At 64.7% G+C, this 83,277-nt stretch carries 81 protein-coding genes, 1 tRNA gene and 1 pseudogene (1 of these 83 only partly in view); 52 read left to right on the forward strand and 31 right to left on the reverse strand.

From position 1 onward, the window contains the following. Window positions 1-256, reverse strand: partial view of a DUF2911 domain-containing protein gene (locus tag VNK82_01375; GenBank protein ID HXE89593.1) — the beginning only. The gene continues 293 nt to the left of window position 1, outside the view; 256 of the gene's 549 nt are visible here — the first part of the coding sequence; its start codon is at window positions 254-256; its stop codon lies beyond the left edge, outside the window. Between the two features lie 74 nt (window positions 257-330). Here VNK82_01375 and VNK82_01380 point away from each other — a divergent pair, with 74 nt between their 5' ends. Continuing rightward, window positions 331-603, forward strand: a complete 273-nt coding sequence (locus tag VNK82_01380) for a hypothetical protein (GenBank protein HXE89594.1) — start codon at window positions 331-333, stop codon at window positions 601-603. A 95-nt stretch (window positions 604-698) separates the two neighbouring features. Here the strand turns inward: VNK82_01380 and VNK82_01385 are convergent, their stop codons facing one another. The 5 genes from VNK82_01385 to VNK82_01405 all read right to left on the reverse strand — a co-directional run bounded on the left by VNK82_01385 (window position 699) and on the right by VNK82_01405 (window position 7,175). Beyond that, a complete protein-coding gene (locus VNK82_01385; protein HXE89595.1) occupies window positions 699-2,498 on the reverse strand; it encodes an acyl-CoA dehydrogenase family protein in 1,800 nt (599 codons plus the stop codon). Window positions 2,499-2,560: 62 nt separating this feature from the next. After that, entirely contained in the window at window positions 2,561-2,896 is a 336-nt protein-coding gene (locus VNK82_01390; GenBank protein ID HXE89596.1) for a GxxExxY protein, read from the reverse strand. Window positions 2,897-3,016: 120 nt separating this feature from the next. Further along, complete coding sequence (locus VNK82_01395) at window positions 3,017-4,195, reverse strand: acetyl-CoA C-acyltransferase (GenBank protein ID HXE89597.1); 1,179 nt, start codon at window positions 4,193-4,195, stop codon at window positions 3,017-3,019. A 26-nt stretch (window positions 4,196-4,221) separates the two neighbouring features. Next, window positions 4,222-4,671, reverse strand: coding sequence for a hypothetical protein (locus VNK82_01400; GenBank protein HXE89598.1), 450 nt, complete (start codon window positions 4,669-4,671; stop codon window positions 4,222-4,224). Between the two features lie 86 nt (window positions 4,672-4,757). Beyond that, a complete protein-coding gene (locus VNK82_01405; GenBank protein ID HXE89599.1) occupies window positions 4,758-7,175 on the reverse strand; it encodes a 3-hydroxyacyl-CoA dehydrogenase NAD-binding domain-containing protein in 2,418 nt (805 codons plus the stop codon). A 394-nt stretch (window positions 7,176-7,569) separates the two neighbouring features. On the opposite strand from VNK82_01405, the gene VNK82_01410 reads away from it, so the two are divergent. The 5 genes from VNK82_01410 (at window position 7,570) to VNK82_01430 (ending at window position 11,721) form a co-directional block, all read left to right on the forward strand. Continuing rightward, entirely contained in the window at window positions 7,570-8,475 is a 906-nt protein-coding gene (locus VNK82_01410) for a patatin-like phospholipase family protein (protein ID HXE89600.1), read from the forward strand. 118 nt (window positions 8,476-8,593) lie between these two features. After that, a complete protein-coding gene (locus tag VNK82_01415) occupies window positions 8,594-9,205 on the forward strand; it encodes a GAF domain-containing protein (protein HXE89601.1) in 612 nt (203 codons plus the stop codon). Continuing rightward, window positions 9,202-10,041, forward strand: coding sequence for a transketolase (locus tag VNK82_01420; protein HXE89602.1), 840 nt, complete (start codon window positions 9,202-9,204; stop codon window positions 10,039-10,041). Before VNK82_01415 ends, VNK82_01420 begins: the two co-directional genes overlap by 4 nt. A gap of 77 nt (window positions 10,042-10,118) precedes the next feature. Continuing rightward, window positions 10,119-11,099, forward strand: coding sequence for a transketolase C-terminal domain-containing protein (locus tag VNK82_01425; GenBank protein ID HXE89603.1), 981 nt, complete (start codon window positions 10,119-10,121; stop codon window positions 11,097-11,099). A 106-nt stretch (window positions 11,100-11,205) separates the two neighbouring features. Beyond that, on the forward strand, window positions 11,206-11,721 hold the full coding sequence (locus VNK82_01430) for a phosphoglycerate mutase family protein (protein HXE89604.1): 516 nt from the start codon (window positions 11,206-11,208) through the stop codon (window positions 11,719-11,721). On the opposite strand, the gene VNK82_01435 is transcribed toward VNK82_01430, so the two are convergent. Continuing rightward, on the reverse strand, window positions 11,718-13,103 hold the full coding sequence (locus VNK82_01435; GenBank protein HXE89605.1) for an MFS transporter: 1,386 nt from the start codon (window positions 13,101-13,103) through the stop codon (window positions 11,718-11,720). The genes VNK82_01430 and VNK82_01435 overlap by 4 nt on opposite strands. Window positions 13,104-13,234: 131 nt before the next feature. Between VNK82_01435 and VNK82_01440 the strand changes: the two genes are divergently transcribed. The 3 genes from VNK82_01440 to VNK82_01450 all read left to right on the forward strand — a co-directional run bounded on the left by VNK82_01440 (window position 13,235) and on the right by VNK82_01450 (window position 17,277). After that, a complete protein-coding gene (locus VNK82_01440) occupies window positions 13,235-15,310 on the forward strand; it encodes a M28 family metallopeptidase (GenBank protein HXE89606.1) in 2,076 nt (691 codons plus the stop codon). A 192-nt stretch (window positions 15,311-15,502) separates the two neighbouring features. Continuing rightward, entirely contained in the window at window positions 15,503-15,793 is a 291-nt protein-coding gene (locus VNK82_01445) for a hypothetical protein (GenBank protein HXE89607.1), read from the forward strand. After that, the gene (locus tag VNK82_01450) at window positions 15,751-17,277 is read left to right on the forward strand and encodes an ATP-binding protein (protein HXE89608.1); all 1,527 of its coding nucleotides are present in this window, start codon (window positions 15,751-15,753) and stop codon (window positions 17,275-17,277) included. The genes VNK82_01445 and VNK82_01450 overlap by 43 nt, the downstream gene beginning before the upstream one ends. Before the next feature lie 10 nt (window positions 17,278-17,287). Here the strand turns inward: VNK82_01450 and thiC are convergent, their stop codons facing one another. After that, window positions 17,288-18,748 carry a phosphomethylpyrimidine synthase ThiC gene (thiC, locus tag VNK82_01455; GenBank protein ID HXE89609.1) on the reverse strand — a complete coding sequence of 487 codons (1,461 nt, stop codon included), beginning with the start codon at window positions 18,746-18,748 and terminating at the stop codon, window positions 17,288-17,290. A 123-nt stretch (window positions 18,749-18,871) separates the two neighbouring features. On the opposite strand from thiC, the gene VNK82_01460 reads away from it, so the two are divergent. Beyond that, on the forward strand, window positions 18,872-19,327 hold the full coding sequence (locus tag VNK82_01460) for a cytochrome c maturation protein CcmE (protein HXE89610.1): 456 nt from the start codon (window positions 18,872-18,874) through the stop codon (window positions 19,325-19,327). A 128-nt stretch (window positions 19,328-19,455) separates the two neighbouring features. On the opposite strand, the gene VNK82_01465 is transcribed toward VNK82_01460, so the two are convergent. After that, complete coding sequence (locus VNK82_01465; GenBank protein ID HXE89611.1) at window positions 19,456-19,749, reverse strand: GIY-YIG nuclease family protein; 294 nt, start codon at window positions 19,747-19,749, stop codon at window positions 19,456-19,458. A 128-nt stretch (window positions 19,750-19,877) separates the two neighbouring features. On the opposite strand from VNK82_01465, the gene VNK82_01470 reads away from it, so the two are divergent. The 5 genes from VNK82_01470 to VNK82_01490 are packed head-to-tail and all read left to right on the forward strand — an operon-like array spanning window position 19,878 to window position 22,679. Continuing rightward, window positions 19,878-20,570, forward strand: coding sequence for an ABC transporter ATP-binding protein (locus VNK82_01470; protein ID HXE89612.1), 693 nt, complete (start codon window positions 19,878-19,880; stop codon window positions 20,568-20,570). Next, complete coding sequence (locus tag VNK82_01475; GenBank protein ID HXE89613.1) at window positions 20,567-21,244, forward strand: heme exporter protein CcmB; 678 nt, start codon at window positions 20,567-20,569, stop codon at window positions 21,242-21,244. The genes VNK82_01470 and VNK82_01475 overlap by 4 nt, the downstream gene beginning before the upstream one ends. Then, a complete protein-coding gene (gene ccsA / locus VNK82_01480) occupies window positions 21,241-21,942 on the forward strand; it encodes a cytochrome c biogenesis protein CcsA (GenBank protein ID HXE89614.1) in 702 nt (233 codons plus the stop codon). Before VNK82_01475 ends, ccsA begins: the two co-directional genes overlap by 4 nt. Further along, the gene (locus tag VNK82_01485; GenBank protein HXE89615.1) at window positions 21,939-22,058 is read left to right on the forward strand and encodes a CcmD family protein; all 120 of its coding nucleotides are present in this window, start codon (window positions 21,939-21,941) and stop codon (window positions 22,056-22,058) included. The genes ccsA and VNK82_01485 overlap by 4 nt, the downstream gene beginning before the upstream one ends. A 3-nt stretch (window positions 22,059-22,061) precedes the next feature. Then, window positions 22,062-22,679, forward strand: coding sequence for a DUF3592 domain-containing protein (locus tag VNK82_01490; GenBank protein ID HXE89616.1), 618 nt, complete (start codon window positions 22,062-22,064; stop codon window positions 22,677-22,679). Between the two features lie 14 nt (window positions 22,680-22,693). Here VNK82_01490 and VNK82_01495 read toward each other — a convergent pair whose 3' ends face one another. Next, window positions 22,694-23,515: a cyclase family protein gene (locus VNK82_01495; protein ID HXE89617.1), complete on the reverse strand. Its 822-nt coding sequence runs from the start codon at window positions 23,513-23,515 to the stop codon at window positions 22,694-22,696. Between the two features lie 122 nt (window positions 23,516-23,637). Beyond that, a complete protein-coding gene (locus VNK82_01500; protein HXE89618.1) occupies window positions 23,638-24,720 on the reverse strand; it encodes a response regulator in 1,083 nt (360 codons plus the stop codon). A 129-nt stretch (window positions 24,721-24,849) separates the two neighbouring features. Between VNK82_01500 and VNK82_01505 the strand changes: the two genes are divergently transcribed. Then, a complete protein-coding gene (locus VNK82_01505; GenBank protein HXE89619.1) occupies window positions 24,850-27,534 on the forward strand; it encodes a protein kinase in 2,685 nt (894 codons plus the stop codon). A 34-nt stretch (window positions 27,535-27,568) separates the two neighbouring features. Next, the gene (gene speB, locus VNK82_01510; GenBank protein ID HXE89620.1) at window positions 27,569-28,510 is read left to right on the forward strand and encodes an agmatinase; all 942 of its coding nucleotides are present in this window, start codon (window positions 27,569-27,571) and stop codon (window positions 28,508-28,510) included. A 103-nt stretch (window positions 28,511-28,613) separates the two neighbouring features. On the opposite strand, the gene VNK82_01515 is transcribed toward speB, so the two are convergent. Both VNK82_01515 and VNK82_01520 read right to left on the reverse strand, forming a co-directional pair. Further along, window positions 28,614-29,666: an ATP-grasp domain-containing protein gene (locus VNK82_01515; GenBank protein ID HXE89621.1), complete on the reverse strand. Its 1,053-nt coding sequence runs from the start codon at window positions 29,664-29,666 to the stop codon at window positions 28,614-28,616. Between the two features lie 22 nt (window positions 29,667-29,688). Continuing rightward, entirely contained in the window at window positions 29,689-30,702 is a 1,014-nt protein-coding gene (locus tag VNK82_01520) for a putative zinc-binding metallopeptidase (GenBank protein ID HXE89622.1), read from the reverse strand. Window positions 30,703-31,260: 558 nt separating this feature from the next. Between VNK82_01520 and VNK82_01525 the strand changes: the two genes are divergently transcribed. Continuing rightward, the gene (locus tag VNK82_01525; protein ID HXE89623.1) at window positions 31,261-31,608 is read left to right on the forward strand and encodes a hypothetical protein; all 348 of its coding nucleotides are present in this window, start codon (window positions 31,261-31,263) and stop codon (window positions 31,606-31,608) included. A gap of 293 nt (window positions 31,609-31,901) precedes the next feature. Beyond that, on the forward strand, window positions 31,902-32,306 hold the full coding sequence (locus VNK82_01530) for an AhpC/TSA family protein (protein ID HXE89624.1): 405 nt from the start codon (window positions 31,902-31,904) through the stop codon (window positions 32,304-32,306). A 199-nt stretch (window positions 32,307-32,505) separates the two neighbouring features. On the opposite strand, the gene VNK82_01535 is transcribed toward VNK82_01530, so the two are convergent. The 6 genes from VNK82_01535 to VNK82_01560 form a co-directional block, all read right to left on the reverse strand. Next, complete coding sequence (locus tag VNK82_01535) at window positions 32,506-32,928, reverse strand: DUF3592 domain-containing protein (GenBank protein HXE89625.1); 423 nt, start codon at window positions 32,926-32,928, stop codon at window positions 32,506-32,508. Window positions 32,929-33,017: 89 nt separating this feature from the next. After that, a tRNA-Arg gene (locus tag VNK82_01540) sits at window positions 33,018-33,094 on the reverse strand. A gap of 31 nt (window positions 33,095-33,125) precedes the next feature. Continuing rightward, complete coding sequence (locus VNK82_01545) at window positions 33,126-34,142, reverse strand: TIGR03617 family F420-dependent LLM class oxidoreductase (GenBank protein HXE89626.1); 1,017 nt, start codon at window positions 34,140-34,142, stop codon at window positions 33,126-33,128. 65 nt (window positions 34,143-34,207) lie between these two features. Next, entirely contained in the window at window positions 34,208-34,642 is a 435-nt protein-coding gene (locus VNK82_01550) for a DUF4440 domain-containing protein (protein HXE89627.1), read from the reverse strand. A gap of 150 nt (window positions 34,643-34,792) precedes the next feature. After that, window positions 34,793-35,584 (reverse strand): anti-sigma factor, encoded by a 792-nt coding sequence (locus VNK82_01555; protein HXE89628.1) that lies wholly within the window; start codon window positions 35,582-35,584, stop codon window positions 34,793-34,795. Beyond that, complete coding sequence (locus VNK82_01560; GenBank protein ID HXE89629.1) at window positions 35,581-36,129, reverse strand: sigma-70 family RNA polymerase sigma factor; 549 nt, start codon at window positions 36,127-36,129, stop codon at window positions 35,581-35,583. Before VNK82_01560 ends, VNK82_01555 begins: the two co-directional genes overlap by 4 nt. A gap of 231 nt (window positions 36,130-36,360) precedes the next feature. On the opposite strand from VNK82_01560, the gene VNK82_01565 reads away from it, so the two are divergent. The 4 genes from VNK82_01565 to sixA all read left to right on the forward strand — a co-directional run bounded on the left by VNK82_01565 (window position 36,361) and on the right by sixA (window position 41,020). Beyond that, on the forward strand, window positions 36,361-36,675 hold the full coding sequence (locus VNK82_01565) for a hypothetical protein (protein HXE89630.1): 315 nt from the start codon (window positions 36,361-36,363) through the stop codon (window positions 36,673-36,675). Window positions 36,676-36,991: 316 nt separating this feature from the next. Further along, on the forward strand, window positions 36,992-37,927 hold the full coding sequence (locus VNK82_01570) for a CHAD domain-containing protein (GenBank protein HXE89631.1): 936 nt from the start codon (window positions 36,992-36,994) through the stop codon (window positions 37,925-37,927). A gap of 202 nt (window positions 37,928-38,129) precedes the next feature. Then, window positions 38,130-40,256 (forward strand): polyphosphate kinase 1, encoded by a 2,127-nt coding sequence (gene ppk1 / locus VNK82_01575; GenBank protein HXE89632.1) that lies wholly within the window; start codon window positions 38,130-38,132, stop codon window positions 40,254-40,256. A 236-nt stretch (window positions 40,257-40,492) separates the two neighbouring features. Beyond that, window positions 40,493-41,020, forward strand: a complete 528-nt coding sequence (gene sixA, locus VNK82_01580) for a phosphohistidine phosphatase SixA (GenBank protein ID HXE89633.1) — start codon at window positions 40,493-40,495, stop codon at window positions 41,018-41,020. A gap of 13 nt (window positions 41,021-41,033) precedes the next feature. Here the strand turns inward: sixA and VNK82_01585 are convergent, their stop codons facing one another. Continuing rightward, window positions 41,034-42,581, reverse strand: coding sequence for a Ppx/GppA phosphatase family protein (locus VNK82_01585; protein HXE89634.1), 1,548 nt, complete (start codon window positions 42,579-42,581; stop codon window positions 41,034-41,036). Between the two features lie 215 nt (window positions 42,582-42,796). Between VNK82_01585 and VNK82_01590 the strand changes: the two genes are divergently transcribed. Beyond that, complete coding sequence (locus VNK82_01590; protein ID HXE89635.1) at window positions 42,797-43,666, forward strand: MEDS domain-containing protein; 870 nt, start codon at window positions 42,797-42,799, stop codon at window positions 43,664-43,666. 41 nt (window positions 43,667-43,707) lie between these two features. On the opposite strand, the gene VNK82_01595 is transcribed toward VNK82_01590, so the two are convergent. Both VNK82_01595 and VNK82_01600 read right to left on the reverse strand, forming a co-directional pair. Further along, window positions 43,708-43,866: a hypothetical protein gene (locus tag VNK82_01595; protein HXE89636.1), complete on the reverse strand. Its 159-nt coding sequence runs from the start codon at window positions 43,864-43,866 to the stop codon at window positions 43,708-43,710. Between the two features lie 81 nt (window positions 43,867-43,947). Then, window positions 43,948-44,466, reverse strand: a complete 519-nt coding sequence (locus tag VNK82_01600) for a hypothetical protein (protein ID HXE89637.1) — start codon at window positions 44,464-44,466, stop codon at window positions 43,948-43,950. Window positions 44,467-44,782: 316 nt separating this feature from the next. Between VNK82_01600 and VNK82_01605 the strand changes: the two genes are divergently transcribed. From VNK82_01605 to VNK82_01655, 11 genes are all read left to right on the forward strand, one after another. Beyond that, window positions 44,783-45,286: a hypothetical protein gene (locus tag VNK82_01605; GenBank protein ID HXE89638.1), complete on the forward strand. Its 504-nt coding sequence runs from the start codon at window positions 44,783-44,785 to the stop codon at window positions 45,284-45,286. A 61-nt stretch (window positions 45,287-45,347) separates the two neighbouring features. Next, window positions 45,348-46,079, forward strand: coding sequence for a hypothetical protein (locus VNK82_01610; protein HXE89639.1), 732 nt, complete (start codon window positions 45,348-45,350; stop codon window positions 46,077-46,079). Window positions 46,080-46,398: 319 nt separating this feature from the next. Then, window positions 46,399-47,079, forward strand: coding sequence for a response regulator transcription factor (locus tag VNK82_01615; GenBank protein HXE89640.1), 681 nt, complete (start codon window positions 46,399-46,401; stop codon window positions 47,077-47,079). 459 nt (window positions 47,080-47,538) lie between these two features. Further along, a complete protein-coding gene (locus tag VNK82_01620) occupies window positions 47,539-48,144 on the forward strand; it encodes a hypothetical protein (GenBank protein HXE89641.1) in 606 nt (201 codons plus the stop codon). 119 nt (window positions 48,145-48,263) lie between these two features. Further along, window positions 48,264-49,769 (forward strand): OmpA family protein, encoded by a 1,506-nt coding sequence (locus VNK82_01625; protein HXE89642.1) that lies wholly within the window; start codon window positions 48,264-48,266, stop codon window positions 49,767-49,769. 168 nt (window positions 49,770-49,937) lie between these two features. Continuing rightward, window positions 49,938-50,618, forward strand: coding sequence for a TetR family transcriptional regulator C-terminal domain-containing protein (locus VNK82_01630; protein HXE89643.1), 681 nt, complete (start codon window positions 49,938-49,940; stop codon window positions 50,616-50,618). Window positions 50,619-50,626: 8 nt separating this feature from the next. After that, entirely contained in the window at window positions 50,627-51,748 is a 1,122-nt protein-coding gene (locus VNK82_01635) for an efflux RND transporter periplasmic adaptor subunit (protein ID HXE89644.1), read from the forward strand. Window positions 51,749-51,755: 7 nt separating this feature from the next. After that, window positions 51,756-54,869 (forward strand): efflux RND transporter permease subunit, encoded by a 3,114-nt coding sequence (locus VNK82_01640; protein HXE89645.1) that lies wholly within the window; start codon window positions 51,756-51,758, stop codon window positions 54,867-54,869. Then, window positions 54,866-56,257 (forward strand): efflux transporter outer membrane subunit, encoded by a 1,392-nt coding sequence (locus VNK82_01645; GenBank protein ID HXE89646.1) that lies wholly within the window; start codon window positions 54,866-54,868, stop codon window positions 56,255-56,257. The genes VNK82_01640 and VNK82_01645 overlap by 4 nt, the downstream gene beginning before the upstream one ends. Before the next feature lie 142 nt (window positions 56,258-56,399). Next, window positions 56,400-57,044 (forward strand): hypothetical protein, encoded by a 645-nt coding sequence (locus tag VNK82_01650; GenBank protein ID HXE89647.1) that lies wholly within the window; start codon window positions 56,400-56,402, stop codon window positions 57,042-57,044. Between the two features lie 280 nt (window positions 57,045-57,324). Then, window positions 57,325-58,041, forward strand: a complete 717-nt coding sequence (locus VNK82_01655; GenBank protein HXE89648.1) for a lipid-binding SYLF domain-containing protein — start codon at window positions 57,325-57,327, stop codon at window positions 58,039-58,041. Between the two features lie 17 nt (window positions 58,042-58,058). On the opposite strand, the gene VNK82_01660 is transcribed toward VNK82_01655, so the two are convergent. Beyond that, the gene (locus VNK82_01660) at window positions 58,059-58,604 is read right to left on the reverse strand and encodes a cytochrome c (protein ID HXE89649.1); all 546 of its coding nucleotides are present in this window, start codon (window positions 58,602-58,604) and stop codon (window positions 58,059-58,061) included. 86 nt (window positions 58,605-58,690) lie between these two features. Between VNK82_01660 and VNK82_01665 the strand changes: the two genes are divergently transcribed. The 4 genes from VNK82_01665 to VNK82_01680 all read left to right on the forward strand — a co-directional run bounded on the left by VNK82_01665 (window position 58,691) and on the right by VNK82_01680 (window position 62,511). Then, window positions 58,691-59,596, forward strand: coding sequence for a lysophospholipid acyltransferase family protein (locus tag VNK82_01665; GenBank protein ID HXE89650.1), 906 nt, complete (start codon window positions 58,691-58,693; stop codon window positions 59,594-59,596). A gap of 145 nt (window positions 59,597-59,741) precedes the next feature. Continuing rightward, a complete protein-coding gene (gene lpxD, locus VNK82_01670; protein HXE89651.1) occupies window positions 59,742-60,740 on the forward strand; it encodes a UDP-3-O-(3-hydroxymyristoyl)glucosamine N-acyltransferase in 999 nt (332 codons plus the stop codon). Between the two features lie 83 nt (window positions 60,741-60,823). Continuing rightward, a complete protein-coding gene (locus tag VNK82_01675) occupies window positions 60,824-61,459 on the forward strand; it encodes a hypothetical protein (GenBank protein ID HXE89652.1) in 636 nt (211 codons plus the stop codon). 182 nt (window positions 61,460-61,641) lie between these two features. Continuing rightward, a complete protein-coding gene (locus VNK82_01680; protein ID HXE89653.1) occupies window positions 61,642-62,511 on the forward strand; it encodes a dihydrofolate reductase family protein in 870 nt (289 codons plus the stop codon). A gap of 225 nt (window positions 62,512-62,736) precedes the next feature. On the opposite strand, the gene VNK82_01685 is transcribed toward VNK82_01680, so the two are convergent. Then, window positions 62,737-65,010 (reverse strand): APC family permease, encoded by a 2,274-nt coding sequence (locus VNK82_01685; protein HXE89654.1) that lies wholly within the window; start codon window positions 65,008-65,010, stop codon window positions 62,737-62,739. Between the two features lie 80 nt (window positions 65,011-65,090). Continuing rightward, complete coding sequence (locus tag VNK82_01690; protein ID HXE89655.1) at window positions 65,091-65,234, reverse strand: hypothetical protein; 144 nt, start codon at window positions 65,232-65,234, stop codon at window positions 65,091-65,093. 97 nt (window positions 65,235-65,331) lie between these two features. Between VNK82_01690 and lnt the strand changes: the two genes are divergently transcribed. From lnt to VNK82_01710, 4 genes and pseudogenes are all read left to right on the forward strand, one after another. Then, window positions 65,332-66,882 carry an apolipoprotein N-acyltransferase gene (gene lnt, locus VNK82_01695; GenBank protein ID HXE89656.1) on the forward strand — a complete coding sequence of 517 codons (1,551 nt, stop codon included), beginning with the start codon at window positions 65,332-65,334 and terminating at the stop codon, window positions 66,880-66,882. 117 nt (window positions 66,883-66,999) lie between these two features. Further along, window positions 67,000-68,007, forward strand: a pseudogene (gene prfB / locus VNK82_01700) (peptide chain release factor 2). A gap of 98 nt (window positions 68,008-68,105) precedes the next feature. Next, on the forward strand, window positions 68,106-68,750 hold the full coding sequence (locus VNK82_01705; GenBank protein ID HXE89657.1) for a cation transporter: 645 nt from the start codon (window positions 68,106-68,108) through the stop codon (window positions 68,748-68,750). Continuing rightward, a complete protein-coding gene (locus VNK82_01710; GenBank protein ID HXE89658.1) occupies window positions 68,747-69,373 on the forward strand; it encodes an HD domain-containing protein in 627 nt (208 codons plus the stop codon). Before VNK82_01705 ends, VNK82_01710 begins: the two co-directional genes overlap by 4 nt. Window positions 69,374-69,426: 53 nt before the next feature. On the opposite strand, the gene VNK82_01715 is transcribed toward VNK82_01710, so the two are convergent. Continuing rightward, window positions 69,427-70,284, reverse strand: coding sequence for a pyridoxamine 5'-phosphate oxidase family protein (locus tag VNK82_01715; protein HXE89659.1), 858 nt, complete (start codon window positions 70,282-70,284; stop codon window positions 69,427-69,429). 11 nt (window positions 70,285-70,295) lie between these two features. After that, window positions 70,296-70,757, reverse strand: coding sequence for a VOC family protein (locus VNK82_01720; GenBank protein HXE89660.1), 462 nt, complete (start codon window positions 70,755-70,757; stop codon window positions 70,296-70,298). A 76-nt stretch (window positions 70,758-70,833) separates the two neighbouring features. Between VNK82_01720 and VNK82_01725 the strand changes: the two genes are divergently transcribed. The 4 genes from VNK82_01725 (at window position 70,834) to VNK82_01740 (ending at window position 74,819) form a co-directional block, all read left to right on the forward strand. Beyond that, window positions 70,834-71,469, forward strand: a complete 636-nt coding sequence (locus VNK82_01725; protein HXE89661.1) for an ABATE domain-containing protein — start codon at window positions 70,834-70,836, stop codon at window positions 71,467-71,469. 174 nt (window positions 71,470-71,643) lie between these two features. Then, on the forward strand, window positions 71,644-72,825 hold the full coding sequence (gene metK / locus VNK82_01730) for a methionine adenosyltransferase (GenBank protein HXE89662.1): 1,182 nt from the start codon (window positions 71,644-71,646) through the stop codon (window positions 72,823-72,825). Window positions 72,826-72,943: 118 nt separating this feature from the next. Then, the gene (gene ahcY / locus VNK82_01735) at window positions 72,944-74,218 is read left to right on the forward strand and encodes an adenosylhomocysteinase (protein HXE89663.1); all 1,275 of its coding nucleotides are present in this window, start codon (window positions 72,944-72,946) and stop codon (window positions 74,216-74,218) included. Between the two features lie 25 nt (window positions 74,219-74,243). Then, complete coding sequence (locus VNK82_01740) at window positions 74,244-74,819, forward strand: GrpB family protein (GenBank protein HXE89664.1); 576 nt, start codon at window positions 74,244-74,246, stop codon at window positions 74,817-74,819. Window positions 74,820-74,867: 48 nt separating this feature from the next. Here the strand turns inward: VNK82_01740 and VNK82_01745 are convergent, their stop codons facing one another. Further along, on the reverse strand, window positions 74,868-76,577 hold the full coding sequence (locus VNK82_01745) for a SulP family inorganic anion transporter (protein HXE89665.1): 1,710 nt from the start codon (window positions 76,575-76,577) through the stop codon (window positions 74,868-74,870). 127 nt (window positions 76,578-76,704) lie between these two features. Further along, a complete protein-coding gene (locus VNK82_01750) occupies window positions 76,705-77,196 on the reverse strand; it encodes a hypothetical protein (protein ID HXE89666.1) in 492 nt (163 codons plus the stop codon). Window positions 77,197-77,586: 390 nt separating this feature from the next. Here VNK82_01750 and VNK82_01755 point away from each other — a divergent pair, with 390 nt between their 5' ends. From VNK82_01755 to VNK82_01775, 5 genes are all read left to right on the forward strand, one after another. Next, window positions 77,587-79,059 (forward strand): TldD/PmbA family protein, encoded by a 1,473-nt coding sequence (locus tag VNK82_01755; GenBank protein HXE89667.1) that lies wholly within the window; start codon window positions 77,587-77,589, stop codon window positions 79,057-79,059. A gap of 62 nt (window positions 79,060-79,121) precedes the next feature. Then, window positions 79,122-79,487 carry a four helix bundle protein gene (locus tag VNK82_01760; GenBank protein HXE89668.1) on the forward strand — a complete coding sequence of 122 codons (366 nt, stop codon included), beginning with the start codon at window positions 79,122-79,124 and terminating at the stop codon, window positions 79,485-79,487. Between the two features lie 48 nt (window positions 79,488-79,535). Continuing rightward, the gene (locus VNK82_01765) at window positions 79,536-80,924 is read left to right on the forward strand and encodes a TldD/PmbA family protein (GenBank protein ID HXE89669.1); all 1,389 of its coding nucleotides are present in this window, start codon (window positions 79,536-79,538) and stop codon (window positions 80,922-80,924) included. 200 nt (window positions 80,925-81,124) lie between these two features. Next, the gene (locus VNK82_01770) at window positions 81,125-81,448 is read left to right on the forward strand and encodes a PilZ domain-containing protein (protein HXE89670.1); all 324 of its coding nucleotides are present in this window, start codon (window positions 81,125-81,127) and stop codon (window positions 81,446-81,448) included. 17 nt (window positions 81,449-81,465) lie between these two features. Continuing rightward, window positions 81,466-82,254, forward strand: a complete 789-nt coding sequence (locus tag VNK82_01775; GenBank protein HXE89671.1) for a response regulator transcription factor — start codon at window positions 81,466-81,468, stop codon at window positions 82,252-82,254. A 90-nt stretch (window positions 82,255-82,344) separates the two neighbouring features. Here the strand turns inward: VNK82_01775 and VNK82_01780 are convergent, their stop codons facing one another. Continuing rightward, window positions 82,345-82,734: a hypothetical protein gene (locus VNK82_01780; GenBank protein HXE89672.1), complete on the reverse strand. Its 390-nt coding sequence runs from the start codon at window positions 82,732-82,734 to the stop codon at window positions 82,345-82,347. Between the two features lie 350 nt (window positions 82,735-83,084). Beyond that, window positions 83,085-83,277, reverse strand: a 193-nt coding sequence (locus tag VNK82_01785) for a hypothetical protein (protein HXE89673.1), incomplete at its 5' end; no start/stop codon positions are given.

The following is an 83,277-nucleotide window of genomic DNA, read 5'->3' on the forward strand; positions in this document are numbered from 1 at the left end:
TCAACTCCGTGGCCTCGTTCGCGCCCGTACGCCATACCTGACCGTAGGGCACCAGCCCTCCGTAGATCTTACGCACAGCTCCGGTCTTGGGGTCTTTCATCTTCGGGCGGCTGTAATTGATGGTGATCTTCTTGCCCGCGATGGTGATCTCAGCCGTGCCCGGCGGCGACGGGCGCTTGCTCTTATCCTGCTGCTGGGCGAAAAATGCCACGCAGGCGAAAACCGGAACGAACAGGGAAGCGAGGATTCGGCGCATTGAAGACCTTCCTTACCTGGGATTTGCTACCGGGGACAGTCTGCCGCCTGCCCGGCAAAGGGTAGAATTATCGCATGTCCGTGTTCGACGAGAAGCAGGAAGAGCTGCAGAAGTACGAGTTCATGATGGGAGTCCCGCGCGGCCGCCTGGCCGTCACCATGGACCTCCTTACCGACGCCATGGTCCTGGTGGGCCAGCACGGCGTCTACTGCCAGAGCCAGCGCTATCCCGACCGCCCGGTCATGGACGTGGAGCTGGTGCTCAAGTCGCTTACCGACGCCAAGGAACTGGTGCGTGCAGTCATGGAAGAGCTGCGCAAAGAGCGCGAAGGAAAGACAACGGCCTGAGTTGTTTAACCACAGAGGCCACAGAGGAACACAGAGCTAGGCGGCGACTCTACTTTCTGGCCTCCGTGCTCCCCTGTGTCCTCTGTGGTTTTGCGCTACGTCGTTACGTACTTGCCGGTCTCGATCACCCGCTGGGCGATTCGCTGCCGCAGCGCAATAACGTTGTACGGTTCGTACTTCCCCAAGCGCCGCAGGATAGCGAGCTGGGTGCGCAGCATGTCGCCCTCGGCGACGGCGGCAATCACCTTGCGCGCGGCTGATTCCACCTTCTCCATCGCGACCGCGAGATACACCTGGGTCATGGCGATGGCCAGCGCGGCGGCTTTCTCTCCCTGTTGTGCCGCCATCTTCCGGGCGCGCAGCACGACCGACTCCATGGCGTAGGCTTCGATGGCGAGGTCGGCCATGGCTCCCATGATCTCCTGCTGGTCGGCAAGACCGGTCATGTACTTCTGCGAGGCGGCGCCGGAGGCGAACAAGGCCAGCTTCTTGGCGGCAGCTACCAGCTTGCGCTCGGCGGCCAGCGGGCCTTCGAATTCGTCGCCCGAGGTGGGGCCGGAGAGCACTTCGTCCATCAGCTTCTTGATGGCGGGCAGCAGCGGCAACTGGCCGCTCATGGCGCGCTTCAGCAGGAAGCCGGTGATGATCAGCCGGTTGATCTCGTTCGTGCCTTCGAAGATGCGGTTGACGCGCGAATCGCGATAGGCGCGCTCTGCCGGATACTCCTCCACGAACCCGTAGCCGCCGTAGATCTGCACCACGGCGTCCACCACGCGGTCCATCATCTCCGAGCACCAGACCTTGACGATGGAACATTCGACGGCGTATTCCTCGATCCCCTTGCGGATCAGGCGGGAAGCTTCCGGCGACTTCTTGTCGATGCCGGCGAGCGCGGCGTCGATCATGCCCACCGTGCGATAGACGATGCTCTCGGATACCCACACGCTGACGGCGATGTCGGCCAGCATCTCCCGGATCATTCCGAACTCGGCAATGGACTTGCCGAACGCCTTGCGCTCCTTGGCGTAAGCTACCGCGTGCTCCAGCGAGGTGCGCGCGCCGCCGGTGCAGCCGGCGCCCAGCTTGAAGCGGCCGATGTTCAGGATGTTGAAGGCGATGACGTGGCCCTTGCCGATCTCGCCCAGCAAGTTCTCCGCCGGAACCTTGCAGTCACTGAGGATGACAGGAGTGGTGGACGAGCCGCGGATGCCCATCTTTTTCTCTTCGGCGCCGATGGTCACGCCGGGGTACGTGCGCTCCACCAGGAAGGCGCTGAACTTTTCGCCGCCCACCTTGGCGAAGACCGTGAACAGGTCGGCGAAGCCCCCGTTGGTGATCCACATCTTTTCGCCGTTGAGGATGTAGTGCTTGCCGTCGGGCGTGAGGTCGGCGCGCGCCCGGCAGTTGAGCGCGTCGGAGCCGGAAGTGGACTCGGAGAGCGCGTAGGCGCCGATCAGCTTTCCGGAGGCCAGCCCGGGCAGGTACTTCTTTTTCTGCTCGTCGGTGCCGAAATACACGATGGGCAGCGTGCCGATGCCCATGTGCCCGGTGAAGCTCACGCTGAAGCTGCCGCACTTGGCGATGCGGTCGGAGATGATGGAAGACGACACCTTGTCCATCTCCGCGCCGCCGTATTCTTCGGGGACGTCCACGTTGGCCAGGCCCAGCTCGCTGGCCTTGCGGATGAGCTCCCGCGTGACCGCCCAGTCCTTGTGCTCGATCTTCTCGATGTTGGGCACGATCTCGTTGCGCGCGAACTCTTCCGTGGTCTGCGCAATGAGCTGGTGCTGCTCGCTGAAGTCCTCGGGCGTGAAGACTTCCTCCGGCGTGCGGTCTTCGATCAGGAAGCTGCCGCCGGTGATCTGGGACTTTGGTATTGCTTCTACAGTGGCCATTTCATTTCCTCGCGCATCGGTAAAAAGCTCACCACAAAGGACACGAAGGGAACACGAAGGAATTACTTCCAGTCGGTTCCCATCACAAACCGTTTGATTCCATCCTTAAGGTGAACCACGTTGAAATTAATGAGCAATCCAAGATTCCGCCCGCTCAGCTTCAAATATGAGAGAACCTGGGCCTGATGAATCGGCGCCAGGGCCTCAACACTTTTGACCTCGACGATCACGAGGTCTTCGACGAGTAGGTCCACTCGATAGCCGACTTCCAGCTTTACTCCGTCGTATACGACAGGCAACGGCACCTGGGTTTGAACATTCAGGCCCGCTTTGCGAAGCTTCTTGGGCGAGGCACGCCTCGTAGGTGCTCTCCAGCAATCCAGGGCCGAGGGAGCTATGAACTCTCATGGCGGCGTCGATCACAAGGCGGCTCACCTCGTTCGCCGTCCGTTTCTTAGTTATGCCGCCCATTTCACTCCTTCGTGCTGCCTTTGTGCCCTTTGTGGTGAAAGACGTGATCAGTCGAGGTTCTCGAAGACTCCCGCTGCGCCCATTCCTCCGCCCACGCACATGGTCACCATGCCGTAGCGGGCCTTGCGACGCTTGAGCTCGCGGAGGATCGAGGCCGTGAGCTTGGCGCCGGTGCATCCCAGCGGATGACCCAGTGCGATTGCGCCCCCATTTGGGTTGATCCGCTCTGGATCGAGTCCGCCTTCCTTGATAACCGCCAGCGATTGCGCCGCAAACGCTTCGTTCAATTCAATGACCGCGATGTCATCCAGCTTCAGCCCGGCCAGCTTCAACGCCTTGGGGATGGCGAACACCGGACCCAGCCCCATCTCCTCCGGCTTGTAGCCGGCCGTCGCGAACGACACGTAGCGCGCCAGCGGCTTGATGCCGAGTTGCTTGGCTCGTTCGGCAGACATCACGACCGCTGCCGCCGCGCCATCGGACATCTGCGACGCATTGCCTGCGGTAACCGTTCCCTTGGCATGGAACGCCGGTTTCAGCTTGGCCAGGGCTTCGAGCGAAGTATCCGCGCGTGGGCCTTCATCGACTTTGAAAACCATCTCGGTTCGCTTCGGCTTCGCTCCATTAGGCGTAGTGAAGCTCACCGGCACGGGCACGACCTCGTCTTCGAATCTCCCCGCAGCGATAGCCGCCAGCGCCTTCTGATGGCTGCGCAGCGAGAACTCATCCGCCATCTCACGGGTGATGCCGCAGCGCTTCGCCAGGCGCTCGGCCGTGAGGCCCATGGAGAGATAGGAATCCGGGTAGTGTTCGATCAGCCACGGATTAGCCGATACCTTGTTGCCGCCCATGGGCACCAGCGACATGGACTCGGTGCCGCCGGCGACGATCACCTCCGCGCCGCCCGCCTGGATGCGCTCCGCCGCCAGCGCAATCGCCTGCAAGCCGGAAGAGCAGAAGCGGTTGATGGTCATGGCTGAAGTCTCGACCGGCAGCCCGGCACGCAACGCGGCGATGCGGGCCACGTTCATCCCTTGCTCGGCCTCGGGCATGGCGCAGCCCAGGATGACGTCCTCGATCTCGCGCGCCTCGAGCTGCGGCACGCGCTCGAGCGTCCCCTTGATGGCGATGGCGGCCAGGTCATCCGGCCGCGTGGTCCGCAACGTGCCCTTGTAAGCCTTGCCGACGGCGGTGCGAACCGAACTGACAATCACAACTTCACGCATAGGATCCTTCTCTAGGGGCCCTTGCCTCAGAATCGAAAGACTTCATAGCCAGGCCCCCTGCAGTTGTAGATAAGCCACTTGTCCTCTGGAATCTTCTTGCCATCTACTTCTGAGAACGAAATAGCGATGATCTGGTTCTCTTTCACTTTTTTCCCGTTTTCCTTGCGGGAAACGGTCTGAAAGAACACCGTCACTAGACTGCCCACTGACACATCCGTCGCATTCATGAGCCTCTTACTGCCGTCGGTTGTGGGCACGTTGCAGCCTTTCACAAGGCGGCCGACAAACGTCTCGGTCTTCGAGCCCTTGGTGTAAGTGAGGGTTAGGTTCTGGTTTGCATCTCCAGAGACGACCTTACCCGTGAAGATCGATCCGCCATAGCTTGTCGGGTAGTAGCCGCTCGGGGCAGTTCCATATTGTGCTGGGACCCGGACAGACAGTGCGAGCAGCGCCAAACTTAGCAATCCAGTTCGCATGGCGCCTCCAGTAATCGCTTCCTGCGTGGCCCGGTACTGATCAGTATCGTGTGCTGCGCAATCCCCCATCGTCAATCACTGAATCCTCAATTGCGTAACGTCTTCCCCGTCTTCAAAGTGTACTGAATGCGCTCCTGCGTCTTCTTCTCGCCGCACAGCGACTTGAAAGCTTCGCGCTCCAGGTCGAGGATGTACTGCTCGCTCACCAGCGTGCCCGGCGTGACGTTGCCGCCGCAGAGCACCTCGGCAACCTTGTTGCCGATCTTCACTTCGTGGTCGCTGATGTATTCGCCCTGGCGCATGAGATGTACGCCCAGCTTCAGCGTAGCCAGCACGTTCTCGCCGGGGGCGGGAATATCGGTGCGCATCACCGGCGGCACGTAGCCGGCGCGGGCCAGCTCCAGCGCGCGTTCTTTCGCATCGGCCAGAATGCGTTCCCGATTCATAGTGATGCGGTCAGAGTCGGAAAGGAAGCCGTAGCCGCGGGCTTCGTGTGCCGAGGTTGAGACTTTAGCCGTGGCGATGGTTTCGAAGGCGCGCTTCATGGCCTCCATCATTTCGACTGATTCGCCGCGGCCTTCCGGCCGGATGGAGCCGGCGGAATCGAGCGCGCGCAGCAGCATCTCCTTGCAGCCGCCGGCCCCGGGCAGCAGGCCGACGCCGACCTCGACCAGCCCCATGTAGAGTTCGCAATGCGGCTGGCGCGCCGCGGCGTGCAGCGAGATTTCCGTGCCGCCGCCCAGCGTCATGCCGAAGGGCGCCACCACCACCGGCTTGGGACAGAATTTGATGGCCTGCGTCATGCCCTGGAACTGGCGGATGGCGAGGTCCACGTCGTCCCATTCTTCTTCCTGTACCGCCATCAGCAGCAGCATGAGGTTCGCGCCTACGGAAAAGTGTGGCGCGTCGTTGGTGATGACGAAGGCGTCGAAGGCGTCGCCGGGGCCGCCGGGCTTCAGCGCCTGGCTGACGAGCTGCACGATGTCGCCGCCCAAGGAGTTCATCTTGGAGTGGAATTCCAGGCAGCCGACACCGTCTCCCAAATCCACCAGCGAGCAGCCGGCGTTCTTCTTCACCACGCCGCGCGACTTCTTTACAACCTCCACTGACCACACGCCCGCCGGGACTTCCACGTCGCGGTAGTCGCTCTTGGCCAAATCGAAATAGGAGCGACCGGAAGCGGCTGCAGCCGTGTCGGCATACCAGGACTTCTTGCCCGCGGCCAGCAGCTTCCTGGCGTTGGCGGCGACCGGCTTGCCTTCCTTCTCCATGCGGGCAACGGTGGTTTCGACACCGGCGGCGTCCCACAGCTCGAACGGTCCCAGCTCCCAGTTGAAACCCAGGCGCATGGCGCGGTCGATCTCGACGATGGAATCGGCGATCTCCCCGATGCGATTGGCCGAGTAGGTCCATAGCTCCGCGAGCGCGGTCCACAGGAACTGCGCAGCTTTGTCCCTCGGATCCCCGGAAAGCAAGGTGCGCAGCCGTTCGGGCAGGCTCTCGAGGTTGCGCGCCATTTCGAGCGCCGCGAACTTTGGCTTCTGCTGCGGGCGATACTCGAGCGTCTTCCAGTCCAGGCTGAGCCGCTCGTCGCCGTTAGCGCCCTTGGTTTTCTTGTAGAAGCCGCCGCCGGTCTTGTCGCCCAGCCACTTGCGGTCAAGCATCTGCGTGAAAAACCCGGGGAGGGCCAGGTCACTGCGCTCGTCATGCACGTTCTCGGTCAGGTTGCGGACCACGTGCCCGAGAACGTCGAGTCCTACGAGGTCGATGGTGCGGAAGGTTGCCGAGCGCGGCCAACCGACCGCGGTGCCGGTGAGCGCGTCGACCTCTTCGATGGTCAGGTCCATCTCCTGCATCAGCCGCATGACGTTGAGCACCGAAAACGTCCCAATGCGGTTGGCGATGAAGTTCGGGGTATCCTTGGCGAAGACGATGCCCTTGCCCAGAACGACATCAGCGAAGTGGGTTACCGCGTCGAGCGCGGCGCGGTCCGTTTCCGGCGTGGGGATGATTTCCAACAAGCGCATGTAGCGCGGCGGGTTGAAGAAGTGCGTGCCGAACCAGTTGCGCCGGAAATCCTCGGAAAACCCCTCGGCGATCTTCGCCACCGGAAGCCCGCTGGTGTTGGTGGTGACGATGGCGCCCGGCCGCCGTGCAGCCTCTACCTTCTTCAGCAGTGCGCGCTTGATCTCCAGGTTCTCCGTGACCGCTTCGATGACCCAGTCGCAATCACGGATGCGCTCCAAGTCGTCTTCGAAGTTTCCGACCGTAACCAGGCGGGCCAGTGCAGGCTCAAAGAACGCCGCGGGCTTCGACTTCAGCGCCCCATCAAGTCCCGCTTGGGCGATCCTGTTCCGCGCCGCCGGTGGCGAGTTGGCCGGGGCATCCGGCGGAACGACATCCAGCAGCAGGGAAGGGATTCCGGCGTTGGCCAGATGGGCGGCAATCCGCGCCCCCATGGTGCCGGCTCCGAGTACCGCGACTTTATGAATGCGCTTATGCATAGGAACAGAAGGCAGTCGATGAAACCAAACCGCTGGGACAGCGCGACGTTCGGACAAAAATCGTAGCAGCTTCGATAAGACATCGCTGCGGAGGCAGGCAAGAGAAGAAGCAGGAGCCGGTCATTGGTTCACCCTCCTCCGGGCCCCCGGGGGCCCGTGGCCGCCCGGCCGACCCATAAGACCGGGCCAAAAGACTGCGGCGCGCGCCGCAGTGGATTTCGGGGGTGAGGATGGCAGCGGCGCGCGCCCTATCAGATTGGTGGTATAGTACTGAATGAGCATTCATTCAGTCAAGCGAATTCGTTACTTCCGGCCCCCGCTGGTGACCCCGGAACCCGGAAGTAATCTTTCGCCAGCCGAAGAGTAGGAGCATCCTAAGGGTAGGCAGGGGACCATGGCTTTCCGGGTCGCACGCGCGCTCGAAGCCTTTTGGAGGACGCTCACCCGTCCGGTCACGGAGATCGCTCGTTTCCAAAGCGTACCAGCCATCGGGGTGGCGCTGGGCGGCGGGTTCGCCCGCGGCTTGGCTCACATCGGCGTGCTCAAGGTGCTGGAGGCGGAGCGCATTCCCATCCGTTATCTGGCGGGCACCAGTGTGGGCGCGCTGTTGGGCGCCATCTACGCCAGCGGCGTCCCGTTGCGCGACATGGAGACCGTCGCCCATTCGGTGCGCTGGAAGGATTTCGCCCGCTGGACCATCTCCCGCCACGGCCTGGCCTCGAACGACCGCATGATCCCCTTCCTGCAGAAGGTTCTGCGTGTGCAGAACTTTGAGGAACTGGAAGTACCGCTGGCAATCGTGGCCACCGACTTCCAAAGCGGCGCACCGGTGGTCTTCCGTTCCGGCCCGCTGATTCCGGCGATCCGCGCCAGTTGCGCGTACCCGGGCGTGTTCGTGCCGGTGGAGGTCAATGGCCGACTGATGGTGGATGGCCTGCTGGCCTACTCTGTGCCCACCGTGCCCCTGCGCCAAATGGGCGCCGAGCGCGTCATCGGCTCGCACTTGCGGGCCAGTTGGGTGGGCAAGGATGGCCCGCAGCATGTGCTGGAGATCATCGCGCAATGTTTCTCCATCGCTCAGAACAAGATGAGTGCGGAGTGGAGAGCCGCGGCCGACCTGATCCTCGAGCCGGACGTCGCCGGCTTTGCGCATGACGCCTTCGAACGCGCCGGCGAACTCATCCGCCGCGGCGAAGAGGCCACCCGCCCGGCGCTGGCGCAGATCCGCGCCTGGCTTGCTGCACCTCAGGCCACTCCCGCAGCCGCTAAGCCGGCGCCGGCACCGGCCTCTGCCAAGTAGCGCAGGGACGAGATTGCACCGAAAATGGTGCACTCCCCGCGCGTTTCCTTCGTTGACCGCATTTCCGGGGCCCGGTTACACTAAAGTCGTTCCCTGAAAATTCCAACAGGATCAGCGCTTGAAACGCTACCGTTCCCCACGCGAAGTCCTCGCTGACGTCGAACGTGTGCTTGCCGCGCGGCCTAGCGCCACAGCACACGCGTCGCCGCTCGATGAGATTGTCGAGCAGCTCCACGACGCCCGCCATTATTTCTGGATCGGCATCTACCTGGTCGTGGGCGAGCAGGTGGTGCGCCAGGCCTTTCGTGGTCCCGTGCCGCCCTGCCACGCCTTCGCATTCGGCGTAGGCAACGTCGGCACCACCGGCCAGAGCGGCATCCTCAAGGTGATTCCCGACGTTTCCCAGGACCCTACCTACAGCATGTGCTTCCTGGAGACCAAATCGGAGATCGTGGTTCCCATCAAGCTGGGCGGGAAGGTCTTGGGCGTGATCGACGTGGAAAGCGACCGCGAGAACGCCTTCGGCAAGACCGACCGCGTGCTGCTGGAAGAGGTCGCCGATCGCCTGGCGCGTTTCCTCACAAAGTCCGGCCGGTACCTTCTGCGCCACGCTCGCGAGTCGGCGACGGCTTCCAACAGTCCCGTGCGCGCCTATCCGGCCAGCGCCGAGAAGGCCGTGAAATCTTCCGGCGGACGTCGCGCCGCCGCAGGAGCGGGAACGCGTTCATGAGCGCATCACAGCCCCAGTCCATCGCGGAACTCCAGCGCATCGCCAACCGCATGCGCATCGAAATCATCCGCATGCTGGGCGCGGCGGGCAGCGGCCATCCCGGCGGCTCGCTCTCCAAGGTCGAGCTGCTGGTGGCGCTCTACTTCCGCGTGCTGCGTCACGATCCCAAGGACCCGGCGTGGCGCGAGCGCGACCGCTTCATTCTCTCCAACGGGCACAGTTGCCCGGTGCTCTATGCCACGTACGCCGAGACCGGCTACATCGACCCCGCTTTGCTGATGACGCTGCGGAAGCTGGGCTCGCCCCTGCAGGGCCACCCGGACAAGCGCATGCTCCCTATTCTGGAAGCGTCCACCGGCTCGCTCGGTCAGGGCCTTTCCATCGGCGTCGGGGCGGCGCTGGCGGCGCGGCTCGACCAGCTTGACTACCACACCTTCGTCCTGGTCGGCGACGGCGAAGTGCAGGAAGGGCAGATCTGGGAAGCGGCCATGTTCGCCGGCCACCAGAAGCTGCAAAACCTGACCTGCATCGTGGATTACAACAAGATCCAGCTCGATGACTTCGTCACTAACATCATCGATTTGGAGCCGCTGGTGGAGAAATTCCGCGCCTTCAACTGGACCACGGTCGAGATCGATGGCCACGACTTCGCGCAGGTGATTCCTGCGCTGGAGCGGGCGCGCGCCAATACCAGCGGCCGACCCACGGCCATCATCGCCCACACCGTGAAGGGCAAGGGCGTCTCATTCATGGAGAACGTGGTGGAATGGCACGGCGTGGCCCCCAAGCCGGACCAGGTGGAGGCCGCCGTCGCGGAGCTCGAGGCAAAGTTCTAGTGCACGGGAGTCGGCTGTAGAGACGTTGCTTGCAACGTCGCAATTCCAGAGCTAGCAGCCAGGAGCTAGAAGCTATCATGGAAGCGACCGCCGCCATGAAGACGGGGACCAAATTCGAGCTGAAGATGGGCGCGGCCACCCGCGAAGCCTACGGGCAGGCGCTGGTGGAGTTGGGCCGGGAGAACCCCAACATCGTCGTGCTCGACGCCGACCTGGCCAAGTCCACCTACAGCGCCAAGTTCGGCAAGGAGTTTCCCGACCGCTTCTGGACCGTCGGCATCGCCGAGGCCAACATGGTGGGGATTGCCGGCGGCCTCGCCCTGCAGGGCAAGATCCCCTTCGCATCCTCGTTTGCCGTTTTCCTCACCAACAAGGGGTTTGACCAGTTGCGCATGAGCATCGCCTATCCGCGCGTCAACGCCAAGTTCTGCGGCTCGCACGGCGGCATCTCCATCGGCGAGGACGGTCCCAGCCAGCAGTCGGTCGAGGATATCGCGCTCATGTGCGGTCTGGCGGGGTTCGTGGTACTGGTGCCGGCCGACGAGTTCTCAGCCCGCGCCCTGGTCCGCCGCATGGCCGAGCATGTGGGCCCGGCGTACATGCGCACCGGGCGTGCCAAGTCACCCATCATTTACGGTCCGGCGGACACCTTCGAGATCGGCAAAGCCAAGGTCCACGGCCGTGGCCGCGACGTGGCTATCGTCTCCTGCGGTTACGAACTGCAGTACGCGCTGCGCGCGCAGCACATGCTGGAAGAAGAAAGCATCGCCGCGCGCGTCATCGACATGCACACCATCAAGCCGCTCGACGAGGCTGCGATCGCGCAGGCTGCGGCAGAGTGCGGCGCCATCGTCACCGCTGAGGAGCACCTGCTCGACGGCGGACTCGGGTCGCAGGTGGCGCGCGCCGTGGCCCGCACCACACCCGTGCCCATGGAGTTCGTCGGCATCCAAAACACCTATGCGGAATCGGCCACTCCCGACCAGCTCATGGAAAAGTACGGGTTGACCGCGCCCTACATCGTCAAGGCCGTGCACGAAGTGCTGAAGCGGAAGTAGAGCGGTTGGGTAGAGCCGGCCTTCAGGTGTGCGCGATTACAATCCTCTCGGTCGTGTTACCTTGGTGTCCTTGTGTTGCATTGTCTTGTCGTGCAGGTGAGTCTGGATGAGACTTGGACTTCATGCTGTCGCCCTGACTGCCGTTCTGCTTCTGCCGCTGGCTGCCGAGGCTCAGCGCGCGGTCATCCTGGTGCGGCACGCCGAAAAGCGCTACAACTCCGATGAACCCGCCGTGCCGCTCTCTGAGAAAGGCGACGCTCGCGCCCGAGCGCTGGCGGATCTGTTGAAAGATGCCGGCATTACGGCCATCTATTCCACGCGCACCATCCGCACCCAGCGCACGGTCGCGCCCCTGGCCCGGGAACTGGGCTTGAAGGTCACTCTAGCCGATCAAAGAGAGCCGAAGGAACTCATCGAGCGCATCCGCAAGGATCAGCCCAACGGCGTCGTGCTCATCGTCGGCCACGCCAACACCGTTCCGCAGCTATTGCGCGCTCTGGGCGACACCGAGGAAGTCGACATTCCCTCCAGCGAATACGACAACCTTTTTGTCGTCATTCCCAACGAATCGGCCAAACCCACGGTTCTGCGCCTGCGCTATCCCATCAAGGAAGCCCACTAGTCCAGGCACCTCAGCTCCGGCCGCATGAAGTAGAGAAAGAGGGTCACGATCAGCGCCAGGGCGGACATGGCCGCGATCGCCACCGGCGCGGTCATCACTCCGGCCAGCGACCCAGCGATCAGGCTGCCCACAGGCGCAAATCCCAGGAAGGCCGTGGCGTACATGCTCATCACGCGCCCCCGCATCTCTTCCCGCGAAAGATGTTGCAGCAGCGAGTTCACTGTGGCCACCATCAGGATCATGCTGTAGCCGGCCACCAACTGCAGCGCCAGCGAAAGCGCGAACCAGCGCGAGAACGAGAACAGGATGACGGAGGCCAGGAACACCGTTCCCCAGGCGGTGACGAACCGTCCCCTCCGCCACACCCGTCCCCGCCAGGCCACGGTGACGGCGCCGAAAAAGGCGCCCAGCCCGCTGGCCGCCATCAGCAGACCCAGCCCGCGCTCGCCTACGCCCAGGATGTCCCGCGCGAACAGCGGCAGGAACATCAGGTAGGGGACGCCGAAGATGCTGGCCAGCCCCACCAGCGTCACCAGCATGAGCATGGAGCGCTGTCCGAACAGGTAGCGGAAGCCCTCGCCCAGCTTCTCCAGCATTCCGGCCCCGTCATCGTTGGCCGCGGCCGGCGGGTATTCCATGCGGGCCAGTGCCACCAGCACCGCCAGGAAGCTCAGACCGTTGAGGAAGAAATTGCCCGCCACGCCGAACCAGGCCATGGCAAATCCGCCCAGGGTCGGCCCGATCACGCGCGACATGTTGAACTGCGCCGAGTTCAGCGCGATGGCGTTGGTCAGGTCCTTGCGCGGCACCAGTTGCGGCACCAGCGCCTGGTAGCTGGGCGCGTTCAGGGACATGGCCACTCCGGTGGCGAAGGCCAGCAGCAGAATCTCCGGCAGGTTGACGACCTTGAACCAGGTCAGTGCGGCGAGCACGAAGGCGAAGACCATCATCGCCGCCTGCGTGCGCATCAGCAGCCGCCGGCGATCCATCTGGTCGGCGATCACGCCGCCCAGCAGCGTGAACACCAGCATGGGCGCCGAGGAGGCGAAGCCCACCACGCCCAGCCAGAACGCGGAATTGGAGAGCTCCAGCACCAGCCAGCCCTGGGCCACGTTCTGCATCCAGGTGCCGATGTTGGAGAGGAAGTTGCCCGTCCAGAACAGGCGGAAGTTGCGGTGCCGCAACGCGCTCGCCATGCGCGTCATGGCGAGCGAAACCGGCGGAAGCTGCGGCGCGACCGGTTCTTCCACCGCCACGCCGCCGAGAGGGCCCTGGGCGGCGACGCCGTTCAGCGCGACTCCGTCGCCTTCCACGGCGCTGGATGCGGCGTGTTCCCTCGCGGGGCTCGCGTCGCTCGCCGCTTCCGGCTCAGTCGTCTTCATCGCCTCGGTCATTTATAGTTTAAGCGGTGCACTTCCGCGGCGCGTATTGTCGGCGCCGTTACGCCTCAGGAGATTGGATGAACACCAGGCCGCTCACGCTCCTCGCTGTTTTTGTTCTTTTCGCATCTATCATGGTTGCGCAGGATGCCCCGGCCCCCATCACGGGGTTTCGCGATCCGGCTGCTCAGCGCGAGCTCGAGGACCGTTTCCTGGCCGTGCCCGACGCGATGCGCGCCGGCGAGCATCTGCGGATCCTGACGGCGGAGCCCCACCTTGCCGGAACGCCCGGGGACCGCAAGACTGCCGAGTACGTGGCTGAGCAGTACCGCAAGGCAGGCCTGGAGACGGAGATCGTCGAGTACAAGGTGTGGATGAATTATCCAGCCGAGATCTCCGTGCGCATCCAGTTGCCCGACGGCCGCACCTTCACCGGCCCGACGCCCGAGCATGTGAGCGGCGATCCCTTCCAGTCCGACCCCCGCGTAGTCACTGCCTACAACGGCTTCTCTCCCTCAGGCGAAGTCGAGGCGGAAGTGGTGTACGCCAACTACGGCCGCCCGGAAGACTTTCGCAAGCTGAAGGAAATGGGCGTCGACGTCGCCGGCAAGATCGTCATCGTGCGCTACGGCTCGAACTTCCGCGGAGTGAAGGCTTACACCGCCCAGCTCAATGGCGCCGCGGGCGTCATCATTTATTCCGATCCCATCGACGACGGCTACTTCAAGGGAGATATGTATCCCCGAGGCGCCTGGCGTCCGGAAAGCGCCGTGCAGCGCGGCTCCATCAAGTACATCTTCAAATATCCCGGCGACCCGACCACGCCCGGCATCGCATCGTTACCCTCGCTTTCCGACGCGCAGCGTACGCCGCCGGAGAAGGCCGCCAACGTTCCACGCATTCCCACCACGCCGCTCTCGTACGGGGACGCCCGGCCTATCCTGGAGAATCTCGCGGGACCAGTGTCTCCGCGCGAATGGCAAGGCGCTCTCCCCTTCACCTACCACGTAGGACCGGGCCCGGTGCGCGTCAAGCTGAGCCTGAAGCAGGATTTCGCGTACCGCACCATCTGGGATGTCATCGGCCACGTGCGCGGGCGGGAACTGCCCGATGAATGGGTCATCAACGGCAACCACCGCGACGCCTGGGTGTACGGCGCTGTGGATCCCAACAGCGGAACGGCGGCGCAACTGGAGGCCGTGGCCGGCGTCGGCGCGCTGCTCAAGACCGGCTGGCGCCCGCGCCGAACCCTGATCTTCGCCAGTTGGGACGCAGAAGAATTCGGGCTTACGGGCTCCACCGAGTGGGTGGAGCAGCACGCGCGCGAGCTGGCCGGAGCCGTGGCCTATCTCAACATCGACTCCGCCGTTGCGGGTCCCAACTTCACGGCCTCCGCCGTGCCTTCGCTCAAGCCCTTCCTGCGCGAGGTCGCCAAGGCCGTGGCCAGTCCCAAAGGCGCGTCCCTGTACCAGGCCTGGCTGACGCAGAAGCCCAAACCGGAAATGCCCGGCTCGGCCGGAGGCCACGAGTCCACAGGCTCCGACGCCGCCGAAGCCAAAGTGGGCGACCTGGGCAGCGGCTCCGACTACACGCCGTTCCTGCAGCACATAGGAGTCCCTTCGACCGACGTCAGCTCCGACGGCGACTACGGCGTGTATCACTCCGTGTTCGACAACTTCGAATGGTTCCGCCGTTTCGCCGACCCGGAATTCCGTTACCTGCAGCAGATGGCGCGCGTCGTCGGCATCCAGGCCTTGCGTCTCTCCGAAGCGGACATCCTGCCCTACGACTACGAAAACTACGGGCGGGAAGTCGTAGCGCACTTGGAGGCGGCGCAGAAGAAGGCCGCCGCAGCGCTGGGCAAGGATGCGCCGGATTTCGCTGCGGCACTGGCGGCCGCGCGACGGCTCCAGGCCGCCGGAAAATCCATGGGCGACGCCCAGCGCAACCCCGCCACCGATGCCGCTCGCGCGAACCGCGTGCTGCGCGAGGTGGAACGCGCGCTGCTCCTTCCCGAGGGGCTGCCCAACCGGCCCTGGTATCGGCATTCCATCTACGCCCCGGGCGAATTCACCGGCTACGCCGCCGTGGTTCTGCCCGGCGTAACCGAGGCCACCGAAGCCGGGGACGCCGCGCGGGCGCGCGCGCAGCTTGCACAGCTCGCGGAGGCGCTGAACCGCGCCGCCGGCCTTCTGGAAGGTTTTCGCTGACGCCGCCGTAACAAAAATCCGTCAGCCGCATCCCAGCGTACTGATGCAGGCAGCTTCTGTCGGGCTTTGAGCCCGAAGGTAACCATCGGAGTCCCAGGGAAGGCGTCCGCGCACACATCGCAGTCCTCCCAGTCGTCCCGCAGAAAGTCCTGTCTCGCTCGTGAATCCATAGAGGTTGGACTCTAGCGGTAGATGCGAACTTCGCGCAGCATTGTGGTTTCAGCCGCGGTTCTGATCGTCGCACACCTCACGGGAGCTCTCGTCGTCGGTGGCCCGCTCCACCGCATGTGGTCAACGCTGGTGCAGATGGCAGCCCTGATGGCGGCGCTTTCCTGCTTCCTGGCAGCCTACCGCTCGATTGGCGCGCTGGAACGCACGCTCGACATGCTGGAAAAGCGGAGGAAAAATTCCGGCTGCTCTTTGCTTCCAATCCCGAGCCCATGCTGGTCTACGATCCGCGCACGCTGCACTTCCTGGAAGTGAACAACGCCGCAGTCGAAAAATACGGCTACTCGCGGGACGAGTTCCTGGCCCTCAAAGTTACCGACATCCGGCCCGTCGAGGACATCCCGCTCTTCCTGGACACCGTGCAATCGCGCCGGCCGAAGGATTCCGGTCCGCACTTCGGGCACTGGCGGCATCGCCACAAGGATGGCCGCATTCTCAACGTCGAAGTCACCGCGCAAGGGCTGGACTTCGCCGGCCGCCGTGCTGTGCTGGTGGTGGTGAAGGACGTCAGCGAGCGCATGCACCTGGGCGAGCAGCTTCGCCAGGCGCAGAAGATGGAAGCGGTAGGACGCTTGGCCGGTGGCGTGGCCCACGACTTCAACAACGTGCTCACCGTGATTACCGGCTACACCAGTATCCTGATGGAGTCTCTGGACCCCGATTCCCCACAGGCGCACGACCTGCGGCAGATCGCCAAGTCGGCGGACCGCGCCGCGGCGCTCACCCGCCAGTTGCTGGCTTTCAGCCGCCGACAGGTCCTGCAGCCGCGCGTGCTCAACCTCAATAGCCTGGTGCTGAACGCGCAGAAGATGCTGGAGCGCCTGATCGGGGAGGACATCGAAATCCACCTGTCGCTGGAGGCCAGCCTGGGCTCGGTAAGCGCGGACCCCGGCCAGCTCGAGCAGGTCATCATGAACCTGGCCGTGAATGCCCGTGACGCCATGCCGGACGGCGGCAACCTCATCTTCGAAACCCGCAATGTCGAAGTCGAGACCCCGCGTTCGCTCGGCCACTTCCGGGTTGCGCCCGGCTCCTACGTCATGCTGGCGGTCACCGATACCGGCTGCGGCATGGACTTGGAGACGATTGGCCGCATCTTCGAGCCGTTCTTCACCACCAAGGAAAAGGGAAAGGGAACCGGCCTGGGGCTCTCCACCGTGTACGGGATCGTCAAACAGAGCGGCGGCTACGTGTGGGTGGAGAGCGCTCCCGGCGAGGGCAGCACCTTCACCATCTATCTGCCGCGCGTGGAAGCGCCTGCCGATGACGAAAGCGACGAGCCGTTATCGGCTGCCAGGCGGGGCGGCGAGACCATCCTGCTGGTGGAAGACGATGCTGTGGTGCGCGAGCTGGCGCGCCGCATCCTGGCCGGCAGCGGGTATCACGTGCTGCCTGCGGGCAGCGTGGTGGAAGCCGAGCGCTTCTGCCGCCAGCACGCCGGCAATCTCGATCTGCTGCTCACCGACGTGGTGATGCCCGGCATGAGCGGCCGGGACCTGGCCCGCCGCCTGGCGGTCATGCGTCCCCGCATGCGCGTCCTCTACATGTCCGGCTACACCGATAACGTCATCGTGCACCGCGGTGTGCTCGATCCCGGAACCCACTTCCTGCAGAAGCCGTTCACGCCTCGCACCTTGCTCGAGAAGGTGCGCGAGGTCCTCGACGGGCGCCTCGAACCGGAGCCCAAGCCGGCTGAACGCTGTCCGGCGGAGGAACCGTGGGGCCTTTCTAAGAACTGAGAACCGAGAACTAGCTCCCCAATATTCTCGTCACCAGCCCGGAGAGGTCTTTCTTTTCCAGGCCGTGCACATCCTTGTTGTACTCATCCACCTTCGAAGAGTAGTTCATGGAGCAGAATTTGGGACCGCACATGGAGCAGAAGGCCGCCGTCTTGTAGTAGTCGTCGGAGAGGGTTTCGTCGTGCATGGCGCGCGCGGTCTCAGGATCGAGGGCGAGCGCGAACTGCTTCTCCCAGTCGAAGTTGTAGCGCGCGAAGCTGAGCGCGTCGTCGCGATCGCGCGCCCCGGGGCGGTGGCGGGCGATGTCGGCGGCGTGGGCGGCGATCTTGTAGGCGATGATGCCGTCCTTGACGTCCTTCTCGTTGGGCAGCCCGAGGTGCTCCTTGGGCGTGACGTAGCAGAGCATCGAAGCGCCGTACCAGCCGATCATCGCCGCGCCGATGGCGGAGGTGATGTGGTCGTACCCCGGCGCGATGTCGGTCACCAGCGGGCCCAGCGTGTAGAACGGCGCCTCATGGCACCACTCCATCTCTTTGTCGACCTGTTCCTTGATCTTGTCCATGGGGACGTGCCCGGGGCCTTCGATCATCACCTGCACGTCGTGCTCCCACGCCTTCCTCGTGAGTTCGCCCAGCGTCTTGAGTTCGGCGAACTGGGCCTCGTCGCTGGCGTCGGCCACGCAGCCGGGCCGCAGGCCGTCGCCCAGGGAGAACGAGACGTCGTACTTCGCAAAAATCTTGCAGATGTCGTCGAAGCGTTCGTAGAGAAAGTTCTGCCGGTGATGGTGCGCCATCCACTGGGCCAGGATGGCGCCGCCCCGGCTCACAATCCCGGTGATGCGGTTGGCCACCAGCGGCAGGTACTGGATGAGCACGCCGGCGTGGATGGTCATGTAGTCCACGCCCTGCGCCGCCTGCTCCTCGATGACCTCCAGCATCAGGCCGGCGGACAGGTCCTCGATGCGCTTCACGCGCGAGACGGCCTCGTAGATGGGCACGGTGCCGATGGGCACCGGCGAATGCCGCAGGATGGCCTCGCGGATCTGGTGGATGTCGCCGCCGGTCGAAAGGTCCATCACCGTGTCGGCGCCGAAGTGCACCGCGGTATGCAGCTTGCGCAGCTCTTCCTCGATGTTCGAGGTCACAGCCGAGTTGCCGATGTTGGCGTTGATCTTGCACTTCGAGGCCACGCCGATGGCCATCGGCTCCAGTTCCGGATGATTGATGTTCGCGGGAATGATCATGCGGCCGCGCGCTACTTCGTCGCGGACGAGTTCGGGCGCGAGGTTCTCGCGCTTCGCCACGTACCCCATTTCTTCGGTGATGACGCCCCGCCGCGCGAAGTGCATCTGGCTGACATTCGAGTCACCTGTGCGCGCCATCTGCTCGCGCCGACCCGCGATCCACTCCGCGCGCGGCGGATGAATGCCTTCTGCGGTCGCAACACTTCCGTTCTTGCGCTGAGTGCTCATCGAAGTGGTTCTCGTCTATTGCGACTTGATTATAGCGCCCTCGCTGGAGCGATTCGAGAAACCAGAAACGAGAAACCGGCAACCTTGACCCTTTCCCACCCGCAGCGTAGAGTTCTCTTAGCTATGTCTTCCGCTTCCAGCCGCTACCTCCGCTTCGGCGCAGCCATCTCCATCATCGTCCTCTCGCTCGGTTATCTCGCCTACACCGGCGTGCAGGAGTCGAAGAGCTACTACGTGACGATCAACGAGCTCAAGCAGATGGACGACAGCCGCTACAGCAAGCGCCTGCGGGTAGCGGGCAACGTACAGCCGGGCTCCATCAAGCGCCAGGGCACCCGCGTCGAATTCGTGCTGCTGGAGGAGAACGAAGCGCTGCCGGTCGTCTACAAGGGCACCGAAGCGCCACCGGATACGTTCAAAGACGACTCACAGGCACTGGTCGAAGGCCACCTCGACCGCGAAGGCGTCTTCCGCGCCAACCACCTGCAGGCCAAGTGCGCCTCCAAGTACGCTCCGGCACCCGGCCAGCCCGGCGCGCCGCAAGCCCAGCCGGCGGCTCCCGCACCTGCCGGTTCGTAGCTTCTCTTCCGCTCATCTCTAGACCGTGTCACCCCGAGCGCGCGGCCGCGTATTGTTTCGTTTCCGCGCCGCCGTGCGGCGCGGGCGCGGCGCGAATCGAGGGGCAAGGCTGTTGCATCTGTTTGCGGTTACTCGTACCACCCCTCGCTCAGGTCATGGCAGTTCCGATTCATTGATTCGATTAGCCAGATCTTCTTCTCGCGGCGGCAGCGCTTGAGCTGTTTCTCGCGATCGATGGCGCTGCGGACATCGCTGAACTTCTCGAAGTAGACGAGGCGGCAGACGTGCCAGTGGCTGGTGTAACCCGGGAGCATCTTGCTCTTGTGCTCCCATATGCGCTTCCTGAGGCTGCGGGTAATACCGATGTAGAGGAGCTTGGTGGCATTGGCGACGATGTAGACGTAATACCAGCGCTCTTGCATGGCTTGAAACTCGCAGAATGCACGGCAACGGCCTTGCCCCTCGACTTCGCCCGCCGTTGGCGGACTTCGCTCGGGGTGACAGGGTGGAAGGAGTATCGCAGGATTTGCGATACACTCGCTTGCTTCGCATGGAAGCGACTTCCAACCCGTCCTCCGCCATCGTCCTCCACGGCGTTTCCAAGATCTTTGGCCGCTTTGCGGCGCTCCGCGACGTGAGCGCCGAGTTCGCTGCAGGCCGCGCCTACGCCGTGTTCGGCGACAACGGGGCAGGGAAGTCCACGCTGCTGCGTGTCACCGCCGGCCTGGCGCGCCCCACGCGCGGTGCGGTCGAGCTGCTGGGCTCGCGCGACCTGCGCGCGGTCACCGGCCGTCTGGGCTATATGGCGCACTCGTCGCTGCTCTACGACGAAATGAGCGCAATGGAAAACCTGCGCTACGCCGCTTCGCTTTACGGCATCCTGGGTTCTGAACGACCGGCGCACTGGATTGCGGCAGTCGGGCTCGACCCCGCGCTCGAGCGCCGGGTGGGCGCCTACTCACAAGGGATGCGGCAGCGACTGGCGCTGGCCCGCGCCCTGGTGCACGACCCCGACATTCTTCTGCTGGACGAGCCTTTCTCCAACGTGGACGTCTCTTCCGCCCGCGCCATGACCACCCTGCTCGGTCAGATGCGCGACCGCGGCAAGACCATTGTCGTGGTGACGCACCAGGCAGCGCACATGGCGGAGGTCGCCGATGAATCCGTTTACATGTCCGCAGGGCAGATCGTCGCGCGCCGCCGCGGTGTAGAAGCAGCGCAGCCCCAAGGAGCGCGGGCGTGAGCGAACTCTTCCGCGTCACGCAGGCCACCCTGGCCAAGGACCTGCGCCTGGAATGGCGCTCCAAGGACGCCATCAATGCCATGCTGTTCTTCGCCCTGCTGGTGGTGGTGATCTTCAGCTTTTCCTTTGATCCCACCGCCGAAGAGGCGCGCCGCATCTCGGGCGGCTTGGCCTGGGTGGCAGTGCTGTTCAGCTCCATCGTCGCCCTGAACCAGACCTGGGTGCGCGAGCTGCGCCACCAGGTGCTTGACGCGTATCGTGTCTCTCCGGCGCCCGCCAACGCGCTCTTTCTGGGCAAGGCCTTGGGGAACTTTTTGTTCGTTATGGTCATCGAGGCCCTGATGGCGCCGCTGTTCGTCGTCTTCTACGACCTGCGCGCGCTCGGCGAAGCGCGCCAGCTCGTCTACGTATTCCTGCTGGGGACCTGGGCGCTGGTCGGCAACGGAACTTTCTTCGCTGCCATCTCCTTGCGCACCCGCAGCCGCGAGGTCATGCTGCCGCTGTTGCTGCTGCCTATCTCCATCCCGGCGGTGCTGGCCATGGTGGCCGCTACAACGTCCATCCTCACCGGCGAGGATTCGCCCCGCCTCGCCATCCTCTTCCTCGCCGTCTACGATGTGGTATTCACCACCGTCTCGCTGTTACTCTTTGAGAGCGTCCTGCACGCCGAATGAAGCCCACTCGCATCCTGTTCGTTGTCGCAACCGTAGTGCTTCTGACCTACGGTTACTACCAGGCCATGTTCGCCGCGCCCACCGAGCAGACCATGGGCGACATCCAGCGCATCTTCTACTATCACGTGCCTTCGGCCTGGGTGGCGTTCCTGTGCTTCATCGGGAACTTTGTGGCGTCGATCTGGTACCTGTTCCGTCGCAACCCGAAGACGGACGCCTTCGCCGCCGCCTCGGCCGAAGTCGGCGTGGTGTTCTGCACCATCGTGCTGATCACCGGGCCGCTGTGGGCGAAGCCGGTTTGGGGCATCTGGTGGACCTGGGACGCACGACTGACTTCGACCCTGGTCTTGTGGCTGATCTACGTCAGCTACCTCATCCTGCGCCGCTTCTCGGCCGGCGACCAGAAGCCGGTGCTGGCGGCGGCTCTCGCTGTCTTCGGTTTCGTGGACGTGGTATTCGTCTACATGTCCATCCGCTGGTTTCGCACCCAGCACCCTCAGCCGGTGGTGGGCGGAGGTGCCGGCTCGGGTATCGACGCCACCATGCTGCACGCGCTCCTGGCCAACTTTGTCGCCTTCCTTGCGTTGGCTGGGCTGCTCCTCGCGCTGCGCTATCGGCTGGAGCGCATCCGCCAGGACCTGGACGAAGCCCACGCGCTCAAGGCGCTGGCCGCGTCCACGGAGGCTCGTTCGCGATGAGAAACCTCTACCTCGCCTATGTTGCTACCTGGCTGATCCACGGCCTCTACCTGGTCATCCTCGCCCGCGCGTTCGCGCGGGTGCGCCGCGAATTCGAAGACCTGAAGAAGGACTGACGCATGGGCCGCGGTCTGACCAGAGAACAGGCTGAGGCTGTCCTGCGGGTGCAAGAGCGGGTGATAAGCCCGCTGGCGAGGATTCCCATCTACCTATTCCTCCTGGTTGGCTTGACCATGCTCGGCGGTGCTGGCTGGGCCCTTGCGCAAAGGCTTGTCGTCCTCAAGACCTGGCCCGAGACTCAAGCGGAAGTCACCCGCAGCAAAATGTTCAGCCACGTGGTCACGACCAACAGGCAAGAGAAGGACTCCATCGATTCGTCGCGCACCAGGACGGTTAGCACCAGCACGACTATGTACGGGGCCCAGCTCGAGTTCCGCTACACCGTCAACGGCCGCGAGTACAACACCCCAACCGGCGCCGGCTATGAGATTTCCGACGCCGGCAGGATGAGTGAATTGGTTTCCCGTTACGCAGTCGGGTCGCGCCATCCCATCCGCTACGATCCATCGGATCCCAGCGACATCCGTATCGAGGCCGATACCGCGATGTTCTTTGCTCCGCTCCTGATTGTGGGTGCCCTGGGGATGATTTCGACCGGCATCGGGGTGCGGTTGTGGCGTTCCTACGCGCGCCGGACTGCGGAATTGGCGAAGATCCGCGCCGCCGCGCGCCAATGAGGACCTCCCCCCACTCACGGCAGCAGGGCGATGATCCGCACCGGTCCGCCCGTCCCACCCTTGATTTTCATCGGCAGCGCAATGAGCGTGGCTCCGGTGGCCGGCAGCCTTTCCAGGTCCGCGACGTTCTCCAACCCGTAGATGTTGGCGGCCGCCAGCACCCGGTGCGCAGGGAAGTCGCGCGACTGCCCATAGTCCGTGCTGGCTGTGTCGATGCCGACCCCGTCCACGCGCCTTGCTACCAGCAGTTCTGCCGCTTCCCGCGAGATGCCGGGGAAGTGCAGCCCAGTCGTCCGGCCCGGTGTGTCGTCGCCGAGGTACTTTTTCTTGTCCGGCCAGAACCTGCCCCAGCCCGTGCGCACCAGCACGATCGCGCCTGCGGGGATCGCGCCGTGCTTTTTCTCCCAGGCGGAGATGTCTTCCGGGCGCAGGCGATAGTCCGCATCTCTCGCGCACGCCTCGGAGATATCCACCACCACGGCCGGTCCCACGAACTGTGCCACCGGAAGCTCGTCCAGCGCCGCTTTGCCCTCACCGAAGTGGATGGGGCTATCCAGATGCGTGCCGCCGTGCTCGCTGGCGGCATAGTGCGCTGCCGTGTACCAGTAGCCGCCTGCCGTCATGCCCCACGATTCTTTCTTCCACTCGAAAGGTTGCGCATTGGGCCAGTAGACGGTCGAGGAATCGAACGCGTGCGTCAGATCGACGAGCTTGCGCTCGTCAATCGCGCCGCTCGGGGATTTGTCCTCTTCCTTCGTCGGACGCGCATCCTGGTCCGCAGCGAAGCTCAGCAGACACAGTGCAGAGATTGAAAAAGTGAGAAGGTGACGGCGCATGGCAGCCTTCCTCCGGCTCGCAAGGATACGGAGGACGTTGCGCGTCTCACAAGGCTTTACTGGGAGCTTGAAACTTGAAACTTGTTTCCTGCGACCTGCCGCCAGCCACCGGCGACCTGACTTCAGCCTTCTACTCGCTCCAGTTCCGGTTCCGGCTCGGGCACGGTCGGTTCGGCTGCGGGAACGGGTGTTTCTGTGGGAACCAGCTCGACACTGCGCTCCATCTTGGGCTTGGAGCGGACCAGCTTCTGCACCACCGCGCTGCCCGGCGTGGCCACGCCCGACAGCCGATACATCAGGAAGTAGCTGACGGCGAGCGTCGCCAGCAGCCCCGCGGTCACCAGCACCGCCGCGCCGGTTAGCGCCGGCGGCGGCGCCACCAGAAAGACCAGGCCGAACAGGCTGGTAGCAGCCAGCACCAGGCCGCCGTCGACCGCCAGAGCGGCCAGGCGTTCAGCCAGGGGCGGTTTCTCCCAGGGGAAGCGATAGGTTTCGAGCGACTCGGCGGTGGAGATCACGGCGCTCGCCGGAGCCTCTTCGGGACTCTTTTCCAGCCATTCGAGCAGCTTGGCCCGGTGCTCTTCCGGCACCTCCAGGAAGCGGATGCCGGCGCGCCCGCTGGGATCGGCCCACACGATCTCGCCTCTGGCTTCTACCTTGAGTGGCGCCAACGGCAGCTCAATGCCGAACTGCATCACCTCGCCACGGGACAGCGGCTGCAGCGCCTGGATGGCCATGCCGCCTTCGCTCACGTTTAGCAGGATGGCCGCGTCCTGCGCCTGTTCCAGGCTGACGAAAGAGAGCGAATGCACGGGCCGGCGCACTTGGCGCGGCGCTGCCTGCGGGAACAGTACGCGGCAGGCCTGCAGCGTGCGTCGTGCCGCAGATTCTGAAACCGGCTTGGAGAGGATGAAGTTCGCTCCCATCTCCTGGGCAGAGCGCATGGCTTCGACGCCGCCCACCATGGCCAGGATGACCGTGTCCTTGTTGGCCGCCAGCAGCCGCGTGCTGAGCAGCACGTGTCCCGGGCCGTCCACCGATTCCCAGTCGAGCACCAGCAGCTCGAACTTCTGCTGGCTCAGCAGTTGCACGGCGGCCTCGCGCCGCGAACACACCTCCACCGCGATCTCCAGCTCTTCCAGGACGGGACACAAGGTCCCCAGGGCTTCGGCGTCCGTGCCCAGCAACAGACACTGCGCAGGCATACTGTCGCCATCTTAGGCGCCCTTCCGGACTCTCCCCAAGTACCCTCGCGGGTTCCGGCCGAGGGCACGGCTTTCAGCGGTTCCGGTTCGCCGGGTTTGGGCGCGGCTGGCCTATAATGCGCGGTCGGGATGGCGATCGGAAGCGGGACGCGGCTGGGCGCCTATGAGATCCTCGAGCCCATCGGAGCGGGTGGGATGGGCGAGGTGTATCGCGCCCGCGATACTCGCCTCGGGCGCGACGTCGCCATCAAGATCCTGCCCGAGGCCTTCGCGCACGATGCCGAGCGGCTGGCGCGCTTCGAGCGCGAAGCCCAATTGCTGGCGGCGCTCAATCATCCTCACATCGCCATCCTTCACGGCCTGGAGGAGATCAACGGCCAGCGTTTCTTGGTCATGGAGCTGGTGGAAGGCGGTCCCCTTGTCCCGCAGCTCCGCTTGCCGGTGCCGGAAGCGCTGGAGCTGGCGCGGCAAATCGCCGAGGCGCTGGAAGCAGCCCACGGCAAAGGCATCATCCATCGCGACCTCAAGCCGGCCAACATCCGGGTCACGTCCGAGGGCCGGGTTAAGGTGCTGGACTTCGGACTGGCGCGCGGTGAGGCGCCGGTGAAAACCAGCAGCGACTCCGACTCGCCCACGGCCACGTTCCGCACCAGTTTGGGCGGAGCCATGATGGGCACGGTCGCCTACATGAGCCCCGAGCAGGCGCGTGGCCGCCCAGTGGACAAACGGACCGACATCTGGTCGTTCGGCTGCGTCCTCTACGAGCTGTTGAGCGGGCGGCGGGCGTTCGCCGGAGAGACGGCGACCGATTCCATCGCCGCCATCTTGGAGCGGGAACCGGAGTGGAGCGCCCTGCCCGATGCCACCCCGGCCGCAATCCGCCGGCTGCTGAAACGCTGCCTGCAAAAGGAACGCAAGCAGCGGCTGCACGACATCGCCGACGCCCGGCTGGAGATCGAAGAAGCCATGGCACAGCCGCGGGACGAACCTGCGGTCGCCGAACCCCCGGGCAGATTGCCACTCTACGCCGTAGCGGCAATCTGCTTGGTCGTGGGAGCGCTGGCGGCATGGGCGGTGCTGTGGAAGCGGAGGGCGGAGACCCACACCACGCGCCTCGTGCAGGTGTCGCGGCTGACGCACGACCCGGCGCACTCGGAATGGCCCACCTGGTCTCCGGACGGAAAGCTGGTGGCCTACTCCGCCAACCGCGGCGGCAACTTCGATATCTACGTGCGGCGGATCGAGGGCGGCCAGGACGTGAATGTGACCAACGATTCGGCAGAAGACATCCAGCCCGCATTTTCCCCCGACGGGCAGTGGATCGCCTTCATCTCGACGCGCTCGTCGCGCACCGGGATGGTGCGCATCGGGTCGACCTTCGGGATGGAGTTCCGCACCTCGGGCGGCGACCTGTGGGTTGCGCCCGCCCTGGGCGGCCCGGCGCGACGACTGGCGGAGGATGCCAATGCGCCCGCCTGGAATCCGGACGGCAAGCACATCGCCTACGTCAGCGGCAGCGAGTACCGCCGCTCGATTCTGGAGGTTTCCACCGAGAACAGTAGGGTGCGCACCATCCTGGGGGAGAAAGACTCGGCGGCGCAAATGGCTCCGACGTCGGGGATGGAAATCACGCGTGTCCACTACTCACCCGACGGAAGGTGGATCACCTTCGCGACAGTCGACCCGGAGCAGGTCATGATCATGGCGGCGGGGGGCGGTCCGGCCCGCAAGCTGCTGGACGCCTCGACCCACGCGTGGGGACCGCTGGGACGGCGCATCTACTTCCTGCGCCGCGACGAGCGCGGCGGCACCGAGCTGGGCATGCTGCCCGTGGACCCGGCCAGCGGCGAGGCCAGCGCCGAGCCGCAGCCAGTGGGCATGCTGACCGGGGTGCTCACTGACCTGACGTTGGCGCGCGACGGCCGGCAGATCGCGGTCTCTGAGCTCGAAGGTTCCATGAACCTGACCCGCCTGCCGCTCGATGCCAGCGGAGCGAAGCCCGCCGGGCCGGAGGAAGAACTCAGCGAAGGACGAGTGATCGACCGCTATCCTTCCTACTCGCCCGATGGTAACTACATCGCGTACGCCAGCGACCGCCTGGGCGGGCAGGAGATCTGGCTACTGGATGTGGCCAAGAAAGACCGCCACCGGCTGACTTTGCCGGGAACAGACCGGGGAGCGAGCACGCCCTACTGGTCGCCGGACGGCAAGAAGCTGGCACTGGCCCGCGTGATGCCCGACGGGCGGCGCTCCGTATGGCTGGTGGCCGTGGATGGAAGCGAAGCCGGGGAATTGATTCCGCCGGCGGAAGGCCTGGGCCACGGCCAGTTCTCTCCCGATGGCCGCCGGCTGGTGTTCAACCAGCGCGTGGGAGGCAATCTGCAACTATTCCTGCTGGACATGCAGTCGCGAAAGCAGCAACAGCTTACCTCTTCGCCTGGAAACAAGTGGTCGGGAGAAGGCTGGTCGCCGGATGGGAAGTGGATCGTTTACTTTTCAAACGCGGGAGGCAGCATCCAGGTGTGGCGCATTCCGGCAGAGGGCGGGCACGAGGAACAGCTCACCTTCGGACACGACCGCATTCGACATGCCTTCTATTCGCGCGATGGAAGGTGGCTGTACGTGCAGCCCAACCACGGCAACATCCTGCGCATTCCGGCTGCGGGCGGCAAGCCGGAAGCCGTGACCCGCTTTCCCGAGTCGGGACTGTTCATCGAGGAGCCCACCATCTCTCCCGACGGGCGCTACCTCGTGTATTGCCGCAGCAACGGTGCGTCGTCTCTGTGGGTCTTGCAACTGGAAGGAACGGAATGACCTCCGGTGCTTCTCCGCCGGCAGCAGACCCGCCATGACACGCTACCGCCCTCCCGTCGGCGTTCCTCGCTTCGGCGGCCTCGTCACCTTCAGCCGGCTTCCCCACGTCACCTCGACCGACGGCGTGGACTTCGCCATCGTCGGCGTTCCCTTCGACCTCGGTGCCAGCTTCCGCAACGGGCAGCGCTTCGCTCCCGCCGCTGTGCGCGAGGCCTCGCGCCTCACGGGCATGTACCACCCCGTCCATCAGATCAACGTCTACGATCACGCTTCGGGTGTGGACTTCGGCGATGCACCGGTCTTTCCCTCGGACCTGGAGCGCAGCCTTCGTTCGATTGAGGAATTTGTTTCGCCGCTGGCGCGGGCCGGCGTGGTGCCCATCGCCATCGGCGGCGACCACACCATCCCGCTGCCGCTGCTGCGCCCGCTGGCACGCGAACACGGCCCGCTGGCCCTGGTTCACTTCGACGCCCACTCCGACACCGACGACACGCTCTACGGCACCCGCGTCAACCATGGAACGACCTTCCGCCGCGCCGCGGAGGAAAAGCTCATCGATCCGCAACGCTCCATCCAGGTGGGGTTGCGCGGTTCTCTGGCTTCTGCGGAAGAATTCGCCGCCGCACGCGCCCTGGGTCTTGAGCTCATTGAAGCCCACGAGATGTTCCGGATGGGTGCGGAAGCCGTCGCCGCGCGCATCCGCCGGCGGATGGACGGCGCGCGCGCCTACCTCAGCTTCGACATTGATTTTGTGGACGCAGCTTGCGTCCCCGGCACCGGCACTCCGGAGGTCGGCGGGCCGAGCTCGCGCGAAACCCTGGAGCTGCTGCGTGCGCTCGCCGGCCTCGACTTCGCCGGGTTCGACCTGGTGGAAGTGTTGCCCTCGCAGGACTCCGGCGGCATCACCGCGCTGCTCGCCGCCAACATCATCTTCGAGTTCATCGCGCTCCTGGCGGTCCGCCGCCGGGGAGCTTAGCCCGGTTTGATCAATCCTGAGTTCGGCAAGCTGTGAAAGGGCGCGGCTTCAGCCGCGCCGCACTCCGGTTCGGTGCAGGGCTAAGCCTTCTCCCCACCCCCCCTCACCCGGCCGCGTAGCGCGCCCGCGCCAGGTCCACGATTTCGCCGATCAGTTGCGTGTAGTTCCTGCCCGACTTGCGCGCGGCCATGGCGAACTCGGCCGAACTCGCCAGCCACGGGTTGGGATTGGCTTCGATGACGTACGCCTTGTCTTTTTTCCCCAGCCGCAGGTCGATGCGCCCATAGTCGCGCAGCTTCAGCGCCTGATAGGCGGCCACGGCTGTCTGCTGCACTTTGCGCACCGTCTCTTCGTCCATGTCTTCCACCGGCGCCGACTTCGTGACTTTGTAGGCCTGCGTCTCCTTCTCCCACTTCACATCCTCGCCCGCGATGCGTGGCGTGCCCTTGGGCAACTTGGAGAGGTCCAGCTCGATCAGCGGCAGCGCTTCCGGATTCTTGTTGCCCAGAATGGCCACATAGATCTCGCGCCCTTCGATGTACTCCTCGATCAGCACCGGTGAGTCGAACTCGTCATGGATGTAGTGCGTCTGTTCCATCAATTCTTTCACGCTCCCCACTACGGAACTGCTGCTGATCCCGATGGAGCCGTCCTCGGCGCTGGGTTTCACGATCAGCGGGAACTCGATGTCGTGGGCGTGGTCCAGCACGCCGCGATAGGAGGTGGCGAACTTTGGCGAGCGGATGCCGTGGAACGCGAACAGCTTCTTGGCCAGCACCTTGTCGTGTCCCAGGAACAGCCCCTGTCCGTTCGAGCCGGTGTAGGGCAGTCCCAGCAGGTCCAGGTACGCCGCCACGTTCATGTCTTTCGTGTCGTCGCCGGCGTAGGATTCGGTGAGATTGAACACCAGGTCCGCTCCGCACTTGGCCAGGCCCACTAGTGTCTGGTCCCGTCCGTCGAGTGCGTAATAGAACGGCTCGTATCCCAGTTTCTCCAGAGCCTCGAACACTTCCTCGCGGTCGGCCTTTTCCTGCTTCTTCTTGCGCGACCGCCGGCCGCGCTGAGCCGCCGGCTCTTCCTGCGGCTCGAGCTTGGGTTCCTCTTCGCCCTCCCACACGTCGTAGAGGACCGCGATTCGGAACTTTTTGCCGTTCACCGCATCCTCCTCTCCCCCGCGGCTAGGGTTGCGTGAACCTGCCCCGCAGGATGTAGTTCATCGCCAGTCCGGTCACGTACACGGTGATTTCCGTCAGATGCTCGCGCTCGCGCGCCACTTCATACTTCAAGCCCAGTTCCCCGGCCCGCTGCTCGATGGCGTCCACCAGCCTCTTCAGCAAGGGGCGCTTCACGCCCGTCCAGTAGGTCAGCTTGTCCAGCAGCGCCGCGTGATTCTCGCGCAACAGCTCCTGTGCCGGGCGCACGCCCCGCTTGCGCCGCTTGGAGGCGGCAAAAATGTCGGTCAGGTCGTTGTCCAGCGCCAGGTCCGCCGGGGAGAGCGGCTCGCCCATCGCCTTCTCGTAGAACTCGGCCACCGTGGATTCCATCTCTTCCACCGTGATGTCGGTCGAGCCCTGCGGACGCAACGGGTCCTGGTCCCGCACCTCCCGCGCGATGCGGTCGATGTACTTCAGCTTCTCCAGCGCGCCCCATCCGCGGTATTTCTGCCTCCACTTCGAACCCGGCGTCAGCCAGACGGCAAAGGTCTCGGCGAAGTCTTCGTCCGGATGCTTCTGCGCGTACCAGCCCTCGATGTGGCGCACGAAGCTGCGCGAGAACGGCACCGGCCGGTAGTTCTCCCGGTACGGCCGCCGAAAGGGTCCGAACAGCTGCCGCCACTCCGGCGTCTTGTAGAACTCGTAGGCGTAGTTGAATGCGTGGCCCGCTTCGTGACGCAGGTACATCATGATTTCACGCGCGTCCTCGACGTCGTCCATCTCCTTTTCCAGGCGGACCAGGTCGGGATTGGCCAGGTAGAACGGAATGCCGATCACCGGCTCGCCCGACGGACATCCCCATTCGTCGGTCAGGTAGCACAGCGGCCGGAATTTTCGCATCCGCTTGCGCTCCAGCTCGCGGTAGAGCTGGTGCACGAATCGCTCCAGCGGCGTTCCCTCCAGCTTCAGCCCCAGTTCCCGGATGGGCTTGCTCAGGATCGCCTGGATGTCCGGCGGCGCTTTCTCGAAGGCGCGCAAGGCGGCTCGCTCCAAAGCCTAGCACACCCCGGCGCGAACTCCGCCAGGATTGCGAAGCCAGAATTCCGCATAGGGCTCATCGTTTGGTCGGTGCTCGCCTCGGCTCTTCGATTCAGACCTGCGACGGCTCTGTTGACATCCTGTCTTGAAAGGGCGCGGCTTCAGCCGGGCCGTAAGGGCCCCCAATGAATTGTCATCCCGAGGGCCCGCGAGGGAGCGACGCGGACCGAGCGGGCCCGAGGGACCTTGGTTTTTCCGCCATTTCCTGCCAAAAACCCCTGTCGAGGATGTCAACAGAGCCACCTGCACTTGACTCCGACACCCATCATGTTCCCGATCCTGGACGAATCGTCCGAATCTGGGGCACTAGGAAGCAACGCCTTGGCCGCATGAATCATGCAATCGCAATCACAACAGTGACTTACCGTCGCACCATTCGTGGTGGCTGACGTGCAATACAAACCATGATTGGTTGTGTGCTTCATGGCCACCAGACACTCGACAGCCCGAGGTCGGCCTCGACGGAAGTGCGGATGGTCCTTCGCCGGCGCAGTCGCCATGGTGGTTGTAGTGGCGCTTTCGCTTGCCGCTTACTTCGCTTCAGCGGGATTTGGCGGGCGCACCATAGCGGCCGAAGCCGCCGCCCCCGATCCGTCCTCCGCCCCTCCCCCACTCCTCCTGCTGCAAGAGCCGGTGCTGCACGGCCGCATCGTGGAGGTACGCGGCCGCTCTTGGCCCAACGCCACCGTCATGGTCAACGGCCTGTCCGTGCCCGCCATCTTTCCCGACGGCAGCTTCCGCTACTTCATGCCTGCGCTCCCCGCGGGCTCCCATGCCATCACCGTCACCGCCCAGACCGCCGCCGGGGACACCAAGACCGTGCGCAGCTCCGTGGTCGTGCAGTAAAGGGAGTGCTCCGGTCAACGCAAGCACCGTACGAATGGCCGACACTGGCCCTGCAGGTGTTCGGTTGCGTTCCCATCCCAGCTGCGATATAAGCCCACCCATCGGCTAGCAGCGGAATCAAAATGGCCAACCGTCTTGGACCGGCTTTGCGAGTCGGGGATGCAGCGCCGCCCCTGGAACTGCCCGCTGCCAACGGCGTCTGCGTGCGTCTTGAGGACTTCTGCGGGCGCCCGGTGCTCGTGTCGTTTCTCAGTCACGCCGCTTGACCCTTCGGTCGCACTCACCTGGTCCAGGTGATCGAGCAGAAGGAAGAAATCGAACGGTTGGGCGGGCAGGTGCTGCTGGTCACGCACGCCGAACTCCCCATGCTCGAGCGCAAGATGATGCATGACCTCGAGAATCCCTTTCCCTTGCTGCTCGACCCGCAAAAAGCCAGCTATCGGCAATGGGGACTGGGTAAGACGAACCTGGCGGGATCCGTGCTTTCGCCCAGCCTGAACTGGCGCTACCTCAAGCTTCTGCTGCGCGGCGAACGCTTCCTGGGAACCGCGCCCAACATGTTCCAGCTCGGCGGCGACTTCATCGTGGATTCCGCCGGCCTCATCGCCGCCGCCCACCCCATGCGCAACAACGGCGACCACGTCGAGGTTTCGGTGTTGCTGGACGGACTTCGCCGCCTCGCCACGCCCGTCCGCTGAAGGCGGGCAAGCCATGCGTGCGCCCCGGTGGCCTGCCCATCACACGCTGGGGTGGCTTAGGTTGCCGCCGGACGTGTGCCACACGCGTGAAATCTGTGAGCGATTGAAAAAGATGTCGCTGTACGCCAGATTGGGAGAGGAACATGCAGCATACTGCACGCGCACGTGCCGCCTGATTCCCGGAATCGACTGACCCCGGTTACCGTGCAAACCACAGGCAGAAGATTGCCACGCCCACCGTCACGCTCCCTCCGACCGCCATCAGAACCGGGCCCAGCCAAAGGCTGTCAAAGCTTTCGATCTGCGCCCCGCCGGGATCGGCAGGATCGTACAGGACCGTGACCTCATCGCCCTCGTTGTGACTGGGTGCGTTGGACGCGGTGTCGGACACGATCCGGTGGATCCTTCCATCCGCAGTCGCAAACTCGAACACCGGCGCGTAGGCGGTGTCTTCGGACGATTCCACCGTCTTGAGTTCGCGGACAATCGCCGTGCTGCGAGCGCCCGTCCGCTGCAGGCGCAGCGTCTGCCGGGCGCTCCGCACCGCCGCCCCAAGCAGCGTCACAGCCGCCGCTCCGAACGCCACCCCAACGCCGCCCAGCAACAGTTTGTTGTCACTCATTCGCGATAGGTGCTGAGTTCGCTCCGCCCCGTAGGCGAGCGCAGTATAGCGTGGGCAGTGCCTAGGGCTACGGAAAAGCGATAGATATCTGGCGCGCCCGAAGGGATTCGAACCCCTGACCTATTGCTCCGGAGGCAATCGCTCTATCCAGCTGAGCTACGGGCGCGCAGTATATCGATTATAGCTTGCGCACGGGCTCAATCGCGGAACTCTCTCGCCAGCGCAGTCAGCCGCGCATCGTCCACGGAAGTCTCGTACGGCTGATACAGCGCCACGCGGTCCAGCAATCCCTGGTAGCGTTCGCGCAGCTTCGGCCCGATGGTCTCGTAGGTTCCGCTCACCGCAATGGCATCGAGCATCTCATCGGTGATGAGCCGTGCCATCCCCTTCCAATCACCTTCCAGCGATTTGCGGTGCAGCTCCGGCGCAACGCCTTCCCAGCCGTGCGTCTCCAGCACCGGCGCATAAGTCCGAGTAGAGGCGTAAAACGCGATTTGCTGCCGTACCGCTTCCGTGTTCCGGGCACGCTCCTGCTCGCTGTCTCCCACCACCACGAAGCTGGCGGTGGCCAACGTGAAGTTTGCGCGTGAACGTCCGGAGGCGCGCAGTCCTTCCTCCACCGCCGGGTGCACATACTCGCGCAGGTACTTGGGCGTGTGGAAGGGGTGTACGTGCAGCCCGTCACACACTTCTCCTGCCATGCGGCACATGTACCGGTTCACGCCCGCGATGAAGACAGGGATGTCGGGGTGCGCGATAGGACCGGGGTTGAAGAAGGGCGTCATCAGATCGAAGCGGTAGAAGTCACCCTGGAAGCGCAGCGGTGTTCCGTTCTGCCAGCACTCCCAGATGGCCCGCAGCGCCTGCACTACCTCGCGCAGCTTCGGTCCCGGCGACTCGAACTTCACCGAGAACCGCCGCTGGTTGTGCGCTTTCACCTGCGACCCCAGTCCCAGGATCAGCCGCCCGCGGGAAGCCTTCTGAAGGTCCCACGCGGTATAGGCCAGGACCATGGGGCTGCGGGGGAACGCCACGGCAATCGACGTCCCGAGCTTCAGGGAGGAAGTCGCGGTGCTCGCGACCGCCAGAGGCAGAAAGGGATCGTGCTGCGTCTCCTGTGTCCACAGGCAGTCGTAGCCGGCCGCCTCTGCCTTGCGCGCTTCTTCCGGGACAGCTTGCAGATCGTAGTCGCGCAGCCCGACGTCGAGCTTCACGGGTGCCTCCGTGCGCGGATTCTAACGGATTGCGTAGGGAATGCGCCGGGCGCAGGTCGCGCCGGTTACGCCTTTTCCACCGCCGACAGGTGCTCGTGCACGATGCGCAGATGGCCGTCAGCGTCCAGGGCGAATACCTGCGTCGCGCGGCCGTTGCGGATCTCCTCGCCCACCGTCTTGCCCATGGCGCCGGCGATGCGTTCGGCGCGGAATTGGAAGGTGTAGCTGGCCACGGCGACGCTCTCACCCAGCATGGTGACCTCGATGGGCCCCAGTTGCACGCGGATGCTGGCCTGCGGATGGAAGTATTCGCGCTGCCGCCGGGCTGCCGCCAGCCGTCCCGGTTCGGAGCGCAGCGACGCGGAGCCAAACACCGTCGACTCCGGCCCGTAGAACTGCGTCAAGACTGCCGCCGACTTCGAGGTGAACGCGTTCCAGAAGCGCTCCACCTCGGCCTGCACCTGAGTGGCGGTCAACCGTTCGATGGTGTTGGTGGACACGTCCGCCAAACTACAACAGGAGCGCAGCGAACGCTATCAACTAGGTTGGTACGTCCGTCAGTACCCAGTACCCCAGTACGCAGTACCCGGTGGGGGCCTTTGGCGGAAAGCGGAAAGTGGAAGGCGGACAGCGGAGAGCGGAAAGCGCCTCTACATTCCCGCCGCGCCCAGCATGATGATGGGCATCGTCGGCGTGCTGGAGCCTTGTTCGGGCTCGAGCGTGATGGCGAACGCCTTGGCCTCGACTCCGGCGGGCAGCGGAGGCGCAGCCACCACCGCACTGCCGCGTGCGTCGGGCTTGAAAACGCCGGCGGGGATGGGTGGCTGGCCGCTCGTCGGTACCAGCCACAACTCGTACGCTTTCCCTGGCGGCGCGGGAGTAAAGTTGCTGGCCACGAACACCAGCGCTCCCTTCGATTGCAGGTAGATGGCTTTGCCCTGGGGCTGGGGTTTCGACTTGATGTCCACCAGGGTGAACTGCACGGTGTCGGGCGCCATGAGCACGTCGGCGATGCGCCGCGCGGCCTCCAGTTCCGTGCGCTGCTGTTGCAGTTCGGCGCGCAGTTGCTCCAAGTGGATGTTGGCGTAGGCCAGCTTGCGGCGCACCTGCACGTTCTCCCGCCACAGCAGGATGCCGAACAGCGCCATCGCGATGGTGGCGAACACCGGGGCCAGCGTCCACCAGGGACGCTTCAGGCGCACCAGGCGCGAGCGTGGCTCCTCCGCGATGGCCGCCAGCAGGCGCTTGCGCGCGCGTTCCGGAGGGGCGGGACCGGTGGCGGTCAGCGCCAGCAGCGCCACGTCTCCCCGCAGCCGCTCCAGCTCCTGCCGGCAGGCGGAGCACCCGGCCACGTGCTGCTCCAGCGTGGCGCGCTCCTCGCCCTCCAGCGCTCCCAGCGCCAGGAGGGCGAGGTCGTCGGCGAATGGTTCGTGCGTCGTCATGCGGCAATCGCCTTTCGCAGCGCCAGCAGCGCCGTACGGATGCGGGTCTTCACCGTGCCCAGCGGTTCGCCCAGTTGGGCCGCGATCTCGGTGTGCGTCAGTCCGTCGAAGAAGGCCATTTCCAGCGCCTTGCGCTGCTCGGCGGGCAGTCCGCCCAGCACTCCGCGCACTTTTTCCATCGCCCGGCTCCGTTCGGCCGCGTCATCCAAGTCGGCTTCGACGGACAGCATCACCTCGCTGACGTCATCCTCCGGGCGCCGCTTGCGCTGCAGGTCGATGGCCTTGTGGCGCGCGATCACCGCCAGCCAGGCCGTCATGGTACCGCGGCTGGCGTCGAACACTCCGGGATTGCGCCACAGTTGCATGAAAACGTCCTGCAGCACATCCTCGGCGGCGGCCGTATCTCCCAGCACCCGCAGCGCCACGGCGTAGACCACGCGCGAGTAGCGGTCATACAGCTCCGCCATGGCAGACTGGTCCCCTCCCCGCACCCGTGCGACGAGCGCCGCGTCCGTCAGGCCTGGTTGTGTCTGCGCACCCGGCACGCCGGTGTCTGCTGCTTCTCCTGAAGTACGGCCCGGCGGCGATAGCGGTTTTCCGGGCAACCGCAATCCGCCGCCCCGCCTCTCACGTACTGATAGCAGCGAGCGGGTGGGCCACCTGCTGAACCGCGGCCTACCTTAGCAGCATTCGTCCCTGTCCACAACCGGCCTTCGAGCCCGGAATCGCGGTACAATCTCGGGCCTCGAAGTTCGCATTCCAAAGGAGAGCGTGCGATGAAGAAGCTGATTGCTCTGGTGAGTGTCGTAGTACTGGTCGGCGGCATGGCGCTGGCCGGCGAAGCCAAGAAGGGCGAGTGGACCGGCACCGTAAGCGATTCCATGTGCGGCGCCAAGGCCAACCACTCCGCCGAGTGCACCAAGAAGTGCATCGCCGGCGGTTCCAAGATGGTGCTGGTCAACGACGCCGACAAGAAGCTGCTGGAGGTCGCCAACCCCGACAAGCTGGCCGGCCATGAAGGCCACAAGGTCAAGGTCACGGGCTCGGTGGAGAATGACAAGCTCACCGTGGATACCGTGGCCATGATGTAGCAAGAACGCCCCGCAATCATTGCATCCTGTGGAGCGTCGAAGGCCGCAGGCTTCGTGGGGGAGCCTGCGGCCTTTTCTTGTTAATCGCCCTTACTCCACTCCGGCCTCCCGCAAGGCGGCGGCCATGCGGCGGTCTTTGCTTTCGGACCCGCGCCCGGCCGATTCTACTCCGCAGGGCGGGAGGTGAAGGCGGGAATGCAATTCGTCGCCCAGGCGCTTCTCGGGGAGCCCATTCGCCACTCTTCCCCTCTCCCAAGGCGTTTGAGTTTTCCTTGCCCTTCCGGTATGGTTGTGTCCTTCCCGAAAGGCCCTCCCGATGCCTGTGGATTACGAACGCAGCCGGCTGCTGTTCAGGCGCCTGAGCCGTCTGGTTGGTCGCGCCCGCAAGAAGCCCCAGGTGGAAACCGTGCACCAGATCCGCACCACAGCCCGGCGCTTGGAGGCGCTGCTCGAGGCCCACGCCGAGCACACCGGTACGGCCCACACCAAGCTGGCCAAGCGCCTGCGGCGGTTGCGGCGCCGCGCCGGCCGGGTGCGCGACTTGGACGTGCAGATGGCAGCCCTGCGCACGGTGAAGATCGGCCGTGACGCCGCCCGCAAGACCCAGCTGATGGATTACCTGGCCGCCGAGCGCGCCCGCCGCGAGCGCAAGCTCGTGGCCGCGCTCGACGACGACTCCCTGCGCAAGCTGCGCCGCCAGTTGCGCCGCGCCCAGGCCGAAGTCGCACCTATGGAGAATCCCGGCCCGGCCGGCGATTCTCCCGTTCGCCCGCGCCACCGTTCGCCGCTGGAGCCGCTGCCTATGGCCCTGCGCGCCTTCGCCCGGCTGGTGCGCGAGACCGGCCCCCTCACGGAAGCCAACCTGCATGAATTCCGCACCCGCGGGAAACGTGTCCGCTACCTGGCGGAGATGGCCGGTGACGATCCCGACGCCAAGCGCGTCGTCAAGGAACTCAAACGCATGCAGGATGCCATCGGCGAATGGCATGACTGGCTCGTGCTCACCCGGAAGGCCGAGGAACTGTTCGCCGACGGCGGCGAGTCTCCCCTGCTTTCCGCCCTGCGCAATCTCACCCGTGCCCGCTTCATGCGCGCCCTGCGCTCGGCCTCCGACGTCAAGCGCACCCTGCTCGAGATGCACAAGGCGCTGGGCGGCCGCGGAGGCCCCGGCGTACCCGTCTCCCCGGAGCAGCCCAAGCCCAGCCGCAGCGAACAGCCGCCGACCGTGCTCGCGGAAGAGGCCAGCGCCTAGGGATTTGGTAATTGTGTGATTTAATAATTCGGCGATTTTCTTTCCGATTCCAAATTTCCAAACTACCAGATTTCCCAGTCCCAAGGCTCCGCTCGTTCGTCTACTTAACCTATTGCAAAAAAACAACTTATAGTGCTATTTCGCGCCTTGTTCCGCTCCTTGCGCTCAGGCATACTAGAGGCGTTCCCCCGCCGTTGGCTTTATGACCCGGGCATCTCTGGAGAGTTCAGCCTTTTACCTCAACCGCGAGTCCTCCTGGCTGGCGTTCAACCGCCGTGTGCTGGAGGAAGCCGAGGACGCCCGCAATCCTTTGCTCGAGCGGCTGAAGTTCCTGGCCATCACAGCCAGCAACCTGGACGAGTTCTTCGAAGTGCGCGTGGCCAGCCTGCTGCAGCGGATCGAGGACGGCCACGGTGAGACCGGCCCCGACGGTACGCCGCCACTCGAGGAGCGCGACCTGCTCGCCCGCCTGACCCATGAGTTCGTGGACGCGCAGTATCGCTGCTGGAACCAGCAGTTACGTCCGGCGCTGGCTGAGCAGGGCATACGGGTGCTGGGGCTGGACCAGCTCGACACCGACCAGCTCGCCTTCGTCACCGACTACTGCGAACGCGAACTCGACCCCTTGCTGACGCCCATCACGGTGGACCCGGCGCATCCGTTTCCGCGGGTCATCAACAAGGCGCTGTGCCTCGCGTTCCTGCTCAAGCGGCGCCGGCGCGCCGCCGCCGCCTACATGGGCGTGGTCACGGTACCGCGCGTGCTGCCGCGCCTGGTGCGGTTGCCCTCCAGCGGTTCCACCGATGACTACATCTTCCTGGCCGACCTGGTGGCCTTCCACGCCGCCGACATGTATCGCGGCTACGACATCGTTTCCGCGGCCGCCTTCCGCGTCACCCGCAACTCGAATCTTTACCTGCAGGAAGAGGAGGCCCGCAGCCTCCTGGACTCCGTGCGCACCGAACTGCACAACCGTCGCAAGGGCGACGCCGTGCGCCTGGAGATCGAATCGGAAGCCGACCCGCAGATCGTCGAGCGTTTGCGCACCACCTTCGACCTCGAGAACTGGCAGGTCTACCCGGTCGACGGTCCGCTGAACCTCTCCCGGCTGATGGCCATCTATGACGAGATCCAGCGCCCGGAACTGAAGTTCAGGCCTTTTACGCCGCGCGAGCTGCGGCTGACGGCGAAGTCCCGCGATCTGTTCGAGGAGCTGCGCCGCCACGACGTCCTCCTGCACCATCCTTTCGATTCCTACGACGCCGTGGTCAGCTTCATTCGCGCGGCTGCCGAGGACCCGCGCGTCCTCTCCATCAAGCAGACTCTCTACCGCACCAGCGAGGATTCTCCCATCCTGCAGGCGCTGATGGAGGCCGCGCAGCAGAAGGAAGTCACCGTCGTCGTCGAGCTCAAGGCGCGCTTCGACGAGGCCTCCAACATCCGCTGGGCGCGGAGCCTGGAAGACGCCGGCGTACAGGTCTTTCACGGTCTGGTGGGCCTGAAGACCCATTGCAAGCTGGCGCTGCTGGTGCGCCGCGATCCCGACGGCGAGACCCGCCGCTACGCCCATCTCGGCACCGGCAACTACAACCAGATCACGGCCCGCTTCTACACCGATATGAGCCTGCTCACCGCCGACGAGGAAGTCACCGGCGCGGTGCACAGCGTGTTCAATTTCCTCACCGCCTACGCGGAACGTTCCGAATATCATCCCCTGCACGTGGCTCCGCTGGATCTGGCGGAGAAATCCCTGGGGCTGATCGCGCGCGAAGCCGAGCACGCGCGCGCCGGCCGTCCGGCGCGCATCATCGCCAAGATGAACGCGCTCCTCGACAAGAACATCATCCAGGCGCTCTATCGCGCTTCGCAGGCCGGGGTGGAAATCGACTTGATCGTGCGCGGCATGTGCGCCCTGCGCCCGGGCGTGCGCGGCGTCAGCGACCACATTCGCGTGCGTTCCATCGTAGGCCGCTTCCTGGAGCACAGCCGCATCTTCTACTTCGCCAACGGGGGCGAGGACGAGGTCTATCTCTCCAGCGCCGACTGGATGCCGCGCAACCTCTATGAGCGCGTCGAAGTCACCTTCCCGCTGCGCGATGCGCTGCTCCGCCAGCGCGTCAAGCAGGAGGTCCTCGAAACCTATCTCGCCGATACCCTCAAGGCCCGCCTGCTCCGCCCCGACGGCAGCTACGTGCGGCCTCCCCAGCCCGTTCGCGGCGGCCTGAACGCTCAGGAGTTCCTCATCGGCTTGGCCGAGGGCCGCTTCGCGCTGGAGAAACTGCCGCGCCCCGCGCGCCGTCCCATCCGCATGCGCAAGGGACCGCGCTGACGGTGCTCCATGTCTGCGCCTAGCCTTCCGGCGCAGAGGTGGGGTGTCGCCCGCCAAGTGCGCCGAGACGGCCAGAAGACGATTCGAACCCCACGTTTTCACCCATTCGCACGAATCGTCCTGGGGCCAAGTGCTGATTGCTTATCGCTTATTGCTTATTGCGCTTATTCCTCCCCAACGTTTCATCATCTGTTAATCTCTCTGTAATCTTTTCCTGCTGAGATGAGCCCCGGAAAATGATCGTCTACTTCGTGCGTCACGCCAGCGCCGGCCAGAGGAAGAACGATCCGGTCAAGGATGAAAAGCGCGCGCTCGATGAGTCCGGAGTCGAGCAATGCAGCCTGATGGGCCGTACTCTGGCGGCGTTGGACGCCCACGTGGACGCCGTGGTTTCCAGCCCGCTGAAGCGCGCTTCGCAAACTGCGTCGCTGGTGGGCAACGAGATGGGGCACGAAGGGCGGCTCATCCTCGACGACGCTCTGCGGCCCGAAGCCACTTTCGCGCAGTTCCGCGAACTGCTCGGACGCCACGAGCGCGCCGAGGCCATCATGGTGGTCGGCCACAATCCCAATCTCAGCGAGTTCCTCGGACGCCTGCTGGGCGGCGCTTCCGCCGAATCCGCTTTCGACCTGAAGAAGGGCGCGGTGGCCAAAGTCGAAGTGGACCGCCGCGGCGCCCTGCTGCACTGGGTGCTCACACCCAAACTCGTGCGCGCCGTTCAGGAAAGCCTGGCGGCCGGCTCGCGCTCCAAGAGCAAGAAATAGAGCCTGAACCGCGCTACGCGAGTCTTGCTTCCAATTCCCGCCCGAACACCTCGCGGAAGTACCCGCGCTCTTTGCCCAGCGCCCACAGTTCCAGATCGGCCCCGGTGCGCCGCCGCGCTTTCAAACGCAGCGCGACGCGCCCGTCCTTCACCTGTGCGGCCAGGCCGGTGACGGCGTCGCGGCGTCCCTGGTTGAGCGCCGCCGCCAGCCGGATGAGGCAGACGGCCTTGGGCAGCCGCACGCGGTCCGCCGCCGACAGCACTTTCACCATGCGATCGCCGGAGGCCGGCTTCGATTTGCCCAGATACCGCGCCATGGCGGCGATGATCCTCCGCTGCCCGGGCGTGAATCCGAAGATCTCCGAGTGCGCGATGATGTAATAGCTGTGCCGCCAGCGCCCGGCGCGGTTGATGAAGTTGCCTACTTCGTGCAGCATGGCCGCCGCCGAAAGCCACTCCTGGTACTCAGGCGGGAGGCGATGCACCCGGCGCAGCCGGCGGAACAGCTCCATCGCCAGGTCCCGGACCTTGCGGGCGTGCGGCATGTCCACCTGGTAGTGCTCGCCGGCGCGCAGCAGCGCGTCCCAGCGGTCGCTCTCGATCTGCCGGCGCGAGCGCGTGCGCCGGTCGTAATGGGCGGCCATCTCCGCCAGCACTCCGTCGCGCAGGCCCAGCGGCGAATAGCGGAAGGAGCGCAGCTCGCAGCGCTGCATCACCTCCGCGAAGACGGTGGCGCCGGCCACGATGATCTCCGCCCGTCGCGGCCCGATGCCCTGCAGGTGCATGCGCTCGTCCAGGCTCATCTTGGCCAGCTTCTTCGCCAGTTTCGTCGCGGCCGCACGCGAGACCACCACGCGCCGTTCCTTCCGCCGTCCGCGCCTGCGGCCCTCGCGCTTGCGCGATGCCATGTAGCCCGCGATCGCCGCCGCCGTGCCCGAGGTCGCGATCACCAGTCGCGGACGCGCCGCCGCTATTCCTGGTGCGTTGCGGGCGACTTCTTCGGCGATGAACTCGCGCAGCCGTTCCATCTCGTATTTCTTGGGCGGGTCGTGCTCCAGGAACTCACGCGTCAGGCGCACCGCGCCCAGCGGCAGGCTCACCGTTTCGCGAATGTGCCCGCGCGCCGAGACGGTCAGCTCGCAGCTCCCGCCGCCCAGGTCGATCAGCAGCACCGGAGCTTCCGGCAGCCGCAGACTGGCCAGGATGCCCAGGTGGATGAGGCGCGCTTCCTCGAGGCCCGAGATGACCTCCACGCGCCAGCCGGTCGTGGAGTGCACCCAGTCACTGAAGGCCTGGGCGTTGCGCGCGTCGCGCAGCGCGCTGGTCGCCACCACCCGCACCGCGTCCGCGCCATGCTTCTGCACCGCGCGATGGAAGCGCTCCAGCACCTTCACCGTCTGCGCCATGGCCTGCGGCGCCAGCAGCCCGGCAGCGAATACCGATTCGCCCAGCCGCGTCACTTCGCGGTCCTCGTGCAGCGGCTCCAGCCGCCGCCGCGCCAGGCGCGCGATCTTCAGCCGCACCGAGTTCGACCCGATATCCACCGCCGCGAACACCGGCATGGCCGACAGTGTGAAGGAAAAAGGAAAAATGAAAAAGGAAAAAGGGAGACCGATCCAATCGGCCGCTTACTTGCTCGCCTCTGGCTGCCTTCATCTCGAGCGCGGGAGGGACCCAAGCGAACTCACCAGCTTGGGAAACCCAAGCGAGGGACCTCGGTTTTGCTTTCCGAAAAATTCCAGCTTGGCCGTCTCTGTCCCGTCCTATAATCGCCAGGATGCCCGAGGCGCACGTCGTCGAGATCGGTTGCGAAGAAGTCTGGCGCCAGATCTCCAACTACGTGGAAAACGACCTTGACCCCGCCCTGCGCCTCCGCATGGAAGAACATTTCAAGGCCTGCAAGCGCTGCAGCGCCGTGCTCGACGGCGCCCGCAATCTGGTGCAGTTGGTCGGCGACGGCAAGGCATTCGATCTGCCCGCCGGCTTCTCCGAGCGCCTCCGTGCCCGCCTGCAGGAGCATGCGGCTTCCGCTTCGGCCCAGGTCGTCCCCGCGCCGCTGGAAATCCCCATCGGCATTACCGGCGACCGCGTCCCGCTCGGCTCCCACCTCATCTATTTCTGGGAGAGCGACCAGGACTTTGACCGTGGCGTGCGCTTCTTCCATCCCGGACTGGGCAAGGGCGAGCATTGCATCGCCTTCGGCCACGACGAGGCGCTGGAAAAAGTCCTCATGGCTCTGCGTGCGCAGGGATACGACCCCGACCTGCTCATCCAGAAACGCGAACTGACTGTGCTGCGCCGCCACGCCGCTGCCGAGGTCACACTCTCCGACATCAGCGACGTGATGCACGCCGCCCTGAACTCCGGCTCTACCGCCATCCGCTTCCTCGGCAACCTCGGCCTGGGACGCGATCCGCTGCCCGCGGGCGAGAACGATGTGCTCGAACTGGAGAACCGCGTGGACGCGCTCATCACCGGCTTCCCCTGCGTGGTGGTCTGCATGTACGACGTGCGCACCCTGCCCGGCCGCATGATCCTCAAGGGCGGCTTGGAGCAGCATCGGCTCGCGGTGCACGCCGACGGCGTCCATGAGAACCCCTACTACCGCCCGGGGCCCTTCTCAGCCGCCTCGCGGCATGTGCACTAGAGTCTTTCTCTGCCGGCAGAGATTGCCGTCTGCCACCCGGCTTAGGCCTTCCAACCTCGCAAGGCGTAATATTTTTCTTTTGGTTCCGCAGTCAGCGGATGGATGCCGTGCTTGCGGGTCCACCAGAAATGCACACTCAGCCCGATGGCCGCCATCGCCACCAGCCACAGCCACGACCAGGGCGGCCCACCGTTCGCCACAACCCGTAGCTGATTCCCAGCACCATCCCGTGCTTCAGCAAGCGTCTCCAGGCCGGCGTGCGCTCTTCAAAACGCCGAAGATCAGCAGTCCGGGAATGATGATGGCGGCCTACACCAGGAGTTCGACGAGCAGAAGTTGTCGTCGAGAAACGTTGCCCACGGTTTGATGAGCCAGACCGGTAAGCGCTCTAGGAAGCGAGTACGCTCTTGGTCCTTTGGCGACCAGTAGCCGGGTGCGTCATAGCCGAAATCGAGGGGAGCGCCCGTGTGCCATTCCTCATAATGACCGCATTTCCAGCGCATTTCCTTGAGGTCGTCGAGAGTGACGCCCGTCCGCGTGTTGCGGATACGGGCACGGTTGTAACAGTCGGAGCAGAGCAGGCTGATTTGGGTCAGCTTCTCCGATTCCTCGTTCCAACCATCGTGGGTGGCACGGATCAGTTCGCACTCGTCGCACCAGGCGTCGGGGAAGGGATTGTCCTCGGTCGGCTCATTGCGGTTGAAGCCTCGGCCGATAGCGTCGTCGCCGATCAGGTGGTGACAGACGAAGGCTTCGGCGCGCTCGCCGCGCGTCTCGCACTGGACGGTTTTCGGGGCCATGCGTGCACTATCCTAACCCCACCCCCCTCCGCACCCGGCGGCTGTAGCCGTCATGCTCCCGCCCTAAGGAGCGAAAGGGTTCGGATTCCTAGCTTATCGCTGATTGCTTATTGCTGCATTTTTTCCTTGACAAACCGCTATGTCATGCTATACTCTCACGTGATTGAATCGCATTGTGCAATAACCGCTTTGTTATGAATATTTTGACCCTTAATCTCTTTGGCCTCAATATTTTGCCCGCTTCCCTCTCGTTAACCAGCGCCTTTTCAATACTTTAACGGAAATGGGGGGAGGGGTATCTACCGGAGTCTCAGCCATGTCCCAGCTTCGCCTCTGCCGTCACGTCAAGGCCAACGGTACCTTCTGCGGGTCCGCTGCCCTCAAGCGCGAGTACTTCTGCTACTTCCACCTCCGCGACCGCCAGCGCCGCGAGGTCCTGCGTCGCGCTTGCCAGGCGTCCGTGAAGGACACCGACGTCTTCGAAACCCTCGACCTGCCCGTCCTCGAGGACGCCAACGCCATCCAGGTCGCAACTTCCGCCGTTTTCCACGCTCTCGGCGCGCGCCAGATTCGCCCTCGCCGCGCCGCCCTCATGCTCTACGCCCTGCAGATCGCCCACGCCAACCTGCCCGGCGTCAAACTCAAACACTGGCCCGGCGACCTTGTCCTCGACCGTGACTACAACCCCATCGAACTCGACCTCGAGGAGGACGAACCGAAGGAAGAGGAAATGGAAGAGGAAGAAGCAGGGAAGAAGGAACCCGCCCTCGCGGCTGGCGCTCTCCCTGAGGCCGCCTCTGCCACCGAAGCCGCATCCTAGACATGAGTACAATGGCGCTCAGGAAGACCTGCTAGAAACTCGAAACTGGAAACTCGAAACGGTGGTTTTCACTCCCCAACTCCGTCGCCGCATCCAGGTTGTCCTGCTGTTCTTGATGATCGTGGCCACGATTCGCTTGGTGCGCGTGTTCCAGGAACGGCGTGAGACTACCGCAGATTTGGAACAAGCTGCGCAGAAGGCAGCGACGCCGCCGCTCCCGGCCGACTACTATGTGGTTCCCAAGAAGCTGCACGCCTATGACCTGAAGTCCGCCGAGCAACTTACCAGGCAGCCGGTGTGGGTGCGTGAGGGCTACCGGTTCACGTTCTATCCCTGGGACGAAGTGCGGAAGCGTTCGGATTTCGGCCATCCTGCCGGATTGCTCGGTCCCATCGAGCGGCTGGAGATCAAGCAGGTCGTGCTCGACCGCTCCCCCGGCTCGCCCGACCAGCGCCAGGTGATGGCGGTATTCGAAAAGGAAGGAAAGAGCTACGCCTTCCCCTTCGGCGCCGAGCGCAAGGGCGAGTTCCGGATCTATGCCGACGAGATGCTCTTCATCCAGGACCCGCGGGAGCTCTACCGTCATTGGCCCGCCGACACCTGGGCGGCCGTCGAGCGCCATCAGGTGCTGCCCGGCATGAACGAGTTCCAGGTGACCTTCGCGGTAGGCATGGGGAGGCCCGAGCCGGAGACCGAGCCCGGCGTCAAACGCGTAACTTATCCGCGGGATGGAAGGCCGCTTCTTGTGGTGTATCGAGATGGGAAAGTCGCGGCGGTGAGCGATAAGCAATAAGCGATAAGCCAAGGGCCAAAGCCAAGAACCAAGAAGCGGCTGGCGGCCGGCAGCGTGCGGCTAGCCGCTAGGGAGCTAGAAGCCAAAAGCCAAGAGCCAAAGGCCAAGAGCTAAGAGCCAAAAGCCAAAAGCGAACCACGAAGGACGCGAAGGCAACACGAAGGGAAGGCCCATCAGCAATCGTCAAGTCAGCCCTCATCAATCGTTCTGACCACTGACCACTGGCCACTGAACACTGGCCACTGACCACTGGTTACTGCAGTTCACGTCCTTCCGGACTCTTTTCATCCTGGCCCAATGCCGCTATGCTACGCGCACCTTGGTAACGAAGGACTCCAAGTCGAAGAAGGCGGAGAAGCCGGGCACGCGCATTGCCGTGGTGGAGACGGATCCGCTGCGGCTGGTGGGTTTTCACGCCTTGTTTGACTCTGAGCCGGACCTGGAGATCGTGGGCGCGGCCTCGCTGGCGGAGATCACGGCGCGCTCCGACATCGACCTGGTGCTGCTGGGCAGCCGCGGCGGGCAGAACCTGTTCGACGTGATGGCGGGCGTGAAGGCTGCCCGGCCCGATCTGCGCATCATCGTGACCGGCTCGGGGGCCGACGATGAGACCATCCTGAAGGCGGTGATGGCGGGCGCCAAAGGCTACGTGGACGAGGCCGCCAGCCCGCAGGAGTTCGTGCAGGCCATCCGCATCGTGTGCCAGGGTTCGGTGTGGGCGCCGCGGCGCGTGCTTTCGATGTTCATCGAGCGCGTCACCTCCGCGCCCGGCCGCATCTTCCCGGCGGGACGCGTCACCTTCACCGACCGGGAGAAAGAAGTCCTGGAGCACCTGGTGGCAGGCCGGTCGAACAAGGAGATCGGCGCCGCCATGGGCATCGAAGAACGCACTGTCAAGGCGCACGTCGCCAAGCTGATGCGCAAGGTGGGCGTGAAGAACCGCATCGAGCTTTCCGTGCACGCCATCACCCACTCGCTGGTTTCGGCCCACTCAGCATAAGAGCGGTAACCTGGGTAACCGGCGGAAGGCGCACCAGGACGCTGGCCTTCGGTAATCTTGGCCGCGACCGTCCGGTGCCGCATACTCCGCGCACCTACCACAGAACCTGGGAGACAGGGGCTGGGATCGGCGATGAGGGTCACCGGTTCCAGCCCTTAAAACTTTGGCCTGAAACCTGTTAGCGATTCTGTGACGTGCCCGATGGAGCGGCCGACCCGGTTTTGGCGGTTTCCTCTATCCCATTGAAGAACCTAGGGTTACGGTTGCAATCCTCTTATCGTATTGATTTATAAGGCACATTTCTCCCATTTAGCAGCATTTCTGCTGCGCTTTGGCCGATTTGGTGTGTTGTTTGGCCACAGAATTCTCGTCATGTCTTTTGGAATCAATAGATTGTGGAGGCACCCCTCGGCTAACTGCGGCCATCCCAGTTAAAGGTAATCCCAGGAGGTGATGGTCATGAGTTTTTCCAAGCGCACTTATCTGATTCTGGCGATTCCGATCTTAGCGGCCTTGGTTTGGGCGAGCACAACTCTGGCGGCGCAGGGTGAGCTAACGGTTCCGGCGGGCACGGCGCTGCATGTGCGGCTGGACCACAGTCTGGCCACGAACCAGGTGAGATCGGGCGACATGTTCACGGCCACGGTTACGCGGCCGGTTGTGGTGGACGGCACGGCGGTGATTCCGGAGGGCGCGCGCGCCCGCGGCCTGGTGACATATGCCAAGGAATCCGGCCGGTTGAAGGGCGTGGCCCAACTGCAACTGACACTGGATGCCATCCAGGTGGGCGACCGCTGGTATGAAGTGCAGACCAGCGGAATCACGCGCGTGGGCGGGAATCACAAGAAGCGCAACATCCTGCTGATCGGCGGCGGCGGCGGTGGCGGCGCGCTGATCGGAGCGCTGGCGGCGGGCGGCAAGGGCGCCCTGATCGGCGGCCCCATCGGCGCCGGCGCAGGAATCGCCGTGGCCGCACTGACGGGCAAGAAGGATTTTCGCCTGCCGGCGGAGACGCCGCTGCAGTTCCGCCTCACGGAGCCCGTTTCCATGCCGCCGGTGAGCTAGGCGGCGAGTCCTTCGTACGCAAGGCACTGATCTGAGGGAATGCAGCCGGTTCCGGCGGGTTTTTCCAGCCCGCCGGAACCGGCGCTCATCCCCGGCGGTTCATAGAAAGGAGTGCACTCATGTTACGAGAGACCTTGGTCACGCTCGTGACCTGCGGTTGTCTGATTCTTCCGGCCCATTCCCAAGTGCAAGTCCAACCGAGCCATCCACCGCCGGCTGCCGATAAGATCCCGGTGTATCGCGTGACGGTGGTGGGACGCACCACCAAAGCCATCAATTATCGGCATCGCGGCGGCTCGACGACGATCGACTTTCGCGGCACGCCGCTGCTTCCGGACGGGCGCGGTGAAGCCAAGGTGGAGAGCAAGCAAGGCTACATCGAGATCGAAGTGGAGTTCGACGATCTCGCACCGGCGACGCGGTTCGGCCCTGAGTATTTGACCTACGTCCTGTGGGCCATCACGCCGGAAGGCCGCGCCACGAACCTGGGTGAAGTGCTGCTGAACGGCACCAAGAGCAAGCTGAACGTAACCACCGAGCTGCAGGCCTTCGGGCTGGTGGTGACGGCGGAGCCGCACTTCGCGGTGACGCAGCCGAGCGACGTGGTGGTTCTGGAGAATGTGGTGCGGCGCGGAACCAAGGGCCAAATCCAGGAGATTGACGCGCGCTACGAGCTGTTGCAGCGCGGACAGTACACGGCGAACGTAAGCCCCGACGAGTTGCGTCCTCTGGAGCTGGACAAGAAAACGCCACTGGAGCTGTACGAAGCGCGCAACGCGCTGCGAGTGGCGCGCTGGGCAGGAGCCCAACAGTACGCGGGCGAGACGTACCAGAAGGCCGAGCAGCTGCTGAGCACGGCAGAGGGCTATCACCAGCAGGGCGCGAAGAAGCGCACCATCATCATGGCGGCGCGCGAGGCGGCGCAGACCGCCGAGGACGCCCGCCTGGTGGCGGTCCGCAAGCAGCAGGAGGTACAGCAGGCGGCCCTGGTGGACCGTGAGGCTGCAGCTCAAGCTGAGGCCGAGGCCGAGGCTGAACGACGTGCCCAGGTGCAACTGGAAGCCGATGCCGCGAAGCGCGCACGCGAGGAGGCTGAGCGCGAACGGCGCCAGGCTGAACTCGCCGCCCATCGCGCCGAGCGCGAGAAGCAGGAAGCCGAGCAGGAGAAGCTGGAACTGCGCGGCGCCATCATCGATCAGCTTAACCGCATCCTGGATACGCGGGAGACGGTGCGCGGACTGGTGGTCAACATGCCCGACCTGCTGTTCCAGTCGGGTAGCCACACCTTGAGGCCGGCGGCGCGCGAGAAGCTGGCCAAAGTGGCGGGCATCATCCTGGCGCATCCCGGGCTGCGCCTGGAGGTCGAGGGCCACACCGACAGCGTCGGCACGGAGGAATTCAACCAGCGTCTATCGGAAAGACGCGCGGCGGCGGTACGCGATTTCCTGGTGCAGCAGGGCGTTCCGTCCTCGGCGATCGGGAGCCTGGGTTTCGGAGAATCGCACCCGATCGCATCGAACGACACTTCCATCGGGCGGCAGCAGAACCGGCGCGTCGAACTGGTGGTGAGCGGCGACGTGATCGGGATTCCGATCGAAGCGGCCAGCGCGACGCGGCCCCGGTAAGACCAGCAGCGGCAGAATTTTCTGGGACCAGGCGGCTTCCCTGCGGCTGGTCCCAGGTTTTTGTGCACCGCGCGAGGCGTTCCACGAGTTTTTTCTGCGACCTCCGCCCCTCAAGCGGCATCGAAGCTTCATACCGTTCGGTATGTTAGCCGGGCGGGAGAGGGAACAATGCCTCCGCTGGAGCGGAATCCGGACCTGACTCGCAAGACGCTGCTCGAGGCAGCGTTCCAGGAGATCTATCGCTGCGGGTACCAGGCGGCGAGCCTGGAGCAGATCCTGACGCGAGCGGGCGTGACCAAAGGGGCGCTGTACCACCATTTCCGCAACAAGCGCGCACTCGGCTACGCGGTGGTGGATGAGCTGATCCGGGGCCACATCCTGGCGAACTGGGTGCGCCCCATCGAGCAGGCAGAGGACCCCATCGACGGGCTGCTGGCCGTGCTGCTGCGGAAGGAGTGTTTCCCGCACTACGACCAACGGCTGGGATGTCCGCTGAACAACCTGGCGCAGGAGATGTCGCCGCTCGACGAAGGCTTCCGCAAGCGGCTGCAGGGCCTGTACCGGGAGTGGAGGAACGGGATCGCGAAGGCGCTGCGGCGCGGCCAGGCCAGAGGGCAGGTGCGAGCCGACCTGGATCCGTTTGAGGCCGCCGATTTCCTGACCGCGGCGCTGGAAGGAAGCATCTCGCTGGCCAAGAGCGCACAGAGCCGCAGCCCGCTGGACCATTGCCGGGCGGGCCTGGCGCGATACCTCGAAAGCCTGCGGGTCACCGAGGCTGGCGCAGCGGAATCCGTTGACCGTGGACGGCACAGGCAAAGGACGATGAGAGACCAAGCAAGTGGAAGGTGAAGGCAATCATGACGAAGCGAATGATTCTGATGTTGAGCGTGGTCGCGGTAGTCCTGGGCGGCCTTGGTTTTGTGAAGTTCCAGCAGATTCAGGCAGCGGCACAGGCCGGCTTCCAGCCGCCTCCTGAAGCGGTGACCACGATCGTGGCGCAACAAGAGGAATGGCCGGCGACGCTGTCGGCGATCGGCACGGTGGTGGCGGTCCAGGGCGTGACGGTGAGCGCGGACCTTCCCGGCATTGTCGATCGCATCGCCTTCGAGTCCGGCAAGCCGGTGCGCGAGGGAGACGTGCTGGTGGAGCTTGATACCCGGCAGGAGCGAGCTCAACTGGTGGCCGCGGAGGCGCAGCGCGATCTGGCCCGGGTCAACTTCGAGCGGCTGCAGGGCCTGGTGAACGAAGGCGTGATTTCCCAGGCGGAGTACGACCGTGCGGCCGCCGAGCAGAGAGCTACCGAGGCCCGGGTGGCGGAGATCCGGGCGACCATCGAGCGCAAGACGATCCGTGCGCCCTTCTCGGGGATCCTCGGCATACGCCAGGTGAACCTGGGACAGTACGTTTCGGGCGGGAGCGCGATCGTCCCGCTGCAAGCGCTGCACCCCATCTACGTGAACTTCGGCGTGCCGCAGCAGGTGGCGGGCCAGGTGAAGGTCGGGCATAACGTGCGCGTCACCACCGACGACCTGGCAGGAGTGGAGTTCGAGGGCCGGGTGACGGCGATTGACTCGATCGTGGACGAACGCACGCGCAACGTGCAGGTGCAGGCGACGCTGGCGAATCCGCAAGGCAAGCTGCGCCCCGGAATGTTCGTGCGGGCCGCGCTTGGGCTGGGCGCCAGCCGCCCGGTGGTGACGCTGCCGGCCTCGGCGATCAGCTACGCGCCCTATGGCGACTCGGTGTTCGTGGTCTCCGACCTGACGGACCAGAACGGCCGGACTTACCGCGGGGTGCGGCAGCAGTTCGTCAAAGTCGAAGGGGCGCGGGGCGACCAGGTGGGCGTGGTCTCCGGAGTGAATCCGGGCGATGAAGTCGTGACCTCAGGGGTGTTCAAGCTGCGCAACGGCGCCGCCGTCCAGGTGAACAACGAAGTGCAGCCGGGGAACAATCCGGCTCCCAAGCCTGAGGATAGCTGAGGACGCCATGCGATTCACCGACATCTTCGTCAAACGGCCGGTGCTTGCGATGGTGGTCAGCCTGGTGATCCTGATCGCCGGGCTGCAGTCCATCCGGTCGCTGAGCGTGCGCCAGTACCCGCGCAGCGACATCGCGGTGGTGCGGGTCTCGACCGTATACGTGGGCGCCGACGCCGACCTGGTGCGTGGATTCATCACCACGCCGCTGGAGCGGGTGATCGCGAGCGCCGACGGCATCGACTACATGGAGTCCTCGAGCACGCTCGGGCTGAGCACGATCACCGTGCACCTGAAGCTGAACTATGACACCAATGCGGCGCTGACGCAGATCCAGGCCAAGGTCGCGCAGGTGCGCAACGATCTGCCTCCCGAGGCCGAGGCTCCGGTGATCGAACTGGAGACCGCCGACACGCAGTTCGCGGCGATGTACATCGGCTTTTCGTCCACCGACCTCGATCAGAACCAGATCACCGATTATCTGACGCGAGTGGTGCAGCCCAAGCTGAGCGCCATCAGCGGGGTGCAGCGCGCCGAGATTCTCGGCGACCGCACGTTCGCCATGCGCATCTGGCTGAAGCCGGACCGGATGGCCGCGCTGGCAATCTCGCCCTCGGCGGTACAGGAGGCCCTGGCGCGCAACAACCATCTTTCCGCCCTGGGACGCACGAAAGGCTCGATGGTGTCGGTGAACCTGGTGGCCAACACCGACCTGCGCACGCCGGAGGAGTTCCGCCAACTGGTGGTGAAGGAGGAGAACGGAGTCGTCGTCCGGCTGGGCGAGATCGCCGACGTGGTGCTGGGCGCCGAGAACTACGACGAGGACGTGCGCTTCAACGGGGAAGCGGCCACCTTCATGGGTATCTGGGTGCTGCCCACCGCCAACTCGCTCGAGGTCATCAAGGAGGTGCGGAAAGCGATTCCCGAGATCGAGGCGCAGTTGCCGGCCGGGATGAAGGTCGGCATCCCCTACGATTCCACGGAATACATCCAGGATGCCATCGATGAAGTTTTGAGCACGCTGACGGAGACGCTGATCATCGTCATCCTCGTCATCTTCCTGTTCCTGGGCTCGATGAGGTCGGTGCTCATCCCCATTGTCGCCATTCCCATCTCGCTGATCGGCGCCGTGTTCCTGATGCTGGTGGCCGGTTTCACCATCAACCTGCTCACGCTGCTGGCCATCGTGCTTTCGGTCGGACTGGTGGTGGATGACGCCATCGTGATGGTGGAGAACGTCGAGCGGCACCTGCACAGCGGCAAGCCGCCGCAGCGTGCCGCGCTCGATGCGGCGCGGGAGCTGGTGGGCCCGATCATCGCGATGACCATCACTCTGGCCGCGGTGTACGCCCCGGTGGGCCTGCAGGGCGGCCTGACCGGAGCTCTGTTCCGGGAGTTCGCCTTCACCCTGGCCGGGGCCGTGATCGTTTCCGGCGTGGTGGCGCTGACGCTTTCGCCCATGATGGGTTCGAAGCTGCTGCGGGCCGGCGACACGGAACGTGGCTTTGCCGGTTGGATCAATCGCCGCTTCGAGAGCGTGCGAGCCGGCTACACCAGCCTGCTTTCCGGAACGCTTCGTTACCGGCCGGTGGTATTGACGCTGTGGGCGATCCTGGCCTTGCTGGCCTTGCCCTTCTACATGTTCTCCATGCGGGAACTGGCGCCGAAGGAGGACCAGGGCGTGGTCTTCGGGATCATCCAAGCTTCTCCCAACTCCACCCTCGACCAGACCAAGCTGTTCACGCAGCGGGTCCACGATGTCTACCGTTCATTCCCCGAGGCCGCGAGCATCTTTCAAATCACGTCTCCCACGGGCGGCTTCGGCGGGATGGTGACCAAGCCCTGGAGCCAGCGCAGCAAAGACACGCAGCAGCTCCTGGTGGAATCGATGGGGCCGCTGTCGAAGGTCCCCGGCATCCGGGTGATCCCGCTGACGCCGCCGCCGCTGCCCGGAGGCGGAGACTTCCCGGTGGACCTGGTGATCGCTTCGGCTGCGGAGCCGGAACAGCTCACGCAATTCGCCAACCAACTGGTGCAGAAGGCATATGCCAGCGGCATGTTCATCTATGCCGACGCCGACCTGAAGTTCGACCAGCCGCAGGCCGAAGTGGTGTTCGACCGCGACAAGCTGCGTTCGCAGGGAGTGGACCTCAGCCAGGCGGGCCGGGACCTCTCCACGCTGCTCAGCGGGGACTATGTGAACCGCTTCAGCATCCAGGGGCGGAGCTACAAGGTCATCCCGCAGGTGAAGCGCGCGGAGCGCTTGACGCCCGAGCAGTTGTCGGAGATCTACGTCACCGGCTCGGACGGCAAGCTGGTGCCACTATCCACCTTTGCCGGGCTGCGCACGTCCACCGAGCCGCGGGAGCTGAAGAAATTCCAGCAACTTAACGCGGTGCGCATCCAGGGCGTGATTCCGCCGGGGGTGTCGCTCGACCAGGCGCTGAGCTACCTGGAGAACGAGGCACGGGCAATCCTGCCCCAGGGCTTCACCCTCGACTACGCCGGCGAGTCGCGCCAGTTGCGGGTCGAGGGGAGCAAGTTCCTGGGCACGTTCCTGCTTTCCGGGATCCTCATCTACCTGGTGCTGGCCGCGCAATTCGAGAGCTTCCGCGACCCGTTCATCATCCTGGCGGGCTCGGTGCCGCTGGCCCTTTCCGGAGCGCTGCTGTTCTCGTTCCTGGGGCTGACCACGCTCAACATCTACAGCCAGGTAGGACTGATCACGCTGGTCGGCCTGGTTTCGAAGAACGCCATCCTCATCGTGGAGTTTGCCAACCATCTGCAGGAAGCGGGCAGAGAAAAGCTGGCCGCGGTCCTCGAAGCCGCCGGCACGCGGTTGCGGCCCATCCTGATGACCACCGCTGCCACCGTCGTGGGGCACTTTCCGCTCATTCTTGCCACTGGGCCGGGCGCGGGTGCGCGCAACAGCATCGGAATCATGCTGGTCAGCGGCATGATCGTGGGCTCACTGCTCACGCTGTTTGTGGTGCCTTCGATCTACATGCTGGTTTCGCGGGCGCGTGCGCCGCAGATCTCGACCGAGGCGGCAGCGGATGAATTCGGCGGCCAGTTCCCACTTCCCGCATACCAGGCTGCGGCGCAGGAGGTCGCTCAGCCATGAAGTGGCGGCTGATCCCCGTGCTCACGGCAGCCACGGTGCTTGCGGGCTGCGCGGTCGGCCCGAAGTACCAGCGGCCGGCCGTAGTGCCGCCGGCGGCGTTTCGCGGCGCGGCCCCGTCGCCGGACCCGGCCTCGCTGGCCGATGCGAAATGGTTCGAGGTGTTCCAGGACGAGCAACTGCAGCAACTGATCCGTATGGCGCTGCAGGAGAACTACGACGTGCGGGAGGCGGTGGCGCGCGTGGAAGCCGCGCGCGCTGCGGTGGGCATCAGGCGCGCAGACCAGTTCCCCAATGTCGCGGCCGGCGCCGACCTGACCACCCTGCGCACCTCCTCGACGGGCACGATACCCTTCGAACAGGAGCGCAGCTTCGGCAGCGTGGCGCTCAATCTGCTCTCGTTCGAGGTAGATGTCTGGGGACGCCTGCGCCGCTCGACCGAAGCCGCGCGGGCGGAGCTGCTGGCCAGCGAAGAGAATCGCCGGGCGGTGATGACCACGCTGGTGAGCGACGTGGCCACGGGCTACTTCAACCTGCTCGATCTGGACATGGAGCTGGAGATCGCCCGGCGTACGCTGGCCACGCGTGAAGATTCCCTGGAGCTGATCCGGAAGCGGGAGCAGCGAGGCCTCGCTACTAGATTGGAAGTCCGGCAAGCCGAACAGTTGGTGCTGGTCGCCGCACAAGCCATCCCCCGGCTGGAGCAGCAGATCGAGCAGACCGAGAATCAGATCAGCCTGTTGTTAGGGAGAAATCCCGGACCCATCGCGCGCGGTCGGGCCCTGCGGGATCAGGAACAGCCTCCGGCCGTGCCGGCCGGGCTGCCGTCGGCGCTGCTGGAGCGACGGCCGGACATCCGCGCCGCGGAGCAGAACCTGGTGGCTGCCAACGCCATCATCGGAGTGGCCCGGGCAGCGTACTTTCCCCGCATCAGCCTGACGGGCTTCCTGGGGTTCCAGAGCGACGACCTCTCCGACCTTTTCACCGGCCCGGCACGCACCTGGCAGTTCACGCCCCAATTGGCCCAGCCGATTTTCACCGCCGGCCGCATCCGCTCGAATGTGAGGCTGGCGGAAGCGCAGCGGAATGTCGCCCTCATCCAGTACGAGCGGGCCATCCAGACTGCGTTCCGCGAAGTGTCGGATAGCCTGGTTCAGTATGAAAAGGTGCGCGAGGTTCGCGGCAAACAGGAAGAGCTGGTGGAGACGCTTCGCGACCGGTCACGGCTTTCCTACATGCGGTATCGCGGCGGCGTGGATACGCTGTTGAATGCGCTGGACGCCGACCGCGATCTGTTCGACGCGGAGCTCCGGCTGGCTCAGGTCCGGCGCGATGAATTGCTCACGGTAGTGCAGTTGTACCGGGCGCTGGGCGGCGGCTGGCAGCAGTAACCCAGGGACCTGCCTGCCGCCGGCCGTTTTATCTCCTATCCCTTGCTTTATCAATCGCTTAGGCGGGCATCTCCGTCCACCGTCCCGGGCATCCGACAAAGAGTAGCCAGCAAGAGCAGGTTCCTATGGAAGGAGGTTCTTCATGAAGCTTCCAAGCATCAGCCTGACGAAGAGAACTTTGTTGCTGGTCGGCATTCCTCTACTGATCATCACTCTGGCCGGGGCGGCGGTGGTAACGAGCGGCGTTCTGGCTGACGAGACACTCGCAGTTGAAGCGGGCACGCCGATTCGCGTGCGGTTGGATCACTCGATTGCTTCGCGTACGGCCAGGCCGGGCGACGCGTTCCACGCCACCGTTTCCCAGCCGGTCACGGTGGATGGCAAGGTCGTGATCCCGGTGGGCGCGCTGGCGCACGGCACGGTGGTGCATGCGCGAGAATCGGGACGGCTGAGCGGCCGAGCCCAGTTGCAGTTGCAGCTGAATGCCATCGAGGTGAACGGCGAGTCCTATGCGATTGAGACCAACACCCTGGGGCGCGTCGGCGGCAGCCATAAGAAGCGCAATATCGCGCTGATTGGCGGCGGCGCCGGTGTGGGCGCGCTCATCGGCGGACTGGCCGGCGGCGGCAAGGGTGTGCTCATCGGCGGACCGGTCGGCGCGGGTGCGGGCCTGGCCGGCGCAGCCCTGACCGGCAAGAAGGACTTCGTTCTGCCCGCTGAAACCAGCCTGACCTTCCACCTGCAAGAGCCGGTTTCACTGCCGGTTGCAGAAGAGAAGGAAGAGTGAAGTAGCGACGCGCCGCCCGCACGTGCGGGCGGCTCGTCATGCAGCACAGAAGGTTTTTTCGCGCGAATGCCGGAGGCCATGCCCGCCGTGGCGGGCGAGCCTCCGGTCTGATTTGCGACCGTTCTTGATGGGGCCTTTTCCAGGGAGACGCAGCAAGCTGCGTCTCTACGCACACCTTGTTCATTGAGGCTTCGCGGCCTAGTTACTCAGTTGCTTCCCCCACCGGCGGTTGGGCAACCGTGCGCGCCGTGGGCGCATTACTATCGGCCAAGGTGAACTCATGAAGAGATTCGCATCACTGTTGCTGGTTATTCTGCTTTCCGCGCCGGCGTGGGCGGGCGATCGTCAGGACGAAGTCGGACGGCTGGAGGATGCCGGGTCCATTCTGAAAGAGATTTGGGAAGCGCCTGACGGGGGCGTTCCCGAGCGCGTCATGACTTCCGCGAAGTGTGTCGCCGTCGTGCCTTCCATGCTGAAGGGGGGCTTCGGCTGGGGCGGCTCCTACGGCAAAGGCGTGGCCACCTGCCGCACGGAAACCGGCGCGTGGAGCGCGCCCGCGTTCTTCCAGGTGAAAGGCGGGAGCTTCGGTCTGCAGATCGGCGGCGAAGCCGTGGACCTGATCATGATCATCATGGACGACCGCGGGATGCAGGCGCTGCTCTCGAGCAAGTTCAAGCTGGGCGCGGATGCCAGCGTGGCCGCGGGACCGGTGGGCCGCCACGCCGAGGGCATGACCGACTGGAAGCTGCGCGCCCAGGTGCTGACGTATTCGCGGGCGCGCGGCGTGTTCGCCGGCGTGAGCCTGAACGGCGCCGCCATCCATCAGGACAAGGACGCCACCCGCGACTTCTTCGGGCGTATGGTGCGCTTCAAGACCATCCTGACCGGCGTGGTGCCGCCGCCCGAAGGCTCGGCGCCGTTCCTCACCGCGGTGGCACGGTACTCGACGCCGGCGGAAGAAGAGAGCGAGAAGACGGCCGCGGGCGGGAAACCGTAGCGCGACCCGCCTCACCCTCAGTGCTTGTGTTCCTTGCCGTCCTGGTGCGTGTGCGTCTTGCCGCCCTCTGACTTCGTGTGCTCGTGCGCCTCGGCTTCCTCTTTGTAGATGCCGGGAACGCCCAGGCTTCCTTTGGGCGGCAGATGGCGGATGTAGAGCACCATCTTCCACATCTCATCGTCGGTGAGGATGCCTTTCCACGCGGGCATGCCCGAGGGCGCGATGCCGTTCTCGATGATCCACTTGAGCTGCCCGTCGGTGTATTCCTGGATCTCCTTCTCGGTCAGGTCGGGGACGGGCGGGTCCATCTTTTCGGCGAAGGGGACGCCGGTCTTCTGGCCGTCGAGGCCGTGGCAGATCTGGCAATGATGCTGGAAGTGCGTGCCGCCTTCCGCCGCGTTTTCTTTCGTGTCCGGGACCGGATTCTTCCAGTCCTTGCCGCCGATGGTGACCTGCTTCACCTCTTTGACGACCTTGGTTTCCAGGCTGCCGGGCGTGGAGACCTGGCAGGCCGTGAGGGCAGCGAAAACGGCGAGGGCGGCCAAAGTCAGAAGATGTCTCACGAATGCGCTCCGAAGCATTTTCCTAATGTAACAGAGACGCTTTCACGCCGCAGGTTACACTAGGACGCATTTTTCGACGACCCGGGATGCGTCACCGACTCGAGTATGCGCCGGTGTGGCTGCTGGTGCACGGCATCGGCGCGCTGCCGCGGGCGCTGGCGCGCGCGGCGGGGATTCTCATCGCGGCGATGGTCTACCTGCTCCACGTGCGTTTGCGTCGTGTGGGCCTGCGCAACCTGGAGCTGGCGTTCCCGGAGAAATCGTCCGCCGAGCGGCGCCGCATCCTGCGCCGGCTGTTCGTTCACCTCGGACGTCAACTGGCGGAGTTCTGCCTGCTGCTGAGCTACACGAAGGAGAACGTCACGCGGGTGGCAGTCTATGACGGCTTCGAGAACTATGAAGAAGCGCGCCGCCGTGGCAAGGGCGTCATCTTTCTGACGGCGCATCTGGGCGGTTGGGAACTCGGCTCATTCGTACACTCGCTCCACGGCCATCCGCTGCACATCGTGGTGCGGCCTCTGGACAATCCCTACGTCGGGCGGCTGGTGGATTCCTATCGCACGCGTCACGGCAATACCACGTTCGGCAAGCAGGACTTTGCCCGCGGGCTGCTCTCCGCGCTGCGTGCCGGGGAGACGGTCGGCATCCTGATGGACCAGAACATCACTCCGCCACAGGGAGTATTCGTTGATTTTTTCGGCATCCCGGCGTGCACAGCCAGCGGACCGGCGCGGGTGGCGCTGCGCACCGACTGCGCGGTCGTCCCGGCGTTTACCATCTGGGACGAGCACCTGCGCAAGTACCGCATCCGCTTCGAGCCGGCACTCACGCTGGTTCGCACGGGCGACGATGAGGCCGATGCCGTGGCCAACACCGCGCTGTTCAACCAGGCCATTGAGGCTCATATCCGCCAGTATCCCGACCAGTGGTTGTGGGTTCATCGGCGGTGGAAGACAAGGCCGGAAGGAGCACCTTCGCTCTATGAAGGGTGAATTACGAACTGTGAACTGCGAACTTAAATCAGGCGGTCAGCGATAAGCGGTAAGCAAATAAGCCAAGGGCCAGAGGCCAAGAGCCAACAGCCAAGCGTCGAGAGTCAATCGGCATATACTCCATTGGGAAGAAGCTAAATAGGACATGAAATACAGCCTGAAAGAGATTGCTGAAGCCGCGGGCGCGAAGCTGGTGGGAAACGCCGCGCTGGAGATCGGCGGGGTGGCCGCGATTCCCACGGCGGAGCCGGATGACCTGGTGTTCGCGGAGTCCGAAGCTCTGCTGGAGGAAGCGCTGGCGTCGCGTGCGGGTGCGGTGGTAACGGGCGAGTTCGGCGCTTCGGCGAAGACGAACAAGCCGCTGCTGATTTCCCCCAAGCCACGCCTGGCGTTCATCCGCGCGGCGGCGTTCATCCGCCCGCACCGGCGCAGGGAGCCGGGCGTGCACTCGACCGCCATCGTGCACGAATCGGCGAAGCTGGGGAAAGGCGTCTCGGTCGCCCCCTACGCCGTGATCGGTGAGAGCGTCGTCATCGGCGAACGCACGCGCATCGGGCCGGGAGCGTGCATCTCTTCCAAGGTGAAGATCGGCGTGGAGTGCTACGTGGATGCTCACGTCACCATCTATTCCGGCACCACGCTGGGCAACCGGGTGACGGTGCTGGCCAACTCCGTGCTGGGCAGCGACGGCTTCGGTTACGTGCGCGACGAGACCACGGGCCGCTACGAGAAGTTTCCGCAACTGGGCACGCTGGAGATCGGCGACGACGTCGAGATCGGCGCCGGCTGCACCGTGGACCGCGGCGCGCTCGGCCCCACCGTGATCGAGCGGGGCGTCAAGCTGGACAACCTCGTGCACGTGGCCCACAACGTGCGCATCGGCGAGAACGTGGTGATCGCCGCGCAGACCGGCATCTCCGGCAGTTCGGTGGTGGAAAAAGACGTGATCGTGGGCGGGCAGGTGGGCATCGCCGACCATGTGCGCATTGAAGAGGGAGCTATTCTGGGCGCGCAGTCGGGCATCCCGTCGAAAAAAGTCATCCGCGGCAAGGGCGTGGTGTTCTGGGGAACTCCGGCGCGGCCCATCAAGGAGTACCTCAAGGAACTGGCGGCGTTGGCGCGACTTGCTCGGAAAGAAAGGTAGCTTCTCCCACCCTGTCGCCTCAAGACCGGGTGGGACAAGGGCGGGGCACCCGGCCAAGAGCCTAGAGCCAACGGTCAAGAGCAATGCCTCTTGTCATCATCGGCGGGCATTCGAGGAATATTGGGAAGACGAGTGTAGTTGCGGGGCTGATTGCGGCGCTGCCGGAGTTCGCCTGGACGGCGGTGAAGATCACGCAGTACGGGCACGGTGTGTGCAGCATCAACGGCGAAGCCTGCGGCTGCACAGTCGATGAGCATGTGTTCGACATCAGCGAGGAGCAGGATGCAGGCGGGCGGGGCGACACCTGCCGCTTTCTGGCCGCGGGCGCGGCGCGCTCACTGTGGGTGCGCGCGAAACAGGGACGTCTGGCGGAGGTGATGCCCGATTTGCGGCGCGAGCTGGCCGGTTCAGAGAACGTCATCATCGAATCCAACAGCGTGCTGCGCTTCCTGCGCCCCGACCTCTACCTGACCGTGCTCAATCCCGGCGTGGCCGACTTCAAGGAATCCGCGCGCGAGTTCCTGGACCGGGTGGATGCGGTGATCGTGCATGAGTCCGCAGGGGACGCGGCGCGCTGGGAACATGTGTCGCTCAAGCCGGTGGCCGGCCTCCCGATGTTCCGCATCCGCCCGCCGGAGTACGTGACGCAAGAGATGGTCGAGTTCGTTAGAGGCAGGATCGGCACAAGGCAAGTGCCGGCCACGGATTCGCACGGATGAGCAGGGATTCAAATCTACTGCGGAAACCTCACCACGAAGGACACCCTTCGTCAGGCGCAGGGAAGGCTCCGGCAACACGAAGGAAGGCCGCCGGCTTTCGATCATACGGCTGGCCCGATTGATCTCGGGCGAAGTGCTAAGTGCTAACTGCTAACTGTTGATTGCTGGTTGCTTATCGCCGAATGAGACCCTTCGAGATCCTCTTCGACAAGAGCGAGCCCGGCGAGCGGGAGGACGCCGCGTACGGCTCCTACGGCTGGCTGGGGTTCCCGCCGGCGCCGGAAGACCGGCCGTGGGTCTTCACCAATTTCGTGCAGTCGCTGGACGGCATCGTGTCATTGCGCGGGCGACAGGCTTCCGGCTTCCACATTGCGCAGTCGGAAGAAGACCGCTGGCTCATGGATCTGCTCCGCGCGCACGCCGACGCCTTGCTGGTCGGCGTGAACACGCTTCGGGAGGAATGCGCCTCCGGCAGTTACGGCCCGCGCGGGCCGGTGTATCGCATCGTGCATCCGGACCTGGCAGAGTTACGCCAGCGGCTGGGCCGCGGGCGCGAAACCTGCATCTTCGTGACCGGTAGGGGCGACCTCGATCTCGCCGCCTACCGCGCGTTCGACGGAGACCACGTGGACGCCGTGGTGCTCACCACGCATGAAGGGGCGAAGCGTGTGCAGGGCCGCGAAGCCCGGCCCCACGTGCGCGTCCTCGCCGTTGAAGGCGGCCGGTGGGTGGACTTGCTGGCCGCCCTGCGCCTGCTGCGGCGCGACCTGCATGTGCGCTATTTGCTGAGCGAGGGCGGGCCGACTTTGAACGGGCACCTGACGCGCGCCGGACTGGTGGACGAGCGCTTCCTTACCGTCTCGCCGGTGGAAGTAGGGCAGGTGGTCCCGGTCAAGCAGGAACGCGCTCCCGGCGAGCCCGACGGGGTGCCGCTGCTTCGTCCCACCTCGCTCGCCGGCCCGGGCTTCACCAAGGACGACGCCCTGCATTGGCGCTGGCTGAGCTGCCGCAAAGCGGGAGATCATCAGTTCGTGAGGTATCGGCGGAAATAGGACATTGGTGATCTGCGATGTGCGAACTGTGAACTAGCGAAAAGCGATAAGCGATAAGCAATAAGCGGAAAGCGGAAAGCGGAGGGCCGAAGGCGAAAAGAGCGAGATCCTTCGACTCGCGCTCCTTCGTCCGCCGCGGCGGACTCGGTCGCGCTCGCTCAGGATGACGGCGGCGGACTCCCGCTCGTCCGCTAACGCGGACTCACTCACGCCCGCCACACGCCGTCACTTACACTTCTTCTTCAGCAGATTGAGGATTTCGTCGCGATCTCGGCCCGCATAGTCGCGCGCGAAGCGGGAGAGTGCCGCGGAGACGATGTCCGAGTGATGGAGCTTCTCCAAACCCTGTTCGCGGGTGATGTTGAGCCACAGGCGGTGGACCAGGTGGATGTCCTCGGTCTTCAGGTCCGGCGTGTGCGGGCCGATGCGGTAGGTCTCGACTTCGAAGTTGGGTTTGACGACTTGCAGCACGAACTGGCGCTTGGGCTCGGGCATGGCTTCCCAGGCGCGGCCCAGGTAAAAGCCCTGCATCTGCGAAGGCATCTTGGTGGAAAGGCCGGCGACGACGGCGGAGGATTCCAGCGAGTTGGCGGTCTGCACGATGGCGGACCATACGTCGCGGGCCGGCACCACCAGCAGGGAGACGTGCTTGCCGTAGCTTTCGGCGACGGAGACGGCGCGGGTGAACAGGGTCTGCTCGTAGTCGCTGAAGACCTGCTCGGTGTTCAGGTCGTACTCGCCTGTGCCCGGTCCGGAGATCAGGCGCGCCGCCATGACCACGACGTCCTGTTCCTTGGTGTCCACACGCTCCAACACCCACTTGAGGTGGTTCATGGTGTTGTAGTCGCGGACGGTGACCAGGACGTTCCCGGGGCGGATGCCGATGGTCTCGCGCTGTACAGTTTCTTCGTGCTGGAGCGAGAAGTGTTCCTGGAGCTGGCGGCCGCTGAGGGCCAGCTTGCGCTGGTTGATGCGCTCGGAGACGGCAAAAATCATGAAGAAGACGCCGGTAAAGATGAGGCCGGCAATCGTCGCCACCGACTTGGTGAACAGATTCACAATCGCGGTGGAAAGCAGAACCAGGAAGACCGAGCCCAGTCCCACGGGGATCTCGACCCCGCGGATGGTGATGTTGGGCGGCACCTTCCAGCCGCGCACACCCTTGTACTTGAAGCGGAGCACCAGCATGGAGAAGCTGTTGAACGTGAAGCTCCAGATGACGCCGAAGGCATAGGCTTCGCCGAGAACGTAGACGTCGCCTCGGCTGGCGATGATGGTGAACAACTGCAGTCCCACCACCATGTTGAGGATGCGGTAGGTGGTGCCGTATTTCCTCTGGGGCTTGCGGAACCAGTCGGTGAGGACGCCGTCTTCACACACGCGGTTGAGCACGCCGTTCGAGCCGACGATGGAAGTGTTGATGGCGCCGGAAAGCATGAGGAAGCCCACGATGACCACAAAAGCGCGGAAGAACAAGCGCAACAGCTCGGGGCCTGCGAGGTACATGGTCAGGGTGCCCAACAGGTTGTCCTTGTTCTCGGGGAGCATGCGGACTTCGTCGGGAACCAGCATGACCACCAGCAGCGAAGAGATGCCGGTGAACAGGAAGCTGTAGATGGCGATGATCAGCGCCGTACGCTTGAGGTTCGGCAGCTTGGGATGTCCGAGTTCGCGGTAGACCTGGGCCAGCGTTTCCTCGCCGCTCATGGCCAGGATGGCGTGGCCGAACGCCACCATGATGCCGAACAGGCCGAACATCTTGTGCCACTCGGCGTTCTTCAGGAAACCGAGAGCGTCTTCGCTAAACTGGAGATTCTCGGGAATGGGCAGGGGCGGTAGCCGGTAGTTGCCGCGCAGCAGAGTGAATATGGACCAGCCCAGCAGGAGCACCACCATGATGGTGGTGACCTCCATCACGCGCAGGGCTTTCTCGCTGGATTCCTCGATACCCTTGATGTTCTGCCACCAGTAGTAGAGGGTGACCGCGATCGCCACCACCACGGCAGTGGTGCTGACCGGAAGCTGCGGGGTCCCGTCGAAAAGCTGGTGAACGGCGCGGGGGATCCAGCCATGCGTGTCGGCGGCGGACAGAACCTCGTTCAGCAGGCCTCCGATGTACTGGCCTGCAGATACGCCGGAAATGGGGCCGGTGAGGATGTAGTCGAACATCAGGGCAGAGACCGAGACCTTGGCCAGGCCGCTGCCCATCGCCTCCTTCACCACACGGTAGACGCCGCCGCGCACGAACATGGAGCAGCTCTCCACGTAGACGGCGCGGACCGTAAACGAGAACAGCATGACGCCGAGGACGAACCAGGGCGCCGCCTTGCCCACGGCCTGTTCAGCGATGCTGCCGGCGTAGAAAGCCGACGAGCCCATGTCGTTGAGCACGATGGCGGCGGCGCGCCAGAAGGAGATGAAGGTGAGCATCACCGAGGTCGCGACCACGATGCGAACCCGGTTGGAACCGGAAGGGACAGCCTGATCAGGGGCTGACATGGGCCGCAAAAGAAACGGCCACGCGAGTTCTCGCGGCCGCTGACAAACCGGGGAAGTCTACGCCGCAGCGCAGGAAGGCGTCAACGCTCGGGCGCAGGCCCCTTCTCGAACAACATGCGCGCATCTTCGACAGCGGTAATGAGCAGAACCAGAGTGGCGCCTGCCATGCCGACCACGAACATGGCTCCGAGGATCCATACGAGCAAGGTTGCGAGCCAGTCCACGACGCTCTCCTCCGCAGAAATACTTCGCCTGCGAGCCGGAAAGATTATCGCATCAAATGGTGCCGGGAAAGCAGAGGTCGTTTGCTACACTCGCCGCGTGCGGCGCATCGGGAAGAAGGCCTGGCTGCTGGCGATCGCCTCCGGCGTCCTGCAGGTGCTGGTTTTTCCCGCGCCCGACCTCTACTGGTTAGGCTGGATCTGCCTGGCGCCGCTGCTGGTGGCGCTGGGCAGTCCGCGCGCTGACGGCGAGCGTCCTTCGCCCGGGCAAGGATTCCTGCTGGCGTGGACCGCCGGCATCCTGTGGATCGCAGTCAGTTGCTACTGGATCTATGACACGCTGCGGGTGTACGGGCATCTGCATCCGCTGATTGCGGCCGGATTGCTGCTGCTCTTCTGCCTGTATTTCGCGATTCCTCACGGTTTGTTCGGGATGTTGTTCGCCCTAGCGGCGCGCTTGCCGCGGCTGGGCACGGGGCTGGCGCTGGCGCTCTCCCCGGCGTTCTGGGTAACGGCAGAACTGTTGCGCGCTCGCAGCGGCCCGTTCCCGTGGGACCTGCTGGGCACATCGCAGGTGGAGAACGTCCCGCTGGCGCGCATCGCGACCGTGACCGGCGTCTATGGCCTCTCGTTCGCCATCGTGGTGGTGAACGCAGCCTTCGCGCTGGCCTGGTTGCTGCCCGCCCCACGCCGTCGGGCGACGCTGGTGGCCGGGCTGGCCAGCGTCCTGGCTCTGCAGGCTGGGGTTGTCATGAAGCCGTCGCCCTCGCCGGCCGCCCAGACCGCCGTCCTGGTGCAGCCGAACATCCCCATCCTCGACGCCAACTGGACGATGGAGTTTTTCCAGCAGACGCTCGAGCACATGAGCCGGCTGAGCGCCAGTGGGTCTCAACAGGCGCCGTCGCCGCGCCTGGTGGTGTGGCCGGAATCGCCGGCCCCGTTCTACGAACGCGACCCGCGCTTTCGCGAGCCGGTGAGCCAGGCGGCGCAGGCCACCGATTCGTGGATCGTCGCCGGGACGCTGGGAACGCGGCCGGCGGGGCCCGAATCTGCGCGCCGTTCCGAGGTGCTGAATTCAGCCTCGCTGATATCGCCCCAGGGTGAGTGGACCGGTCGCTATGACAAAGTGCATCTCGTTCCCTTTGGCGAGTACGTCCCCTTTCGCCGCATCCTGTTCTTCGCCGAATCGCTGACCAAGGAAGTGGGCGATTTCACCCCCGGCGAGCGGCGCACCGTGATGCGCATCGACGGGCACGAGATTGCCGTCGTCATCTGCTTTGAAGCCATCTTTCCAGACGAAGTGCGGCAGTTCGTGGCCGGCGGCGCCGAGGTGCTGGTGAACATCTCCAACGACACCTGGCTGGGGCAGTCGGGCGGCGTGCGGCAGCACCTGAACATGGCGCGCATGCGGGCCATCGAGAACCGCCGCTGGGTGCTGCGCGCCACCAACAGCGGCATAACCGCCGTCATCGATCCCGAGGGCCGCGTGGTGGCCAGGGCGGCGCGCGACGCGGCGGCGGCCTTGGTAGCGCCCTACGGGTTCGTTTCCTCCACCACGTTCTACACCCGCCACGGCGATGTGTTCGCGTTCCTCTGTGCGATAATCACGATAGCGGCGCTCGCTTGGGCGCTGCGCCCCGCCCGAACCTGATCGGCGAAGGAAACGGAGCCATGCTGGACGAACTGGAACGCGAATTCACGGCCGTGCGCGAGAAGGCGCGCGACCTGCGGGAGTACCTTTGACGCGCCCCGGCTCCGCGCGCAACTAGCCGCGATCGAAAAGAAAGTCGCCGACCCCGCCTTCTGGTCGAACCCCGAACAATCGCAGCAGGTGATGCGCGAGCGCAAACGCCTGGAGGAGACGCTCGCCGATGAGGCGGATCTGGGACGGCGGCTCGACGACATTACCGCCTACTTCGAGCTGGCGCGCGAAGGGGAGAAGGTCGAAGCCGAACTGGCGCGCGAGCTGGCCGATCTGCGCGCCAAAGTCGAGAAGCTGGAGACCGAGACCTTGCTCTCCGGCGAGAACGATGCGCGCAACGCCATCGTAACCATCCATCCCGGCGCGGGCGGCACCGAATCGCAGGACTGGGCGGAGATGCTGCTGCGCATGTACCTGCGCTGGGCCGAGCGCCAGGGCTTTGAGGCCGTCCTCAACGACCGGCAAGAGGGCGAGGAAGCCGGCATCAAGTCGGCCACCTTCAGCGTCAACGGGCCGTACGCCTACGGGTTGCTGCAGGGCGAGATCGGCGTGCATCGGCTGGTGCGCATCTCGCCGTTCGACCAGGCCAAGCGAAGGCACACGTCGTTCGCCAGCGTGTTCGTTTCGCCGGAGATCGACGAGACCATCGAAGTCGTCATCCGCCCGGAAGACCTGCGCGTCGATACCTACCGCTCCTCGGGCGCCGGCGGACAGCACGTCAACGTCACCGATTCCGCCGTGCGCATCACTCACGTGCCCACGGGGACGGTCGTCACCTGCCAGAACGAGCGCTCGCAGCACAAGAACCGCGACCGCGCCATGAAAATTCTGCGGTCCAAGCTTTACGAGCTGGAGCTGGAAAAGAAACGCGAAGCCACGCGCAAGCTCGAGGAATCCAAGCTCGATATCGACTTCGGCTCGCAGATCCGTTCCTACGTGCTCCAGCCCTACCGCATGGTGAAGGACCATCGCACCAAGGTGGAGATGGGCGACGTGGACCGTGTGCTCGACGGCGACCTCGGACCATTCATACGGAGTTACTTACTGTGGCGGCGGGGAGCGAAAGTGAGCTAGAGCCCCCGGACTCTCGGCGAGCTCGGTTTCGTATCAGGGCATGGCTTCAGCCGTGCCGCAATGATGCAAGAACCTGGGGCTTTAGTCCCTTGGGAGAAATGACGGCAGTCGCTTCCACGTTCGACGTCCAACGTCAGACGCTGCTCCGCCGTGGCCTGCGCCTCGAATGGCTGACCGTGGGCTGGAATCTTGGCGAAGCGGTGGCCAGCGTGGCAGCCGGCTTCCTGGCCGGGAGCATCGCGCTCATCGGCTTTGGGCTGGATTCGGTGATTGAGAGCTTTTCCGGCGCCGTGATGCTGTGGCGCCTGCGTGCCGAGCAGCGCGACGGCGAGCGCGAGCGCCTGGAGCGCCGCGCCCTGCGCCTCGTCGGCCTCAGCCTGTTCGCGCTGGCGGCCTACGTCGCCTTCGACGCGACGCGGTCGCTCTGGCAGCGCGAAGCGCCGGAGCAGAGCTACGTGGGCATGGCGATCGCCGTGCTTTCGCTCATCGTGATGCCGCTGCTGGCGAGCGCCAAGCGCCGCGTGGCCGCGCAACTGGGCAGCGCCGCCATGCACGCCGACTCCCGCCAGACCGACATCTGCGCCTATCTCTCCGCCATCCTGCTGGCCGGGCTGGCGCTGAACGCGGCACTGGGCTGGTGGTGGGCCGACCCCGTCGCCGCTCTCGCCATGGTTCCGCTCATCGCCTACGAAGGTCTGGAGGCAGTGCGCGGCAAGACCTGCTGCGACACCGTGTCCTCATGAAGAATCGCAAGCGCCCATCTCGGCTCAAGCTGCAGGTCCGCAAGGTGACGCCGCTTTCCCCGCGCTTCGTGCGCGCGTTCCGCCTGGCGGCGCGCCTGCACGCTGGGCAGGGAAGGAAGGGAACCGAGGTCCCGTATCTCGCGCACCTGATGGGTGTGGCCTCGCTGGTTCTGGAGGCGGGCGGCGACGAAGACCTGGCCATCGCCGCGCTGCTGCACGACGCTGTCGAAGACTGCGGCGGCCAACCGACGCTGCGCCTGATCCGCCGTCAGTTCGGCTCGCGCGTGGCTCGCGTGGTCGAAGAATGCACCGACGCCGACACCCTGCCCAAGCCTCCCTGGCGGGAGCGCAAGCAGCGTTACCTCGCCCATCTTCCCCAGGCTTCGGCCGATGGGCGACTGGTCTCCGCCGCCGACAAGCTGCACAACGCCCGCGCCATCCTCACTGACTATCGCCTGGTCGGTGACGGCGTCTGGGACCGCTTCAAGGGCGGACGCGACGGAACCCTCTGGTACTACCGTGCACTGGTCGAAACCTTCCGGAGGCTCGGCACCAACCGCGTGGTCGAAGAGCTGGCGAGGACGGTGGAGGAGCTGGAGAGGGCAATAGGCAATAAGCGATAAGCAATAAGCGATAAGCCAACAGCCAAGAGCCAAGAGCCAAAAAGTGAACCAGACTACAAATTCATCTCGAGCTTCCAACGCAACGGCACGGCGCCGCGGCCTTCTACCACCTGCTCCACGCGGAACTCGACGCTCCTCCCCGGTTCCCACAGCGTCCGCGCCCGGCCGCTGAGCTGCAGCGTCGAGCCGGTTTCAAAATCGAGGAACAACAATCCGGCCGCCGGATCGATCGCCATGTTGCCCAGGGTCTGGAACATGTTGTTGCCGGGATAATCCGGCCAGCGCAGGGTGCGCTCGTCGAGCACCTGCACGAATCCCGGGTCGCCCCCGCGATGCGACGCATCCACGCCCGCCTCCGGATGGCGGCTGGCGACAAAGAAGGTATCCGCCGCCGCGATCCAGCGCTGTTGTTCCGCGTTCAGCGCCGTCCCATGCGCTACGCTCGAGTCAGTCTTCGTCGCCACCTCCTCTTCCCGGCGTGGCCGGATGAACCGAGGGCAGTTGCCGAAGCACTCGCGGGCATGCAGCTCGATCGCGCCATCGGCCGTGCGATGAGCTTCGCCGTTCAGGCGCATGCGCCGGCGCGTGGCGAAGTGGATGGCCACCAGCCCCACCGGCGCCGCGTCGTGCAGCGCATTCGCCAGCGGATCTTCCGTCGGCAACGCGGTGTTGATGCGCACGGTCCGTTCGTCCACCGTCTGCAGGAATCCCGGAGGGCCGGCGAGCAGGGAAGCCCACACACGGCCCTCCTCGTCGGCCGCTCCGAGGACCGCGAAGCGTCGTTCCAGCAGAAAGCGCTGCGCAGGCCTCGGGATCATGTCGAAGATGCTGCGGCCCAGCCGCGCCGCCTCCACGGCCACGCCCGCTCGCTTCTGCACCGCCAGTTCGCCTTCATGGAAAGGGCTTCCCATGCTCGTCCGTCTCAGAAAAAGCCGCAGGTCGGCCCGTCGGCTACCGGGGCCGGCTTCTGGCTGACGCCCGCGGGAGCGAAGATCTCCAGGCGGATGCCGTCCGGGTCCTCGAAGAAGATGCCGCCCGACTCGGCGCCCGCCCCGTGCGGCACGATGCCGTCGTAGGCGAAGCGCACGTTGCGCTCCTTCAGCCGCCGCTCGAAGTCGCGTACTTGCGCGATGTCCGCCACCTGGAAGGACAGGTGATGCAGGCCGGGTTTCTTCGCCTCGAAGCGCCCCTGGCTTTGCTGCCACAAAGTAAGGACCAGCTTCTGGCCGTCGCCCAGCAGGGTGAAACGCCGCCCCTCCTGCGTGGATTCGGCCGCTACCTGGAAACCGAAGATCTCGGTATAGAACCGGCGCGAACGCTCGAGATCGCTCACGTTCAGACCGACGTGGCCCGTCGCCACGCCGGGGATCGCAGTTGCCGCCATACTCTCTCCTTTCGAGAATGGAACGTTCCGGATTGAGTAACCATCTAATATTAACTAAGAAGGTTACGAACTAGAGATGAGCGGGCGGGCCAAAAGTTTCAGGACTTATAATCTGCACGCGGAGGGCGGCGTGGGCTTCCTGTTCGTGGGCAACCGGTTGTGCCTGGACTTCGTCAACACGCGGGTGATCGAGCACGGAAAGCCGGCGGACTACCTGCAGAGCGGAACTGACGTCGGGCGCTGGCTGAAAGCCGCCGGGGCGGGAACCGCTGAGGGCTCGCCGCGAAATGTGCCGGGGGGTGCGCGACTGCTGCGGGAAGCGCGCACTCTGCGCCATGCCCTCGAGAGGATGGCTCGGCAACTGGCGGCGGGCCGGCCGGTGCCGCGGTCTTCCGTGGCCGCCATCAACCGAGTACTGCGTGCCCGGCGCGAGCACCTGCAACTGGTGCGGACGGGCGGCGGGTTTCACACGGCGCGGCAGAGCGAAACCGGCGATACCCTCGGCCTTCTGGCTCCCGTGGCCTTTTCCGCTGCGCGGCTGCTGACCGAAGACGACCCCTCGCGGGTGCGGCGCTGCCGCAATCCCGCCTGCATCCTCTACTTCTATGACACCACCCGCAGCCGCACCCGCCGCTGGTGCAGCATGCAAACCTGCGGCAACCGCCTGAAGGTTGCAGCCCATCGTCGGCGTTCCCGCCGCTCTGAGAACTGAGGAACTGCTTCCATTCGCTGCGTTTCCTTCCCGCCCAATCGTCTCACGCCCCCGCTGGCTGCAAGCCGTTGCCGGGAGGGGCTTTTGCTGCTAGCCTAGAACATCTGCGCGCCGTCCCCGCGGTCGTTGTCCTGACCCCACCGCAGCGTGCGATTCACCGAACGGAGGAGCATTTTGGCACCCACGAGACGCTTTCTTTTCACCTCGGAATCCGTCACCGAAGGACATCCTGACAAGATCGCCGACCAGATTTCCGACGCCATCGTCGACGCCTGCCTGGCCGAAGACCCTTACAGCCGCGTGGCCTGTGAGACTCTGCTGACCACCGGCCTGGCCTTCATCGCCGGCGAGATCACCACCAAGGCCTACGTGGACTTTCCCGCCATCGTGCGCGGCACGGTCTCGTCGGTGGGATATGTGGATGCGGGCTACGGATTCGACGCCCAGACCTGCTCGGTCATCAGTTCCATCCACGAGCAGTCGCCCGACATCAAGATGGGTGTGGATCGCGACGGCGCCGGCGACCAGGGCATGATGTTCGGCTATGCCTCCGACGAGAACGACGCCTTCATGCCCACTCCCATCATGCTGGCCCACAAGCTCACGCTCCGCCTCGCCGAGGTGCGCAAGAAGGGCGAACTCGAGTACCTGCGGCCCGATGGCAAATCGCAGGTCACCGTGGAATATGACGAGAACCACCGTCCGGTGCGCGTCGATGCCGTGGTCATCTCCACCCAGCACTCGGAAACCGTGGACAACGAAAAGCTGCACGCCGACGTGCTCAAGCACGTCATCCAGGCGGCGATTCCCGCGCAACTGCTCGACGCCGACACCAAGTACCACATCAATCCCACCGGCCGTTTCGTGGTGGGCGGTCCCATGGGCGACACCGGCCTCACCGGCCGCAAGATCATCGTGGACAGTTATGGCGGCATGGGCCGGCATGGCGGCGGCTGCTTCAGCGGCAAAGACCCGACCAAGGTCGACCGCTCCGGCGCCTACATGGCCCGCTATATCGCCAAGAACATCGTGGCCGCGGGCTTGGCGGGCCGCTGCGAAGTGCAGATCGCCTATGCCATCGGCGTGGCCGAGCCGGTCAGCGTGCTGGTCGATACCTTCGGCACCGGCAAGCTGCCCGATGAAAAGTTTGAGAGCCTGGTGCGCCAGAACTTCCGGCTCACGCCGCGCGGCATCATCGAGTCGCTCGACCTGCGCCGGCCCATCTACCGCAAGACCGCGGCCTACGGGCACTTCGGCCGCAAGGATCCGGACTTCACCTGGGAACGCACCGACAAGGCTGCGGCTCTGCGGGAGCAGGCCGGCGTGAAAGCGGAGACGGCAAAGACTGCAAAGTAGCGGAGGGCGGCGCGCTGCGCCGCCTGCGCTGTTTCGAGTATCCTTGAGAGTGCGGCCTTTCGGACTCTTCCCCTAAGGGCAGTCCAGCGACCTCATGACGAAAGCGAACGGAAAAGGTATGCCAACAGCGACGCAAGTGAAGTGCGACATCAAAGACCCGGAACTGGCCGACCAGGGCCGCAAGCGCATCGAGTGGGCCAATCAGTCCATGCCGGTGCTGCAGAGCATCCGCAAGGACTTCATCAAGAACCAGCCGCTCAAGGGCACGCGCATCGCCGCCTGCCTGCACGTTACCACCGAGACCGCCAATCTGGCCATCACCCTGCGCGACGGCGGCGCGGAAGTCGCCCTGTGCGCTTCCAATCCGCTCTCCACCCAGGACGACGTGGCGGCGGCGCTGGTGCGCGACTACAGCATCCCCGTATTCGCCATCAAGGGCGAGGACAACGAGACCTACTACCAGCACATCCTGGCGGCGCTGGAGACCCGGCCCCACATCACCATGGATGACGGTGCCGATCTCGTCACCACCGCCCTCACCAAGCGCACCGATGTGGTGGAGGGCATCTTCGGCGGCACCGAAGAGACCACCACCGGCGTCATCCGTCTGCGCGCCATGGCCAAGGAAGGCGTGCTGCGCTATCCCATCATCGCCGTGAACGACGCCCTGACCAAGCACATGTTCGACAACCGCTATGGCACGGGACAGTCCACCCTCGACGGCGTCGTGCGCGCCACCAACCTGCTCATCGCCGGCTCCAAGTTCGTCATCGCCGGCTACGGCTGGTGCGGAAAAGGCCTGGCGGCGCGGGCCAAGGGCATGGGGGCGGATGTCATTGTCAGCGAGGTCGATCCCACTCGCGCGCTGGAAGCCGTGATGGACGGCTTCCGCGTCATGTCCATGAACGAGGCCGCCCGTATCGGCGACGTCTTCGTCACCGTCACCGGCAACAAGAACGTCCTCAACCGCGAGCACTTCGAGATGATGAAGAACGGCGCCATCGTGGCCAACTCCGGCCACTTCAACGTGGAGATCGACATCCCCGCGCTGGAAAAAATGGCCTCCTCCAAGCGCACCATTCGCCCGTTCGTGGAAGAGTACGCCCTCAAGGACGGCAAGAAAGTCTACCTGCTGGGCGAAGGCCGGCTCATCAACCTGGCCTCAGCCGAAGGCCATCCGGCCTCGGTCATGGATATGAGCTTCGCCAACCAAGCGCTTTCGGTCGAATACCTGGTGAAGAACCATGCCTCGCTTGAGAAGAAGGTCTATCCCGTGCCGGAAGAGCTGGACAAGCGCGTGGCGCGGTTGAAGCTGGAGTCCATGGGCATCAAGATCGACCGCCTGACGCCGGAGCAGGAGGAGTATCTGGCGAGCTGGTCGGAAGGAACGTAACCTTCGCAGTGAGCAAGCCGTCAAGATGGGCGGCCGCCTCGTCCGCCCATTTTGCATCAAAGGTGAGTCACAGCCGTTGCCCTGCAAGATCCAGATTCTTCCCTACGACGCTCGATGGCCCGAGCTCTTTCAGCGTGAGGCCGAGAGGATTCGGACCGTGCTCGGGGCACAAGCGCTGCGAATCGAGCACACCGGCTCGACGTCTGTACCCGGTCTTGCCGCCAAGCCGGTCATCGACATCCTCCTTGTGGTAACGGATTCGAGCAAGGAGGATCTGTACAGGCCCGCCCTGGAGACGACGGGCTACGTGCTCCGCATCCGCGAAGCCGACTGGTACGAGCATCGCATGTTCAACGGACCCGACACCGCGGTCAATCTGCACGTTTTTTCGGCCGGGTGCCCGGAAATCCATCGCATTCTGGCTTTCCGCGACTGGCTCCGAAACAATCCTGGCGATCGCGATCTGTACGCCCGTACGAAGCTGATGCTTGCGCAGACGGAATGGCGTGATGTCCAGGAGTATGCCGATGCCAAGACCGCAATCGTTAAGGAGATTCTCGGGCGAGCTTTGCTCGCCAGCAGGGCAAGCGTGGACCGGTAGATCCTCCTTTTTGCGAGGAACTAGGCAATAGCGGGTCCACTACCGGACCTAAACCGTTTGCGTTCGGGCCTCGCCCTGCCGTCGCGACGGCACCGCGCCCGACTCGACCATCTCCCGGAACAACTGCTGCGCCCGCGCCAGCGCTTCCTGGATATTGCTGCAGATGTTCTCCCGCCCCACGTGCTGCTCGAATTCCGCCTGATGGAGCATGCGCGAGGGCTGCTCCCGCGCGCCGCACAGCAGCATCTTGCGGCCGGAGGCGTGCAGCTTGTCCGCCAGCTCCTCCAGCGCCAGCAGGCCGGTCGAATCGATAGCGGTCATGTTGCGCAGTCGCAGGATCACGATGGGCGGAAGCTCGTTCAGGTGCCGCGTCACGGCATCGATCTTGTCCGTGGCGCCGAACAGGAATGGCCCGTGGATGCGGTACACGGTGGCGTAGTGGGGGATCTCCTTGTCCTGCAGGATGTGCACCCGGCCTTCATCCACGTAGGCGTCGGTCACGCGCGAGACCGTCGTGGTCAGGCTCACCTTGCGGATGAAGGTGAGCGCCGCCAGCACCATGCCGAACTCCACCGCCACCGTCAGGTCGGCGAACACCGTCAGCAGGAAGGTCACCAGCCAGACCGTAATCTCGAGCTTCGAAAGCTTCAGCAGTTCCGGGATCTCATGCCACTCGCCCATGTTGTACGAAACCATGAGCAGGATGGCGGCCAGTACGGACAGCGGCACAAAGCGCGCCAGGGGCGCCGCGAACAGCAGCACCGCCAGCACCGTGAGCGCGTGCACGATTCCCGCCACCGGAGTCTTTGCGCCCGAACGGATGTTGGTGGCGGTGCGCGCGATGGCGCCGGTGGCCGGCAGCCCGCCGAACAGCGGGGAAGCCACGTTGGCTACACCCTGGGCGACCAGCTCGACGTTGGGATTGTGCCGGTCGCCGGTCATGCGGTCGGCCACCACCGCCGACATCAGTGACTCGATCGCGCCCAGCAGGGCCACCGTGAGTGCCGGCGAGATCAGCGTCGGGATCAGGCCCCATTGCATCGCCGGCACATGCAGGTGCGGTAAGCCGGCCTGGATCCCGCCGAAGCGTGAGCCGATGGTTTCCACGTGCAGGTGCAGCAGCGCCGCCGCCGCGGTTCCCGCCAGCAGCACCACGATCGCCCCCGGCACCCTCTTCCAGTAGCGCGCGAACAGGATCAGCACCACCAGCGCCGCCACGCTCAGCGCCGTCGCCGATGCAGAGTAGCTTCCCAGGTGCTCGGCGATGGCCGCCATGCGTCCGGAAAAACTGCCCGGAACCTCGGCGATCTTCAGACCGAGGAAATCCTTGATCTGCGTGCTGGCGATGATCACCGCGATGCCGTTGGTGAATCCCACCACCACCGGGCGCGGGATGAACTTCACCGCCGTGCCCATTCCCGTGGCGCCCAGCACGATCAGCAGCGCGCCGGCAATGCCGGTCACTACGTACAGGCCTTCCAGGCCGTACTTGGCCACAATGCCCGAGACCACCACCACGAAGGCGCCGGTGGGTCCGGCGATCTGCGCCCGCGAGCCGCCCAGCGCCGAAACCAGGAAGCCGGCGATGACCGCGCAGTACAGGCCCGCCTCGGGCTTGACTCCACTGGCGATGGCGAAGACCATGGCCAGCGGCAGCGCCACCAAGCCCACCGTGATGCCGGCGATCAGGTCAGCAAGGAAGGTTCGCGGGTTATAGCCCCGCAGGCACTGGATCAGCTTGGGTGTCCACTCGGTCACATGTTCATCTCGTTCCCGCGAGAGTTCAGGAAAATTGCAAGGGGCAGGGCAACACGACAGTCTGACACGAGACACAGAGATTGAGAAGGATTGGCAGAATCGTTTGGGCGCTGTGGCCAGGCCGACGCTAGTCCCGCATCAGCGGCGGCTTGGGCGGGCTCTGGTAAAAGGAGTCGTCGGGCGGGCGCCCTGGTCGGGGGCCGGAGCTACGACTCGGCTCGGCAGAACCGCCCACGTATGCTTCGACCCTCAATCGGTCTACGGTTACAGGCGTCATGCGATTCACACGCTGGATGGCCTTGCGAACCAGCGATCGCGCCCGTTTTGGCGGGATTTCCCGATCGAGCGTAAACAGCATCACGGCATAAGCGAAATGAGCCTCGTTCCACTGCGGCAGGAACAAATGGACCTCCTGACCCGGCAAGACCTTGTACGCGGTATCGGCGCGCGCCCCCAGGACGAGGGTAAGCTTCAGATCACGCATCTGTTCCGGCTCCAGCTTGAATGCCTCCGCTACCAGGCGCCGACTCACGTCGTACAAGGGCTGGACGCGAGCCAGCGGAACGGACAACTTCTCCGGGTTTTCGACCACCACCTGACCGGCGGTCTGCGCGAACACGGACGCAGTAGCCAAGAGAAGCCCTAAGCACGCTGCGGCATCGGCCAGAGTACGCAAGCACGGCTTTCCCAGTCTCATGGGAGACCCCTCACGGAGAAGCCTCCGTGCTGCCGAACCACGGGATGCCTTCCGACAGCACTTGGAGATGTCTCTCTCTGCGCTGCTCGGCTGCCGACGCGCCCCTCGACGGCCTACCGCATCAGAGCGAAGCGGCTGTTGGCTCTCACCCGCGACAGAATCGCTGTGCCTTGCGCGTATATACGTGCCGGTCGCGGCGATGTTTTGAGAATGTGTCGGAAGGAGTACTTTCGGGGACGAAGTGGCCGTCTGCCACTGCCGCTCGACAATGGCTGACGGCCCACCGCCCTTCGTTTATCATCGTCGTTCCTCATGTCCTGGAAGGAAATCGCCGGTTACTCGCTGGAGACCGCTCGCGTGCGTGGCGCGACCTACGCCGATGTGCGCGTGGTGGATGACCGCCAGCGCGCGCTGCTCACCAAGAACGGCAAGGTGGGCTACGCGTCGGATTCCGAGTCCATGGGCTTGGGCGTGCGCGTCATCGCCGACGGACGCTGGGGATTCGCCGCCACCCAGGAGCTGGACCGCGAATCCGTGCAAGCGGCTGGCGCGCGCGCCGTCGCCATCGCGCGCGCCTCGGCCCGCGTGAAGGAAGATGATGTCCGGCTTGCCCCTGAAGCCGCGGTTCAGGCCGAATGGGCCTCGCCGGTCGGCATCGATCCTTTTTCCGTCTCCATCGAGCGGAACCTGGCGCTGCTCATGCAGGTGGATGCCGAGCTGCGCGCCACGCCCGGCGTCACCCTGGCCGAGGCCCTGCTGAATTTCCGCCGTTACGAGCAGTGGTTCTACTCCTCCGAGGGCTCCGAGATTCACCAGACCCGCACCATCACCGGCGCGGGCTGCGCTGCCTACTCGTTCGGCGAGCACGAATTGCAGAAGCGCTCCTATCCCAACTCCTTCGGCGGACAGTACCAGACCCGCGGCTACGAACTGGTCGACGAGCTCAAGCTGGTGGAGAACGCCCGCCGCATCGGCGAGGAAGCGGTGGCGCTGCACAAGGCCGACCAGTGTCCCGAGGGCCGCTTCACCATCGTGCTGGATTCCTCCCAGCTCGGCCTGCAGATCCACGAATCCGTCGGGCATCCCATCGAACTGGACCGCGTGCTGGGCATGGAGGCCAACTTCGCCGGCACTTCGTTCCTGACTCTGGAGAAGCTGCACAACCTGCGCTACGGCAGCGACCTGGTGAACGTGGTTGCCGACGCCACCGAAGCCCACGGTCCCGGGCTCGGCACCTTCGCCTATGACGACGAAGGCGTGGCCGCGCAGTGCACGCCCATCATCACCCGCGGGCAGTTCACCGGCTACCTGACCTCGCGCGAGACGGCGGGCGCCATCGGAGCTTCCCGTTCCGGCGGCACCATGCGCGCCGACGGCTGGCACCGCATCCCGCTCATCCGCATGACCAACGTCAGCATCCTGCCGGGCGACGATCCGCTCACGCTCGAGCAGCTCATCGCCTCCACCGACCACGGTATCTTCATGCAGACCAACCGTTCCTGGTCCATCGACGACAAGCGCTACAACTTCCAGTTCGGCTGCGAGATCGGATGGGAGATCAAGAACGGCCGCCTGGGACGCCTGCTCAAGAATCCGTCCTATTCCGGCATCACCACCGAGTTCTGGAATTCCATGGACGCCATCTGCTCCCGCGACCAGTGGACGCTGTGGGGCACGCCCAACTGCGGCAAAGGCCAGCCCATGCAGACCATGGGCACGGGCCACGGAGCCGCCCCTGCGCGATTTCGCAACGTGCAGGTGGGGAGTGCATATCGAGGAAACTGACGGGTGAGCGAGACGATTAGGCGATAAGCGATAAGCGATAGGCAATAAGCGAAGCCAAACACATGAAGGACTTTCGACAACTCAGGGTTTGGGACAAAGCTCACAGGCTGACTTTGGCCATATATCCGGCAACTGCGAAGTTTCCGGCTGAGGAACGCTATGGTCTAACAGCTCAGCTGCGGCGCTGCAGTGCCTCCATTGGCGCTAACATCGCAGAGGGTTGTGGAAGAAGTGGTGATGGTAACTTCCAGCGGTTTCTCGACGTCGCCATGGGTTCCGCGAATGAACTTGACTACCATCTCCTGCTCGCGCGGGATTTGAAGTACCTGGAAGCTACCGCCTACGAACAGCTCAACCGTCAGTCGTTCGAAGTCAAGCGAATGCTGTCAACCCTGATCCGCAAGGTGAGCACAGACCGCCGTGGCTAATCGCTTATTGCTTATTGCTTATCGCTCATTGCTCATCGCGAGTCGCTCATGTTGACGCAACAGCGCGCCCACGAGATCTTCGAGCTCGCCCGCCGCCACTCCACCGCCGACGGCGTTGAGGCCATCCTCAGCGGGGGACACAGCGCGCTCACCCGCTTCGCCAACAACACCATCCACCAGAACATGGCCGAGGAGCAGTACCAGCTCTCGGTGCGGGTGCTGTTCGGCGAGCGCACGGCCCGCGCCACCAGCAACAAACTGGATGAGGAGAGCATCCGCCGCGTGGTGCAGGCGGCGGAAAATCTGGCGCGCGTGCAGCAGCCCGACCCGGACCTGCTGCCGCTGGCTGCGCCGGAACTGGCCCAGGGCGGTCCGGCAGCGCCGCCACGCAGCTTTCCCGCCACCGCAGCCCTGACGCCAGAGGATCGCGCCTCTGCCGTGGGCAAGATCGTCTCGGTGGCCAAACGCAACCGGCTCACGACCGCGGGCGTGGTGGCCTCCTCCCACAGCGCGGAGTGCATCCTGAACTCCCAGGGCCTGTTCGCCTGGCATGAACAGACCATGGCGGAGATTTCCATCACCATGCTGGGCGAGGATTCCTCCGGCTGGCAGAAGGCGACCTCGCCGGACGTCGGCGCGCTCGATCCGGAGATGCTGGCCGAAGTGGCGGCGCAGAAGGCGCTCGACTCGGCCCATCCGCGCGAACTCGCGCCCGGCAAGTACACCGTGATCCTCGAGCCCGCGGCCGTGCTTGACCTGCTGGGCTTCATGTTCTTCGACTTCGGCGGGCAGGCCATTCTCGACCAGCGTTCGTTCCTCAACAATCGCTTGGGCACGCAGATCTTCGGCGAGAACATCACCATCTACGACGACGTTTATCACCCGCTGCAGGCGGGCGCTCCCTTCGACGGGGAGGGCGTGCGCTCCAAGCGCGTGCAACTGGTGGTGCGCGGCGCGGTGAAAAACCTGGTGTACGCGCGGCACACGGCGGAAAAGATGCGCAAGTCGGAGTACGCCGAGCGCGTGGGCCGCATCGAGCCTACCGGTCACGGCCTGCCGCTGCCCAACGAGATCGGCGAAGCGCCCGTGCACATCGTCCTCGACAGCGGTCCGCCTTCCGCCCACCGCACCGTCGAGCAGATGATCGCGGACACCGAGCGCGGCGTGCTGGTCACGCGCCTGTGGTACATCCGCGAGGTCGATTCCTACGAGAAGATCCTCACCGGGATGACGCGCGACGGCACCTTCTACGTGGAGCAGGGCCGGGTGCGCCACGGCATCCGCAACTTCCGCTTCAACCAGAGCCTGGTCGCCATGCTCAACGGCGTCGAGACCATGAGCGCACCCGTGCGTTCCAGCGGCGAAGAGAGCTTCGACATGGTCGTGCCGGCGATGAAGGTGAAGGACTTCAACTTCACGGAAGTCACGAAGTTTTAAACTCGGAGATCTTTCGCTGCGCCCAGGATTCGGCGCGCGGCTCGAACGCCACGCAAGCGCCTCGATGGCACAGAAGTCACCAAGTTCTGACTGTGAGGCCCTGTCCCGGAAACCGGTTGGTTCCGATCGCACCACCAAGGTGGTATTAACCCTAAAGTAACTTTCAGCCGGCCGCTGCGCGGGTGTATAAGCTGAAGGTGATGGCGAAGCCGGAGGAAAGCGCGGGAGGGATGCGGAGCGCGGTGCGTTTCCCGCTGCGCCTGCCCATCTCCGTGCGCAGCGAGGCCGAGGAACGCACTGCGGAAACGCGCGACATCTCCGCCGGCGGCGTGTTGTTCTACGTGGACAAGGACATGCACGTCGGTTCCATCATCGAGTTCACCATCGCCATGCCGGCATCGGTCCTCAACACCGAGGCGGACGTGCTGGTAAACTGCACCGGCAGGGTGGTGCGCTGCACCAGCGAGGACGGCAAGCGCATGGTCGCGGCCGTCATCGACGAGTATCGCTTCGAGCGTCGCTGAGGTTGGCGCCAACAACGATGGGAAACAACCCAGGCAAGTCTCCCAGCGCTCCCGCCAAGCCGGCGGAAAGCCCGGCTTTAAGCGAGGCAGGGGCCGGCGTCATCCGCGTCATCCTGGCCGATACGCAGGCCATCTTCCGCGTCGGCCTGCGCAAGATCTTCGCCCTCGAAGACGATCTTCGGGTGGTGGGCCAGGCCGAATCCCTGGAGCAGGCCCTGGTCGCGGTGCAGAAGTTCCCCGCCGATATCCTGCTGCTGGAGGACGGCATCGCTCCCAACCTTCCGGAAGCCATCACGGAGCTCACGCGGCGCGCGCCCACCGTGAAGATCGTCATCCTCATGGACGAAAACGACGAGGCGGAAACCCTGGAGTGCTTCCGGCGCGGCGCCCGCGGCATCATCAGCCGCACCGTCCCGCCGGAACTGCTGGTCAAGTGCGTGCGCAAAGTGCAGGAAGGCGAAACCTGGCTGGATAACCGCGGCATCAACTGGATCATCGAAGCCTACCGCTCGCAGGCCGCGCAATTGACGACCGCGCGCCCGCGCAGCGCGCTCACAGAAAAAGAGCTGCGCATCGTCTCTCTCGTCACCCAGGGCCTGAAGAACAAGGAGATCGCTGAGCAGATCGGCACCACCGAGCAGGTGGTGAAAAACTACCTGCGCAAGGTGTACGACAAGCTGGGCGTCTCCGACCGCCTGGAGCTGGCCCTCTACTGCGTCCATCACCGCCTGCTGCAGCCCGCCGAGGCCAAGGAAGCGGCGGTCGCGCCCGAGCCGCCGGCCGCGCCCGCGCCGGAAAGAGCGTAAGGCAGCCTTTAGCCATCAGCCGTCAGCACTCAGGTTTTCAAAGAGCAAGTTGGTTGACGGCCTAGGCCGTCGATTGAGCGTCGTCAGTCTTCAGCCAACACAGGCTTGGTCTTCTTCCGGCGCTTGCTGGCGGCCGGTGGAGATGCCGCGGGTGAACGGGTCCTGCTGGTCGGGGAGTTCGCGGACCATGTCATGGGCGTGGAAGCCGAAGTGGACGCGCTTGAGGTTGAAGGCGGCGGTCTGCAGCAGGTAGCCGAGGACGGTAGCCTTGCGGACATCGATGCGGCCGTCGGCGACGGCGCGGGCCAGGTCGGTGAGGACGACCTGGATGGCGTTGCCGTCCTCGAGCGGCGGGATGTCGAGGTTCACCGTGGGTCGGTTGACCTCGTAGTGGAAGTAGCAAAAGCGCTGGCCGCGCAGGGCGGGGGAGCCGCATGGGCGGCCGTCGGTCTTGATGTAGTGGCACTTGGGGATGGTCATGGGACCTCAGTTGTCAGTGGCCAGTGGTTTCGAGTGGCGAGGGGGTATGCCCCCCTATACCGTGGTCTTTGAGAATCAGAGACTTATAGACCGTGGTCTGGGGAAATCCTTGACCGGGAAGAGGTTAGGTTTACGGTCTTTGAAAACAAATGGTTTATACCTCCGCGATAATAAACATCGGTCATCTATAGCATTCTAAGATGCGCTTGTCAAGGGAAAAGTTGCGGGGAAGTAAGAAAAATTATCGGATTATATCCGTCGGTTTCGCCCGCTTCGCGGGGCTGGCCTATATTCGTCATTCGTCCGAACCCAGACCTTACGTGGGTGTGTGAGAACCCGGGTAGCCGCCCCTACAAGGGTCTTTCATCTTGTTGCGGGCTGAAAGTTGAGAGCTTTGCGCCCCCTGTAATCGCCTTGTCATCCCCATGGCCTTTTGCTATTGTGGCCGCCCTGCGATAGTTCCTGTTTTCTTCGGCTGAGGTCCTCATGAATCGTGAGATTTCCATTCGCATCAACGGCGTCGAGCGGCGGGCGGCGGTCGAG

The organism is Terriglobales bacterium (assembly GCA_035573675.1).
Taxonomy (GTDB): Bacteria; Acidobacteriota; Terriglobia; order Terriglobales; family Acidobacteriaceae; genus DATMAB01.

Excerpts from the sequence above, each read along its gene's own strand:
- VNK82_01485 (HXE89615.1), top strand. The coding sequence starts at position 21,939 with ATGAGAAACCTCTACCTCGCCTATGTTGCTACCTGGCTGATCCACGGC.
- VNK82_01740 (HXE89664.1), top strand. The coding sequence starts at position 74,244 with ATGGGCGGCCGCCTCGTCCGCCCATTTTGCATCAAAGGTGAGTCACAG.
- VNK82_01765 (HXE89669.1), top strand. The coding sequence starts at position 79,536 with ATGTTGACGCAACAGCGCGCCCACGAGATCTTCGAGCTCGCCCGCCGC.
- VNK82_01770 (HXE89670.1), top strand. The coding sequence starts at position 81,125 with ATGGCGAAGCCGGAGGAAAGCGCGGGAGGGATGCGGAGCGCGGTGCGT.
- sixA (HXE89633.1), top strand. The coding sequence starts at position 40,493 with ATGATCGTCTACTTCGTGCGTCACGCCAGCGCCGGCCAGAGGAAGAAC.
- VNK82_01425 (HXE89603.1), top strand. The coding sequence starts at position 10,119 with ATGGAAGCGACCGCCGCCATGAAGACGGGGACCAAATTCGAGCTGAAG.
- VNK82_01665 (HXE89650.1), top strand. The coding sequence starts at position 58,691 with ATGCGTCACCGACTCGAGTATGCGCCGGTGTGGCTGCTGGTGCACGGC.
- VNK82_01470 (HXE89612.1), top strand. The coding sequence starts at position 19,878 with ATGGAAGCGACTTCCAACCCGTCCTCCGCCATCGTCCTCCACGGCGTT.
- VNK82_01460 (HXE89610.1), top strand. The coding sequence starts at position 18,872 with ATGTCTTCCGCTTCCAGCCGCTACCTCCGCTTCGGCGCAGCCATCTCC.
- ppk1 (HXE89632.1), top strand. The coding sequence starts at position 38,130 with ATGACCCGGGCATCTCTGGAGAGTTCAGCCTTTTACCTCAACCGCGAG.
- thiC (HXE89609.1), bottom strand. The coding sequence starts at position 18,748 with ATGAGCACTCAGCGCAAGAACGGAAGTGTTGCGACCGCAGAAGGCATT.
- speB (HXE89620.1), top strand. The coding sequence starts at position 27,569 with ATGACACGCTACCGCCCTCCCGTCGGCGTTCCTCGCTTCGGCGGCCTC.
- VNK82_01680 (HXE89653.1), top strand. The coding sequence starts at position 61,642 with ATGAGACCCTTCGAGATCCTCTTCGACAAGAGCGAGCCCGGCGAGCGG.
- VNK82_01565 (HXE89630.1), top strand. The coding sequence starts at position 36,361 with ATGAAGAAGCTGATTGCTCTGGTGAGTGTCGTAGTACTGGTCGGCGGC.
- VNK82_01675 (HXE89652.1), top strand. The coding sequence starts at position 60,824 with ATGCCTCTTGTCATCATCGGCGGGCATTCGAGGAATATTGGGAAGACG.
- VNK82_01705 (HXE89657.1), top strand. The coding sequence starts at position 68,106 with ATGACGGCAGTCGCTTCCACGTTCGACGTCCAACGTCAGACGCTGCTC.
- VNK82_01600 (HXE89637.1), bottom strand. The coding sequence starts at position 44,466 with ATGGCCCCGAAAACCGTCCAGTGCGAGACGCGCGGCGAGCGCGCCGAA.
- VNK82_01710 (HXE89658.1), top strand. The coding sequence starts at position 68,747 with ATGAAGAATCGCAAGCGCCCATCTCGGCTCAAGCTGCAGGTCCGCAAG.
- VNK82_01755 (HXE89667.1), top strand. The coding sequence starts at position 77,587 with ATGTCCTGGAAGGAAATCGCCGGTTACTCGCTGGAGACCGCTCGCGTG.
- VNK82_01590 (HXE89635.1), top strand. The coding sequence starts at position 42,797 with ATGCCCGAGGCGCACGTCGTCGAGATCGGTTGCGAAGAAGTCTGGCGC.
- VNK82_01555 (HXE89628.1), bottom strand. The coding sequence starts at position 35,584 with ATGACGACGCACGAACCATTCGCCGACGACCTCGCCCTCCTGGCGCTG.
- VNK82_01385 (HXE89595.1), bottom strand. The coding sequence starts at position 2,498 with ATGGCCACTGTAGAAGCAATACCAAAGTCCCAGATCACCGGCGGCAGC.
- VNK82_01430 (HXE89604.1), top strand. The coding sequence starts at position 11,206 with ATGAGACTTGGACTTCATGCTGTCGCCCTGACTGCCGTTCTGCTTCTG.
- VNK82_01490 (HXE89616.1), top strand. The coding sequence starts at position 22,062 with ATGGGCCGCGGTCTGACCAGAGAACAGGCTGAGGCTGTCCTGCGGGTG.
- VNK82_01440 (HXE89606.1), top strand. The coding sequence starts at position 13,235 with ATGGTTGCGCAGGATGCCCCGGCCCCCATCACGGGGTTTCGCGATCCG.
- VNK82_01445 (HXE89607.1), top strand. The coding sequence starts at position 15,503 with ATGCGAACTTCGCGCAGCATTGTGGTTTCAGCCGCGGTTCTGATCGTC.
- VNK82_01410 (HXE89600.1), top strand. The coding sequence starts at position 7,570 with ATGGCTTTCCGGGTCGCACGCGCGCTCGAAGCCTTTTGGAGGACGCTC.
- VNK82_01760 (HXE89668.1), top strand. The coding sequence starts at position 79,122 with ATGAAGGACTTTCGACAACTCAGGGTTTGGGACAAAGCTCACAGGCTG.
- VNK82_01400 (HXE89598.1), bottom strand. The coding sequence starts at position 4,671 with ATGCGAACTGGATTGCTAAGTTTGGCGCTGCTCGCACTGTCTGTCCGG.
- VNK82_01645 (HXE89646.1), top strand. The coding sequence starts at position 54,866 with ATGAAGTGGCGGCTGATCCCCGTGCTCACGGCAGCCACGGTGCTTGCG.
- VNK82_01625 (HXE89642.1), top strand. The coding sequence starts at position 48,264 with ATGTTACGAGAGACCTTGGTCACGCTCGTGACCTGCGGTTGTCTGATT.
- VNK82_01500 (HXE89618.1), bottom strand. The coding sequence starts at position 24,720 with ATGCCTGCGCAGTGTCTGTTGCTGGGCACGGACGCCGAAGCCCTGGGG.
- VNK82_01535 (HXE89625.1), bottom strand. The coding sequence starts at position 32,928 with ATGAGTGACAACAAACTGTTGCTGGGCGGCGTTGGGGTGGCGTTCGGA.
- VNK82_01685 (HXE89654.1), bottom strand. The coding sequence starts at position 65,010 with ATGTCAGCCCCTGATCAGGCTGTCCCTTCCGGTTCCAACCGGGTTCGC.
- VNK82_01435 (HXE89605.1), bottom strand. The coding sequence starts at position 13,103 with ATGAAGACGACTGAGCCGGAAGCGGCGAGCGACGCGAGCCCCGCGAGG.
- VNK82_01605 (HXE89638.1), top strand. The coding sequence starts at position 44,783 with ATGTCCCAGCTTCGCCTCTGCCGTCACGTCAAGGCCAACGGTACCTTC.
- VNK82_01620 (HXE89641.1), top strand. The coding sequence starts at position 47,539 with ATGAGTTTTTCCAAGCGCACTTATCTGATTCTGGCGATTCCGATCTTA.
- VNK82_01640 (HXE89645.1), top strand. The coding sequence starts at position 51,756 with ATGCGATTCACCGACATCTTCGTCAAACGGCCGGTGCTTGCGATGGTG.
- VNK82_01775 (HXE89671.1), top strand. The coding sequence starts at position 81,466 with ATGGGAAACAACCCAGGCAAGTCTCCCAGCGCTCCCGCCAAGCCGGCG.
- lpxD (HXE89651.1), top strand. The coding sequence starts at position 59,742 with ATGAAATACAGCCTGAAAGAGATTGCTGAAGCCGCGGGCGCGAAGCTG.
- VNK82_01405 (HXE89599.1), bottom strand. The coding sequence starts at position 7,175 with ATGCATAAGCGCATTCATAAAGTCGCGGTACTCGGAGCCGGCACCATG.
- VNK82_01650 (HXE89647.1), top strand. The coding sequence starts at position 56,400 with ATGAAGCTTCCAAGCATCAGCCTGACGAAGAGAACTTTGTTGCTGGTC.
- VNK82_01635 (HXE89644.1), top strand. The coding sequence starts at position 50,627 with ATGACGAAGCGAATGATTCTGATGTTGAGCGTGGTCGCGGTAGTCCTG.
- VNK82_01570 (HXE89631.1), top strand. The coding sequence starts at position 36,992 with ATGCCTGTGGATTACGAACGCAGCCGGCTGCTGTTCAGGCGCCTGAGC.
- VNK82_01465 (HXE89611.1), bottom strand. The coding sequence starts at position 19,749 with ATGCAAGAGCGCTGGTATTACGTCTACATCGTCGCCAATGCCACCAAG.
- ahcY (HXE89663.1), top strand. The coding sequence starts at position 72,944 with ATGCCAACAGCGACGCAAGTGAAGTGCGACATCAAAGACCCGGAACTG.
- VNK82_01725 (HXE89661.1), top strand. The coding sequence starts at position 70,834 with ATGAGCGGGCGGGCCAAAAGTTTCAGGACTTATAATCTGCACGCGGAG.
- VNK82_01505 (HXE89619.1), top strand. The coding sequence starts at position 24,850 with ATGGCGATCGGAAGCGGGACGCGGCTGGGCGCCTATGAGATCCTCGAG.
- VNK82_01585 (HXE89634.1), bottom strand. The coding sequence starts at position 42,581 with ATGCCGGTGTTCGCGGCGGTGGATATCGGGTCGAACTCGGTGCGGCTG.
- VNK82_01655 (HXE89648.1), top strand. The coding sequence starts at position 57,325 with ATGAAGAGATTCGCATCACTGTTGCTGGTTATTCTGCTTTCCGCGCCG.
- VNK82_01495 (HXE89617.1), bottom strand. The coding sequence starts at position 23,515 with ATGCGCCGTCACCTTCTCACTTTTTCAATCTCTGCACTGTGTCTGCTG.
- VNK82_01715 (HXE89659.1), bottom strand. The coding sequence starts at position 70,284 with ATGGGAAGCCCTTTCCATGAAGGCGAACTGGCGGTGCAGAAGCGAGCG.
- VNK82_01720 (HXE89660.1), bottom strand. The coding sequence starts at position 70,757 with ATGGCGGCAACTGCGATCCCCGGCGTGGCGACGGGCCACGTCGGTCTG.
- VNK82_01525 (HXE89623.1), top strand. The coding sequence starts at position 31,261 with ATGGTGGTTGTAGTGGCGCTTTCGCTTGCCGCTTACTTCGCTTCAGCG.
- VNK82_01380 (HXE89594.1), top strand. The coding sequence starts at position 331 with ATGTCCGTGTTCGACGAGAAGCAGGAAGAGCTGCAGAAGTACGAGTTC.
- VNK82_01630 (HXE89643.1), top strand. The coding sequence starts at position 49,938 with ATGCCTCCGCTGGAGCGGAATCCGGACCTGACTCGCAAGACGCTGCTC.
- VNK82_01450 (HXE89608.1), top strand. The coding sequence starts at position 15,751 with ATGCTGGTCTACGATCCGCGCACGCTGCACTTCCTGGAAGTGAACAAC.
- VNK82_01780 (HXE89672.1), bottom strand. The coding sequence starts at position 82,734 with ATGACCATCCCCAAGTGCCACTACATCAAGACCGACGGCCGCCCATGC.
- VNK82_01395 (HXE89597.1), bottom strand. The coding sequence starts at position 4,195 with ATGCGTGAAGTTGTGATTGTCAGTTCGGTTCGCACCGCCGTCGGCAAG.
- VNK82_01420 (HXE89602.1), top strand. The coding sequence starts at position 9,202 with ATGAGCGCATCACAGCCCCAGTCCATCGCGGAACTCCAGCGCATCGCC.
- ccsA (HXE89614.1), top strand. The coding sequence starts at position 21,241 with ATGAAGCCCACTCGCATCCTGTTCGTTGTCGCAACCGTAGTGCTTCTG.